Annotated in this window: 84 protein-coding genes and 4 pseudogenes (1 of these 88 running past the window's edge); 28 read left to right on the forward strand and 60 right to left on the reverse strand. The window is 38.4% G+C overall.

What is annotated here, in order from left to right:
* The 3 genes from J690_RS07480 to J690_RS07490 form a co-directional block, all read right to left on the reverse strand.
* Positions 1 to 1,256, reverse strand: the 5' portion of a protein-coding gene (locus tag J690_RS07480) for a nicotinate phosphoribosyltransferase (RefSeq protein WP_032035124.1). Its footprint begins 238 nt before the window's first position; the window shows 1,256 of its 1,494 coding nt (coding positions 1–1,256); the start codon lies at positions 1,254 to 1,256; its stop codon lies off the left edge, out of view.
* Positions 1,257 to 1,267: 11 nt separating this feature from the next.
* The gene (locus tag J690_RS07485; RefSeq protein ID WP_032035125.1) at positions 1,268 to 2,152 is read right to left on the reverse strand and encodes a phosphoribosyltransferase family protein; all 885 of its coding nucleotides are present in this window, start codon (positions 2,150 to 2,152) and stop codon (positions 1,268 to 1,270) included.
* A gap of 182 nt (positions 2,153 to 2,334) precedes the next feature.
* On the reverse strand, positions 2,335 to 3,138 hold the full coding sequence (locus tag J690_RS07490) for a sulfite exporter TauE/SafE family protein (protein ID WP_032035126.1): 804 nt from the start codon (positions 3,136 to 3,138) through the stop codon (positions 2,335 to 2,337).
* Between the two features lie 98 nt (positions 3,139 to 3,236).
* Here J690_RS07490 and J690_RS07495 point away from each other — a divergent pair, with 98 nt between their 5' ends.
* The gene (locus tag J690_RS07495; protein WP_032035128.1) at positions 3,237 to 4,025 is read left to right on the forward strand and encodes an AraC family transcriptional regulator; all 789 of its coding nucleotides are present in this window, start codon (positions 3,237 to 3,239) and stop codon (positions 4,023 to 4,025) included.
* Here the strand turns inward: J690_RS07495 and J690_RS07500 are convergent.
* From J690_RS07500 to J690_RS07515, 4 genes are read right to left on the reverse strand one after another with little or no spacing between them, the layout of a single operon-like run.
* Positions 4,020 to 4,511 carry a GNAT family N-acetyltransferase gene (locus J690_RS07500; RefSeq protein ID WP_032035130.1) on the reverse strand — a complete coding sequence of 164 codons (492 nt, stop codon included), beginning with the start codon at positions 4,509 to 4,511 and terminating at the stop codon, positions 4,020 to 4,022. The genes J690_RS07495 and J690_RS07500 overlap by 6 nt on opposite strands.
* Positions 4,508 to 5,272 carry an ABC transporter ATP-binding protein gene (locus tag J690_RS07505; RefSeq protein WP_032035132.1) on the reverse strand — a complete coding sequence of 255 codons (765 nt, stop codon included), beginning with the start codon at positions 5,270 to 5,272 and terminating at the stop codon, positions 4,508 to 4,510. Before J690_RS07505 ends, J690_RS07500 begins: the two co-directional genes overlap by 4 nt.
* Entirely contained in the window at positions 5,269 to 6,279 is a 1,011-nt protein-coding gene (locus J690_RS07510) for a FecCD family ABC transporter permease (RefSeq protein ID WP_075383023.1), read from the reverse strand. The genes J690_RS07505 and J690_RS07510 overlap by 4 nt, the downstream gene beginning before the upstream one ends.
* Positions 6,280 to 6,281: 2 nt before the next feature.
* Complete coding sequence (locus J690_RS07515) at positions 6,282 to 7,301, reverse strand: ABC transporter substrate-binding protein (RefSeq protein ID WP_032035136.1); 1,020 nt, start codon at positions 7,299 to 7,301, stop codon at positions 6,282 to 6,284.
* A gap of 323 nt (positions 7,302 to 7,624) precedes the next feature.
* Here J690_RS07515 and J690_RS07520 point away from each other — a divergent pair, with 323 nt between their 5' ends.
* On the forward strand, positions 7,625 to 8,968 hold the full coding sequence (locus tag J690_RS07520; RefSeq protein WP_032035138.1) for a PepSY-associated TM helix domain-containing protein: 1,344 nt from the start codon (positions 7,625 to 7,627) through the stop codon (positions 8,966 to 8,968).
* Positions 8,969 to 9,084: 116 nt separating this feature from the next.
* Here J690_RS07520 and J690_RS07525 read toward each other — a convergent pair whose 3' ends face one another.
* The 4 genes from J690_RS07525 to J690_RS07540 all read right to left on the reverse strand — a co-directional run bounded on the left by J690_RS07525 (position 9,085) and on the right by J690_RS07540 (position 13,487).
* Positions 9,085 to 9,957 carry an NAD(P)-dependent oxidoreductase gene (locus J690_RS07525; protein ID WP_032035140.1) on the reverse strand — a complete coding sequence of 291 codons (873 nt, stop codon included), beginning with the start codon at positions 9,955 to 9,957 and terminating at the stop codon, positions 9,085 to 9,087.
* On the reverse strand, positions 9,957 to 11,333 hold the full coding sequence (locus J690_RS07530) for an MFS transporter (RefSeq protein WP_032003681.1): 1,377 nt from the start codon (positions 11,331 to 11,333) through the stop codon (positions 9,957 to 9,959). The genes J690_RS07525 and J690_RS07530 overlap by 1 nt, the downstream gene beginning before the upstream one ends.
* A gap of 33 nt (positions 11,334 to 11,366) precedes the next feature.
* On the reverse strand, positions 11,367 to 12,338 hold the full coding sequence (denD, locus tag J690_RS07535) for a D-erythronate dehydrogenase (RefSeq protein WP_032035142.1): 972 nt from the start codon (positions 12,336 to 12,338) through the stop codon (positions 11,367 to 11,369).
* Between the two features lie 213 nt (positions 12,339 to 12,551).
* Positions 12,552 to 13,487 (reverse strand): LysR family transcriptional regulator, encoded by a 936-nt coding sequence (locus tag J690_RS07540; protein ID WP_032035143.1) that lies wholly within the window; start codon positions 13,485 to 13,487, stop codon positions 12,552 to 12,554.
* Positions 13,488 to 13,598: 111 nt separating this feature from the next.
* On the opposite strand from J690_RS07540, the gene J690_RS07545 reads away from it, so the two are divergent.
* The 3 genes from J690_RS07545 to J690_RS07555 all read left to right on the forward strand — a co-directional run bounded on the left by J690_RS07545 (position 13,599) and on the right by J690_RS07555 (position 18,243).
* Positions 13,599 to 14,774 (forward strand): fumarylacetoacetate hydrolase family protein, encoded by a 1,176-nt coding sequence (locus J690_RS07545; RefSeq protein ID WP_032035144.1) that lies wholly within the window; start codon positions 13,599 to 13,601, stop codon positions 14,772 to 14,774.
* A gap of 87 nt (positions 14,775 to 14,861) precedes the next feature.
* The gene (locus tag J690_RS07550) at positions 14,862 to 16,649 is read left to right on the forward strand and encodes an IlvD/Edd family dehydratase (protein ID WP_032035146.1); all 1,788 of its coding nucleotides are present in this window, start codon (positions 14,862 to 14,864) and stop codon (positions 16,647 to 16,649) included.
* Positions 16,650 to 16,665: 16 nt separating this feature from the next.
* Positions 16,666 to 18,243 (forward strand): aldehyde dehydrogenase (NADP(+)), encoded by a 1,578-nt coding sequence (locus tag J690_RS07555; protein ID WP_032035148.1) that lies wholly within the window; start codon positions 16,666 to 16,668, stop codon positions 18,241 to 18,243.
* An 81-nt stretch (positions 18,244 to 18,324) separates the two neighbouring features.
* Here the strand turns inward: J690_RS07555 and J690_RS07560 are convergent, their stop codons facing one another.
* Positions 18,325 to 18,945 (reverse strand): TetR/AcrR family transcriptional regulator, encoded by a 621-nt coding sequence (locus J690_RS07560; protein WP_032035150.1) that lies wholly within the window; start codon positions 18,943 to 18,945, stop codon positions 18,325 to 18,327.
* Positions 18,946 to 19,111: 166 nt separating this feature from the next.
* On the opposite strand from J690_RS07560, the gene J690_RS07565 reads away from it, so the two are divergent.
* Entirely contained in the window at positions 19,112 to 20,689 is a 1,578-nt protein-coding gene (locus tag J690_RS07565; protein WP_032035152.1) for an MFS transporter, read from the forward strand.
* Positions 20,686 to 21,771 carry an HlyD family secretion protein gene (locus J690_RS07570; RefSeq protein WP_032035154.1) on the forward strand — a complete coding sequence of 362 codons (1,086 nt, stop codon included), beginning with the start codon at positions 20,686 to 20,688 and terminating at the stop codon, positions 21,769 to 21,771. The genes J690_RS07565 and J690_RS07570 overlap by 4 nt, the downstream gene beginning before the upstream one ends.
* A gap of 60 nt (positions 21,772 to 21,831) precedes the next feature.
* On the opposite strand, the gene J690_RS07575 is transcribed toward J690_RS07570, so the two are convergent.
* The 3 genes from J690_RS07575 to aptA form a co-directional block, all read right to left on the reverse strand.
* Positions 21,832 to 23,223, reverse strand: coding sequence for an amino acid permease (locus tag J690_RS07575; RefSeq protein WP_032035156.1), 1,392 nt, complete (start codon positions 23,221 to 23,223; stop codon positions 21,832 to 21,834).
* A gap of 103 nt (positions 23,224 to 23,326) precedes the next feature.
* A complete protein-coding gene (locus tag J690_RS07580) occupies positions 23,327 to 24,895 on the reverse strand; it encodes a CoA-acylating methylmalonate-semialdehyde dehydrogenase (protein ID WP_032035158.1) in 1,569 nt (522 codons plus the stop codon).
* 110 nt (positions 24,896 to 25,005) lie between these two features.
* Positions 25,006 to 26,388 carry an omega-aminotransferase AptA gene (gene aptA / locus J690_RS07585; protein WP_081405089.1) on the reverse strand — a complete coding sequence of 461 codons (1,383 nt, stop codon included), beginning with the start codon at positions 26,386 to 26,388 and terminating at the stop codon, positions 25,006 to 25,008.
* A gap of 97 nt (positions 26,389 to 26,485) precedes the next feature.
* Between aptA and J690_RS07590 the strand changes: the two genes are divergently transcribed.
* Complete coding sequence (locus tag J690_RS07590) at positions 26,486 to 27,403, forward strand: LysR family transcriptional regulator (protein WP_032035160.1); 918 nt, start codon at positions 26,486 to 26,488, stop codon at positions 27,401 to 27,403.
* A 141-nt stretch (positions 27,404 to 27,544) separates the two neighbouring features.
* On the opposite strand, the gene J690_RS07595 is transcribed toward J690_RS07590, so the two are convergent.
* The 6 genes and pseudogenes from J690_RS07595 to J690_RS07615 form a co-directional block, all read right to left on the reverse strand.
* Entirely contained in the window at positions 27,545 to 28,123 is a 579-nt protein-coding gene (locus J690_RS07595; RefSeq protein WP_032035162.1) for a hypothetical protein, read from the reverse strand.
* A 1,360-nt stretch (positions 28,124 to 29,483) separates the two neighbouring features.
* Positions 29,484 to 34,748: pseudogene (locus J690_RS07600) on the reverse strand (two-partner secretion domain-containing protein); the annotation flags it as partial.
* A gap of 24 nt (positions 34,749 to 34,772) precedes the next feature.
* On the reverse strand, positions 34,773 to 36,512 hold the full coding sequence (locus tag J690_RS07605; protein ID WP_032035166.1) for a ShlB/FhaC/HecB family hemolysin secretion/activation protein: 1,740 nt from the start codon (positions 36,510 to 36,512) through the stop codon (positions 34,773 to 34,775).
* Positions 36,513 to 36,867: 355 nt separating this feature from the next.
* Positions 36,868 to 36,975 carry a prevent-host-death protein gene (locus J690_RS23680; protein WP_079854269.1) on the reverse strand — a complete coding sequence of 36 codons (108 nt, stop codon included), beginning with the start codon at positions 36,973 to 36,975 and terminating at the stop codon, positions 36,868 to 36,870.
* Between the two features lie 113 nt (positions 36,976 to 37,088).
* Positions 37,089 to 37,538 (reverse strand): DMT family transporter, encoded by a 450-nt coding sequence (locus tag J690_RS07610; protein ID WP_032035168.1) that lies wholly within the window; start codon positions 37,536 to 37,538, stop codon positions 37,089 to 37,091.
* A gap of 9 nt (positions 37,539 to 37,547) precedes the next feature.
* Positions 37,548 to 37,982 carry a DMT family transporter gene (locus tag J690_RS07615; RefSeq protein ID WP_032035169.1) on the reverse strand — a complete coding sequence of 145 codons (435 nt, stop codon included), beginning with the start codon at positions 37,980 to 37,982 and terminating at the stop codon, positions 37,548 to 37,550.
* 99 nt (positions 37,983 to 38,081) lie between these two features.
* Between J690_RS07615 and J690_RS07620 the strand changes: the two genes are divergently transcribed.
* Positions 38,082 to 39,014 (forward strand): LysR family transcriptional regulator, encoded by a 933-nt coding sequence (locus J690_RS07620; protein ID WP_032035170.1) that lies wholly within the window; start codon positions 38,082 to 38,084, stop codon positions 39,012 to 39,014.
* 37 nt (positions 39,015 to 39,051) lie between these two features.
* On the opposite strand, the gene J690_RS07625 is transcribed toward J690_RS07620, so the two are convergent.
* The 15 genes from J690_RS07625 to J690_RS07690 all read right to left on the reverse strand — a co-directional run bounded on the left by J690_RS07625 (position 39,052) and on the right by J690_RS07690 (position 53,412).
* A complete protein-coding gene (locus J690_RS07625) occupies positions 39,052 to 39,435 on the reverse strand; it encodes a hypothetical protein (protein ID WP_032035172.1) in 384 nt (127 codons plus the stop codon).
* Positions 39,436 to 39,536: 101 nt separating this feature from the next.
* Positions 39,537 to 39,842 carry a TonB family protein gene (locus J690_RS0104070; protein WP_050688032.1) on the reverse strand — a complete coding sequence of 102 codons (306 nt, stop codon included), beginning with the start codon at positions 39,840 to 39,842 and terminating at the stop codon, positions 39,537 to 39,539.
* Between the two features lie 172 nt (positions 39,843 to 40,014).
* Positions 40,015 to 41,148 (reverse strand): OmpW/AlkL family protein, encoded by a 1,134-nt coding sequence (locus J690_RS07630; RefSeq protein ID WP_032035176.1) that lies wholly within the window; start codon positions 41,146 to 41,148, stop codon positions 40,015 to 40,017.
* A gap of 243 nt (positions 41,149 to 41,391) precedes the next feature.
* The gene (locus J690_RS23685) at positions 41,392 to 41,532 is read right to left on the reverse strand and encodes a hypothetical protein (RefSeq protein WP_032035178.1); all 141 of its coding nucleotides are present in this window, start codon (positions 41,530 to 41,532) and stop codon (positions 41,392 to 41,394) included.
* Between the two features lie 158 nt (positions 41,533 to 41,690).
* Complete coding sequence (locus J690_RS07640) at positions 41,691 to 42,335, reverse strand: hypothetical protein (RefSeq protein WP_032035179.1); 645 nt, start codon at positions 42,333 to 42,335, stop codon at positions 41,691 to 41,693.
* A gap of 99 nt (positions 42,336 to 42,434) precedes the next feature.
* Complete coding sequence (locus J690_RS07645) at positions 42,435 to 42,959, reverse strand: hypothetical protein (protein WP_032035181.1); 525 nt, start codon at positions 42,957 to 42,959, stop codon at positions 42,435 to 42,437.
* A 72-nt stretch (positions 42,960 to 43,031) separates the two neighbouring features.
* On the reverse strand, positions 43,032 to 43,577 hold the full coding sequence (locus J690_RS07650; RefSeq protein WP_032035182.1) for a TetR/AcrR family transcriptional regulator: 546 nt from the start codon (positions 43,575 to 43,577) through the stop codon (positions 43,032 to 43,034).
* 763 nt (positions 43,578 to 44,340) lie between these two features.
* Complete coding sequence (locus J690_RS07655; protein ID WP_032035183.1) at positions 44,341 to 45,243, reverse strand: bile acid:sodium symporter family protein; 903 nt, start codon at positions 45,241 to 45,243, stop codon at positions 44,341 to 44,343.
* A 74-nt stretch (positions 45,244 to 45,317) separates the two neighbouring features.
* Positions 45,318 to 46,958 carry an AMP-binding protein gene (locus J690_RS07660; RefSeq protein ID WP_032035185.1) on the reverse strand — a complete coding sequence of 547 codons (1,641 nt, stop codon included), beginning with the start codon at positions 46,956 to 46,958 and terminating at the stop codon, positions 45,318 to 45,320.
* 137 nt (positions 46,959 to 47,095) lie between these two features.
* Positions 47,096 to 48,469 carry a long-chain fatty acid transporter gene (locus tag J690_RS07665; RefSeq protein ID WP_032035186.1) on the reverse strand — a complete coding sequence of 458 codons (1,374 nt, stop codon included), beginning with the start codon at positions 48,467 to 48,469 and terminating at the stop codon, positions 47,096 to 47,098.
* A 157-nt stretch (positions 48,470 to 48,626) separates the two neighbouring features.
* Positions 48,627 to 50,450 carry an acyl-CoA dehydrogenase gene (locus J690_RS07670; protein WP_032035188.1) on the reverse strand — a complete coding sequence of 608 codons (1,824 nt, stop codon included), beginning with the start codon at positions 50,448 to 50,450 and terminating at the stop codon, positions 48,627 to 48,629.
* A 9-nt stretch (positions 50,451 to 50,459) separates the two neighbouring features.
* A complete protein-coding gene (locus J690_RS07675) occupies positions 50,460 to 50,921 on the reverse strand; it encodes a MaoC family dehydratase (RefSeq protein ID WP_032035189.1) in 462 nt (153 codons plus the stop codon).
* 2 nt (positions 50,922 to 50,923) lie between these two features.
* Positions 50,924 to 51,835, reverse strand: coding sequence for an SDR family NAD(P)-dependent oxidoreductase (locus tag J690_RS07680; protein WP_000154577.1), 912 nt, complete (start codon positions 51,833 to 51,835; stop codon positions 50,924 to 50,926).
* 44 nt (positions 51,836 to 51,879) lie between these two features.
* Positions 51,880 to 52,635, reverse strand: coding sequence for an SDR family NAD(P)-dependent oxidoreductase (locus tag J690_RS07685; RefSeq protein WP_032035190.1), 756 nt, complete (start codon positions 52,633 to 52,635; stop codon positions 51,880 to 51,882).
* Between the two features lie 12 nt (positions 52,636 to 52,647).
* A complete protein-coding gene (locus tag J690_RS07690; protein ID WP_032035192.1) occupies positions 52,648 to 53,412 on the reverse strand; it encodes an SDR family oxidoreductase in 765 nt (254 codons plus the stop codon).
* Between the two features lie 179 nt (positions 53,413 to 53,591).
* Here J690_RS07690 and J690_RS07695 point away from each other — a divergent pair, with 179 nt between their 5' ends.
* The 3 genes from J690_RS07695 (at position 53,592) to J690_RS07705 (ending at position 56,350) form a co-directional block, all read left to right on the forward strand.
* Positions 53,592 to 54,527: a LysR family transcriptional regulator gene (locus J690_RS07695; RefSeq protein ID WP_029423797.1), complete on the forward strand. Its 936-nt coding sequence runs from the start codon at positions 53,592 to 53,594 to the stop codon at positions 54,525 to 54,527.
* A gap of 93 nt (positions 54,528 to 54,620) precedes the next feature.
* Positions 54,621 to 55,190, forward strand: coding sequence for a TetR/AcrR family transcriptional regulator (locus tag J690_RS07700; RefSeq protein ID WP_032035194.1), 570 nt, complete (start codon positions 54,621 to 54,623; stop codon positions 55,188 to 55,190).
* A gap of 140 nt (positions 55,191 to 55,330) precedes the next feature.
* Complete coding sequence (locus J690_RS07705; RefSeq protein WP_032035195.1) at positions 55,331 to 56,350, forward strand: MBL fold metallo-hydrolase; 1,020 nt, start codon at positions 55,331 to 55,333, stop codon at positions 56,348 to 56,350.
* A gap of 57 nt (positions 56,351 to 56,407) precedes the next feature.
* Here J690_RS07705 and J690_RS07710 read toward each other — a convergent pair whose 3' ends face one another.
* A complete protein-coding gene (locus tag J690_RS07710; protein WP_081405098.1) occupies positions 56,408 to 56,776 on the reverse strand; it encodes a hypothetical protein in 369 nt (122 codons plus the stop codon).
* A 405-nt stretch (positions 56,777 to 57,181) separates the two neighbouring features.
* Here J690_RS07710 and J690_RS0104075 point away from each other — a divergent pair, with 405 nt between their 5' ends.
* Together J690_RS0104075 and J690_RS07715 are read left to right on the forward strand one after the other, a co-directional pair.
* Positions 57,182 to 57,730, forward strand: coding sequence for an RrF2 family transcriptional regulator (locus tag J690_RS0104075; protein ID WP_032035197.1), 549 nt, complete (start codon positions 57,182 to 57,184; stop codon positions 57,728 to 57,730).
* Positions 57,731 to 57,887: 157 nt separating this feature from the next.
* A complete protein-coding gene (locus J690_RS07715) occupies positions 57,888 to 59,093 on the forward strand; it encodes an NAD(P)/FAD-dependent oxidoreductase (protein WP_032035199.1) in 1,206 nt (401 codons plus the stop codon).
* A 94-nt stretch (positions 59,094 to 59,187) separates the two neighbouring features.
* Here the strand turns inward: J690_RS07715 and J690_RS07720 are convergent, their stop codons facing one another.
* Complete coding sequence (locus tag J690_RS07720; protein ID WP_005074209.1) at positions 59,188 to 59,880, reverse strand: type 1 glutamine amidotransferase domain-containing protein; 693 nt, start codon at positions 59,878 to 59,880, stop codon at positions 59,188 to 59,190.
* A 156-nt stretch (positions 59,881 to 60,036) separates the two neighbouring features.
* On the opposite strand from J690_RS07720, the gene J690_RS07725 reads away from it, so the two are divergent.
* The gene (locus tag J690_RS07725) at positions 60,037 to 60,453 is read left to right on the forward strand and encodes a MerR family transcriptional regulator (RefSeq protein WP_002113932.1); all 417 of its coding nucleotides are present in this window, start codon (positions 60,037 to 60,039) and stop codon (positions 60,451 to 60,453) included.
* 226 nt (positions 60,454 to 60,679) lie between these two features.
* Here J690_RS07725 and J690_RS07730 read toward each other — a convergent pair whose 3' ends face one another.
* The 3 genes from J690_RS07730 to J690_RS07740 all read right to left on the reverse strand — a co-directional run bounded on the left by J690_RS07730 (position 60,680) and on the right by J690_RS07740 (position 63,989).
* Positions 60,680 to 61,747: a saccharopine dehydrogenase family protein gene (locus tag J690_RS07730; RefSeq protein WP_032035201.1), complete on the reverse strand. Its 1,068-nt coding sequence runs from the start codon at positions 61,745 to 61,747 to the stop codon at positions 60,680 to 60,682.
* A 15-nt stretch (positions 61,748 to 61,762) separates the two neighbouring features.
* Entirely contained in the window at positions 61,763 to 63,001 is a 1,239-nt protein-coding gene (locus J690_RS07735) for an NADH:flavin oxidoreductase/NADH oxidase family protein (RefSeq protein ID WP_032035203.1), read from the reverse strand.
* 157 nt (positions 63,002 to 63,158) lie between these two features.
* Positions 63,159 to 63,989: an alpha/beta fold hydrolase gene (locus tag J690_RS07740; protein ID WP_032035205.1), complete on the reverse strand. Its 831-nt coding sequence runs from the start codon at positions 63,987 to 63,989 to the stop codon at positions 63,159 to 63,161.
* Between the two features lie 473 nt (positions 63,990 to 64,462).
* Between J690_RS07740 and J690_RS07745 the strand changes: the two genes are divergently transcribed.
* Positions 64,463 to 66,073, forward strand: coding sequence for a bifunctional 3-(3-hydroxy-phenyl)propionate/3-hydroxycinnamic acid hydroxylase (locus tag J690_RS07745; protein WP_032035207.1), 1,611 nt, complete (start codon positions 64,463 to 64,465; stop codon positions 66,071 to 66,073).
* A 34-nt stretch (positions 66,074 to 66,107) separates the two neighbouring features.
* Here the strand turns inward: J690_RS07745 and hcaR are convergent, their stop codons facing one another.
* The 7 genes and pseudogenes from hcaR to J690_RS07770 form a co-directional block, all read right to left on the reverse strand.
* Entirely contained in the window at positions 66,108 to 67,004 is an 897-nt protein-coding gene (gene hcaR, locus J690_RS07750; protein WP_032035210.1) for a DNA-binding transcriptional regulator HcaR, read from the reverse strand.
* 1 nt (position 67,005) lies between these two features.
* Entirely contained in the window at positions 67,006 to 68,196 is a 1,191-nt protein-coding gene (locus tag J690_RS07755) for an MFS transporter (RefSeq protein ID WP_032035212.1), read from the reverse strand.
* 168 nt (positions 68,197 to 68,364) lie between these two features.
* Positions 68,365 to 69,570 carry a 3-(3-hydroxy-phenyl)propionate transporter MhpT gene (gene mhpT / locus J690_RS07760; protein ID WP_032035213.1) on the reverse strand — a complete coding sequence of 402 codons (1,206 nt, stop codon included), beginning with the start codon at positions 69,568 to 69,570 and terminating at the stop codon, positions 68,365 to 68,367.
* Positions 69,571 to 69,989: 419 nt separating this feature from the next.
* Positions 69,990 to 70,876, reverse strand: a pseudogene (locus J690_RS24795) (FAD-dependent oxidoreductase).
* Between the two features lie 10 nt (positions 70,877 to 70,886).
* Positions 70,887 to 71,843 carry a 3-carboxyethylcatechol 2,3-dioxygenase gene (locus tag J690_RS07765; RefSeq protein ID WP_032035214.1) on the reverse strand — a complete coding sequence of 319 codons (957 nt, stop codon included), beginning with the start codon at positions 71,841 to 71,843 and terminating at the stop codon, positions 70,887 to 70,889.
* Between the two features lie 61 nt (positions 71,844 to 71,904).
* Positions 71,905 to 72,147 (reverse strand): annotated as a pseudogene (locus tag J690_RS23695) (3-(cis-5,6-dihydroxycyclohexa-1,3-dien-1-yl)propanoate dehydrogenase); the annotation flags it as partial.
* A gap of 11 nt (positions 72,148 to 72,158) precedes the next feature.
* Positions 72,159 to 73,019, reverse strand: a complete 861-nt coding sequence (locus tag J690_RS07770; protein ID WP_032035216.1) for an alpha/beta fold hydrolase — start codon at positions 73,017 to 73,019, stop codon at positions 72,159 to 72,161.
* 887 nt (positions 73,020 to 73,906) lie between these two features.
* Here J690_RS07770 and J690_RS07775 point away from each other — a divergent pair.
* Genes J690_RS07775 through J690_RS07785 form a run of 3 tightly spaced genes read left to right on the forward strand, consistent with a single transcriptional unit; the run spans position 73,907 to position 77,717 of the window.
* Positions 73,907 to 75,517 carry an arylsulfatase gene (locus J690_RS07775; RefSeq protein ID WP_050688033.1) on the forward strand — a complete coding sequence of 537 codons (1,611 nt, stop codon included), beginning with the start codon at positions 73,907 to 73,909 and terminating at the stop codon, positions 75,515 to 75,517.
* 17 nt (positions 75,518 to 75,534) lie between these two features.
* The gene (locus tag J690_RS07780; RefSeq protein WP_032035218.1) at positions 75,535 to 76,494 is read left to right on the forward strand and encodes a formylglycine-generating enzyme family protein; all 960 of its coding nucleotides are present in this window, start codon (positions 75,535 to 75,537) and stop codon (positions 76,492 to 76,494) included.
* A 29-nt stretch (positions 76,495 to 76,523) separates the two neighbouring features.
* Positions 76,524 to 77,717 carry an OprD family outer membrane porin gene (locus J690_RS07785; RefSeq protein ID WP_032035219.1) on the forward strand — a complete coding sequence of 398 codons (1,194 nt, stop codon included), beginning with the start codon at positions 76,524 to 76,526 and terminating at the stop codon, positions 77,715 to 77,717.
* Positions 77,718 to 78,035: 318 nt separating this feature from the next.
* Here the strand turns inward: J690_RS07785 and dmpG are convergent, their stop codons facing one another.
* From dmpG to J690_RS07800, 3 genes are read right to left on the reverse strand one after another with little or no spacing between them, the layout of a single operon-like run.
* A complete protein-coding gene (gene dmpG / locus J690_RS07790) occupies positions 78,036 to 79,055 on the reverse strand; it encodes a 4-hydroxy-2-oxovalerate aldolase (protein ID WP_032035221.1) in 1,020 nt (339 codons plus the stop codon).
* Between the two features lie 11 nt (positions 79,056 to 79,066).
* Positions 79,067 to 79,972, reverse strand: coding sequence for an acetaldehyde dehydrogenase (acetylating) (locus J690_RS07795; protein ID WP_032035222.1), 906 nt, complete (start codon positions 79,970 to 79,972; stop codon positions 79,067 to 79,069).
* Between the two features lie 11 nt (positions 79,973 to 79,983).
* Entirely contained in the window at positions 79,984 to 80,781 is a 798-nt protein-coding gene (locus tag J690_RS07800; protein WP_032035224.1) for a 2-keto-4-pentenoate hydratase, read from the reverse strand.
* Between the two features lie 533 nt (positions 80,782 to 81,314).
* Between J690_RS07800 and J690_RS07805 the strand changes: the two genes are divergently transcribed.
* The gene (locus J690_RS07805; protein ID WP_228132992.1) at positions 81,315 to 82,136 is read left to right on the forward strand and encodes an alpha/beta hydrolase; all 822 of its coding nucleotides are present in this window, start codon (positions 81,315 to 81,317) and stop codon (positions 82,134 to 82,136) included.
* 43 nt (positions 82,137 to 82,179) lie between these two features.
* Here J690_RS07805 and J690_RS07810 read toward each other — a convergent pair whose 3' ends face one another.
* The 3 genes from J690_RS07810 to J690_RS07820 form a co-directional block, all read right to left on the reverse strand.
* Positions 82,180 to 83,601, reverse strand: a complete 1,422-nt coding sequence (locus J690_RS07810) for an MFS transporter (protein ID WP_032035227.1) — start codon at positions 83,599 to 83,601, stop codon at positions 82,180 to 82,182.
* A complete protein-coding gene (locus J690_RS07815) occupies positions 83,598 to 84,668 on the reverse strand; it encodes an MBL fold metallo-hydrolase (protein ID WP_032035228.1) in 1,071 nt (356 codons plus the stop codon). The genes J690_RS07810 and J690_RS07815 overlap by 4 nt, the downstream gene beginning before the upstream one ends.
* 159 nt (positions 84,669 to 84,827) lie before the next feature.
* Positions 84,828 to 85,319, reverse strand: a complete 492-nt coding sequence (locus J690_RS07820) for a cupin domain-containing protein (protein ID WP_001072508.1) — start codon at positions 85,317 to 85,319, stop codon at positions 84,828 to 84,830.
* A gap of 210 nt (positions 85,320 to 85,529) precedes the next feature.
* On the opposite strand from J690_RS07820, the gene J690_RS07825 reads away from it, so the two are divergent.
* On the forward strand, positions 85,530 to 85,880 hold the full coding sequence (locus tag J690_RS07825) for a YidH family protein (protein ID WP_032035229.1): 351 nt from the start codon (positions 85,530 to 85,532) through the stop codon (positions 85,878 to 85,880).
* Positions 85,881 to 86,370: 490 nt separating this feature from the next.
* Positions 86,371 to 87,363: an AraC family transcriptional regulator gene (locus J690_RS07830; RefSeq protein WP_032035232.1), complete on the forward strand. Its 993-nt coding sequence runs from the start codon at positions 86,371 to 86,373 to the stop codon at positions 87,361 to 87,363.
* Here J690_RS07830 and J690_RS0104090 read toward each other — a convergent pair.
* The 4 genes and pseudogenes from J690_RS0104090 to abaQ form a co-directional block, all read right to left on the reverse strand.
* Positions 87,340 to 87,871, reverse strand: a pseudogene (locus J690_RS0104090) (thiolase family protein); the annotation flags it as partial. The gene J690_RS07830 and the pseudogene J690_RS0104090 overlap by 24 nt on opposite strands.
* A gap of 78 nt (positions 87,872 to 87,949) precedes the next feature.
* Positions 87,950 to 89,524 (reverse strand): aldehyde dehydrogenase (NADP(+)), encoded by a 1,575-nt coding sequence (locus tag J690_RS07835; protein ID WP_032035233.1) that lies wholly within the window; start codon positions 89,522 to 89,524, stop codon positions 87,950 to 87,952.
* A gap of 10 nt (positions 89,525 to 89,534) precedes the next feature.
* On the reverse strand, positions 89,535 to 90,533 hold the full coding sequence (araD1, locus tag J690_RS07840; RefSeq protein ID WP_032035234.1) for an AraD1 family protein: 999 nt from the start codon (positions 90,531 to 90,533) through the stop codon (positions 89,535 to 89,537).
* Between the two features lie 10 nt (positions 90,534 to 90,543).
* Positions 90,544 to 91,848: a multidrug efflux MFS transporter AbaQ gene (abaQ, locus tag J690_RS07845; protein ID WP_032035236.1), complete on the reverse strand. Its 1,305-nt coding sequence runs from the start codon at positions 91,846 to 91,848 to the stop codon at positions 90,544 to 90,546.
* A gap of 169 nt (positions 91,849 to 92,017) precedes the next feature.
* Between abaQ and J690_RS07850 the strand changes: the two genes are divergently transcribed.
* On the forward strand, positions 92,018 to 93,751 hold the full coding sequence (locus J690_RS07850; RefSeq protein WP_032035237.1) for an IlvD/Edd family dehydratase: 1,734 nt from the start codon (positions 92,018 to 92,020) through the stop codon (positions 93,749 to 93,751).
* 83 nt (positions 93,752 to 93,834) lie between these two features.
* Positions 93,835 to 94,551, forward strand: a complete 717-nt coding sequence (locus J690_RS07855; protein WP_005069141.1) for a FadR/GntR family transcriptional regulator — start codon at positions 93,835 to 93,837, stop codon at positions 94,549 to 94,551.
* Positions 94,552 to 94,619: 68 nt separating this feature from the next.
* On the opposite strand, the gene J690_RS07860 is transcribed toward J690_RS07855, so the two are convergent.
* A complete protein-coding gene (locus tag J690_RS07860; RefSeq protein ID WP_032035239.1) occupies positions 94,620 to 95,426 on the reverse strand; it encodes a TorF family putative porin in 807 nt (268 codons plus the stop codon).
* Between the two features lie 80 nt (positions 95,427 to 95,506).
* The gene (locus tag J690_RS07865) at positions 95,507 to 96,421 is read right to left on the reverse strand and encodes a LysR family transcriptional regulator (protein ID WP_017386078.1); all 915 of its coding nucleotides are present in this window, start codon (positions 96,419 to 96,421) and stop codon (positions 95,507 to 95,509) included.
* Between the two features lie 100 nt (positions 96,422 to 96,521).
* Here J690_RS07865 and J690_RS07870 point away from each other — a divergent pair, with 100 nt between their 5' ends.
* The 4 genes from J690_RS07870 to J690_RS07885 form a co-directional block, all read left to right on the forward strand.
* Positions 96,522 to 97,628: a muconate/chloromuconate family cycloisomerase gene (locus J690_RS07870; protein ID WP_032035240.1), complete on the forward strand. Its 1,107-nt coding sequence runs from the start codon at positions 96,522 to 96,524 to the stop codon at positions 97,626 to 97,628.
* A gap of 23 nt (positions 97,629 to 97,651) precedes the next feature.
* A complete protein-coding gene (catC, locus tag J690_RS07875) occupies positions 97,652 to 97,942 on the forward strand; it encodes a muconolactone Delta-isomerase (RefSeq protein WP_032035242.1) in 291 nt (96 codons plus the stop codon).
* Positions 97,943 to 98,102: 160 nt separating this feature from the next.
* Positions 98,103 to 99,023: a catechol 1,2-dioxygenase gene (gene catA / locus J690_RS07880; protein ID WP_032035244.1), complete on the forward strand. Its 921-nt coding sequence runs from the start codon at positions 98,103 to 98,105 to the stop codon at positions 99,021 to 99,023.
* A gap of 130 nt (positions 99,024 to 99,153) precedes the next feature.
* Positions 99,154 to 99,588, forward strand: a 435-nt coding sequence (locus J690_RS07885) for a 3-oxoacid CoA-transferase subunit A (RefSeq protein ID WP_032035245.1), incomplete at its 3' end; no start/stop codon positions are given.

Consider the following 99,588-nt stretch of genomic DNA (forward strand, 5'->3'; position numbering starts at 1 on the left):
CAAGTCGCTTTCACAGCAAATCCAAAAGTATCGCGAGTTAAGTAGTTATAGGTAAAACTGCCAATCCCAAACACCAAGTTGTTTGAAGCAAAACCTTTGGCTTCAAGGCCTTCTAAAATACGCTGCGCACGCTCTAGAGTAATCGAGTCGCCGTAAATTAAACCAACACGTTCATTGAGTACTTTATAGCCTTGGTCAGTTATTGTACCGCCAAATACTTCCCATAAACATTCAACTGCACCTTTATATGCTGGGCTGCCGACTTCGGCGTCTGGGTCGCCGCACATAATTTTAACTGGGTCACCAGAGTCTGGTCGGAAAACCAATTTGGCCAAGCCTAAAGCATTAGGTTGTCTTGCCAGAATTTCAGGTTTTAAAGCCACCGTAAATTCTGTAATGACTCGCCAAAAGTCCCAAGTATCAGACACAATACTGACAACACCAGACGGATAAAGCTCGCAAATTAAACGCTTAAATGTTTCTAGCTCACTGTCTTCTGTGCCCATACACATCACACTGTGTTCGGTCGCTGGTACAGATACCCCAATCACCCCTGTGGCATTGTAATATTCTTCGGCATAGTCGATTGAAGCAACCGAGTCTGTTCCAATAAAACTAGTTAAGTGACCCACACCAGACTGAGCAGCATCATAAACTCCACTCATGCCACGGCTACTAAAATCGTGTCCTTGCACAGGCACAAAATCGAGTGGTGCGCCAGTTTTTACGGCATATTGTGTTAATAAGCGTTTGTATTCATAGGCAATTGTGGCCGTAGTACAGCTTTTCCAAAGCTCAGCACTTAATACGGTTTCAATATAGTTAGTTAACCAAAAGAAACGCGGGTCAGTGTTAATCACGGTAAGTACAGGTACACGCATATTGACGCGGCTACCTTCTGGCAATGCTTTAATGCGCAATGGTAAATAACCCAAGTCGTGTAACGCTTCAATGTGATCAACAGGTACAGCACCTTCACCTAATGAGCTATCCATACGGCGTTTATATGCTGCCACTACCTTGTCTTTAGGTTGTTTGAAAAAGCCTTCATTCCATGTATCGATTAAAAAGTGTTTGATAAAACCCTGAAGTCCAAAGAACACAACTTTATCGTCGAAGTCAGGTAACATCTTGGCGAGTCGAGATGAACGCGGTGTAAAGTTTGCATACACGTACTCTGTGCCTTCTGGATACTGACGTCTGTGATCAGCTTTATAAAAATCGATAGCATTTAATGGATTAAGTTTAATCGTCATCTTTGTTCTCTTTATTCTGCTGCAAAAGCAATTACTGAAATTTTGTCTGATGGTTGTTGTGGAAAGCTGTCTGAGGTAAACAGTTGGTCAAGCAATCCATCAAAAACCTCTATTCCTTTACTAAAAATACCGTGGGTCACATATAGAACGACCTTAGTGCAATTGAGGCGACGAAGTTCTTTGGCAATACCAATAAAGGTTGCACCACCGTCACAAATGTCATCGGTAATGACCGCTGTTAGACCTGATAAATCAGTTGCATGTACATGTGTACCTAAAATTTTGCCAGTCACTGGGTCACGTTTTTTATCACACTGAACAACAGTGATTGGTTGTTTGCGCTCAACATTAAAAGCGTCTGCAACCATTTGTGTGCGTGCTTTCGCCCCTTTGTCTGGGCAAATCAGCACGGTTTTTTCATCTTTTAACAATGTGCTCAGTGCCTCACTCTTTGCGATGATGTCGACTGAACTGACATTCACAACTTCGCTAAAAGAAGTATTTGCAGCGAGTAATGCTGTGGTTACTTCACTATGGCAGTCCCACACAGTGATTTTGCCTTGTTTGCCTTCTTTCTTATCCGCATTGATATTAAGTAGCTTCGTCATCACATCGAGTGAGAATGCTTGGCCTACTGCACAAATACGGTCCTGACGTGCGTATGGAAAATATGGAATTTCTAGGTCAACGGTTAAGCCTTGAGTCAGCAATATATTTTCAAGTAACAAATAGTCCATCACATCGTGACTTGAGGTCATTTTGGCGCGAACCAATACGTTGCCAGATAGTGAGTTCAATGTTTTCTCTTCAATTTGAACATGACGCTCGCCACCAGAAAACTGCGTGAATTTCACTGGAATTTCATTTCTTGCCGCATCTAAAAGTTGGATAGCCATATCATCCTCTTTTTGTCTGATGACCTTCGATGAATATATATTGGCATAAAGCCAATATATATTTCAAGTCTAATTTTCAAACTTTTTTCAAAGCCATTTAAGACATAAAATTTTCAGTTTTAGAGCATTTAGAGATTTGTTATTTAAGAAATAATTATTCTTTAACCAATTGAAATAAAAAATTAATTTACTAAAAGCATGACGAGCAGAACTATTATTAAAAGTAGCGGATACAACTTTGCCCGCCATAAATCAGGTAGTTTTGAAATAAATTTTTCTGAAAAATATAGCCCAATCCATGTTCCAGCAACCAAGAATAAAGCAGCTTCAAACCAGATTAGACCGATAAATCCGTTGGGTGTAGATTGCCAAAGTGACAATACGCAATAGGTCAGCGTTGCAGTTAAAGACAAAGGCAGCGTGAGAATGTTTGCAATAGCCGCGGCCTCTACCATAGAACTACCCCGCCGCCGTAACAAAGGAACTGTAATTACGCTTCCTCCAACACCTAAAAGTGCTGCAACCCAACCGATAACTCCGCCTTTAATGAGTTCACTATTTTGACTATAGTGTTGCTTTTGTCTTGATGTCACCATAAAGCCTGGTCGGTAATAACAATCAATAATGGTTACGAACACATAGCCCATAAATATCCAGCGAAGCCAATTTCCATTAAACAATGAGGCCATTACCGCACCAACAATTCCACCAAGTGCAATACCACCCCATAAAAGGCGGATTTGTTGCCAATCTATATGTCCAGACCGATAGTGTCGAAAGCTTGCAAAACTTGCCGAACACAGCATGACAAAAGCTGATGTAGCTACGGCGATTTGCATGGCATGTATGCCGACATTACTTTCATTGCTCCACTTTTGAATAATGACTGTATAAAGCAAAGGCACAGCAACAAAACCACCGCCAAAACCAAATAACCAAGTGGTTATGCCTGAAAGTAGTCCAAATAAAAATAGCTCATATAGCATCGTTATCTTCCTCACGTTTATAGAGGCATGATATAAAATAGCTCTGTGGCAAACTAACGTAGAAAAGCCATCTTTTTATTTTTTTCAGCCAAAAATATATGCGTAATATTTCAATTAACGAGGTAGACCATCTACCACAAGCAGTTTTAGCGTTAGGATCGGACTATCCTGCTGATACCTTGTTAGATACGCATAGCCATCGCCGTGCTCAGTTCTTATATGCACCCGAAGGGCTTATGAAAGTTGAAACTGAAGATGGACAATGGCTCGTGTTACCGTACAGTGGTGTATGGATACCCGCAGGCAAACCACATCAGGTATGGCTATCTAAAGTTAGTACTTATAGTTTGTATATAGAAATAAGTAATGCCCCAAGACAGGCAAAGTATTGCGAGGTTATACAAGTCTCGCCTTTGTTACATCAACTGCTCATTCAGGCAAATCAGCTACCTGTTGACTACCAGCATTCAAGCCGTGACGGCGCTCTTATCGATTTATTGTTATATGAACTAGAAGCTGCCCCAGCCCTGCCTCTATTTATTCCGCTACCTCACAACACATTACTATCTAAACAGTGTGCTGAGTTTATGAAGCATCCCGATATTCATAGCAGCCCTAAGGATTGGGCACATGAACACAATAAAAGTGAACGGACTTTTCACCGCTGGTTTAAGTCTGAAACTGGCATGTCCTTTCAGGCTTGGCGTAATCGAGTCTGCATCATCTATGCTTTAAATGCCTTAAAAGCGAATATCTCAATTACTGAAATTGCTTTTAGTTTGGGCTATGAACACTCGGCAGCTTTTACTGCAATGTTCAGTAAAATTATGGGTTATCCGCCTACCCATTTTCAAAAAAGATTTCATGCGCATGATAAAGCACTATAAAGATTTACTCATGTGAATGGTGTCATAGGTCTCGATCCACTCACGTTTAATAACGTCAAAGCCTTGTAGACGCCAAAACTCTTCAGCCGCTGGCAAAAATGGATGGGTATGCAAATACAAAGTGATAATTTCATTCTTCTGTGCATGGCTAAACAACATGTTACATAGCTGAGTTGCGATACCATTACGTCGGTATTCAGGCAATACAAATAATTTAACCACCTCAACCGTATTAAGCGGCAAATCTAAATCAAAGCGATGGTCATAAGCCCGATATGCAATCGTGCCAATAATGCGGTTTTGGTCTTTTACTGTAATGAAACAACCCAATCGGTCATGGACATAAAATTGTTCAAAATTTTTTAAATCTCTGGGAATGTGCCCATGATAAATTTCTGGAAATAAGAGCTGCCTTGTATAAAGCGCAAACTCTACCGCAGGCTCATAGTCTGTTTTTCCAACCACCTGATAATTCAACATATTCATAGCCACGAATGATCAGGAATAACAATAGTTTTGTCTTGAATCATGGCTTCATGAAACTCAACATCGTAGACACTTTTTAAAAACTTCGGATCGGTTATTCGTGTTTTAGACTCAGGCTTAACCACTTCATGTTGGCGCATAAAAAACAAATGGTCTGCAAATAAAAAAGCCAAATTGGGATCATGCATAATCGCAATCACCGTAAAATTTTGCCGCGACAACTGACGCAATTTTTTCATTAAGTAAGACTGGTAATAAACATCGAGATGGTTGGTTGGCTCATCAAGCAAAATGACTTTCGGTGCTTGTACTAAAATGCGGGCAATCATAACCAATTGCCGTTCACCTCCCGATAGTTCGGTATAAGGACGGTCACGCAAATGCTCGATGTCTAAATCAAGTAAAGCTTGATCTACACGCTCCCAGTCTGATTTTGAAGGCCTATATCTGCTAAAAGCGGCACGTCCCGTAATCACCACATCTTTAACCAAAAATGGGAATACGGTTTTATGAAACTGCGGTAAAAAGCCGAGTAAGGCTGCCCGATCTTTCCCGTTAAAGTCCGATAGTGGTTTTCCAGAGTAACGAATCAACCCATCTTTTACAGGTTCTAGGCCCGCCATCAATTTAAAAAGTGTCGATTTTCCGCAACCATTACGCCCTAAAATCACTGAAAACTGATTTTCAGGAAACTCCAGATGAATATTTTTAAGGACCTGTTTGTGCCCATAGGCATAATTTAACTGATCAATTTGAATCATGCCCAATGAGTCCTCTGTGTTTTCATTAATAATAAGAAAAATGGCGCACCAAGTAACATGGTAAAAATACCAATTGGTATTTCAAACGTTAGTAAAACCCGAGAAAAATTATCAATCAACAGGAGAAAACTGCCGCCCAACACCATATTGGCAGGAATACTGTAGCGGTGATCTGGCCCAACCAACATTCTCACAATATGCGGCATAAATAACCCATATAAACTAATAATGCCGGCCGCAGCCACAGAAGTTGATGTACATACAGTCACTAGCGCAATTAAAAGAAGTTGTTCCCACCTTGGGTTAACACCCACGGCCTGCGCTTCTTCAGCACCGAGTGCCATTAGGTTTAGGCGCCAACGCATCGCAAATAATCCAGCAAGACCAATACAAATAGGCAGCACGGCATATTGAACCTTTTGCCAAGACGCCTGATGTAAGTTGCCCATCGTCCATTGCACGATCGCTTGTAATTTAAATGGATCACTTAAATATTGAATAATCGTGAGACCTGCTAAAAACAGCCCCGAAACAATCATGCCCGATAAAATTACCATGACTAAAGACGTCTGGCTTTCGTGTTTTTGATGCGCAAATAAATATGTTAAGCCAACAGCACACACACCAAAAATAAAGGCTGATAGATTTGGCGAAAGCCAACTTAAAGAAAGTGCTAAAGCTGCACCAAACGCCGCACCAGATGAAATACCGAGTACATATGAGTCAACTAAAGGATTACGAAACAATGCCTGTAAACCATTTCCCGCAGTTGCTAACGCAGCTCCCACCATAAAGGTCAGTAAAATTCTGGGTAATCTCACATTTACGAGAATGTTTTGCATCAGTCTAAATTGCTCAGCATCAAAATATGGCGTACCAAACACCGCTTGCACACCCCACCGCAAATAATCCCATGCACTCAATGTTTGAGTTGGCCCAATAAGCAGTGAGATAAAAATCATGAGGAAAGGTAAAGGGTAAAACCAATAATATTTCAGTTTTTCCATTTTTATTGCACCATCGCTTTGGCAAGGTGTTCACCATACAACTTGGTTAAAATACGCTGTTGTAAAGCACTTACAGGTAAATCGGACTGTTCGGGATAAATACTGTGATTCAAATAAATCGCCGTAATAATAATTTTGATGGTGTGTGGGTTATATATAAATGCAGGACTCAAATTAAATACCTTTCGGTTTTGCACAGCACTTAAACCCTGTAATTCTTTTCGTTCATAAATCAGTTGGGGGTTGGTATTCCAAAGCACAATATTGTCGGGGTTCCATTCAATTAAAGTCTCGGGATTTACATTGGGTTGATTCGTATTGGTCTGAACAATGTTGTACGCACCCGCCAGTTCAATAAAATCATTGGTAATCGACTGACGTCCCGAGGTAGAAAAAATACGTCCTCCTGACCATACATAGTAAATCGATTGCTTATTTGGCTGACGTGCAGTTTTGGCTGCGACCTCCGCCACAATTTCATCAGAGAAATTTAAAATTTCCTGAGCTCGCTTTTGGGCGCCGCTCAGAATAGCAATTTCAGAAAGTTCTTCTTTTACTTGCTGGTAGGTACTGGACTCCATGACATATACAGCAATGCCGAACTGCCGTAACAGTTCAATTGTTTGAGTCTGCCCGCTCCCTACAATCACCAGATCAGGTTTTAACAACACAAGACTTTCAATATTGGTTGCATTTGCCCCTTGTGAAGGCGCCGCAAGCTGTTTATTGGCAATACGCTTATCTATTTTTGAATAAGCATTGAATAATAAAGGTTGGATGTATACTTCGGCTGGTATGCCAATCACTTTATGACCTTGCCCTAACATATAGAGGCCATCTAAACCCGACTCAAACAAAGAAACAATTCTTTGGGCGGGTTTGGCTACACAGACTTTTGTATTTGTACTATCAAAGACACAGATCGAATGGGCTGCTAACTTTTCTTGTGCTTTACCACTTTGTTCAGATGAAGAACATCCATATAAGATGAATAAAGTGAGTAATGAAGCTAATAACTTCATTACGGCATGCCTTGCACAAATACAGTGCAAAATAAAAAGACGTGCCCATTTGGTGCATTTTTCATGTAAAAAAAACACCATAAGGGAGCAAGACGGTTTGAATCATGGTTAATACAGCGGTCAAATTAAATGTAATAGCTAAGATATTAAAGAGTAAGCAAAAAAAACGCCAAATTTACCAAGTAATAAAAACTATTTAATTATTAGGCCAAAAGTTTACAAGGTGGCTAATCAAATAATTTAATAGTGGTTACCACTCAATCAACATTAAAATAAATAACTCGTTATAATCCAGCCCAAAATCTGATAGACATTATCTTCCGATGCTGACCCAATCATCTTTCTGGCGTAGTCTTTACCGTTTAATTCATATTTATGCCGGTATTTTTATTGCACCATTTATCTTGTTCGCAGCAATCACTGGTTTACTTTATGCTATTACACCACAACTTGAACAAGCCATTTATAAAGATGTTCTATATATTGAGCCACTGAATCAAACACCACACAAGCTGAGCCAGCAAATTGAAGCTGCAAAGCAAGTAATGCCAAAGTCTGCACAGGTAATTGAAGTTAGGCCAGCCCCAAGCTCTGATCAGACAACACGTGTAATTTTTTCAGACTCTATCCACGATTTTACAAGTGAAGCCGTTTTTATTGATCCTTTTACACTTAAAGCCAAAGGTCATCTAGCGGTTTATGGTACCAGTGGGGTTCTGCCATTTCGCACTACGCTCGACCAGTTACATAGCAATTTATTACTAGGAAAATGGGGCCGCTTTTATAGTGAACTGGCGGCAAGCTGGTTAGCCATTTTGACTTTAACTGGACTGTATAATTGGTGGAAACGGCGTCAAAATCTTAAAATCAGGCAAACACAAAAAAATAGATTACTAAGATGGCATAGCACGTTGGGTTTAACTTTATTTCCTCTCTTATTAATAATCGCCGTTACAGGTCTTACATGGTCTGAATGGGCTGGAGATAATATTCGAGTTGCTCGTCAGTGGTTTAACTGGCAAACCCCAACTTTAGCAACTTCTCTTCAAACAGATAATTTACCTACAGTGATGCACCATGAACATCACGAGATGCCTCATAGTGAAAATCTTAATTTAAATATTATCTCTACTGAGTACGATATTGCTCTTTCAATCGCCAGAGCACATGGCATTGATGCAGCACAGATACAAATCAAACCACCGACTAGTGGAAATCAAGCTTGGACTGTAGCCGAAATTCAGCGTAAATGGCCAACTCAAGCAGACAGTATCGCCATAGATATGGAACAACACAAAGTCATCGATCAACTTGCGTTTAAAGACTATTCGCTAGTGGCAAAACTCACTCGTTGGGGAGTTGATGCGCATATTGGGGTTTTATTTGGCTGGATAAATCAATTGGTACTGGCACTTTATGCTTTCGCACTGTGTATTATGATTATTTACGGATATAGAGCTGCGTTTAAAAACTCGAATTTAAAACTTATGACAACCCATTTTGTTGGTCAAAGCTTATTGATTTGGAATCGTGCAACTAGCTCACAAAAAATATGGTTAATATTGGTGGGGATCGTGTTAGGTCTCAGCTTACCTGTTTTTGGTTTTAGTATTTTATTTACACTGTTTATCTTTGCTATGCGTAAATATATTCCGTCTAAATCGTAAATAAAATTTCAATAACCACTAATTATTTTTCTTATTACAAAATCTAAGCATCAACCATAAAAAAAGCGGTACTTGATTATGTCTATTCATCAAGTACCGCTAAATTTAAAGCAATTTCACACTGGGTTCATTCGCTCAAGTTCAAGGATTAAACCAGAATGATCAAGTTCACCGTCTCCGGCAGCCAGCATATTTTCAAATAATTGGCTGACTTGTTGGGCAACAGGTAAATTTAACTCTAAGGATTTAGCATAACTAACGGCTGTATGAATATCTTTATGCTGGTTTCGAGCAGTACCTCCCGGTTTAAAATTTCGACTTAACATACGCTCGCCATGTTGCTGTAAAATTGGAGAATCTGCAAAACCTCCTGTGAGTGCTTGTTTGAGCTTAATAGGATCAGCTCCAGCTTTACTGGCAAGCAATAAGCCCTCGCTTACAGTTGCAATGGTAGTTGCTACTATCATTTGATTGACAAGTTTTGCGAGCATTCCACAGCCAGCCCCGCCCACTAAAATTGGGCGTCCCATTGCACTTAAAATAGTTTCAGCTTGTGAAAATGTTTTAGCTTCACCACCTACCATAATAGCAAGACTTGCATTTTGGGCGCCTTTTTCTCCACCAGAGACTGGAGCATCTAAATATTTAAATCCTCTTTCTCTGCATTTTTCACTTTGTGCTTTTGCAACATCAACGGGTATCGAACTCATGACAATGACCGTACTTTCAGGTTTTAGCTGTGAAGTCGCGCCGTGTTCTTTAAACAGGATTTCATCACAGGTTTTTCCATCGCTAAGCATACAGACTAGAAACTCTACATCTTTCCCGACTTGTTTAAGGTCAGAGCAAACTTGGGCACCAGCTTCTTTTAAACTATCTGCTTTAGATAAAGTTCTATTCCAAACCTTAATTTGATGGCCTGCTTTTAGTAAATGCATAGCCATCGGTAGTCCCATAATGCCTGTACCCACAAATCCGATGGTCGCCATTATTTCATCTCCGTAGCAGTTCGAACTTTAAGTTGCTGCTGTTCTACTTTTAAGCTATTCGATTTTAACTTTGCTAATAACAACAAGCCCAAACCACCCATTGCTACAAAGCCAGCAATAGCAAGGAATGCCACTGTATAGGTGCCTGTGGTGGTATATAAATAGCCTGTTAAATATGGACCAGTAAAACCACTTAAATTACCTACCGAGTTAATTAACCCAATTCCAGCTGCGGCACCCACACCCGTTAGAGTTTGCCCAGGAATGGTCCAGAAAATGTTAATTGCGCTAAATACACCAATCGCAAGAAGAATAAAGCCCACAATAATTGCCCAAGGCTGATTCACAATCAGTGCAATCGCAATAGCTAACGCTGCCATAAGTGCAGCACAAGCACCGTGTTTATAACGCTCTTGTTTACGGTCAGAACGGCGGCTCCATAGCACCATTCCAACAGCTGCAAATGCATATGGAATTGCGGTAAGTAAACCATTTTGAATAAGGCTAATCTGCATACCAAATGTGTTACGGAATGACTCTAAAACACTTGGTAAGAAGAAGAACATTGCATTTGAACCGGAAGTAATTCCAAAATAAACAACCGCCATAATCCAAACTAAAGGATTTTTAAATACTTGTTTAATGAGTTCACCTTTAGTTAAAGCAGCATCGGCAGATTGCTCTTTTTCTCTTTCTTCACGTTCAAGCGTATTCATAAGCCATTGACGCTGCTCAGCTGTTAACCACTCTGCTTCTTTTGGGTTATTGGTTAAATATTTAAGGCAAATTAGTCCTAAAATAATGGAAGGAATCCCTTCTAGCACATACATCAAACGCCAACCTTCATAGCCAATGGTATTGCCCCATTGCATAAGGCCGACTGAAATTGGTGCTCCAATAATTTGAGCAATTGGCAATCCAAGATAAAATGTGGCAAAAACTCGGGCACGATATTTTGCAGGAAACCATAAGGTTAAATAAAAGATCACACCGGGAAAGAAACCTGCTTCAGCAATACCGAGTAAAAACCGTAAAACAATAAACTGCGTACCGCTATGAATAAACCCCATGAGTGCGGCAATAATTCCCCAAGTAATCATGATTCGGGCAATCCAGATCCGTGCGCCAAACCGATGAAGTAAAATATTACTTGGAACTTCTGCAATGAAATAACCTAGAAAAAATACCCCCGCACCTAGACCAAAAATGGTTTGAGTAATTCCAAGTGCATCATTCATATGTAGCGCAGCAAAACCAATATTGGTCCTGTCTAGAAATGCCATAATGAATAGAATAATGAGAAACGGGATAATTCGGTTCGAAATACGTTTAATTGTCTGCTCTTCGAGAGCAGTTACATTTTTGATATCTTCCATAATAACTCTCACATCAACTGGCGATCACTGCCATTAATTTTGGGTATCTTCTATATGTGCCTGAATCACGCTTTCAAAATTTTTATCTGCTTGGAAACCTAGAGATTCGGCATATTCAGCTTTCACCTGAACAGGCCAACTTTGAACAATACGTTGAATGGTTTTGTCTTCTTGCCATTGCACCAAATCAGTTGCTTGTTTGCCCGCAACTTTTTCAAGCGCCTCAAGCATTTCTTTAACCGTGACTGTTAATCCGGGTAACGGAATAATTCGGTTATCTTGAAGTACATCTGAAGAAATTGATGCCGCTTTAATCATTGATTCAACACAACGTCGCGGTGAAGTAACAAAGACTGGAGTATCTGCCGGTACTGGGCAAATGGCCGTTTCGCCTTTTAATGGTTCTCGGATGATTGAGCTAAAAAATGTCGATGCCGCTTTATTAGGTTTACCGGGACGAACCACAATAGTCGGTAGTCTTAAAATACGTCCATCAATAAAACCTTTTCTTGAGTAATCCGAGACCAGCAATTCTCCTACTGCTTTTTGCATGCCATACGACGACTTTGGTGTAACCACTGTCTCATCTGTCACAACTTCTGGTAATTGACCGCCAAATACAGCACAGCCACTAGCAAAAATAACTCGAGGCGTGGTTTGTTTCTTTCTTAATTCTTCTAATAAATTTAAGAGTCCATACAGATTAACATCCATACCTAAATCAAAATCAGCCTCCGCTGCCGAGCTCACCACAGCAGCCAAATGCCAAACGACATCAATATTTTCTGTAATATGAGCAACTGTAGTTTTATCGGTAATATCACCGACAATCACTTCAATTCTCGGGTCTTGAGGCAAATCATCGCCTGCAAATGCATCAAACAGAATAATTTTATCGATGGGCTCAGGTTTATTGTTATCTAAATTCAAACTGCCAGATTTTAAGATCTCTTTGGCAATTTGTTTTCCAATAAAACCTGTTCCACCAGTGATTAGCACATTCATACAGAGGTCCTTTCCTAGTTTTTATTCACTTAAAAACTTTTGTAATTGTCGTGAATTAAACGATAAGGAGTCCCTGCAATAATTTCCAATGAATAATTTCTAAATATTGATAACTTTTTAATATCAGTTTTGTGTTTATAAATTTACTCAATAAAGCAAGTTGTCTTTCAACTTGAAAACCTCAAACCGCTCCATGGCTTAAGGCTGAATACTTTATTTACGTTTCGCATTTTTAAGTAAGATATTTATAAATGCTGCTGCAATATCAGAAACTGGTTCATCTTTACGCGTCAAAATTCCATAATCCTGCGCATCTAAAATTAGATCTGTTTCTAAAATCTGCAATTGCCCTTCTTTTACCTGATCGATCACCATGGCTTCGGGTAACATTCCTACCATAGGCGCGCCTTTTAAGATCTGCAAAAAGGTCTGCATCGACATGGTATTGACTGTATTTAAAGGAATTTTGACTTTAGCTCGGGCAAATGCGCCTTCCATACGTTGTCGAATTGGCGTGCCTTTAGGGTAGAGTACCCACGGCCAATTTAATAATTCTTCTAGTTTACAAAACTTTTTCTTGGCACATGGATGAGCATTATTAACAACAATGCAAAACGGCTCCGGGCCTAAAGGTTGAAAATCAAAAAACTGACTTTGCGTCACATCGGTAAAACGGCCAATAGCTAAATCTAAAGTATGCTCACTTAGCATTTCCATTAAATGGTCACTGGTCTGCTCAACAACATCGATAGAAAGTAGTGGCCATTGTTTCTTAATCTCAATAATTGAGTTTGGAATCACCACAGCGGTTGCTGCAAAGATACCACCTACTTTTAAAAACCCGTGACCGCCTAACCGTAAAATTTCAATATCTTCGACAAAATGCTTTGCATCGTTTAATACACGCTGGGCATATCGAATTACATGTTCGCCTAAAGCCGTTACTGGCATATTTCGAGGTAATCGTTCAAAAACAGGAAAGCCCAGTAAACCTTCTATTTCCTTTAGCATTTTACTCACCGCAGGCTGACTTAGGTTCATCTGCTCGGCTGCCAAATGCATGTTATTGGTTCTCGCCAAAGTTTCTAACAACACCAGATGTTTGAATTTCAACCAATTATTTAAACTTGCGTAAGTTAAATCCGCCATTTTCAAAAATCCTTTTCGATAACTTTTCGTTATTAATAATTAAATTATTACGATTGGTGTTTATTAAATAAGAAACATATCATGATTTCAAATAAAAGAAGGATGCTTTAAATGAACTTTACGTTAAATTCCCAGAACTCATTACCAGACGATGCTACTCAAGGATGTTTAATTGGTCGCGCATGGATTCCCAACCAAATTTCTGGTCCATCTCCGATTCTTTTAAAAGGTGATCAGGTTTTTGATATTTCTGAAAAGTTCCACACTATTTCCCAGTTACTTGAGAGTTCAGATCCTTTAAAAGCTTTAGCTGAAATTGAAGGAAAATTAGTTGGCTCAATTGATGAGTTATTTGCCAATACAGTCGCTGAGCCAGATACAAATAAGGCATATTTTTTAGCCCCTATTGATCTGCAAGTGATTAAAGCAGCTGGTGTCACCTTTGCAGCAAGCATGCTAGAGCGTGTGATTGAAGAACAAGCGGGCGGCGATGCACAAAAAGCTCAATCGATCCGTGCAGTTGTGCAAGGCGTAATTGGCGATAATTTAAAAACAATTGAACCTGGTTCTGAAAAAGCACTTCAACTTAAAGAATATTTAATTGAACAAAAAATGTGGTCTCAATATCTTGAGGTGGGTATTGGTACCGACGCTGAAATTTTTACTAAAGCACCTGTCTTAGCAGCTGTGGGAACAGGCCAAAATATTGGTATTCACCCAAAGTCTGAGTGGAATAATCCAGAACCAGAAGTTGTATTGGTTGCAAATAGCCAAGGTAAGATTTTAGGTGCGACTTTAGGTAACGATGTGAATTTACGGGACTTTGAAGGCCGTAGTGCCTTACTGTTGAGTAAAGCCAAAGATAACAATGCATCTTGTGCAATTGGACCGTTTATTCGCCTTTTTGACCATACTTTTACTTTAAATGATATCCGTGCTTGCGATGTTGAACTGCAAATTCAAGGTACAGATAACTTTGTGCTTAATGGTGTGAGTTCTATGTCTCAAATTAGCCGTGACCCGGAAGATTTAATTCAACAAACACTGAATGAAAATCACCAATATCCAGACGGTTTTGTTTTGTTCTTAGGTACTTTATTTGCACCGACTCAAGATCGAGAACAAGCTGGGGCTGGCTTTACCCATAAAGTTGGAGATGTGGTCCATATTCATTCACCTAAACTCGGCACTCTATACAACACGGTCATGACCAGTGACAAAGCAACGCCGTGGAATTTTGGAATAAATGCTTTGATGCGTAACTTGAAGCAGCGTGAATTACTATAATTTTCACGTATTATCGATCGTTTGAATTGCAAAATTCATCTCGTGAATAAACTAAATTTCAAAAAGTATGAGTGAAAGGATCAAAAAATGAATGATCAAAATAAACGGATTTTTTTACGTAGCCAAGAATGGTTTGATGATCCTGAACATGCTGACATGACAGCACTTTATGTTGAGCGTTATATGAATTATGGCCTGACCCGTGCCGAGCTACAATCCGGCCGCCCGATTATTGGGATTGCACAAACTGGCAGTGATTTAACTCCATGTAACCGTCACCACAAAGAACTTGCTGAACGCGTTAAAGCGGGTATTCGAGATGCGGGTGGTATTCCCATGGAATTCCCTGTCCACCCGATTGCAGAACAAACCCGTCGTCCAACTGCTGCACTTGACCGCAACTTAGCCTATTTAGGTTTAGTTGAAATCTTACATGGTTATCCACTTGATGGCGTGGTGCTAACCACAGGTTGTGACAAAACTACCCCTGCCTGTTTAATGGCAGCCGCAACAGCAGATATACCAGCAATCGTGTTATCTGGTGGGCCAATGTTAGATGGTCACTTTAAAGGTGAGTTAATTGGCTCAGGCACTGTGCTTTGGCATGCAAGAAATTTACTTGCCACGGGTGAAATTGACTATGAAGGGTTTATGGAAATGACCACTTCCGCATCCCCTTCGGTCGGGCATTGCAACACCATGGGTACTGCACTTTCAATGAATGCATTAGCAGAAGCTTTAGGTATGTCTTTACCGACATGTGCAAGCATTCCAGCGCCTTATCGCGAACGTGGGCAAATGGCCTATATGACTGGCAAAAGAATATGTGAAATGGTCCTAGAAGATTTACGACCATCTAAAATCATGAATAAACAATCATTTGAAAACGCCATTGCTGTAGCCTCAGCATTAGGTGCATCAAGTAATTGCCCTCCTCACCTCATTGCAATTGCTCGTCATATGGGGATTGAGCTGAGTTTAGAAGACTGGCAACGTGTTGGGGAAAGCATCCCGCTCATTGTGAACTGTATGCCGGCGGGTAAATATTTGGGTGAAGGTTTCCACCGTGCCGGTGGTGTTCCTGCTGTATTACATGAATTACAAAAAGCAGGTGTTTTATATGAAGACTGTGCATCAGTCAGCGGTAAAACGATTGGGGAAATTGCTAAAAATGCAAAAACCTCAAATGCAGATGTCATCTTCCCTTATGAACAACCATTGAAACATGGCGCTGGTTTTATCGTGCTGAGTGGTAATTTCTTTGACAGTGCCATTATGAAAATGTCTGTCGTTGGTGAGGCATTTAAGAAAACCTATTTATCTGACCCAAATAGTGAAAATAGCTTTGAAGCACGTGCAATCGTTTTTGAAGGTCCCGAAGACTATCACGCACGTATCAATGACCCTGCCTTAAACATTGATGAACATTGTATTTTGGTCATTCGTGGCGCAGGTACGGTAGGTTATCCGGGCAGTGCTGAAGTCGTCAATATGGCCCCACCCGCAGAGTTAATTAAAAAAGGAATTGACTCTTTGCCTTGTTTAGGTGATGGCCGTCAAAGCGGTACGTCTGCCAGCCCTTCTATTTTAAATATGTCACCCGAAGCGGCGGTAGGCGGTGGAATTGCCTTACTTAAAACCAATGACCGTTTACGTATTGATTTAAATAAACGTTCAGTCAACGTACTCATTTCTGACGAAGAGTTAGAACAACGCCGCCGTGAATGGAAACCGACGGTCTCTGCATCTCAAACACCTTGGCAAGAAATGTATCGCAACATGGTAGGTCAATTATCTACTGGTGGTTGTTTGGAACCCGCAACTTTATACATGCGAGTCGTAAACCAAGACAACCTTCCAAGACATTCTCATTAATTTCAGGATATTTGTTATGACCATTATCGGACACAACTTTATTGGCGGTTCACGTAGCGCACAAAGTTCTACTTTACTAAAAAGTGTAGATGCAACGACTGGCGAAACTTTGCCTTATGAATTTCACCATGCAACCGAGCAAGAGGTCAATCAGGCCTGTGAAGCAGCCAGTCAAGCTTTTAAGACTTACCGCCATACTTCACCTGAACAGCGCGCTACCTTTTTAGAAAATATTGCCGATGAGCTCGATGCATTAGGTACAGATTTTCTTGAAATTGTCTCACAAGAAACCGCTTTACCGCTGGCACGTTTGCAAGGCGAACGTGGCCGTACCAGTGGGCAAATGCGCCTATTTGCCAAAGTGTTACGTCGTGGTGACTTTTTAGGTGCGCGTATTGATACAGCCTTGCCTGAGCGTCAGCCTTTACCTCGCCCAGACTTGCGTCAGATTAAAATCGGTGTTGGCCCTGTGGCAGTCTTTGGGGCAAGTAACTTTCCGCTCGCTTTTTCAACTGCAGGAGGTGACACGGCTTCTGCACTCGCCGCAGGTTGTTCTGTAGTGGTAAAAGCCCATAGTGGACATATGGCCACAGCAGACTTTGTCGCTCAAGCAATTGAACGTGCCGTAGAAAAATCAAATATGCCTAAAGGCGTATTTAACATGATCTATGGTAATGGCGTGGGTGAACCACTAGTGAAACATCCTTTAATACAGGCTGTAGGTTTTACAGGTTCACTTCGTGGTGGCCGCGCTTTATGTGACATGGCCGCAGCCCGTCCACAGCCAATTCCAGTCTTCGCGGAAATGAGCAGTATTAACCCGATGCTGATGTTGCCGGAAGCCTTGAAAAACCGTGGCGAAAAAATTGCACAGGACTTAGCCGACTCAGTTGTTTTAGGCTGTGGTCAGTTTTGTACCAATCCGGGTTTAATTTTAGGTATTAAATCAGCCGAATTTACTCAGCTCATTAGCAACCTGACTGAAATTATGGGCGCTAAGCCTGCGCAAACTATGCTGAATGCCGGCACCTTAAAAAGTTATACCGCAGGTCTTGAGCACTTAACTGCACATCAAGGCATTGAACATTTGGCAGGTAAAACCCAGCAAGGCAATCAGGCGCAACCGCAACTGTTTAAAGCTGATGTTGAATTATTGCTAGCAGGCGACCAGCTTTTACAAGAAGAAATCTTTGGGCCAACCACAGTCATCATTGAAGTTGAAGATAAAGCCCAACTCATTCAGGCCTTACAAAGCATGAATGGGCAACTGACCGCGACTTTAATTGCTGATGAAGCAGACTTAACCGAGTTTGCAGATGTAGTTCCAGTTTTAGAGGAAAAAGCCGGTCGATTACTTATAAATGGCTACCCAACGGGTGTAGAAGTATGTGATGCCATGGTACCCGGCGGGCCATACCCAGCCACTTCAGATGCACGAGGTACTTCTGTTGGAACCTTGGCCATTGACCGTTACTTACGCCCTGTGTGTTATCAAAACTATCCGCAAAGTTTATTGCCAGAGGCTTTAAAAGACAGTAACCCGTTGCAGATTTTAAGATTGGTGAATGGTGAGATGACCAGAGAAGCGATCTAATCAATTAAAAAAAGAGACCACAAAATGGTCTCTTTTTAATTTCTACATCCAGAGCTTATAGATAGAATAAAATTTTCTAAATTAACTTGGTTTGTAATTGATATTTTTTAAAAATAAATCAACTGCATATTCAACCCAAGTGCTAATTTCATTCTCTGATATTAAATAATCAGGATGCGTCAAACATTTTAGATGAGCATCACTTCTTAATAACGATAAAAATATATTCGCAGCAACTTCTGAAGAAGAGCTTAATTCAATTTCGCCCTGTTTAACGGATTTTTCTAGATATCCTGCAATGATATTTGCTAGACGCTGTGGACCCAATTCAAAGAATTTTTCAGATAACTCAGGGAATCTTACAGCTTCTGCAATACAGACCCTAAAAAAAGCCAATCCTGAATGCGATAATATAAAACACAGATAGGTCTTCCCAATTTCAGTTAGAGCTGAGCGTAAATTGTCAGCTTTTGTCTCAACTAAAATAATTTGTTTTTGCATGTTGGTACATTGACGTTCAATCACCGCTGCAAACATCGCTTCTTTATTCTTATAGCAACCATACATCGTTGCTTTTGAAACCCCCGCTTCCTTTTGAATCATGTCTGTCGTTGTGCCACTAAAGCCGTGAATCAAAAAAAACTTTGTTGCTGCATCTAGAATTTTTTGATCTTTTTCATGAGCTTTCGTTAAACCAGACATATTGACCTTATAAAAATTTTAGCGATTTCGTTCTAAGTGTAACTCATCGAAAAGTTCAAAATCGAGAATTGACGGAAATTTAATTAAAGAGTAGAGTACCGATCGGTACAGTACAGTAAATATATACTCCGTGCAATGAATTGATGTTTAAGATTTAAGGTAAAAGATGAATACAAAGCCACTCATCGGTTTAGCAGGTGCAATATTTGCTGCAATGACTGTTGAATTTAATAACCGAATTACCAGCATTACTTTAGTCGACATTCGAGGTGCGATGGGCATTAGTGTCGACTCGGGTTATTGGGTTAACAGTATTTACGCAAGTGCAATGATTATTGGAATGATCCTGTCTACGAGTTGGGCAGTCATTTTCTCTATGCGCAGAGTTCTTCTTTTTGCCATAGGACTTTGCCTTTTTTCTAGCGTTTTAATCCCTTTTAGCCCAAATATCGAAATCTTTTATCTATTACGTGGCTTACAAGGGCTCGCCAATGGTTTAACCATTCCTTTGCTCATGGCCTGTGCGCTTAGATTTTTAGGACCTGATATTCGACTATGGGGCTTAGCCTGCTATGCATTAACTGCGACGTTCTTTCCCAACTTAAGTGCTGCACTCTCAGCTTTTTACTTAGATGTAATTGGATGGAAAATGATATTTTTTCAAACCATTCCTTTTTGTGCGCTAAGTGCTGCTCTGGTGTATTTTGGTATTCCCCAAGATCCATTGAATTATTCAAAAATAAAAACTTACGATTGGATGGGTGCCATTTTAGCGATTATTAGCTTAGCGAGCCTGAGTACCATGTTGTTGCATGGCAATCATTTAGATTGGTTCCATTCTAAATTCATTTGTGTATTAGCCTTAATCAGTGCGATTACTTTACCTTGGTTTTTCATACATGAATGGCGTTATCCGTCACCACTCATTAAACCGCAAATGCTCGAAATCCGAAATTTTGCTTATGCTGTTTTCGCACTCTTTTGCTTTGTCATTATTGGTATGTCCACCAGCACATTACCACTCAATTACTTAAGTGCTGTACATGGCTATAAACCCACTCAGACCATGTGGATTGGCTTACAAATTGCGGCCCTGCAATTTATCTATATTCCTATTGTTGTGAAGCTTTTAAATCAAGCTTGGGTGGATAGCCGATATGTACACGGATTTGGTTTACTTCTGGTCATTGCGGGTTGCCTAGGTGCAAGTCAACTTGATACCACATGGAATCAAGACCAATTTTATTTTTGGCATGCAATCTCATGTCTGGGGCAAACCTGTGTCGTGCTCTCGCTCTTAATGATGGGGACAAACAGTGTTCACCCAACTATGGCAATTTATGCATCCCCTATGATTAATACCCCGCGTGCGATTAGCGGTGTACTGGGTGTTTGTATTTTAGACTGGGTCAATCGAGTTCGCGGTGAATATCATTCAACCCGGCTGATTGAAAATACAGCCCAACCTGTTTTCCAAAATATTCAAGGCCCTGTTATTAACCCACTTACTCCACCTGTGCTCACCGCAAATGGTGCAGATCGTGTTTCAGGTGGTTTATCTGCCCTAAATTCTGCGATTCAAGCACAACAATCTGTTTTAGTTATTAGCGATCAATATCTCATCTTAGCTGGCCTTACCGCTATTTTGTTTATTGTGATGTTGATTTTGCCAGTTCGAACTTATCCGCCACGTATTGCTCTCATTAAGTTAATGAATAGTCATAACTCAGGAAAATCTTTATGAGTACTCTCGAAGCCCAAGACACCACCCGTACCGAACCACCCAAGTTAACCAAGGTGCAATTTCTCAAAAAGCATTGGGTTATGGCTATTGCGTTTATTATTGTCTTAGCATCTATTTTATGGGTTTTAAAACTTATATTTTTACCCTCTTCAATTGTTGAAACAGACGATGCGCGTGTGGATGTAGAGTACTCAACCATTGCCCCTAAAGTATCTGGCAATATTGAAGAAATTTATATTAAAGATCACCAGACCGTAAAAAAAGGCCAACTTTTAGCAAGAATTGATGCACGTGATTATCAAGCTGCTTTGGCTGAGGCTGAATCTAATTATGCAAAAGCACAAGCTGACGTGAGTGAAGCGATGCTGGCTGTTGAGAGACAACCGACTGTTATTCGAGAAACAGAAGCACAGCTAAGAAAAGTAGAAGCTGGAATTAAGCTCACAAAAGACAATACGGCGCGTTATGAGCAACTACAAGCACTTGGAGCGGAATCTAGATTAATTACCCAGCAGTCTAAGACTACATTGACTGAACAATATGCTGACTTAGACAGTAGTAAAGAAAAAGTGATTGATGCACAGTATCAGCTCAACCAATACAAGATTCAGGTACAAGCCAAACAAGCTGCTCTTAAACAAGCACAAGCCGCACTTGATAAAGCAAAACTGAATTTGAGCTATACAGAGGTTCGTGCGCCTATTGATGGCATGATTGGTCAAAAGTCAGCTAACGTAGGTAACTTTGTGAGCGCTGGTAATCCACTCATGGTGGTTGTTCCTTTAGATCAGGTTTATGTAGAAGCCAACTTCCGTGAAATTGAGTTAAAAAAGATCAAGATCGGACAACCAGTTAAAGTCTATGTAGATGCTTATAACGTTGAATTAAAAGGTGTGGTAGACAGCTTTTCTCCTTCTACTGGCGCATTTTTCTCTCCGATCTCTGCGACCAATGCAACTGGTAATTTTACCAAGATTGTTCAGCGTCTTCCTTTACGAATCAAGCTTATTGAAAATCAAAAAGACGTTAAATTATTACGCCCAGGTTTATCTGTTTTAGTCTCTATTGATACGACTAAATAGTTCGTCTAGATCTTGGAATATGAGAGAAAAAAAGAGACCTTTTACGGTCTCTTTTTTAATTTAATCTAAATTCATGGCAACCGCTCTGGTTGCTTTACGCTTTCGCGTGACGAACAACCCACAAACAACCACAAGCGAAGTTACACCTAAAGATAAAGTGGTTTCATAACTATATGCTGGCGAGAAGAACATGTAAGCCAATACACTTAAAATAATAATAATGACAAACCAAGTCAGCCATGGGAATAACCACATTTTAAATGGAATTTCCGCTCCAGCTGCTTCTAACTTATGTCTTAAACGTAGTTGTGAGAACGCAATAACCAAGTACACCAGTAATGCAATTGACCCTGTGCTTGAGAGCAATAAGCCAAATACTTTTCCAGGGAATACATAGTTAATGACACAACACACTAAACCAATGAAAGTTGAAGAAAATACTGCAATTGCAGGTACACCCGCATAATTGATTTTAGTTACGGCTTTAGGCGCTTCCCTACGAGGGCCCAAAAGAAATAGCATACGAGAAGACGTATAAATTGCGGCATTCATACAACTCGCAACGGCGATAAATACGACCGTATCAATGATGAGTTTAGTGCCCGGTACATTTAAGCTCATTAAAACGTATTGGAATGTCCCGTACTTCTGTAAATCTGGTGAACGCCAATCGACAAGTGAAACGGCAATGAACATCGAAACTACAAAGAAAAGAATAATACGGTACAGCACCAAGTTGGTGGCACGTCTGATTTTCTGTTTAGGGTTTGATGACTCTGCTGCGGCAATCGAGACAATTTCTACACCAAAGAATGAAAATGCCGTAATTAAAATTGCCGATAAAATGCCTCCCATACCGTGCGGCATAAAACCGGCGTTATTGTATAAATTGGCAACGCCGCTAACATTTTTAGCTAAAGGCCAAATACCTGAAATTGCCAAAATACCAATAATAATGAAACCGATAATGGCAACCACTTTAACTAAGGAAAACCAGAACTCAAACTCACCAAAACTTTTGGTACTAAAAAAGTTGGCCAAGCTTAGGAACACAATAAAACAGAACGCATAGATAGAAACTGAAACGTTCGGAAACCATGAATGTAAAATTTCAGCACCTGCAATGGCTTCAACTGGAATTGCAAGCACCCAAAACCACCAATATAACCAACCAATGGTAAAGCCTGCCCAAGGGCCAATCGCTTTACGGGCATATGTAGAAAATGAACCAGTGTCCGGCTCTAAAACGGCCATCTCACCCAACATTCGCATCACCAGAAATACCATAATGCTGGTAATCAGGTATGCAAGAATCACCGCTGGGCCTGCCTTGGCAATTGCAGAAGATGAGCCTACAAATAAACCTGCACCAATAACACCACCAATACTAATCATTGTGATATGGCGATTTGAAAGTCCTTCGCCTAATTTTTTTGTTGTATCATTATTCATATTTCAATCCTTAAAAATATATTTATAAAAACAATCTATTACATGTTTAAAATCCTACGGTAATGAAAAGGGAAAACCTGATGTTTTCCCCTTGTTGTAATAATTAATTTAAAGTTGGCATTGAAAATTGTTTTGCTTCACGGACCTGAGCAGATGGCCAACGTTGCGTAATAGTTTTACGGCGTGTGTAAAAACGGACGCCATCTGGACCATACGCATGTAAATCACCGAATAATGAACGCTTCCAACCACCAAAGCTATGGTAAGCAACAGGTACCGGTAAAGGTACATTAATACCGACCATACCAACTTGAATATGGCTACTAAAATAGCGTGCTGCTTCCCCATCACGGGTATAGATACAAGTACCATTACCATATTCATGGTCATTAATGAGTTGCATGGCTTCTTGCATAGTATTCACACGCATAACTTGTAACACAGGACCAAAAATCTCTTGCTGGTAGCTGGTCATGTTTGGTGTGACTTGATCAATTAAAGTTGGCCCAACAAAGAAGCCTTTTTCATAGCCTGCTGGTTTTGCATCACGGCCATCTACCACAATTTTTGCGCCTTGCTGTTCTGCACTTTGAATATAGGCTTGTACCTTGTCTTTATGTGCTTGAGTAATCAATGGGCCAAAATCATTGCTTGCATCTGCATAGTTGCCGAACTTCAATTTTTTCATTTCTTGAGTCAGCTTATCAATGACCACATCGGCAACTTCATCACCAATGGCAACTGCTACTGACAATGCCATACAACGTTCACCAGAAGAACCAAAAGCTGCGCCTAACAATGAAGTGACTACGTTATCAATATCGGCATCAGGCATAATAATCGCATGATTTTTTGCACCGCCTAATGCTTGGCAGCGTTTACCAGTTGAAGTGGCTGTACGGTAAATATATTCAGCAATTGGTGTTGAACCCACAAAGCTAACCGCCTGAATACGAGGATGATGTAATAAAGCATCTACCGCTTCTTTGTCACCATTCACCACGTTAAACACGCCGTCAGGTAAACCCGCTTGTTTTAATAATTCTGCAAGGTATAAAACCACAGAAGGCGCTTTTTCAGAAGGTTTTAAAATAAAGCAGTTACCGCAGACCAGTGCCATTGGGAACATCCATAAAGCCACCATGGCCGGGAAGTTAAACGGTGTAATGCCAGCCACAACACCTAACGGTTGGAACTCGCTCCATGAGTCGATATCTGGACCGACATTTTTTGAATATTCCCCTTTTAAAAGCTCTGGTGCGCCACAAGCATATTCAACATTTTCAATACCACGTTGTAATTCGCCTTGAGCATCATGAGAAATTTTACCGTGCTCTTGTCCAATCAAAGCGCAAATCTTTTCGGCATTTTGCTCTAATAATTGTTTGAACTTAAACATGACACGCGCACGTTTAATGACTGGTGTATCGCGCCATGCAGGAAATGCTTGCTCGGCTACCTGAACTGCCTCATTTACCGTTTGAGGATCTGCAATTTCAACCTCTTTACTAATTTCACCCGTCGCAGGATTGTAAACTGGCTGTTTTCTTGCCGTTTTAGATACAATTCTTCCTTGAATGAAATGCCCTAGCACTTTTTTGGCTTGTTCACTATGCGTACTATTTTCAGTTGAAACTTCTTCATAGCTAAAATCTTCTAGGCCATTTGTCATTGTTGTTACTCCTTACTACAATTAGTTTTTAGATCAAACTGTATTTTTCATTTAGATTTAGAAAATGGGTCTGTTGGCATTACAGACCTTGGTAAAATACCTAATAAACCTTAATTCACTTGATAAAGTGCATCGCCCACGGCATTCATTAAGCGGTCAATATCTGCTTCTGTACCGTTAAACATTGGACCGAACTGAAGCGTGTCGCCTCCAAAGCGAACATAGAACCCTTCTTTCCAAAGTTTCATACCAAGCTCAAAACCTCGGATTGTGGCATCGCCATCACGCGGAGCTAACTGCAACGCACCAATCAAGCCACAGTTGCGAATATCTAAAATGTGCGGTGCGCCTTTTAAACCATGCAGCATTTTTTCAAAACTTGGAGCTAACGCCGCAGATTGAGCCAACAGGTTTTTCTTTTCTAAAACTTCAAGCGCAGCTAAAGCAGCCGCACAAGCAACTGGATGTGCCGAATAGGTATAGCCGTGGGTAAATTCAATAGCATGTTCAGGTAACTCTTGCTGCATAAAGGCAGAATAAATTTCATGGCTTGCCACCACACCACCTAAAGGAATGGCACCATTGGTCACTTGTTTCGCAAAGTTCAAAATATCTGGTGTTACCCCAAAGTATTCTGCCCCTGTCCACGTTCCTAAACGCCCAAAACCTGTAATCACCTCATCAAAAATTAACAAGATGTCATGCTGATCACAGATCTCTCTTAAACGTTGTAAATAGCCCGTTGGCGGTACAATACAACCTGCTGAACCAGAAATAGGTTCAACAATGACGGCTGCAATATTTGAAGCATCGTGTAGCTCAATTAACTTAAGCATTTCATTGGCAAGTTCTACCCCACCTGTTTCTGCACCGCCTTTGGTAAATGTTAAATTTGGCTGCAAGGTATGCGGTAAATGGTCTACATCCATAAGCTGACCAAACATTTTACGGTTGCCACCAATACCACCTAAGCTTGTTCCCGCAACGTTTACACCATGATAGCCACGTGCACGACCAATCAATTTGGTTTTACTTGGTTTACCTTTAATACGCCAATACGCACGTGCCATTTTGATCGCCGTATCTGCCGACTCTGAGCCCGAGTTGGTAAAGAAAACATGTTGTAGTTTTTCAGGCATATGCTGAACAATTTTATCTGCCAGCTTAAAAGACAACGGGTGACCAAACTGGAACGCTGGTGAGTAGTCGAGCTGACCTAATTGAGCACTTACAGCTTGTTGAATTTCAGGAAGCGTATGACCAGCACCACACGTCCATAGGCCTGAGAGTGAGTCATAAATTTCACGGCCCGAATCATCAATTAAATACGACCCTTTGGCACCCACAATCATACGTGGGTCTTTAGCAAAGTTTCGGTTTGCTGAAAAAGGCATCCAGTGTGCCTGATAATTTATATACATATTATTATTGGTTTGAACCGCGTCCAAAGTATGTTCAGAGTCGCTGAATTTATCCGTATCAAACATAACCATTCCTGTTTATTTTCAAATTATGGTTTGAGTGTACATAGCGTGATAAGTTTGATAAATTCAAATTATCTTGAGTTTAGATTTAAAAAAACAAAACTAAATGAAACCTAAAAAATTAAATCAAGTCACTGATTTTGATATTAAATTACTTAAAATATTTAAAACGGTTTGCGACTGTCATAGTTTTACATCTGCAGAAAGCATTCTTGGCATTAGCCGTTCTGCAATTAGTTTGCATATGAGTGATTTAGAAAATCGTTTGGGCATTCGACTATGCCAACGTGGTCGCGCAGGTTTTGCCCTGACCGACGAAGGACGGGAAATTTTAGAATATATCGAAGTACTTACGGCAGCGATTGAAGACTTCCGTTCTAAAGTTAACCAAATGCATAACCGTCTTAAGGGTGAGTTTAATATCGGAATTATTAATAATCTTGTGACGATGCCAAGAGGTTATATCACCAATACGTTGACCCAACTTGCAGAGGAACATGCCGAGGTTATTATTAATATCAGTATGAGTACTTTGTCAGATATTGAATGCCGTGTGCTCGATAACCGTTTACATGCAGGTGTTATTCCACTTGTTACGCCTTTGTCTGGTCTAGACTATTTCGATTTATATAGTGAAAGTTCATTTTTGTACTGTGGCAAAAATCATCCCTTGTTTAGCCAGTGCAGCAATATGAATCTAGATGAGTTGAAAAAATGGCAAGCAGTCCTTCCTAATTATGCCATCACACCAGAAGCAGCAAAGTTGCATCAGCTTTTAGACTGTAAAGCGACAGCAAGTGACCGTGAAGGCATCGCATTTCTGATTTTAACTGGAAAATTTTTAGGTTTTTTACCCGACCACTATGCAAAAAAATGGGTTGAAGATGGTTTTATGCAAGCTGTTTCAAAGAAAAAAATGCATTACAGCACACCTATTTGTTTAATTACTCACAAGGGCAAAAATCATAATATTATTTTAAAAACCTTTATGGAGATGCTTGAGAAGCGGATTGTTGCGAGTTAAAAATCTTTACTATTTTTATGATAAAACGATTAAATTAATTTATCTTATTCCATTTTTTCTTACTTAATTCAAAATAAAATATTAAAAATAAGTATATTAGGAATTATTAATTCCTAATATACTTATTTAATTTTAAATTAATTAATTTTTATATAATAATCGCCCTGTTGTTAACTCTGCAAATAAATTTGACTCTTCATCACCCCTAACAGTTCCTTGACTAGAGTAAAAACCTAATTTCTTTCTATATCTTATTAAATAATCAAATAATGTTCCAAATTTTTTTACTGTATTATTGTTTTCATCCCACTCATAAACAATATCATTAATATCCTTTGTATACATGAAGAAAATATTAGCATGTTCATTCTCACCACAAATCTCAAAATATTGTTCTTCAGCTAAATTTAATTTCTCACCATTCTCTCTATAATTGATAGCAAGTTCCTCATCAGCCATTAAATTTTTTTGCCTTTGTATATTAAATCCAGCATTTCTATAATATCTATATATGTAAAAATTATCACCAAAAATCAATCCCCCTGAACATTTACCCATAGTTGTTAGCAACTCTTTCAATTGACCATGCACAGAAATATTATTTAACTTTTCAATTTCAATAATTTCTTTTTCAGAATAACCTTCAATCCGATCTAAATATTCAATAAAATTATTTCTTTGAGATCTAATTGAAGACAGCATTTTTATTAATTGATTCATAAAAAATTCCTTATGGATTTCTACGTGTCGAACCATGGTTAACTAACATTGAAAAGTTAGCGTTTTTTTCAACAAACATGTTAATTGTGCTACCACATCCTTGACAAGCACCCAAAGAGCTAGCAGAAGTATTTTGAATATTAAGAACGATACTTGTAGGCTGCTTCGAATTATGCTCCATTAAATAAGCCATTAATTTTTTTTCTGCATGATTTCCATTAAATTGATCACCATTTGGCATATTAGGCAGAATATCAGGGTTGTCCTTACGAATAACTTGATAAGTAACATTATTAATTGTTACTTGATCTGGCGCATTCCCATGCCATTTATCGGAATTCACTGCGAGATAGTGCTTAACACCACCACTATTAGTAACTTTAGCCGTTGCAATAGATAGATCCTCTGCTTGTGCAGAAGATTTTAGAAAAGGAATAATGCCTTGCTGTTGAGCTTCAATTTTATTTTTAGCTAGAAAACTTCTTATTTCATTTAACTCCGTTAAAGCTGTTCCTTTTAAATCTTGTACTCCTAAACGCTGTAAAGCAGCTTTACTAGCTTGCACACCAAATACTGAGAGAAATTTTGAAGCAACACTTCCTACACCAACCCCAATAAAGTTCTGTTCGGTATAGTCTGGAACAATTTTTCCTGTACCATGGTTCTGTATATAATTAGTTGTGCTTTGAGCAAATGCTTTTAACTCATCTGGGACAGTAATTTTTATTCGATTATTTTTAATTAAATCTGGATTAATATAATAATCACTACCTGTTATTTTTGTTGGATCATTAAATTGTTCATTTGTTGATAAAAACACTTTTAGTGGTTTATTAGTAGAAAAATCAATTACTTCAGTTTTTCCATTCTTCAATATAAGATTCGAATTTTGATACTGTTTTACAATTTTCTGTGCAGTCTCGAGATCTTTAAGTTGTTTTTCAAGTGTGCCGCTCCCGAAATATTGATTATTCTCGCTAGCTAATACCCATCCCTTAATTGTTTCATTTTTAAAATTTCGTCCTCTCGCATCTACCTCTGCAAAGGCAACCATTTGTAATATTTGATACCAGTATTCTTCTGTACCTGATGTATTTTGTTGCATTAATTTTTTAGCTTCATTTCTTAAAATTACTTTCTCTGTATTATGTAACTGTCTATTATTAGCTATTGCGATTTCAGCAGATTGTGTTGCTATATTAGTATCTAAACCAGTATAAGCAGCTACACCCGCTACGACTAATTTGGATAACTCTCTGAGTTTAGCCTGCTGCTTCTGAAACTCATCTAATGTCAAATTAGGGTCTGGGGCCTCTAATTGCTCAGCTATTATCTCTCCAAATGCAGAACCAAATGCAGCACTTCCGCAATCCTTATTTTGGATTGAGGCGCTAGCACAACCAGCTAGACCATGTAAAACCTTATGAATAACATAATTTGTATCAAGGGTATTACTTTCAAATACTTTAATCTGAGTCGATAAGTTTGCTTGAAGAGTTTTACTTAGTAAGTTTAAGAAATTACCTTCAAGTACTTCTGAAAAACTACCTCCCTGTATCCCTGTCTCTACTAAAGACTTACCAACTACTTGTGCAGTATCATTAATAAAATTAGTAAATTTATTTGGCGTAATCCCTGTCGAACTTAACGTATTGCTCCATGTAGTATTTATCCCATCCATTGCAAATTGTGTAACTGCAGCAACAGCCATGTTTTTTACAGTATCTTTAGAACCTAAATCCTTTAATGTCTTACCAATATCACCTTTATTATTAACTAGAGATATTACTGCTTGTGTTTTTAAACTTGTGAGGGCTGCTGTTCCCATGGAGCCCCAACTAATACCACCACCTGCTGCAGCTGCTGGCCCTGTACCTACTCCTGAAGTAAGAATAGTTACAATAATTACAATAATCGCTGCACCAGCTCCAGTTAAACCTTCTTGTTTATAGTCCCAGTCTTTTTGAGTTAGTAAAACTTTTTGCCAATCTACATCTTTTCGATTTACTAATTCTTTTAAATATTCGTTTCCTGGTTTTTTAGATAAATCAAGAATCGCATCACGTAGCTCTACCTTATTAGCATCTTTTTCACTAATTGGAACTTGCACACTCAAACCACCTGTAGCTTTAAAGGTAGGTAAAACTGGCCCATTAAAACTTGGTAATTGAGCAGTTTCAGTAATTGAACCTTTATCTTGCATTGACTGCCAGACTACAGAGTTTTTTTCTTTTTTTAGAGTTTCACTAACTGTAGAGGAAGCTCCTTCGAGCTGAATTGTTCCGCCCGCTTCTATGGTTGCTCCTTCAAGATAATTAAACTCAGTTCCTTTAAGTCGGGTATCAAAACCAGATTTAGTTGTAATATAATCAGCCGTTAAAACCGCAGGAATTTCTGATTTAATATCACGTGTATTTGTACTTTTACTATCATTATATTTAATGCCAACCCAAGTTTTTTTCTTCGTAATATCTGTTGTTTCCTGTCTAACATCATCGGCTGTAAGGAAATTTAAATCACCACCAGCTTGAATTGTAACTTTCCCCCCATTAGCCGTTAAGTTACTTGAATACATATCAATACTAGTACGATCTTTCCCTTTCATTTCCGCAGTATTTTTTCCTTCACTACGAATATTGATATCCTTAGCTACGATGTCAACTGATATCCCTAAAGATTTATTTGATGTTTTAACAGTGGTAATTCGTGTTTTTTTACCATACCATTTCTTTTGAGTTTCAGTTTGTTCACTTTTGTCATAACTATTATCAATTGCTACATCAAAAATAATATTTTTATTAGCTTCAATATTAACACTATTTGCTGAATCAATCCTTACCCCTTGTAAAACTAAATTGTCTGTCTTCTGCTGACCAGTTGCTTTGATTTTTACTCCTTTATAACCATTAATTTCGGTAGGGTTAACAGGACTACGCCATGAATAATTAGTATCTGTAGGTTTAGCAAATTCATATGAATCTTGAAGTGCATCAATAATTATTGAACTTTGAATTGTTCCTTGCTTAACACTATTTTCTTTATCACTATTGTATATGCCTTGGATATTATATGTCTCACCATTTAAAGTACCCATAGCCTCAATATTAACTTGGCCTTTTGCTGAATCAATCATTGCCCCGCTAATACTTACTCCTTTTGCAGCAGCAATATTAATATCATTATTATTAGATCTTAGTATTGGTTGCGCATGTTCATATCCTGTCAGCGATTGACTATATAGGGTTATCGCTTTATCAATATCATTTATTTCTTGTGGGTAAAGAATTGTAATTTTCCCTAACACCCATGCACCTAATTGAGGCAGCATTGGTCCGTTTGTAGTTCCGCTAATTTCAATTTTGACTAAATATTTACGCTCTAAGCTTTCTGCTAATTTTTTAGCCTCACTTACATTGAGCCCCAGTTCATTGGCACTGTGTAATCGTTTTTTTAAAATATCTAGAAGTTGGATATATTCTGGATCAGCAGCTAATTTATCATTTTCTTTTTGCAAATCTGTTTTAACAATCTTCAAATTATTAAGGTACTTAGTTGAAGATTGTTTATTTAAAGTATTTTTAATTCCACTAATGAAAACGTCCTCTTTAGTACTAACAATCTTAATATCTTTCTGTGCTGTTAACTGTGAACCTTGAATATCAACTTTAGCACCTTCTAAATTGATACCGCCATTTGCTGTATCCAACTTAACAACTTGTTCCGATCCATTTCCTTTAGCTCCTTCATAGCCTTTTAAGCTCAAAGTACCCGTTTTAGAAACAAGTTCAATATCACCTACCGCCTTTAGGCTATAAACTTTTGGGTCAATGGTTAAGTTAGAATTGGTTTGAATTGTTAAGTCACCATTCAGGCTATTTAACTTTGTATCATTCTTAAGTAAATCACTTCCGACCGCATTCAAGTTCAACCCAGTCTGACAAAAAAAAAACCCCCCCGCCTCTAATAAAACAGCCCCACCGGTTAAATTTGTATTTTGTAATACTTGGTTTCCTGTAGCCGTTACAGAGGTTACCCCTTTAGACGTTAAGTTTGTTACTTTATCCGCAATCCATTTGGTCGCTGGCGTATACTCAGCATTGCTATAAACTGTACGACCAGAGCTTACCGCCAGATGCTGATCGGATGTAGCATTCACGCCCTGTAAAGTCAGTAAATCTTTTGCATAGAGTTCCGTATTACCTTTTGACGTTAATACGCTATCGATAATTGTACTCATACCTGCTCTACTATTGATCGCAAGTTTACCAACAGTCGAGCTGAGGTCTGTATTTTGGATTTTAATATCAGATTTGCTATTTTCTATCGAAACGGTTTTTCCCTTTAGAACATTATTTACCGTTTTAAATCGACCCGTATCTCCAGTAACGACTACATCGGTATTCGCCTTTAGATTTATTCCATTATTACTCGAAACTAATATATCACCCTGATTCGCATTAACTTGTACCGATTGCAAGTTAACAGTGCCATCACCAATCGAGCCAAGCGTTACGCCTTTTAAACCACTAATAACGGACTGATCAGTTGTTAGTTCATCTTTATCAGCTGAAGGTATCGCCTTGGTTGTCTGGGTCGAGTTTAAATTTATATTTTTATTTGCGAGTATAGAAATCTTTCCAGCCGAAGATGTGGCCTTTAAGCTATTTGCAGTAACTCCACCAGCAAGTGCAGTTAGATTAATATCACCTTGAGCCTTGAGTGCCTGACTTAAAACAAGATCAGCAATTTCAGAACTCACATCAATATTCTTTTGTGAAGTCAGTTCACTATTGAGTGTTATTTGATTGGCATGTAGTTGAATACTGTCTTTATTCGAGATTTCTTTTGCCGTAACGATTAAATTATTGGCTGCATCAAGCTGAACCATGCCCGTAATAAGTGGAAGTGCCTTGTCAGCATTGTTCCAGACCAGATCACGTCCACTATAGGCTTTAATGTTTTTAACACGTGTTGCAGCGTTTTCAAGTGAAAATCCAAGATTCTTTAGGTTTAGATCTCCTGAACTATAAAGGTTTAAATCTTTACCCGCATAAATCGTTCCACCTTGAAGATCAATGATATTTTGGGTATTAGCCGAATTTGCTTGTAAGTTGATTGAACCTAAAGATGCCTGTATATGATTCTCTGTAAGTGATAACTTACCATTACTTAAAACATTTAAATCTTTGGCAGCAATCAGTTTTGCGCCTTTGGCTGCAACCAAGTCTTTTTGTACTTGTATGGTTGCTGTACCACGGTTACTTTTGAGTTCTGACCCAGCGGCAAGATTGATATTCGCTGCATCAATATAGACATCTCCACCTTGTGAGTCATCCATAATGCGGGTATCAGCAGCCAGATTGATATTACCTTTGGCATTAACGATTAAAGGTGATGAAGCCAGACTGCCGTTATTAATAATAATTTCTTTAGCATTTACATTCAGGTTATTACCTGAATCAATATTTAACATGCTATTACTGTTGATACTGCCTGATGAATTGATATCAGCAGCTGTACCAGTACCCGTTGTTTGTATGTTCACTAAACTTTGAGTTTTACTGGTCGAACTGATTGTACCGCTGTGCTCAATTTTTCCGGCACTGGTAATCACCAGATTGTTGACTGCCTGAATAGTCCCTGCGTTAGTCACGCCCAAACCTTTTTCAGTTCCCATCAAATAGATATTATTGGCGTACATCCCACCCAAAGCTTTAACATCTACAGCCAATGTCGGTGCGGTTCCTGTGCCAGTTTTAGCTGTAACATCCTGTAGATCTGCACTGACATTATTCGCCCCAGCAATGATCTGAATATCATTTTTGGCACGTAGTTCAGCACTAAGCTCTAATGCACGCGCATAGAGGTCTACATAATTTGCATCATTATTATTTCCCCCCAAACCAAATTTAGAATTAGGGTTCGCTGAAACCGTAATTTTTCCTTGGTCAATCGTAAACTGCTTGATACTGCCATCAACATTTAACTGAGGTTTACCTGTGGTAAAAATTGCCTTGTTGGCATTAATAAAGCCAGCACCTTTAATGCTAATACCAGACGGGTTGGCAATAATCACATCTGCCATTTGCCCGGCAACTTCCAAGTTCCCTTCAAAACGTGAAGCGGCTGATGAATTTACTTCATTTAAAATAACTCGCGCTTCGCCTGTGGCTAAAAATGGGTTGGCTGCAACGTTTCCTACTGTTTTTGTGGTAGCACCTTGACGGCTGTTATTCAGGACGGCACCTTCAGCCAGTACATCAAACTGTTTATAAATATTATGGGATATCCCATTTTTTGGAGTTTGAATATTAACGACAGGAACGACTGTACCAGCTGAGTTCTTACCAGCACCAATCACTGCTCTATTCGCAGCATTTGCAGCACTATCCGCTACAATACCCGCATAGACAGGTGCTAAAGGCATCCACAAACTTATACTGGCAACCAGTGCTTTCACTTGCCAAAGTTGATGAAATGCCTGAGATTCAGTGTTATCAATATTGCTCTGGGCACTTGCTTCACTTTGACCCGATGTCTTGGTCTGGCTTCGTACATTTTCGGCCACGGCCACAAACATTTGACGTGCTTTGCTATAAATAATGCGATAACTATTCTTGTTCATGAATAAAGTCTTTTCTAAAGTAAATTAATAAGAAAGGTTGATACTAAAACCGGTAACCCAGTCTTTTTTTATGCTGTCAGGTGCGATCAGCCCCCGACCTGTAAAGGCATCCAGATAAAAACTATTTTGATAAGTACGTAGCCCTAAAACGCTTCCGAGTAAATAACGCTGACCCGGTATGCTATTGCGACCATTGACCCAGCCCTGATCGACTGCCATATAAAACTGGGTATTAGGAATTGGTGCATTCAAGCTGATTTCTTGCTGTAGATACTGCCCGTTATCTCCGGAAAGCATGAGCTCACCATCAAAACCTCGCACGCTATAGCGCCCACCAATATAGAAGCGGTCATTCGGTACTAAAATTTTAGGTGCATATTGTCCACGCCAGTTAAGACGGTATTGGGCGGGTTTTTCGAGCAAAAGGAATGGTGTGCTAAAGCGTAAATCGGCACTTAAAAGTGGAGCACGGGAGTAACCTTCAACAGGAAGATGGTTTCCATAAACATCGGTAATGTTTTCTTCTGGTGCAGTTCGGGCACCTACTCCCATCCCACGACGGTAATCGATGCTGCCGTCTAATACTGCATTTCCTAAATATTGACGGTGCTGAAACCCTAAATTCCAGCCTGAGGTTCTTCGGTGTAAGACATTAATTTCAATATCATCAATAAAACTTTGGCTTTCCTTATGATAAATCTTTCCATAGACACTGGTTTTATGTTGTCCACTACGGCTAATGACACGAGATAAATTCAGGTTGGCTTGCTGACTGTTGCCATGGTAAAGCAGTGGACCATTCCCCCCTAAGACTGTTTGCTTGTATTGATAGTCATTATAGCTAAGACCTAAATCATAATAACCAGCAGGCAACTGATAACTAATAAAGTAACTTCGGTTTAAGTCCTCATGGAAGTCATCTAAAGAATGACCCACGTTTAGCGATAAAATATCATTTAAATGAAATGGGTTATTGACACCTAACCCCATATTTCCCATATGGATACCAGTGTCCTGATTACCAGAGTCATCTACACTTAAATTGAAATTAACTTTTTGTAGTGGTTGAAGTTTGAGTATTAAATCGCTATGGCCCGTTAATTCTTTATCTTGAGCAGTTGCGGGAGTAATTTGCATATCTACCACATAGACACGTTTCAGGTTTTCTAGTCCCTGATCGAGCCTTTTTAGATTCACAATGTCGCCCGCTTTAAAGGGCAAGCCTGTCTTAATCTGTAATGATGAAATTTTCCCTTCTTGTATAACAATCTTATTTAAGCGACCGATTTGCACACTCAGGTTTAAATTACCCTGATTTAAGTCTTGCGGACTCACGACAATTTGACTGGTAATAAAACCCTTTTTTAAAAGTTCGTTTTGGGCATAGTTCACGATGTTATGTAAACTTTGGGTACCAATACATTTATCCAAAATATTCTGTGGGTGTTTTTTTATGGCTTTAACCACAAAGTTAAATTGCTGTAAGTCAGATTCCGACTGACCAATTAAAGGGATAAGAGTAATTTCTTTAACCGCTACACATGGGCTTTCTTCAACAACCAGACGCTTAAAGTCCTGTAATGGCTTGGTGTTTTGGTAAGGAGTTTGCTGAGAAATCTGGCCTTGTAATTGCTGGTTAAGCTCTTTTAAACGTTGATCTTGAAGCACCTGACTGGGCAAAGAAACATCTTCGATGGCATAGACATATTGGTGAAAACCCGCAAAAAGAATAATAGAAGAGGTTATAAAATTTCTAGTTAACATCTCATATACAGAATTGTACATATAAGAACTTTATTTTACACAAAAAAACATATTATTCAATTTTTCTTTATATTTGAATAATATGAAATTTATCAGAATTAAGTAATCTTCTTCTATTTAAGCTATATTCTTTAGAATTGGTGAAGATCTTGTTAGCATCTAGATGATCTTAGATAGAAAAATTTCTACAATATTATTAATCTTCGCTACAATATAAATTATTTTTAAAATCAATTACTTTAATTAATCTCTTACAAAAGATTCACAAACCTCTACTTTTATTTAATTCATTTGAATATAAAGCTGAATTACTAAACAACTTTATGGAGATGCTTGAGAAGCGGATTGTTGGTGGTTAAAAATCTTTGTTTTTTAATGTATTAAGCTCAAATATCGCATTTTTATATTCAAGATATGCTTTTTCACTGATTAGAACTAAAGAGTCTTTCTCTCTCGACAGCAACTTCTTTCATTTATCAAAGTACTTAAAATATGAAGCATAGCCTCATTATTAGTGGGCTTTACGACTAACAATGAGACCTATATTAATTTCAATCTTAAGCTTTTATTACCCTTCTACCTTTTATCCTTACTGCTTGAATAAATAAAATATAAAGCAATCCCTAAGCAAATTAACGCTCCTAATCGATACAGTGAAAAAGGAAGCATTTCATTACCAAACCAGCCAAAGTTATCAATCAAGATACTCATCAAAAGTTGCCCAAAAATTACTGCCACCGTAGCAACCGCAGCTCCAATTCTTTGTACGGCCAATACCATAATGACAATATAAGGCACTCCACACATAGCACCCAACAACTGCCATTTAGGAACATCTAACAAGGTTAAGGTGTGTTTCGGTTCAAAGTAAAAAATAAGAAGAGCCGTAATTAAAGCACCGACCGAGAAAGTCAAAAAAGCACTACGGAAAACACCAACTTTTGCTCCAAGTTGACCATTAATTGCGGCCTGTACACTCAATAAAGCACCACCGATGACGGCGAGAAGAATCATTAAAATTGTCATGCGGGTCTCCTATGCTTTTGCGACAAGTACAAGTGCAGCAACAATAAAGATGAGTGCCAATATTCGTTTACGGTCAACCTTTCGACGCGGAGTCCCCAACAAACCATAGTGGTCGATGATCAGACTTTTAGACACCTGACCCGCTAAAATGCCAATCATGGTCATGGCAATACCAATAATTGGAGTGGTAATGGTCAAAATAATGACGTAAGCAGGACCCAAAACGCCACCCAGTAATTTCCAAGATGGAAGTGTAAAAAATGAAGGACTATTACGTGGACTAAAAAACAGCATGAGTAAAAAGGTAAGTGCTGCACCCACACCAAAAATACTAAAGGTGGCCCATAACTCACCTACTTCCTTTCCTAACGGTCCTAAAAGCCCTGCTTCGACCGATAGCCCCATTCCCCCTAAAATGGTTAGGAGTAGTAATAGAATTTGCATCTACATTGCCTCATCTGTATCTAGGCAACGAATACTAAGGTAGCCAATTCATCAGAAAAACAGCATAATCCATGAATCACTTTTGCAGAAATTGCACAAATGAATTTAACAAATTCGATTGATATACGCACGCTTCGCTTCTTTATTAGTGTTTACAATGCTCAAAACTTCTCAAATGTAGCACGTAAAGAAGATGTGTCTGTCTCCATGATTTCTCGAACCATCCAGCAGCTTGAAGATGCGTTGGGACAGCAACTTTTCTACCGAAATACACGAGCAATCACACCCACCGAATCGGGCAAATTATTTTTTGAATATGCAAAAAGAATTACCGAACAATTTGATGAAGCTCAAAAGGCTTTACAAGATAAAACTATAGAACCATCGGGACTCGTCCGAATTAATGCCCCTGTGTTTTTTGGTCAACGGCATATTGCACCATGGTTGGCGGGTTTATCAGAGCGTTATCCAAGGCTTCTAATAGAACTAATACAAACCGATGAATTTATAGACCCATTACGCGAAAGCACAGATTTAATATTTCGTATTGGTGCACTGATTGATTCATCATTTCATGCACGTATTTTTGGTACACAAAAATACCATTTGGCAGCATCTCCTCAGTATGTTGCCAAATACGGTACGCTTGATCACCCAACAGAACTTAATCAGCACAAATGCCTTGTATATAAAGGTTTTGAAGGTCCTAACCGCTGGTTAGTGAGAAAGTCCAATGAAGAATGGGTACATTATCCAATTACTCCCTTGCTGTCTTCAAACAATGCCGAGAGTTTAATGACGGCTGCGCTTCATGGCATGGGGATTGTTTTATTTCCTGATTGGCTGATTGGCGAAGCTTTAAAACAAGGACACTTAATCAAGCTTTTACCTGAATATGAAGTCGCGATTAAATCACAACCCCAGCATATCGCAGCCATTTATCCCAATGTCCGCCATCCACCACTCAACATTAGAGCTGTGATAGATTATTTTGCAGAAATCTATGGAGACACACCGTATTGGCAGAATTAGTTTTTGATTTATAACAAATCTTAAAGACTAAGGTGTATCAATGTTTTGCTATTCTTATACGAAAACTATGAGGACTTACATCCGTAATTTTAATCGTATATAGATATTTAAGCTGTTCTTGCTCTTTTCTCATATCAATTTCAACTATCCCATCAGCTTTCTCACCAGTTATATCAACCTTATAAGAGTAAGCTGGTCGCTTAGGACTAGAATAATGGTCCGACCCAAAACTACGGATACTATAACTTTTAATTTGTCCAAATTTCTCACTTATAGCTTTATCAGTATATATCACTGATTCAACTCTTTGAATATTTCCCTTATTGTTAACAACTAAATACCCACCACTAAAAATAAGAAAAACTATAGTTAGTAAAGCAATGTACCGTTTTTTCTTTAAATCTTTAAATTCTATAAACATGTATTTTTATCAATCTTCAGGAGTAAATATTTTTCAAAGTTCAAACACTTAAAAATTTATAAAGCGATTATTATTAACAAATTCTTACCTAAAACAATACTTTAATCTTTTTTTATTTCAGTATCGCTAAGTTCAATGTTAAAAGGCTGTGTTAGATAGAGATGATCTATATTTTTATTTGTTAATGGCTTGAACTTAGCTTCCTTTACAGCCTTAAGTATTTTTTCATCTAAATGTTGAAATCCACTACTTTTTTTTAAATACTCTTCATGTCGTCCATCTTGATAAAGTTTAATCAAAACTTCAGCATAGGCATATTTAGGCTCTGACTTTAAATCATTTTTATTATCTGCAAGCACAACAGTATTTGAAATAGCAAAAACTAAAAATAGTAAAATAGCTTTCATAATATAATATTTTCTTTATTTTTCAGAAGATATATCTTATAGGTTTAATATCATTTTTAAAAGTAAAAACCCCACCAATAATAAATATTTAGCAGGGCTTTTCTATTTCAGCAAATAGGTTAGAGTAAATCGTAAAGTTTCCTAAACGATAAATTATATTTAAATGAGGATATTAAAAGCGATAACCTACACCTAGATATGTAATTAAGGGATCAATATCAACTTTGGTTGAGGCATGAATTAACTGTTTACCTGTTTTGCTATCAATCACATCAATATTTGCACGGTTATTTAACTTTGCATAGGACACTGAACCAACAGCATACCAATTTGGCGTGATGTCATAAGTAGCTCCTAGACTCACAATTGGTGCAATCGCATCAGTCGTTTTAACTCGAACATAAGGGTTTGCACTTGAAGTTTTGCCATCTAACGCTGCACCTGCATTGTTATCTAGTACATTCTGAATCATATGCCCCGCAGCAATTAAGTCAGAATTAATTTGGTCGTTTAACTTAATGTTAGAGAAGCGTGAATACATAATTCCAGCACCAACATATGGACGAAATTTATTTACTCCTGCCTTTCCGAACTGATACTGAGCCTCTAATGCTGGAGTCCATGCACGTACCGTAGCAGCTTTCGATTTATTACCAAGATTAGTGATTGGAATGTCTTGTAATAAATCAAGCTTATCCCCTATAACCAAAGCAGCTAATCCTTCAGGATTTGCAAAACCAGATAACGGCGCGTTGATTTCTCCTTTCCCCTTAATATCAACTTTTGGAGGAATCCCACCGATTAACTGTAAGGACACGTTCTCATTCACATAGTAATTAAACATTAAACCTAGAGTGTCTACGTCTTCTGCTTCAAGCCCTGTGCCTTTACCTTCCCATTGTTCTAGTCCTTTAATGGTTGCTGTACCCGTGATATCTGGCGAAACCATGTCATTTTCATCTACAAGCCCTAATAACTGACCAACAGATTGTTGTTGATTGCCGTTTTCATCGACTGGATGACTAAATACCATATCGAGAACTTCTTTGGCATTTTCCCCAGTTGATAATGTTGCATTAGGGTCTATTGATTTCATAAATGCTGAAGTAGAAATAGTTCCGACTTTGGCAGTGGTTCCATTTGCTACAGCAGTATTTATGTTGAATGGATTTGCTTTCCCTTGTGGCATGACATGCAACCACCCAGCAGATACAGAAAACCGTTTAAATTCTGCATGTGCTGTTTGAGTTCCCGTTACAAAAGCCACGGCGAGCAGGTTTCCGCCTATTAATTTTAAAATATCCATTTTATTTCCTTTATTTTATTTAAGAGGTTTCCATTAACCTCTTCATTTAAAATAAAGATTTTTTTAACTTTTGGTAAAATTTTCCGACAAAAAGCATTATAAAACAATATATTAATTTTACTTAATTTATTATAATTGATTGAAAAATATACAATATAAGTGAATTTTCTATGGAAATTTATAAATTAAAAAAAAGCCCACCTTCCGATGAGCTTTTTATTTAATTAAAATTAACGGTATGTATTAGGCGTTAAATTCTGCTAATACAAAGTTTTTTACTATTTCATCAAAAGTTGGTTTTAGAAGAGTTGGCTTGCTATCTTTTATAGTTTTATACCAATAACTCGCTGCAACTCCCATACTAATCAAAGCTAACAATTTCATTGCTCACCTCACTTATTGGGAAGAGTGAAACTTAAAGTATCATTCGCGTTTGTAGCGTTCCAACTCGTTTCAGAGAGTTTTCTGTATATTTTTTAAGCAATGTGTAAGGCAAATTAAGCTTTCAAATTTGACATGCTAGGCTTGCAAATATTTATTGGTTATTCAATTCCCATTCTTTTTTTAATCTTAGCCTTTATTCTTTCTGAAAAAGCTTTTTGCTTTTTCAGAATTCGCTCATTGATCTCTTCATTTTCATTAACCCCCATTTCCAAACGTAAATCTTTTTGTAAATCCATAGCCTTCAGGCCATATTGATTCATGAAATCCATTAACTCAAACTGAATTTTCATTCTTTCTTCAGGGTTTGCATACCACCTATCAATCTCATCATTTAAATAAAAAAAATCTTCTGAAAATTGCATTGTGAAATCTAGAATTTTTTCTTTTGTTTCTGGTTCGGAAATAAAACTTGATTCATGAAAGGATGTTGTTAATTGTCTGTATGAAGCAACAAATCTATCTTTAAACTCATTCTTTTGACTATCTATATCTTCGTTATTTTTAATTATTATATAAGAGCTATAAACCAATATAAAACTATACCAATTTCTGATTAGCTCTAAATATATATCTCTTCTAGCTTCTGCTAACTTATCTGCTTTATGTGCTTTTAAAGTAGCTCTTGCGGTTAACCATATCGAAAAAAGTAAAGCTCCTCCACTTACAATAGCAGCCCATAAAGCATAATTAGCTTGAATTTGTGCACCTTGAATTGTTGCAGCTGCTGAAATCAGTTCATCCATAAGATTTAAAATTTAGTTTTTAATAATCAGAAATATAACATAAAAATACAATAGTAATTTCTTCTAGCTCTATGGAAATTTATCTTCATATATTTACTACTAAATAGATCTGTACATAGCAATTTTTTTACATGCTTCAAGTAAAACCTCTTGAGAAGTAAGCATTGGATGTAAGTCATTATCAAATATTGTTTTGGGTTGTAATGCTTTATCTAATTCGAATTTAGTTACAGCATAATTATCCTCATTTTCAAAATATGCTTCATAAATGAAGGAAACTTTCCATATCTCTCCTTTAAAAATATCTACATTATTTTTAAAATCAATATTTCCAAGGCAATTTTGTAGAAATATTAATTTAGCAAGAACTTTAACCTTATGTGAGTTAAACTCTCTTATCCTTAATTGCATATCTTTAACATTATCAAAGTTTAACTTCTCCAAATCATGGAAAATTTTATTTAATTCAAAAAACTCTATTATTAAATTTTTTGCTTCTAAAGAAAGTAATTCCTTACTTTTTTGTTTATGCCAAATATAATAAACAAAACCTGTTATACATATAGGCACTAATAATTGAAGAAATTTAATAGAAATATCTAAATTAGATGAACAATAATCCATATTAAAATCAACTGCTAAAAACTTAATTCTCAGATTAATTACATCACCCAAATTAAAAAAATGGAATAACTTTTATCTGAAAAACCTCCCCACCACCACATCCCTTTCCTCCAAACTCTTTGAGATTAAAATTTGAAACATCAATCCATCAATCAAATTTAAAACCATGTCAGCACTTGGTTTTAATGCGTGAGTTTCCAAACTAAAAACCAGATCAAAAAGCTCTTTAAGCAGCCATTTTCTATATTCAAGCGCTATACGGTAGGCTTGCGGGTAAATCTGTTTAGTTTCAAAAATGGCTTTAAGTAATAGATAGTACAGGCTATTAAAATTGACATGTAAAATAATAATCTCTTTGAGTTTATCGCTTGAGGTTCGGTAACGGCTTGAGTAAATAATTGCCAGTACTTCTTCTTTGAGTTTGCTTTTTTGAAAGGATACGCACATTTCAATAAGTCGCTGTTTTGAGTGAAAGTAGTTATAAAAAGTGGCTTTAGGAATTTTGGATTTTTTGACAATTAAGTCCACACCCGCATTGTGAAATCCATAGATATTAAACAGCTCTATTGCAGTATGAATAACCTGTAATTTTTTGGAAGATCTTTCTAAAGTTGGCATCGTTTTACCGTTATAAATTCTTGTTGTTTCTAAAAGAGATTAAAAAGCCTGTACCTTTTCTGGGAGAAAAAAAGGCACAGCAAAGCCGTAAAGACTGTGCTTGGCACATCTCAAGTTTTATTGTTGCTAAGTTTTAGACGTAATGATTTAAAGCCTGAAAAGCCTATGGCCCATCAAACTGCTTTAAAATTTTAAGTTGTGTCGAGATAGATTTTGACAGTGACTGCCAATAATTTATGAATGTGCATAGCCAACTCCTTCTTTTGGGAGTTCTGCCAAAGCATTATAAATTATGGTGGCAGAACGGAAGCGGGTTGACGGACTGGTTTCGACATCCAGCACACTCGAAAGTGTCCCACTCCCGTCCTACCGCTACGGGAGGGAACGAGGTGCGCACACAAGACTACTCCTCAGAAGAAATAATCCTGATGTGGTCGAATAAACGGTCCGTCAAAACCGACTGGCAATGTAGGCCAGCCCGCAAATGGTAATCTTCAATATTTGAGCTGTCAATGTGAAATTGGCTAGAAATTATTTAATTAAATTATTGTTTTTCATTTAATTACATAATTAAGGAAAACCTTAAATATTGGCTTAACAATTTGCTTTTATAACAGCACTCTAACGCTTTCTTTTTATTGTGACTGCGCTTACTCGGCCATAAATATTTTAAATTTTGAGACTAAAAAAGGAGGTATTAGCCTCCTCTTTTATTTCAGACTAAAACATCTGGTGGTAATTAAATACCTTTATCTGCCAGATATTACTGAAGATTCTTTGAGTATGTTTTAGGTGATATTTGTGTGATCTCTTTCTTTTCTAAACGATTTAACAATGTGCCAAAGATAGCTGCAACAATGTACATAAATAATGAATAAACGGCTGCTGGCATAGCGGCCATACTGCTTGCCATTACTGTAAAAGCAATAGTCATGGCTAAAGTACTGTTATGAATTCCAATTTCAAACGCGCAAGCTTTTGCCTGAAAGCTATTTACTCCCAATAATCTTGGAACAAAATAGCCAACCATTAAACTACATACGCAGAACAGCAAAGTTGCCAATCCAATTTGTCCAATATACGTCATCAGATTTTGGTAATCTCGTGCAATTGCTAATATGATGATCGATACGAGAAAAACGATAGCAAAGATACGCACAGGTTTATTGAGTTTTTCGGCCGTATGCGGTGCAAAATGACGGACTAACATCCCGATCCCAACGGGAACTAAAATAATAAGAAAAACTTGTATGATTTTAGAGAATTGCAATCCTACATTTTGTCCATTTTCCATAAAGTGTTGTATTGCGAAATTCACGATTAATGGAAGTGTAAAGGCAGCAATGACCGAATTTATAGCCGTTAAAGTAATATTTAAAGCGATATCTCCTTTATAGAGATAACTAAATAAGTTAGCAGTTGGCCCGCCCGGTGACGCAGAAAGGAGCATTAATCCAACAGCAAGCATGGGTGGTAAAGCAAGAACCTTACAAATAATAAATGCAATACCGACTAAAATAACCAGTTGGCAAAATAATGCGATAAAGACAGCTTTTGGGTGTTGTCGTACGCGTTTAAAGTCATTTATGGTCACCTCTAGCCCCAACCCAGCCATAATAATTGCGAGTGCAATTGGTAAAAAAACGGTAATTAATCCTGAACCCATAATTTCATTCCTTTTTTCATTTATTTATGGAGCTTCTATTCCCATACGCTTATGTTTTTAATTAAAAGTTTTTATTAAACCTTTAGTTCTTTTCTTAAAATTTTACCCACATTTGACTTGGGTAATTCATTGATAAATTGAATATAGCGTGGTTGTTTATATCCTGTCAGGTTTTCTTTTGCATAGTTTTGGATTTCTTCAACCGATAAAGAGTCATCTTTTTTGACAATAAAGGCTTTAGGCACTTCACCCGATTTTTCATCTGCAATCCCAACCACGGCGACTTCTAAAATTTTTGGATGTTGGGCTAAAACTTCTTCAATTTCGTTTGGAAAAACATTAAAACCTGACACTAAAATCATGTCTTTTTTACGGTCAATAATTTTGGTATAGCCTTTTTCATTCATAAAGCCAATATCACCCGTTCTAAAGAAACCATCAGCAGTCATAACCGCTTTCGTTTCTTCAGGTAAATTCCAGTAACCTTTCATGACCTGCGGGCCACGAATTGCAATTTCTCCAGTTTCACCGGGTGCTAATTGGTGACCTTCATCATCCAAAATTGCAATATCCGTGCTCGGTACAGGAATACCGATCGTGCCACTAAAAGTACTAGAGATTGGCGGGGTAAAGGGCGCAACAGGAGAAGTTTCTGATAAGCCATATCCTTCACGGATAATACGTCCTGTCAGTTTTTCCCATCCATCGGCAGTGGATTTCAAAATTGCCATACCGCCGCCTGTGGTAATTTCTAAACGGCTGTGGTCCAATTTATTAAAGCCTTCATGATTAAGTAGTGCATTAAATAAAGTATTTACAGCAGGAAAAACCGTAGGACGATATTTTTCAAAACAATGCACGAGAGCGTCTAAATCACGCGGATTTGGAACCAAAACAGTGGCATAACCTTTATTCATTGCACTGTGCAATAAACAGACAGTAAAACCAAAAATATGATAAAGCGGTAAGGCACAGATCGCTATTTCATCTTCAAAAGCATCTCGGTCACCAAAGTAGCTTTTAAAAACCACATTATTTTGTAATAAGTTGGCGACAATATTTTTATGGGTTAATTCTGCGCCCTTGGAGACACCTGTTGTTCCACCCGTATATTGCAAAAGCACAGTATCCCCAAGAACAAGCTTAGGACGTATATAGTCTTGGGCATTTGTCTTCAATAAGATTTGCTTAAAAGCGTATTTTTTAGAATCTAAGGTGTCTAATTCAGTAGGTTGCTCGACCAACATTTCAGTCATGGTGGTGGTAATAATCTGCTCAACTGACACCTGATCTTTAACCGCCTCATAAACAGGTAAAAACTGCTCTAATATAAATAAGACTTTTGCGCCAGCATCATTTAATTGATGCTTTAACTCACGTGCTGTATAGAGGGGGTTAATATTGACCAGAATGTAACCTGCACGAATGACGGCAAGTGAAATAATCGGGTACTGAATAATATTGGGCATCATTACGGCAACACGTGTACCTTTTTCTAGCCCTAAACTTTGCAAGAATGCTGCTACTTGTCGACTATATAAATCGATTTCAGCATAAGAAAAAGATTGATCTGCAAATATAAAAGCCTTTCTTTGCTGGAACTTATTAAAACTGTTGTCCCAAAAATCGAGAAGTGAAGTTTGTTCATCCGGCAATGTAATCGTACTTTCTATATTCCATTGCTTATATTCATCTAACCAGATCTGATTTGTCATCTTATTGTCCTTTTATGAGAGGGAGAAATGGAACTGTTCCTACTCCACTTTTTATATTTTCTTTAATCTTTTAATCTGCTTACTCTCGTGCAGAAATAAACTATTTATATAACTAAGCGATCCATCAAATAGCTGAATTAAAATTTATAACCAATTTTCAAACCGTAACCGATTGAATAGTTATTTTTATATTCACCCACATAATATTCACTGCCTGCCTGAGCACCAAGCTGACCTTTGGCGTCACCAAGCCATAGATACTTCATTCCACCTGAAATAAAGTATTTTGAAGTTGGACTATATTGCGCACCAAGACCAACACTGTAATAACCTTTAGCTGGCCCACCTGTGGACACGCGCTCACCTGCTCCCGAGTCCCAACCTACAGAAACTGAACCCGACCATTTATCACTTAGGCGTTGTCCAATTCCAAGATTGGCAGACCATTGATCATCATAATAACGAACCAGATTAAAACCATTTGGTCGACTTGGCGTTGATAGAACCCCAACAACTTCTGAGATTTCACCAAAACGATACGGTTTAAACTCAAAATCATTCCAGTGAACCCAACGCACGTTACCGAACAATAAAGTCCCTTTGCGTAATCCAGTCTGAAATTCCAAATTCACTGACTCTGGCGCTCTAAACTTAGTTGAGCCTGATGTGCCTGCTTCGGGTAAGCCCGCAACAATATGATTGAGTGCATCCTTCCGCGATTCAGTGAGTTGTCCTATAGAAACCATATACGCCAAATGCTGATCAAGAAAATCACGGCCTTGTTGTGTACTTAACATATTAACTAGTGGCGCATTTTCATTGGCTGTCACTTCATGCATAATTTCTGAACGATAGGTCAATGAGGCTTTAATGGCTTTTTCGGGAATTTGATAACCAAATCCTGCCAGCCATCCCCAATCTCCAACTTCTTTGGCATTAAAGTCATAGCCATTATATAAACTGAAAACTTGACCTCTTAAATTGACGTTACTTTTAAATGTCTGATAAACAGGACCTGCATAAAAATTCCAGTTTTTATCCGGTTGATAACCAAAAATCAGACTAAAATTTTGCATAACAAAATTCGATTTGGTGTTCCCTGTTACGACTTCTCTACCGGTCTTTTGGGCAAGTGTTGCTGAATCAATGCCCGGTACTAAAATCGTATCACTCGGCTTAGCAACAAAGCTGTTATTTCCATAATATTCTGAGTCGGAAGTAAAGGGCTGATCGTAAAGAAAACCAAATGAAAACTGAGGTGCTAACTGTAATTTCAAAGCCGCACTGGGACGATAATCAGAGTTTGCAATATCAGAAATACTATTACGCGTTGGGTTTATACCCGCTTCTTGTCCTTCTAACGAAGTGTCTGAAACAGATAAACTTGCCTCAAAATAATTACCGGGTTGTAGAAATGCAGAAATTGATTGTCCTGTTCGATCAAATGCTGCTGCATAGAGTGGGCTCGTACAAAATGAAGCCATGACCATGACTAATGTTTTCTTTTTCATCTTTTAATCCGTCCTAGATTTTTATTTTTACTTATTAGGGCACTCTTTACTGAACGCCTGATGTTTGTTTTTACATAGTGATTCTTATTAGGGATTTTCTATAAAATCAGGTTGTTCTCCTTTTCTGTCAAACGGCGCGGTTAAGGAATGGTTCTTATTAGAACCATTCTTCTGACATATTGAGTGGAGTCGTCTCTACCGGATCAAGTACCGCTAACCAACTTATAATTTTCGGCATTTCCCAGCCAAAGAAATAATCACACGCGGCAAGCTTCCCACGCAGAAAATCAGGGTCTGTTGAGTTCGGCATGAGTTTATGAATGATTACCGCTTGATCAAGCCATAACCAGCCCACCACAAGATGTCCAAAAGCTTCTAGATAATTGGCGGCATTTGCCAGTTGAAGTTCTACATCGGTTAAGGCATGCAATTTCTCTGTTACATTTCGGATGAGTTGCCACTTTTGGTCTAATTGATCTGCATGATCTTTTAAAGAAGGCTCAGCTTTGGCTTGTGCGATCGTATTCATGATTTTTTCATGTAATAGCTTCATCGACAGTCCCTGATTAAGACGAGTTTTTCGTCCTAATAAATCGAGCGCTTGAATGCCAAATGTTCCTTCATGAATTGGGTTGAGTCGATTATCCCGATAAAACTGTTCAATATTATATTCACGGGTATACCCGTAGCCGCCATGAACTTGAATGGCTAAATCATTTGCCACAAGCCCCCATTCAGAAGACCAGCTTTTCACCACTGGTGTTAATAGATCAAGTAATTGATGGGCTTGATTGCGCTTCTCGGCATCTTCAAGCGAGTGAATATCATCGGTTAATCGGGCTGCATATAGACACAGTGCCAACGCACCTGAGACATATGATTTTTGCGCCAATAGCATACGGCGAACATCCGCATGTTGAATAAGCGGAATTTGTGGAGAACTTGGATTCCGTTCACTACGAGAGCGACCTTGTACTCGAGTTTTTGCATAATCTAAAGCATGAAGATAACCTGTATATCCCAATGCTGCTGCCCCAAGTCCAACCGAAATTCGGGCTTCATTCATCATATGGAACATATAGGCCAGCCCTTTACCAGCTTCGCCGACTAGCTCACCAATAGCACCTGCTTCTCCTTCGGGTGTGAAACGACCTTCCCCAAAATTCAGCACACAATTCACAGTTCCCCGATAGCCCATTTTGTGGTTAATTCCAGCTAATACCACATCATTACGTTCACTTGGCTGTCCATTTTGATCGAGTAATTTGCGCGGTACAGTAAACAAAGAAATGCCTTGCACACCTGCTGGTAATTGTCCATTTTCATCTGGAATTTTTGCCAGAACCAAATGAACAATATTGTCAGAGATATCGTGCTCGCCACCTGAAATCCACATTTTGTTTCCAAACAAACGATAACGACCATCTTTTGTTTTAATCGCACGTGTACGAATATCAGCCAGACTTGAACCTGCTTGAGGTTCAGATAAACACATCGTTCCGAAGCATTTGCCTTCTATCATGGCGTTGACATAGGGTTTAACTTTTTCAGGTTCTCCATGAGCCATTAATAAATTTGCATTACCAATGGTTAAAAAGGCGTAGCCCGCAGTTCCTGAATTGGCACCGAGTAGATATGCCATACCTGCACGCTCGATGGTATTAGGTAAGTTCATCCCATTCCAATCTGACGGAAACGCTGCACTCATCAAACCTGCTTCAGCAAAGGCCTTTAGCGCTACCCCTACTTCAGGATTGACAGTTACACGTTCACCATCAAAAACAGGTTCGTTACTGTCATTTTTTTTATTATGAGGAGCAAATAAATCGGTTGCCAAAGCCTCGTAAACGTTTAAAACAGACGTATATTCAAAACGGTCCTGTCCTGCAAAAGAATTGCGTTGGCTGAGTTCTTCAACTTTTAGCCAATCGAATAGCAAAAAATCGACATCACGGCGAGAGAGAATTAATTCATTGCTCATGGTTTATTCCTATACATTTACAAGTGTAAGCCACTCAGCCACAAGTGCTGGTTTTGCCTGATCTTCGATTTCAATCGTGACTTCCATGATCAACTGATAACTTCCCTTATTTTTTTGGGAAACATTTTTTAAGTGAAAATTTCCACGCACCCGCCTACCGCTATGTACAGGATTAATAAAACGCAAATTATTGATGCCATAATTCACGCCAGATTTCTGCCCCTGTACAGTCGGCAACACCTGAGCGGCCATCGCTGAAAGTAAAGAGAGTGTTAAAAAACCATGGGCAATCGTGCCACCAAAAGGTGTCTGACGAGCAGCTTCTTCATCCACATGAATAAATTGATGATCTTGTGTGACATCTGCAAAGGTATTAATCATGCTTTGATCAATGGTCATCCATTGCGAGCTACCTAATGCTTGGCCTTGCAACTCAACCAGTTGGTCGATGCTTAATGTATTTTTTGTCAAAATTATTCTCCTGCCATTAATGAAGCTTTTTTCAGCTCAAGCTCACCTTGAGCGCCTCCTCTGACAGGCACAAACTCATCTGTTCGGTCTGAAACATCAGCTAACCGTTGTGCTAAGACATGCGGAACTTGTTCATCCGTACCTAAATAAATTCCTTGCGTAAGGGTAATGTGGGCAGCTTCAAAACTACCTGCGCCCGCACAAAGAATCATACGGGTAGGTGCATCTTCGCTAACCAAAGTCGCGATTGCAGGACTGACCGCACTTGGAGCAAGAGCTTTAAGAGCTTCTTCGGGTAATAATCCTTCAAGCATACGAGTTGCAGCTGTTGGTGCTAAACAATTCACCCGAACATTAGATTTTTCACCCTCTAAAGCCAGTGTCTGCATGAGCCCAACCAATGCCATTTTTGCAGCACTGTAGTTGGACTGCCCAAAATTGCCATATAGACCAGAGGATGAAGTCGTCATAACGATACGACCATATTTTTGCTCGCGCATGATATCCCATACCGCTTTAGTGCAATTTACTGCCCCCATCAAGTGGACATCAATCACGGTACGGAAGTCATCTAGTGACATTTTGCTAAAAGTTTTATCTCGAAGAATTCCAGCATTATTAATTAAAATATCTACACGTCCCCAACGGGCAATGGTTTCATCTACCATCTGTTGAACTTGTTCAATATCAGTGACTGAAGCACCATTTGCCATCGCCTCGCCACCAGCCGCAATAATTTCATCCACGACTTTTTGGGCCGCCATGGTTGAGCCACCTTTTCCGTTTACATCGCTACCAAGATCATTCACGACCACTTTTGCACCCAAACGAGCCAGTAACAATGCATGTTCCCGCCCTAGACCTGCGCCTGCACCTGTAACAATAGCCACTCGATTGCTTAAATTAATTGTCATGATTTTTTCCTAAACATATGAATAAGATGTATTTAATAAATGTTTTAATAAGCTGTCACGCCGCCATCAATTGCAATGGCTTGACCTGTGAGATATGAGTTTTCTTTGGCACACATCATCAGCATTATTGCCACCACTTCACTTGGATGGCCAAGACGCTTCATTGGCGAGGCCTGCGCTAAAAAGTCTTGTTTCTCTTTGAGTTCACTGTCGACCACCATCGGGGTGGTTGTATAAAATGGACAAATTGCATTAACTCGAATGCCTTTATTTGCATATTCAACCGCTGCTGTTTTGGTTAATCCCACCACAGCATGCTTTGCCGCAGCATAGGCAGCCAATTTGGGAGCAGCGCCTAAACCTGCAACAGAAGCAACATTCAGAATAATGCCCCCACCTTGTTGCAACATCTGACGAATTTGATGCTTCATTCCAAAGAACACACCTTTGGCATTGACGGCAAAACTCAAATCCAGATCTGCTTCATCGGTATCAATAAAGCTTTTCATAGGTGGACTCATACCTGCATTATTGATCCCGACATCGATTCTACCAAACTGAGTAACTGCACTTTGCACCAAAGCCTGTACATCTGCTTCACAGCTGACGTCACACACTTGCGCAACCACCTCCACTCCTGTTTGGCGTAGCGGTTCAACTACAGTATTTAACCCTTCAATATTCAAGTCACCCAACACTAATTTTGCACCATACTTTGCCAGTTGCTCTGCCAGCAATGCACCAAATCCACTCGCCGCACCTGTGATTAAGACCACTTGGCCTGAATAATGTTCATACATTGCTATTCCTCCCTAAATAGTTAAACCGCCATCAACCACAATACATTCACCATTGGTGTAACTCGCAGCATCGGACACTAAATAAAGTACAGTTCCAGCCATTTCACGTGGTTCTGCGTGGCGGCGTAATGGAATTGAATTCATCCAGCTTGTATAAATATCTTCATTTTCAAATAGTGCCGAAGCAAATTTGGTCTTGGTAAGACCCGGCAATAAAGCATTCACTCGAATGCCCAATGGTCCACATTCTTTTGCAAAGGCTTTAGTCATATTCACCACCGCAGCTTTGGTAATAGAATAAATACCTTGCCGATCTCCTGGTTGCAGGGCATTTACAGATGCGGTATTAACAATTGCACCGCTGCCCTGTTCTTTCATTAATTTGCCCGCTTCAATAGACATGAAGAAATATCCACGAATATTGACTTCAACCGTTTTGTTATAGGCCCCAATATCCGTATCAAGAATATGCCCAAAATAGGGATTGGCGGCCGCATTGTTGACTAAAATATCTAAACGACCATGTTCTTTACGAATATATTCAAAAATTTCTGCAATATCTTCGAGTTTACCCACATGGCAAGCAAAAGCCTCCGCCTTTCCATTTGCTGCAATAATTTCATTAGCAACACGTTGGCAATCTTCAACTTTCCGACTAGAGACAATTACATGTGCGCCTTGTTCTGCTAAAAGTTTGGCAATTTCCTCGCCAATACCACGGCTTGCACCTGTAACTAAGGCTATTTTTCCAGTCAAATCAAATAAATGTGTTGCCATATCATTTCCTTATGTTCATAGGTTTTATAAAAATTAGTTGTAACCAACGCTTTCTAAATGCTGTTACCGCAAGCGCTACATTCAAAATTCACGGTTTTAATCACTCTATTTCTTACGCTATTTCCTGACCATATCTAACTTGTTACAATGAATAAAATGAATTGTTTGAATAACAAACTATGAATGAAATGAATAATAATATTGCCTCTCTTGCTCGTATTGACCTAAATTTATTTCGTGTATTTGTGGCAATTTATAAAGAAAAAAATCTAACACGGGCCAGTGAACAACTTTTTCTAAGCCAACCGGCTGTTAGCCATGCATTAGCTCGTTTACGCGATCATTTTAATGACCCATTATTTATTCGAGATGGACACGGTGTTGTTCCATCACCTTTAGCCAAACGTTTATGGCCTAAAATTGAACAGTCATTACAACTTATGCATCAAGCAATTCAGAGCACACATGACTTTGTGCCAGCACGAGATTTAAAGCATCTCACAATTGCTATGAATGATGAGTATGAAGGAATTTTTTTACCCTCTATTATTCAGCACTTAACTCAATTTAATCCTAATTTACAGTTAAATAGCGTACGCATTGATCGTAAAAACTTAAGACATGAGCTTTCTACTGGGAAAATCGATTTTGCGATTGATGTTCAACATTCGGTTGAAGATAGCATTGGTTATGAATGCCTTACTAAAGATCAATTTGTAGTAATAAGTCGTAAGCAGCATCCCTTATTATCCAAAACGAACCTAACCAAAGAAATTTATTTAGAAGCTAAGCACATTACAGTGTCCTCTCGTCCTACAGGTCGTGTTTTTGAAGATTTTTTCTTATCCAAACAAGGTATCAAAAGAACAATTAGTTTCCGCTGCCAACAATATGAAACGGCAATCCGTTTAATTACACAAATGGACCATTTACTCACGATTCCTCAATGTCAAATTGCTCATTTTAAAGATAATTACCCTCAAATTAAGGTGCATCCGCTACCGATAGATATTGTTGGATATCAGATGAATTTATATTGGGATCAGCAAAAGTCCCATGAACACCAAATCGTATGGTGTAAGAGTCAAATATTGCAGCTTATGAATAGTTTATAAAATAGTAAATTTATGACAGTAAAATTCTATTTCACTTGCACTGCTCATATTTTTATGTATGATTGAGTAATCACTCAATTAATATTTTTGTATATGGCTCGTCCACGTAGTGAAGATAAACGTAATGCAATTTTAAGTGCTGCTATCGAAACATTGGCAGAGCTTGGCGAGCGTGCGTCTACCTCAAAAATTGCCAAAGTTGCTGGCGTGGCAGAAGGTACTTTATTTACCTATTTTAGTAATAAAGAAGAGCTGCTGAATCAGTTATATCTTTCACTAAAAGCTGAGTTACGTCAGATGATGATGCTTAGTTACCCTGCTGATTCTGACCTACAAACACAAATGTCGCACATTTGGCAAAGCTATTTGGACTGGAGTTTAGAAGCTCCCCTTAAACGTAAAGTAATGGCGCAGCTTTCAACATCGGAACAAATTACTGAGCAAAGCAAACAAATTGGCATGCAAACCTTTTGTGACCTGACTCAAAACATTCAAGAATGTATTAATGATGGCAAATTAAAAGATTACCCGCCGTTATTTATTGCTTCAATTTTAGGTGCGCTTGCCGAAGTTACACTCAATTTTATTGCCCAAGACCCTTCTCAAGCCGAGCGTTATCGCAAATCAGGTTTTGAAGCCTTTTGGCATGCAGTTTCAATATAGACAAGAGTTAAGGATGCACGGCGTCCTTATTTTTGAATGAATTAATGAGTGAGTAAATACTCATTTAAATAAATCTAAATAAGCACTTAGCCCAAGTTCTTATTTGTACATATAGGTTTGTTCCAATAAGGAAAAACAAAATGACTATTTCAAGCACAACAGACTTGCCTACTCCCTTAATGCCATCTCAGCAACACAATGGCAAATTTAGAAATACGCGTCCAAACCAACACCAGCCTTCTTTTGGCAAAACGCTTCAGCTCATGTGGAAGTTTTTATTTAACAAACCAAAAGACACCGTTCCAAACAGAGAAATTCATGTTTTAAGTTTGTCGAAAGAACAGTTGTTAAGTGCACCCGATCGCTCTCTATTTCGTTTAGGCCACTCAACCATTTTGTTAAAACTGCAAAATGAATTTTGGTTAACCGACCCTGTTTTTTCGGAGCGTGCCTCACCTTTTCAATGGATTGGTCCAAAACGTTTCCATCAGCCACCGATTAGCATTGCAAACTTACCACCCATTAAAGGCGTGATTTTGTCCCATAACCATTACGACCACCTCGACTACCATGCAGTCATGCAACTTAACGATAAAGTTGAGCATTTCTTAACACCGCTTGGTGTGGGTGATACGCTCATTAAATGGGGAATTCCAGCAGAAAAGGTTCAGCAGCTCGACTGGTGGGATACCACACAGGTAAATGGACTAAAATTAGTTGCTACCCCTGCCCATCATTTTTCAGGCCGTGGTATGGGCGATAGCAATGCGACGCTTTGGGCTTCATGGGTGGTTATTGATAATGACTTACGTGTATTTTTTAGTGGAGATACGGGATATTTCGATGGGTTTAAAGAGATTGGACATCGTTATGGCCCTTTCGATCTCACCATGTTAGAAACGGGCGCTTATGACCCTGAATGGCCTGATGTTCATATGCAGCCAGAGCAAACTTTACAAGCACATATCGACTTAAAAGGACGTCATTTGTTGCCTGTGCACAATGGTACTTTTGATTTGGCACTTCACGCTTGGGATGACCCGTTTGAACGTATCGTCGCCTTGGCTCAACAAAATAATTTAGCGATTAGTACACCTCAAATGGGTGAACTCTTAAACTTAAATGAGCCGAATGTTGAGAATTATTGGTGGCGTTCGTAAGTTTGAAGAAATTATTTGGAGAGTAAAAGAATGCTTTTTCTCTCCAATATTTAAATTTTAACTTTTCTTATGTGCCTTCCAAGGAAACTTAATTGTGCACACAACAAAAACCAGAAATAAAAATTGGGAAATATACATATAGTTGAGCAAGTCTCGCCCTACCTTTAATGTAATCCAAGTGTTGTGAATGACATCACTAAATATAATAAGAAAAGTTAGAATTAAGCCGATACGAGGTCTATAAAATAGAAGAATTGCAGCAAGTGGATCAATAAACGTTAAAGATGTCCAATAAATACAAGTAAATAAAGGCGCATTGTTATAGTCCCAAAACAAACCATGCATCAAAACTGTTTGTAAATGGTTGAGCCCTGCACCGATAAGGCAAAGTGCATAAATACATCTAATAATAAATTCAGTTTTCAAAACAAATCTCTTATTCATTCATCATGCTATGTAAAAATATTTTTATTCAGATAAAGCTATTTAATATTTTAAGTAAAACAATCTATGTAAATATAATTTAAATAACTCTATAAATAAATGATAAATGCCTATCCCGTTTCATCTATCTTACTTATAAGTGGTGAACTATTTGATTAAACACCTGTTAGACATTCTTACGATTAAGAGAACTTAATAAAATATTTTTTATAAATTATTAAAATCTGTTTATTTAATAAAATTTAAATTATTCAATTAGATACATTCATAGTTAACACTTTTAAATAGCCTTCTTTAAACTAGGACTAACTTTGTCTTAGTTTTATTGTTGACTTAAAACACAGACTACATTAGTCTGTGTTTGTAATTGATCAATTATGAAATTAAATGGCTTATATCACTAGTAGCGTCGAGTATGCGATTCATTGTCTTCTTTTTCTTGTGAACAATGAAGATAAACCTTTGAGTAGTAAGGATCTTGCTGAATTACAAGGAGTCTCTCCGAGTTTTATGGCCAAGATTTTTCCTAAACTTGAAAAGGCAGGTCTCGTTATTGCTCAAGAAGGTGTTCGTGGTGGATATTTACTGGCTCGATCTGCTCACGAAATCAGTTTTTTAGATATCGTGAATGCAATTGAGGGTGAAAAACCGCTTTTTGAGTGCCAAGAAGTTCGTGGAAAATGTGCAGTTTTTAACAATGCCCCGCCAGATTGGGCAACCAGTGGTGTGTGTGCAGTGCATGCAGTCATGCTACAGGCCGAAAAAGCCATGCGAGACGCTTTAGGTTCCCATACACTTGGCGATATTGCAGACCGTTTTGGCCGTTATGCACCTGACGTGTTTTTTAGTGATGTAAATGGCTGGATCAATGAACGCATCGAAGGAAGAACAGCAAAAATGCGTAAAAGTAAAATATCGCGGGATACTCCCGACTAATGAACTGATAGGGTTCGTACCCTAACATAAAATTCCCTTAATTCTTTTTAAACGCCTTCTCAGATTTTTCGGACAATCAGGGAAAGGACTCGCTCACCCTAAATTTTGTGATGAGCTGGAATGTGTTGTCCGAAAAATCGATCAAAAGGATAATCAAATGAGTAAGCGTATTATTATTGCTGGTTCTGGCTTTGCTGGTTTATGGGCTGCACTTGCTGCACAAAGAGCAATTCACTTAGCGTCGCAAGAACAAAACATTGAGGTGCTGATGGTTTCCCCTAGCCCAAATATTGGGATCCGTCCTCGTCTTTATGAAGCTGTGCTTGAAAACATGAACCCTGATATTTCAGAGTTATTAAGTGTGGTGGGAGTTAAATTTCTGGCAGGTTGGGTAAATAAAATTAATGCCGATCAACAAACAATTGAGGTTTCAACCACCAATGGCAACAAACAATCCTTTAGCTATGACCGTTTTATTCTGGCAACAGGAAGTACGACGTTTATGCCACCTATACCCGGCCTTACCGAATATGGCTTTAGCGTAAGCACCCTAGAAGATGCAGAAAAACTGGACCAACATCTTAAAAACTTAGCCCATAAACCCGCAAATGCGGCACGTAACACTGTAGTTGTTGCTGGTGGTGGTCTTACGGGGTTAGAAACCGTGACCGAAATGCCTGAGCGTCTGCGTAGCATTTTAGGTGAAACTGATGTCCGTGTGGTTTTAGTTGATTCCTCAACAGAAATTGGTGCAGCAATGGGTGACCAAGCTGCGACTGTTATTCGAGAAGCCCTTAACGAGCTAGGTGTTGAAGGTAAAGCTGGGCTAAGAGTTACGGCGTTAGATGCCACTGGCGTAACGCTTTCTAACGGCGAAAAAATTGAAACAGAAACCGTGATCTGGACTGCGGGCATGCGAGCCAACCCACTCACCTCCCAAATTGCTGGTGAAAAAGATAATTTGGGTCGTTTGATTGGGGATGCTTATTTACATGCACCTGAAGCAAAAAACATTTTTGTGACTGGTGACACTGTAAAAGTTCTAACCGATGATTTAGGCAATTTTAATGTGATGTCGTGTCAGCATGCTATGAGCTTAGGCCGTGTGGCGGGGTATAACGCTGCGGCAGAATTGGTTGATTTACCACTTCATCCATACAGCCAACCGAAGTATGTCACTTGTGTTGACTTAGGTCCTTGGGGTGCACTTTATACCGAAGGTTGGGATCGACAAGTTCAATTTGTGCGTGAAGAAGCGAAAAAAATTAAACAGGAAATTAATACTGTCTGGATTTATCCACCAGTTGCAGACCGTGAAGCAGTTTTTGCAATAGCAAACCCTGATTTTGTGATTGTTCCTTAAATTTAACCTCGTAGGATCAATCCATTTATTTAAAAACCCTAAAAGTAAGCCCATCGCTGGTCCTACTTTTAGGGTTTATATTTGAATTACTAAATTATGACTTTTCTAGCTCTTCTATTATCGCTAAAGCCGTCTTTTTAGCTGAAAAAGGGTTTTGACCGGTAATTAATTTGCCGTCTTGAACGACGTATGGTGCAAAAGGAATAAAAGCTTTTTCATAACGAGCGCCATATTCTTTCGCTAACTCTTCGGCATTGTACGGCACTTTTTTTGCCACCCCTGCCAAAACCTCTTCACTCCATGCAAAGCCTGTTAACTTTTTGCCTGTTATAAGTCGGTCACCATTTGAAAGTCTGACATTGAGCAAGCCACAATAGCCATGACAAACACTCGAAACAATGCCGCCCTTTTCATAAATGTTTTTGGTGATTTCTTGAAGTTCAGGATTATCTAAAAAATCCCACATCACCCCATGGCCACCTGTGTAATAGATCACGTCATAGTCTTGCCAATTAATATCGGAAGGCTTAAAGGTATTTGCCAGCAGCGTAATAAAAGCCTGATCTTTTTCTCGGTCTTTAACAGATTTATCTGCCACTAAAGGCACAAGCGATTTTGGTTCAATTGGAGTTTTTCCGCCATTTGGACTCACAATATCTTGCACATAACCTTGTTTTTCAAACTCATCATAGGCATGGGTGAGCTCACCTAACCACAGTCCTGTTTGTTGATCTACATCCTTATAGCGTGAAACATTAGTCACGACATGTAATATGCGTTTAGACATTTTCTCACCTCATTTTTCATATTTATAATTCTATTCTTTCGTCTATCAAAGCATAGAAAGTTGTTACTGAAAGTGTGTGCTTGGTAAAGTTATGAACCTTGCTTTTGTGTTACTATAAGTCTAAAGTTAGCTTGAATGTCAAGAGAGTATGTAGCTATGAATATTAGCGAGTTATCGAAATTAAGTGGTTTAAGTACTCCTACTATTCGTTATTACGAGCAAATTAAACTCTTGCCTAAAGCCAAAAGAAAATCGAATGGCTATCGTGAATATACCGATAACGATTTGAAACAACTTTCTTTAATCCAGCAAGCCCAGCAAGTTGGGTTTTCCTTAGCAGAAATTAAAGCATTTTTGCCATCGAAAGTTGTCGCTTGGGACCATGATGCTCTCATTCAAACGATTGAAACCAAAATTCAGGAAATAGAAATTTTAGAACAAAAGCTAAAAGTCAGTAAGCAAAACTTACATACCATGATTGAAGCTATTAATAACAAACCAGATGAAATTACATGTGAGCAAAATGCAGAACGTCTGATGAATCTCTATTTTGACAACGCAAAAACACCATAATTTCAATTAGAGTTAATCGCTCTCGCGTTGTATAGATGGGTACTGGTATCAACTAAGTAACCACAGCATTTAAGTATCATTTTATAAATCTAAAAAAACGAATTACGGACCCACGCTGTAATTCGTTTTTTCATGCAAATACTATAGAAAAAAATCAGCCAATCTTTTGATAGTGAAAACCTTACTCGGGACCATCAATAAATGTGCTGTTTTAATAAAGGCTTTATTAATTAATGACCAGTGGACCAGAACCCGGTAGTTCGGTCACTAGCTTATAACCCATCAATTTTGCAGGTGTGTATGTACCACCCTTAACGGTATTTTTGAGCAAATAATTCACTACAGTCAGTGAACCATTTACCGTAAGGCTATAAGCGTTTTCCGTTTGGATACGGGCGGTTTTGATTTCCCCACGTGAATTTCTTGCTTCACCCCAAACATAGGTGGGTACTTTTGCGCGAAGTTCATCATTTGGCCCAACAACCGTTTTTTCAATACGCGATTTAATAAACTTCTGTACAGCATTTAGTTTTAATACTGGGCGTAAATAGTTCATCATTTTCGCGCCCATAATCATTTTGGGAAATGCAGGTACAAATACTTCAATGTTTGGAATACCTGTTGTATAGAAAGCTGTAGATACGTCTCCCCACGGAACACTCATGGCACTTTTTTTACCGTCACCAAAATCAATGGTACGCACATAATGGGCTAATGGAACGGTGGTAATTTTTCCGTTTTTACGAATTTTTCCACCTTCGGCCATGCCTTCTGTACTTGTTTTAGCTGTACCTGGTGAAAACCCTGTTCTAGAGTCAAAACCAAGCGCTAAATGAGTCGCATCTGGCAATGCTTCTTTCAGTGCAGCAGCAACACAATCTGTCGGGATCACATCGAAACCGACACCCGGACAAAGCACAACATCGGCTTTTTCAGCTTGGCTGTTAAGTGACTGTGCCAATTCAAATACGGCGATTTCACCAGTAATATCTAGATAGTGAGCACCAGCCTTTATACAAGCTTCCATCATGGGTTTTGATGTTGCTGAAAATGGCCCTGCACAGTGCATCACCAATTTAAAGCCTTGGAGTTGTTCACTTACCGCATTTATGTTATCCAGTCCAAAAGCTTTATAGTCGAGTCCCAACTCTTGAGCTAATGTTTCAACCTTAGCTTTGTTACGACCAGCCAGAGTCGGTTTTAGACCTTGGCGTACAGCTTCACGAGCGATTAACTCGCCCGTGTAGCCATTTGCTCCATAAATTATCCAGTTTGAATCGTTAGGATTTGTCATAACACAACTCACTTATTAAGAAGCAAATGAATAGTCACGCATGCCTTTTTTGTATTGGCGGGTACGGCATGACATCGCTGATTGTTGCAAAATTAAAGCCCAAGCTGGTGAAACATTTGGTTTTGTTTTTTTACCAGAGCTTAAATTACGTAACTGGAATTTGACCACCGCGATATTGGCAAGTGAAGCAAGTGTTTTGTTCTTCCAAGTAATCGGTTTTAATTCAGGGCTAAGATTCTGGCCTTGTTTCCAAGCATTTGGCAAATTAGGTTCAATCGCTAGAGCTGTGGCAATACCGACCATATCTACACCGCTTTCAACTACTTTTTCTGCCACTTGTTTACGGCGTATACCACCTGTCACCATAACAGGCATTTTGGCAACTTTACGAATCTCTTGCGCAAATTCTAAAAAGTAAGCTTCACGAGCAAGTGTACGGCCATCACGTGCTTGACCTTGCATTGCAGGCGCTTCATAGCTACCGCCTGAAAGTTCAACCAAATCTACAGCGTGTTCATTTAGCATTTTAACTACTTGTTGAGCATCTTCAGCGCTAAATCCACCGCGTTGGAAATCGGCTGAGTTCAGTTTTACTGCAACAGTAAACTTAGGTGAAACGACTTTACGAACTGCTTCCACAATCTCAATTAAAATACGAGCGCGATTTTCTAAAGAACCACCCCACTGATCTTGGCGTTTATTGCTGAGTGGTGAAAGAAACTGGCTTAATAAGTAACCATGTGCTGCATGAATTTCTACACCAGTAAACCCAGCTTTTTCACCTAGACGCGCTGTGTTTGCAAAACGCTGAATCACCTCTGCAATTATAGATTCAGTCATTTCAATTGGTGTATTAAAGCGATTTGACATTTTGCCAAGATCAAGTGAAATAGCCGAAGGCGCCCAAGTCTGCTGACCAAGGTTTGCTTGCATTTGACGCCCCGGATGGTTAATTTGAAGCCACACCTGAGCGCCTTTTGAGCGACCAATTTGTGCCCATTTTTTAAAAGTATCTAGATGCTTTTCATCTTCTAATACTACACCGCCCGGTCCAGTCATCGCTCGGCGGTCTACCATCACATTTCCAGTAATAATTAGACCTACGCCACCATTTGCCCAAGCTTGATATAAACGCATTAATTCTTCTGATGGTGCGTGGTTTAAATCAGCCATGTTTTCTTCCATTGCCGCTTTAGCAATACGGTTTGGAACATATGAGCCATTTGGGAATACTAATTTTTCGAACACTTTCATTGGAATGACCTCATTCAGTATGGCTTTACTTTAAGATTAAAGCTAACTTTAATGTCAATACCTTTTATTATTTCTATATTTATTACTTTCAATTTCAGTAATTTATAAATAAAAAAGAGGCACTTAATAGGCCTCTTTTTAAGTTTATAGCTTTAAATTATTCACGAATAAATGCCAACAAGTCAGTATTAATCACTTCATGGTTTACGGTTAACATACCGTGAGAAAAACCTGGATAGATTTTGAGTCGGCTATTGTGAAGCAATTCTGCCGATTTCACCCCAGAAGTTTTATAAGGCACGATTTGGTCGTCGTCACCATGTAATACCAAAACAGGAATAGTGATTTTCTTTAAATCTTCTGTAAAGTCGGTTTGTGAAAAAGCGACGATACCGTCGTAATGCGCTTTTGCACTACCCGTCATGCCCTGACGCCACCAGTTCGAAATGATACCTTCCAATGGCTTCGCATCTGGTCGGTTAAATCCATAGAACGGGCCAGATGGCAAGTCACGGAAAAATTGCGCACGGTTTGTGAGAACTTGATTTTGCAGGTCATCAAAAACTTCTTTTGGTAAACCTTCAGGATTATTTTCGGTTTTAACCATAAGTGGTGGAACCGCACTAACAAGGACAGCTTTTGTAACGTTTTCTTGACCATGACGTGCGATATAGCGAACTACCTCACCACCACCTGTTGAATGGCCAATATGAATTGCATTTTTAATGTTCAGATGTTTAACTACTTCTGCCACATCATCTGCATAATGGTCCATATCGTGACCATCCCACACCTGACTCGAACGTCCATGTCCCCGTCTATCATGAGCAACTACACGAAAACCTTCTTTAAGGAAAAAAAGCAATTGTGTGTCCCAATCATCTGAACTTAAAGGCCATCCATGATGAAAAAATAAAACTTGGGCATCACGTGGTCCCCAATCTTTATAGAAAATTTCTACGCCGTCTTTTGTGGTTACATATCCCATCTTTGTTCTCCTAATGAAAAACTGCTTGCTGATTCGTTATAAAGGCTTGAATATTTATACTCAGTTAAAATGAGCTTTGATGTTCTAATAACAATGTTGCACATAAATTAACATGCTCTGATATGAGCAACAGTAATTACTCAGTCAATTAATGTAAAAGTAATTTTTTTCGGTTAATATCTATTCTAGTACTGAGTTTTTTACTTTCGTGAAAATAGCTAAGAAAATAATGGCGAATGAAAAGGTTGATTAAACGTCGTTCCAACTTCCATACAATTATATATAATTTAAAACAATGATTGGATTAAAAAAACCTATTACAAAATATTTAAAAATTCTTTAAATACAATACATTAAAATCAATAAGGCATACATTACCCTTCAAAAAATCGTCTTATTAAACTATTGATTAAATTTAGCTTTGTTTCAATTTTGATATTAATAAGAAAACTTGATAGTAAGGGATATTTACTGTGAATCAGACTCAACATCACACCACGGAAGTTGCAATTTTAGGTGCAGGCCCAGTTGGGTTAACAATTGCAAATTATTTAAGTAAACAAGGTATACAAGTTACTGTTATTGAACAACTAGACCAACTCATTGATTATCCAAGAGCGATTGGTATTGATGATGAATCATTACGCACGATTCAGTCAGTAGGTTTAATCAAACAAGTTTTACCGCACACTACCCCTAATCATGCTATGCGGTTTTTGACCCCTAAAGGTCGCTGTTTTGCGGATATTCAGCCTATGACTCGCGAATTTGGCTGGCCACGTCGTAATGCATTTATCCAGCCCCAAGTTGACCGTGTATTATTGGAAGGTTTAGCAGCCTATCCAACCACAGAGGTGCGTTTTTCACGTCAATTAAATAGCTTCTCTCAAGACAAAGACCATGTAACGTTAAATTTAACGACTAAAGATCAAAAGCAGGAAACTGTTCAAGCGCAGTATTTAATTGCTTGCGATGGTGGAAATTCATTTGTACGCCGTACACTTAACATTAATTTTGAGGGTGAAACTGCTCCAAACCAATGGATTGTTATTGACCTTGCCAACGATCCACTGGCGACCCCTCATGTATATTTATGTTGTGATCCAGTACGTCCTTATGTATCGGCAGCTTTACCACATGGTATTCGTCGTTTTGAGTTTATGGTAATGCCTGGAGAGACTCAGGAAGAATTGAGTAAACCCGAAAATATTAATCGTTTATTGAGTAAAGTTTTACCTCATACGGACAATATCGAAGTGATACGTCAACGTGTTTATACACACAATGCACGCATTGCAGACCGTTTTCGTGTAGACCGTATTTTATTAGCTGGAGATGCAGCACATATTATGCCTGTATGGCAAGGTCAAGGTTACAATAGTGGCATGCGTGATGCTTTTAATCTTGCTTGGAAAATGGCATTAGTCATTAAAAAAATTGCAAAGCCAGAGATTCTAGACAGTTACCAACTAGAAAGAAAAGACCACGCTCAGGCCATGATTAATTTATCTGTTTTGGCGGGACATGTTCTTGCTCCCCCAAAGAAATGGCAAGGTGTTGTTCGTGATAGTATTTCTTATGTATTAAATTACATACAACCTATAAAACGTTATTTGTTAGAAATGCGTTTTAAACCCATGCCGAAATATCATCAAGGCATATTGGCACCTTTTCCAGAAAAGAATACACCTGTCGGCAAGATGTTCATCCAGCCTCATGTTCAGCTTGAAAATAAAGACAAAGTTTTACTCGACGAAGTGATTGGTAATAACTTTGCCATTCTTGCTTGGGGAGTTAATCCTACTTGGGGGATCTCACCAAATAGTATGAAAAAATGGGCTAAATTAGGTATTAAATTTATTCAAGTCATACCTGCGGTTCAGTTAGACGCCCCGACTCGATGTTCTGACGAACATGTAATTACTATTGGTGATGTAGACACTGAAATTCGCTCTTGGTTTAGCCAAACAAATCAATCTATGGTGATTTTAAGACCTGACCGTTTTATTGCAGGGCTCGCTATTCCTCAAACTGTAAATAGTATAAGTGAAGAGTTGTTCCAAAAAATGCATTTGGTTAACTAAAATAATTAAGCCATTCTTTAGAATGGCTTTTTTTTTAAAAGCTAAAATTTAGATGAAACTGTTTTTTAAGTACATCTAAAATCAAATCTATAGCTTTGTTCACATGGTCCTTTCGATAGGAAACATATAATCCTATCATTGGTAAAGGTTCTACCGTCTTTTTCACTACAATTTTATCTCCTAACAATGGGGTGACATATTGAGGAACAAGACTCCAACCAATTTCCATTCCAACTAAATTAACATTCAGTAAAATGTTAGTTGAGTACTGTACAATATTAATATTAAGTTTGGTTTTTTTAAAAAAATCATCAATAATTCGATAAAGCTCAGGTGAAGCTTCCTCATTACACATCACAAAGTTATGATGCTCAAAGCTTTTTATGCTAATACGCTCTTGATGTGCATCTGGTGAGTTTTTGGGAATAATTAAAGTCAGCGGTTCTTGAAAAATTTGAAGAGAAACGATTTCATCTGTATTTGCCCCATAACGCGTAAAAGCAATATCTATTTCCCCCTTATTAAGTGCCTGTAGTTGAGCGTCATCTGTTAAGCTTTTAAAATCAATTTTAAGCTCTGGGAAATGCGCTCTAATATTCGGCATAATATAAGGGAAAACTTTCATTTCAGCTGCTGGAACAAAGCCAATATTTAATTGTTCTTGCTCAAATTTGGCAGTTTGTCTAGCCAAGCTAACAGCTTTCTCGGTGTGTTCTAAAATAATAAGCGCTTCTTTAAAAAAAACTTCCCCTGCTTTGGTAAGCTCGACTTTTCGTTTGCTGCGTATAAAAAGCTGAACACCAACTTCATCTTCTAAGTCTTTAATCTGTTGACTGAGCGAAGGCTGTACCGTATGCATTCGTAATGCCGCTTTCGTAAAATTTAGCTCTTCAGCGACCGCAACAAAATAGCGTAAGTGACGTAATTCCATGTCATATCCCAATTTTTGTCTTTGTATCTCGATTACATAGCCAACGATATAAAAATAAAGTCATTATCGTTACCCATGCACATAACTGATAAGTTTTTTCATAGCCTATATGGGCAATAATAAATCCTACCATAAGCGAACCAATCGCCATCCCTAAATCAAATAAAGTAAAAAAGGTTGAAACCGCATACCCAATTCTGTTTTTCTCAACCGTTTGTATAGCCATCGTTTGAAAAACAGGAAAAAGTGAGCCATACCCAGCACCGATTAAAGCAGCAGCAAACCAATATTCCCACTGGGTTTGCATTTGGCTCACCAAGAACAATCCTACCGCAAAAAGAATAAACGAAGGATATAGGACTGAGTTAGCCCCTCTTTTATCGTATGAATGGCCAACCCAAGGACGCGCTATAATCATTGATATTGCGAAGATAATAAAAAATATACTTGTTGCAGCGAGTAAGTTTTTAGTTTCACTATAGATACTTATAAAACTCATGATACTTGAATAAGCCATTGCAACAAATAATGCAATCAAACCGATAGGAATTACTTTCCTTTCAATAATATCGTTTAAACTAATTTTTTGCTTTACTTGAACAAACTCCCTATCTTTTAACGACGAGACTGGTATAAGAAAGCAAAAAACTAAACCCATACATACAATTAAAGTGAGAAGAATAAATAGGTTATAAAAACTAGTGTAACGTAGAGTAACTAGTGCAATCATTGGCCCAAATACAACCGCTAAATTTGTAGACATGACGAAATATCCCATGCCTTCGCCTTTCCTCTGCTCTGGGATGAATTCATTCACAATAGGTACGGTTACCGTAGTTAAAATACTAAACCAGATTCCATGCACGAATCGGATCATCAGTAATAACCATAGTTGATTTACACATAAATAACCAAGGGCCAAAAATGCAAACAGTAATGCTGAACCTCGCAACACTGTTTTTTCGCCGAAACGTTCAATGATCAAACCAGCAAAAGGACGAATGGCAATCGATGAAATCAAAAATAAAGTTAATGCCAAACCTGCCTGACTAATTGAACCAGATAATTCTTTTAAAATATAAAGGGGTAATATGGTGAGCAAAGCATAGTAATAAATGAATAAAAAAAGGTTGTTTAATACACAGAGGATAAATGAACGATTCCAAAGCTTTTGCTGGGCAGCTGGGTACATTTCTCTTACTCAATTAAGGTTCTTTTTAAAACAAGAAATAACTTCATCTGACATTTACAATAAGTGATTTGTTCTAAGCTTGCAGTCAATAGATTTGAGGTTTCTTGAATACTTTCATAAATGAAAAAAGCTCCGAAAATATGAGCTTTTTTCATTGTTCTATTTGAGTTATTTAGTCTGATGTAATCGACGAATCACCAAAAGCATCAGTAATGCTGAAAGAACAATTCCTGGAATAGAAGCGGAAATAACGCCAGCAGCACCACTTCCCATTGCAAGTAACTGACCAGCAATTGCGGGACCCAACATCGCACCAATACGGCCAACTGCTGCTGCACTACCTACTCCAGTTGCCCGGATTTCTGTTGGATATACGATACTACCAAAAGCATATAAAACGCCTTGACCACCAATGGTAAATGTCCCTACTAAGGCTGCGGCTGCATACATTGCAGTTAAATTTCCAGCCCCATTTAAACTAAATAAACCAGCTAAAATACCTATATACATAAGTATAATCACATAGGCTTTATTCCAGCGATCAATCAAAATACCCAGTACAACTGTACCAATGGCAGCTCCCATTTGGAAAAATACTTGAGCTAAGCTACCCTGTTGACGAGAGAATCCCAACTCCATAAATAGAGACGGTAACCAACTCAACATGATGTAAACAACCATCAAGGTAAAAAAATAGCTTGCCCACAGTAATAAAGTCTGCAAAGCATAATTATTTTGAAAAAGATTTTTAAAAGAGCTTTGTATATGTGTAATCGATTTATCTTCAAATCTCGTTTGTAAAAACTCTCGAGATTCAGGTAAAAATTTGATCATAAGAGGAAGTACCAAAAGTGGAACAACTCCTCCTACATAGAAAATCGTTTGCCAGTGGCCGCTTACATCGTAGGCTGCTAGTAAAGATACTAAGATAGCTCCTATTGGCATACCACAATACATTAGGCCAACGGCACGACCACGATTTTCGTTAGAAACAGCTTCTGAAACAAGAGCAATCAAATTCGGCATCGCAGCTCCTAAACCTGCTCCAGCAAGAAAGCGTACTAATAGCAAAGTACAGAAAGTATTTACCCAGACCGTAAAAAGCGTAAAGACAGCAAAAATAGCCACAGCCCCGATCAAGACTATTTTACGACCAATACGATCGGCATAACGTCCACCCATTAACGCGCCTGGCAGTAAACCCAATATTCCTGCACTAAAAAAAATACCTAGTTGAGAGCTATTTAAACCAAAGGATTCTCGAATACCGACAGCCGCAATGCCAGCTGCCTGTATATCAATTCCCTCAATCACAGCGATTAGAAAACAAATGGCGATCGTAATAATAGAGTGCTTATTTCCTGCACGGTTCATAGAAAAATCCTTTTCTATCAGTTTGAGAATCACAGCACATCATTTATTAATCACTCTGATTTCGACATTAGTCTTAAGTTTTATATAGTCGTAAAAACAAAAATGAGAACTTTTTTATTTTCTTTAATATATTTTATTCTTAGATAAAACACTCATAATTAAAATTATAAATTACCTTAAATATCAAATATTTAAAAACAAATTAGTAAGCTTATAAAATTTATATATCTAAAAAAGATATTAATCATGCTGAAAAAAAACTGCTTTCTCAATAGTTAAAAGTTATCATACAGTTCAAATTAAATATTAATGGTTCCGATTTCTAAGAGATATCTATAATCACGAGTAAAAAAACCGTCATATAATCATGACGGTTTTTCTTTTCAATATTAAATAGGCCTTTAGTATAACGACCTTATTTAAATTAATTTTCGCAATTCAATTGAGACATCTAGCAATTTTTCTTTATCAAAAGCGATAGAACTAGAAACTATTTTTTCAAATACCGAACATCTCGCACCTGATTAAATGCAATACCAGCAACAACAATGTCTTGATCTAATCCAAATAAAGTAAATCCCACTTTTTGATTTTCTTGCTGATTCATATTGCCTCGTATATGCCATTCTTTTTGCAGACATGCCGCCAACGAATTGACATTTAATATCATATTGATCTGTCCAAAACCATAATGGATTAGCTTCAATAATTTTCACATTGAGTTGGACATCAACACCTTGGCTAAGGTGTTGATCCAGTAAAAATTCACTAATAATTGGGCTTTGTTCTAGCACAGTTACATGACAGTCTTTAAAAACGAGCACTAGACGCTAACTCTAGTCCAATCACTCCACCGCCCACCAAGACAATCCACTTCTTTGGCTGAAAACCAGAATTAAAGCCTGTGTGTCTTCTAAATTCCGTAGGATATAACCTTTTTGCCCAACCCATCCAAAATTGGAAGACGGCGAGGTGCACCACCTGTTGCCAGCAATAACTTGTCATAATAGACATGTTCACCATTTTCCAAAATCACTTGATATTGTTCAGGTACAATCTTTACAAAGGCATTATCTTTAATGAACTCAACACCTAGGTCTTCTAGTTTCTGTTGAGACAGAATCTCAATTTTAGTCTGTTCAGGTCTTAGAATCATATCTTGAGACAAAGGCGGACACTCATAAGGTAAATGAGGTTCATCACCTATCAAAATAATTCGACCTTCATATTTGTTAGCCCGTAATTCTAAAATAGTAGTTGCACCAGCTTGTCCGGCACCAATGATGACAATAGTTTGAATATTCATTGCTTATCCTTTATTTCAACTCGGCAGACACTATGCCAAAGCCTGCAATCCATTCACTAATTGGTTCATAGCAATGTAAGGTCATTTCATAATCACCCACTGTCTGCAGTGCAGCAAAAGCAGCCATCCAAGTTCGGACTTCTTGTCCCCCACGTCCACCTTCATGTCGAATTTCGTCTTCGGTCATCGCTTCAAGCGCAGCAAAGTTTGCATTTTTGAATTTTTCCAATAACTGCTCATCCCATTCTGGATTGAGTGGTATAGACACACTCTTGTCACCTGCTGCCAAACGCTGTCCAACTGAAATGATTTTGGCCTGACGTGCATTTCGAGCTTCACTCGTAGGGTTACGTCCAGCAATGAGAAATTCTTCAACCTCTGGTGGGACTGAGCCCATTTGAGGGGTTGGAGGATCATGTGAAAGACCGCCTGTACCTAAAATTAATATACGTTCGTTATCCAGATTGATTGACTTAATAAAGGCACCAATTGCACGACCTAAAGCAATAGTCCGTTTTGTGGTCGGCATTGGTGCGGCAGCACCATTAATAAAAATTGGGATAGTTGGATAACGATTAAGTTGCCCGTTACATAAAAAATGTAGCGGCTGTGTTACCCCATGATCGGCTTGCATACGATATGAATATGCAACATCTATACCTTCATCAAGTACTTTTCGAATTAAGTTTAATGCTGTGCTTTCAGGCACATTAAGCTCACCAGGACCATAATTCCAATCACCTGCTGCTGTTGCGCGGACACCCACACAGAAACTCGGCATCAGATCATAAAAGAAGCCGTTAAAATGATCTGGTCCAAAGGCAATTATTAAAGTTGGGTCGTATACTTTGACCTCTGCTGCGAGCTTTTCAAATGTCTTGCGTACCGTTTGTTCTTGCTGTTGTTCTGCCGGAGACGCAAATTCCATTAGCGGGCTATGAGAAGCACAAATAAGTTTAACAGTCATGATTAGCTCCGAAATAAGACAGTTTTAGCTGTCTTATTAGTCCATTAATATCGGATTAAAATTAAGTATCAAAAAAGCCAGCATTCGCTTGGCGTAAGCCACGAATACCCAAACCACAGTTAGCATTAATAAAAACACCAGATAATGGTCGGTTGTTTTGACGTGATGCGAGCACTACATAAGAACCAGTCATGTCTTCTGGTTCTGGTAAAAACTTCAGTGGCATGCCTTGCCCAATTTTTTCTGGGTCACATGCATCAAGGAGCCCTAGATTTTCTTGCCCAAGGGATGCAGCAACTTCTATCTTTTATTTAATTATTTAACATCATGCACTGCTAAATATTGCTTAATGATCCGGTTAAACTCATCAGCTTTTTCAACTTGCGACCAATGTCCACATTGACTAAAAATATGAGCGTCAGCATTCGGTACAATATTCAAAATATCCCAAGTACGTGATACAGGAATAACTACATCTTGCACACCATGAATAAGTAACACAGGAATCTGAATATTTCTCATTTTATTGAAATCGAGAGGAAACTCGAATCGATCACGGTCTCGAGCACCGACCACTTCCATTAATCGATCTGATGCATAGTCATTTTTAGCAGCCTCGAAGCGAACTTTAACCAATTCATCAGTAACTAAAGACTTATCCACTACAAACATTTCTAAAGTTTTACGGATACCAGTTTCAGTTAATTCAGGATTGGCATGTGCTTTCAGTGCCGCTGTTTGCTTAGCACCACCTGTTCCCATTGATACAATGCCAAGTACACGCTCTGGATAATCTAAAACAAACTGAAATGCTAACCAACCACCTAAAGAATTCCCCACTAACCAGGTTTTTTTAATACCTAGAGCATCTAATACTCGAACCGCATGATCTACCCATGCACGAATACCATAAGCCGCTCCTTCTGCAACAACAGTTTGCCCATAACCAATCGAATCAATTGCGATACAACGTCCTTGCTCAGCAATTTGTGGTAAATTTAACCACCAGTTTGCTGCTGCTGACACTCCCGTACCAGAACCATGTAAAAATAAAATTGGAGTACCTTCTCCAAGTTCATGATAATGAGTGAGTTCACCCGTTGCTGTTTCAATCCATTTATCTTCCAAACCAAAAAATGGATCTGTTTTATATTCGGGGATTTGTACTGTTCCCATGTCATTCCTCTTACCGTCAGTACAGCCTAGCTTAAGATTAAGCCGATTTAATAGGCCAAATTTTAAATGTTTCACTCATCCATATTACCTGTTCAGCAAGCCCTAAATTATACTTGTTTATGATGAGGTGATATAAAATAAATATTAATAAGCAAGTGTTATTTAAAATAATTTTTAAAACTTATAGTTATAGGTTGTTCCAATACGATTCTCTCGTAAACCACTCTTTTGGTCAGCAATATTGTCAAAGTTGACATCGATATACATCTAAAGAGATCCCAAGCGTTTTAAATTCTCTTTTAGCACCACGTAATTCAAAATAAAGTTAAACTCATACTCTTTCCCCTTTTTTATTAATACGCTTGATTCATAGACCGAATCGATTTCCCAGCTATGCTAATACTTGCAGTAGTTTTGAGCCCCCTTAACTCCACTCTATTTTGATGAAAAATTAGAACAGAGTAGTAAGATTTTTCTTATTTTTATCAATTATCTCAAAACTCTTTATAAATTTATGACTGGCGTTAAAAAAATAATAAGGCATTAAAAACATCTCTTTCAGAAATTAAAAATATTCATCTTTTTGTTCCATATTAATCCTACAAAATTTAAGTTTTTTAAACATAATTTGTGAATGAAATATCTCAATATTTATTATCAAAATTTCATTCATTTACTCTCATAAAAATAATATTTAAATAGTATCTATTCATATAAAAAAACTATTATTTAGGGGGTATTTACGCTTCTACAATTCATTATCTATTTGATTTTTATTAAAATATATTTTTGTCTAATATGTGTAATATTTAAACCTTTTAAAATGCTGTGTATGTTGTAAAACATAATCAAGGATGAATAAAGTGAAATTCAACAAAATAGCTCTAATGACCTCATTATTAATTTCTACTCAATTATTTGCACAAAAGCCAAATGTAGTCATCATCTTGGCGGATGATTTAGGATATTCGGATCTAAGTTCATTTGGTAGTGAAATCAAAACTCCCCATATTGACAGTCTTGCTCATCAAGGAACTCGCTTTACCAATTATCACACCCCTGGTACATGTTCTCCCACGCGTTCCGAGTTGATGTCGGGTACAGATCACCATCTAGCGGGGTTGGGGGCAATGGCAGAAACTATGCGTGCAGATGCAGCAAAATTTGATTTAACGCCTCGCCCCCAGTTTTTAGGTAAACCAGGTTATGAAGGTTATTTAAATACTCGCTCAATGACTTTGCCTCAAGTATTAAAAGATAATGGTTATAGAACATTGATGGCAGGTAAATGGCATCTTGGTTATACACCCGAAACCAATCCAGCGAACAAGGGCTTTGATTTATCTTATGCCTTATTAAATGGTGCAGACTCACATTTCAAAACACTTCCTAACGGTATACAGCGTAAAACCATTTACACTGAGAATGGTCAGAAGGTCGAATTACCAGATGATTTTTATTCCACAGATTTCTTTACTCAAAAAGTAATTGAATATATTGGTAATAGTAAAAAAACAACCCAGCCGTTCTTTGCTTATGTTGCTCTAACAGCTCCACATTGGCCGCTTCAAGTACCACCCAAATATTTGAATATTTATAAGGGCCACTATGACCAAGGTTACGATGCAATTAAACAAAAGCGTTTAGAGAAAATGCTAAAGTTAAAGCTGATTAATTCTATAAAAACAGCAAATGTAGTTAGTAAAGAACTTGCTCCAATGAATTTAGGTACTTGGAACAATTTAACAGTTGAACAGAAAAAAATTGAAGCGCGTAAGATGGAAATTTATGCGGCACAAATTAAGAATATGGATGACAATGTTGGAAAACTGATTAAACATCTAAAAAAGATTAAGCAATACGATAATACTCTGTTTATTTTTATGTCAGATAATGGCGCGGAAGGATTTTATCGTCCACTTTCAGGGGACGACAATAGTTATAATAATTTAGGTAAAACCAAATCTTATGAACTTATTGGTCCACGTTGGACTGAAGTTAGCAGTGCACCATTTTCACTCTGGAAAGGAACTGCAGCTGAAGGCGGCGTCAGCGCACCTGCGATTGTTAAACTTCCTAATAGCACTACATCTAAAATTAGTAATACCTTTGTTAATGTTAAAGATGTTTTCCCAACTATTCTTGAAATTACTCAGTCTTCATTAAAACCAGATTATTTGAATCCTAACAAGTTCAATCAGCTTTCAGGTAAATCATGGGTTAGTTATCTAAAGGGTAAAACTAATTCCGTATATGGTGAAAACTTTATCTATGCAGATGAATTGCATGGCGATGCCTATATACGTAACAAGAAATGGAAACTCACACGCACCATTACCAAAAACCTGAATGGTCCGGACTGGAAGTTATATGATCTAGAAAATGATCGTACAGAAACCATTGACCTAAGTAAAAAATATCCTGAAATTGTAAAACAGCTCCAGCAGGAATATGTGAAATATACTCAACGTGTAGGTGTACAAGATTTCACGGAGTAATCCCTATGTCAAATTTGATGAAAGGAAGTTATCTGGTATTTCTCGTGTTCTGTCTTCAAGGATGCAACTCTTCAAAATCTGAGCAATCTACAGAAATTGTCAGTCTTGGAAATGTCAGTAAATGTAAACAATATTCAGGGTTGCCTCCACTTTGGGGAAAATCTAAAACGTCCGGCATGGTTAAAATTCCAGCAGGGGAAATTATTTTTGGCTCAAACGCAGGGTATGAAGATGAACGACCTTTCTATCAAAACAAACTCAAAGTAAACGCTTTCTGGGCTGATCAAACAGAAGTTACTGTTGCTCAATTTAAAAGTTTTGTAGATGCAACTGGCTATATTACTGATGCTGAAAAACAAGGTGGCGCAGCTGTTTTCATCCAGCCTGAAACAGATAATGTTGCTATGATGTCTTGGTGGAAATTTTTGAAAAATGTTTCATGGAAAAACATTGATGAGAAATTTCCTGCTCTGAATGAGCCAGTTCGTTATGTGACTTATAATGATGCATTGGCATATGCGATGTGGCTTGGTCGTGATCTGCCTACCGAATTAGAAAATGAATACCTATCCAAAGGGGTCAGTGATAAAGAAGATATCGGTCCAAAATCGCATGGAAAAATTACCGCAAATTATTGGCAAGGTGAATTTCCTTATTCTAATTCTAATCAAGATGGATTTAAAGATATAGCACCTGTCGGCTGTTTTGATGCCAATCCTTTTGGTCTACATGACATGATTGGAAATGTATGGGAATGGACAAGTTCTGTTTACAAAGGTCCTCATTCCGATATGCATATGGGCAATCCACAAATGACCCGTCATCATTCAGAACAGATCATGACAATGACCATAAAAGGTGGTTCCTATTTATGCGCAGATAATTACTGCGCGCGTTACAGGGCGGCTGCCCGACATCCACAAGAATTTGATCTTGCCACTTCTCATGTTGGATTCAGAACCATACTACGAAAATAAAAATTTAAATTTACAAGGATTGATTTTTAATGAAAAAAATTATTTTTTCAGGCTTACTCTTGTGTCTTGGAAATGCACATGCGGTAGAAGAACTGAAGATAAGTAATACAGTTACTCTAAAAAATTTGTATGCGGAGCGTGATTACAGTCAGAGTAATACAGACCTAGGTAGTTGGACACAAGGGCTGATTTATCGAGGGAAATTTAGCTATAAACTGAGTGAAAATTGGAATGTCGCGTTAAATCCTACTCTTCAATATGCTTACCGACTTAGTAAGGATAAAGGCCTTGCAGATACTATTTTGCCTTTTGATCCAATCGCTCAAGAACAAAAACAACATCAGCACAAAAAAGGTCTTAATTTTGAGGCTTCGTTTCAAAATCATACTTTAAGTTATGGTGAACAATGGATTAACAACCCAATGCTGGTGATAGACCCATCTCGACAATTACTCCCATCATTTCATGGTGTGGTTTATACAGGGAAATTTAAAAATACAACTATTTCAGCAGGTTTAATTGATAAATATTCACGTCGTAGTACTGAACATTTCAAAAAAATTAGTGTAAAAAGTATTGAATCGGATGGATTAACTTATTTAGATATTCAACATGCAATATCTCCTAATTTGAAATTACGCGCATTCAATGGTTATCTAGAAGACCTTTATAACCAAAGTATGCTGGGGTTGGATTATAAATGGCAATTTTTTGACACAAAAATTCAAACCAACCTACGTTATTTTAATAACAGAGACATTGGGCACGCAAAACTAGGTTCAGTAGACAGTAACAACTTTGGCATTATCAACTATGCAGAAGTGCTGCCAAAATTAAAAGTAGGTATCGGCTATCAAAAAATATTTGGCGACAATGATTATCCTATAATTGATGGTCCTATTCCTGTACTTGATTTTATTAACTGGACTCAAGGTTCGTTCATTAAAAAAGATGAACAATCATATCATCTAACTTTGAGTTATGAGCTTGATGCTTTTATACCTGGTTTAAAATTAGATACCAAATATATTCATGGTGATAATTTTAAGACTCTAGGCAAAGAAAACAATGAAACAGAATTTAACTATCGTTTTGCTTATACTATTAACGATGGCCCGCTCCAAGGTTTAAGCTTTTCATGGCTCAATATTGATTATAAATCTAAATATGGTCAGGATTATAACGAGAATCGTATCTATACCATGTATACTTTTAATTTTTAGACTTCAAGATAAAAAACAGCTGAAAATTCAGCTGTTTTACACGCTAGATTAGGAAAAATATTAAAGATAAATCTGAGCTAATACCAATAAAGCAATTATAAAAATAATTCATTTAAACACCTTATCTACCACAATAAATGAGCTTTATTCTTGCCTCTGCAGCAACATAAAATTTGAATTGTTTCGTTTCAAACTTTTTTAGAAAATTAATAATGTAATCATATTCATATAAAACATATCTAATGATTAAGTTATTTTAATAACCAAATAAAAGTATAAAAAAGCACTCCTTAGGAGTGCTTTAGGATCAAAATAAAATTACGCACTAAGTTCTTTAGATTTGGACATAGTCAAGGCAAGATCTTCAATCATATCCTCCTGTCCCCCAACCGTACCACGACGACCTAGCTCTAATAAAATTTCACGTGCAGAGACGCCATATTTAGCTTCGGCACGTTTTGCAAACAACAAGAAAGATGAATATACACCTGCATAACCTAACGTTGCTGCATCACGATCGGCACGAATTGGGTTTAGCATCATTGGAATTACAAGATCTTCTGCAATATCCTGTACTTTAAACAAGTCTACACCTGTTTCTATTTGCATACGATTTGCAACTGCAATAAATAACTCAAGTGGCGTATTGCCCGCTCCAGCTCCTAGACCAGCTGCCGCCAAGTCGACCCGAATTGCACCAGCTTCAACCGCAGCAACGGTATTGGCAACACCCATACCCAAATTATGGTGACCATGGAAACCTAATTCAATACTGCTATCAAGCTCCTGACGAAGTAACCCAATCCGATCGGTTACATCCTGTGGCAACATGTACCCAGCAGAGTCAGTGACATAAATACAGTTAGCACCGTAAGACACCATTTTTTTTGCTTCTTCTAGCAAATGTTGTGGCGATGCCATATGTGCCAACATTAGAAAGCCTACTGTGTCCATTCCCAATTTACGGGCAGCAGTAATATGCTGCTCAGACACATCAGCTTCTGTACAGTGTGTTGCAACACGAATGGTTGAAACACCAATCTCATGTGCCATTTTCAAATGATCAACTGTTCCAATACCGGGTAATAAAAGTGCAGATACCTTGGCATTTTTCATGCGTGGCACAACAGCAGATAAATACTCTTCATCTGTTGCAGCGGCGAAACCATAGTTAACGGAACTCCCTCCCAAACCATCACCATGAGTGACTTCAATCAAGGGGACACCTGCTTCGTCTAACGCTGTTGAAATGGCAATCATTTGGTCAACTGTAGTTTGATGGCGTTGAGGATGCATACCATCACGTAAAGTCATATCATGCACAATAATCTTAGACATACGATTTCTCCTTAAACAGCTTCTACTTTTTGATTAGATAAAACGCGTTCTGCAAACATTTCTGCAGTACGTGCGGCTGCGGCTGTCATAATGTCAAGGTTACCGGCATATTTTGGCAAATAATCTCCTAGGCCTTCTACCTCAAGAAATATCGAAACACGATTACCATCAAATACAGGGCCATTTACTAACTTGTAGCCCGGAACATATTTTTGGACTTCTTTGATCATGGCATTTACTGATTCAGTAATTGCCACCTGATCAGGTTCACCCTCGACTAAACAATGTACGGTGTCGCGCATCATTAGTGGTGGTTCAGCCGGGTTAATAATAATGATGGCTTTACCTTGTTTAGCTCCGCCAACCTTTTCAATTGCACCAGCAGTGGTGCGAGTAAATTCATCAATGTTCTTACGAGTACCCGGGCCAACCGATTTTGTTGATACAGTGGCAATGATTTCAGCATAGTTAACAGTCTGTACCCGTGAAATCGCTGCGACCATAGGAATAGTTGCTTGTCCACCACAAGTCACCATATTCACATTAGGGACTTCACCCGCATCCAACAAAGCTTCTAAATTTACTGGCGGTACACAAAATGGACCAATTCCTGCAGGAGTTAAATCAATCATCAATACCCCAAGCTCATTTAGCTTGCGACTGTTCTCTGCATGTACATATGCTGAGGTTGCATCAAAAGCAATTTTGATCTCATCTTTAAGTACATGAGGTAATAAACCATCAACCCCTCCAGCCGTGGTTTTTAAACCCATTTTTTCAGCGCGAGTCAAGCCTTCAGAAGTAGGATCAATCCCTATCATCCATACAGGTTCTAGTACTTCACTACGCTGTAATTTATATAATAAATCTGTTCCAATATTGCCTGGGCCGATTAAGGCACATTTAATCTTTTTCATTTCCTTATCCTTTATTTAGCAGCAAAGCATGCAACAACTGAATTGAAGCCTTCAATTTCAACTTTAAACTCATCCCCTGGATGAGCCACCACCATTGGACCCAATGCACCCGTCAGGACAATATCTCCTGCTTGTAATGGACGTCCGCGTCTTACCATTTCATCTGCTAACCAAACTGCTGCATTCAATGGATTAGCTAGACAAGCTTTACCAACACCTTGCGAAACGACCTCATCACCACGAGTCATAATCATTTTGCAGTTAACTAAATCAAGTTGATTAAGCTGTACTGGACGTGAGCCCAATACAAAAGCTGCACTTGATGCATTATCAGCAACTGTGTCAATCAATGAGATTTTCCAATCCTCAATACGACTATCGACTATTTCAATAGCCGGTAATGCATAGTCGGTTGCACTGATAATGTCTGCATATGTATGTCGGGCTTGCGTTAAATCTTTTTTGATAACAAGTGCAATTTCAGCTTCAACTTTTGGTTGGATCAACTTACCCGTTGGAATGACTTCGCCATCGCCATATGCCATGTCAGCAAATAGCATCCCAAAGTCAGGCTGATCTACACCGAGTTGGGCTTGCACCACTTTCGAAGTTAGACCAATTTTTCGACCTACTAAACGGCGCCCTTCCGAGAGTGCACGTACAGTATTGATTTCCTGTACTGCATAAGCGATATCCACATTTGCCTGTTCACCACCGAGCTCAACACGAATAGGAATAATCGCAGTTTGCGATAGTTCAGCTTGTCTTAAGGCTAAAGCAACTGAATCAACAACAGCAGAATTCGACATCAATATTTCCTTAAACTGCAAAATTGAACGTATACTGCGTTACTGAAGGTATAAAACGGAATACGAAGTTCAGGCAAAGTTAGACACAACAAATCCCTTGTATTTTCCGAGACAACTACCTACTGGAACGTGTACATAAAACAGTTTAAGAATGGAAAAATCCCCATCTAAATACCAATACTTATTTTGTTTCATATAATAGTTTTTATTTATAATCGGAACAGAATGCCTTTAAATTTTTGTATTAGGCCTACGAGAGTTATGTTGATCTACAACCTTTACCTCTAAAAGCTCTTTTATTTTTTATAATTTTCAATCAGAGAATCCCCCAAAACTTATCCATCTAATATAATTCTATCTAACTTCGATAAACTATATAAAATTACACAATTATCCATTTCGCTAACTTCTAACGAAGTACATTTTAAAATTCCTTAAAAGGTGTATATGAAATATTAAAGAAGTGCATTTCTAATATTTAATGATGTTTTATGATGGAATTCCTGTAATTATATTAAGTAATAGTTATGAACATGAATGAATATGAATATGTCGATGGGCAAAGACATAATAGTTTTGCTGATCTGTTTGTTTATTATGAAAAATTAAATCAAGAAATACTTCAAGAAAAGGAATGGGCACTAGATCAATCATATGGTTTTCACGAACGTGAATTATTTGATATTTGCTATGCAGAAAGTCAAGCTAAGGCAATTATTATTTATTTACATGCGGGTTACTGGCAGTCAAGAGATAAAAGCCAATTTCGCTTTATTGCCCAAGATCTCAGTTCTCAAGGGTACCATTTTGTTTTCGTCAATTATCCTTTTTGTCCTATTGCAAAAATTGGAGAGATTATCCAATCTACAAAATATGCTCTTCATTCTATAAAAAATTATTTTAAATATAAAGAAATCGATCTCCCTATCATTTTGTGTGGTCATTCAGCAGGTGCCCACCTAGTAACTGAACTAGCTATTCAAAATATTAAATCAGTACACTCAAAACTTTTTCATGGCGTCATAGCAATTAGTGGTATTTATGACCTAGCTCCTCTAAAAGATACTAGCCTAAACCAAGCATTGCAATTAACGGAAAGTGAAATTCAATATTATTCACCAGTTTATAAAAATAGCTTATTGATAGATTTGCCATTTACTTTTCTAGTCGGCCAAAAAGAAACTAACGCTTTCATTCAACAAAATCAGAATATGGCAAAACTTTTAGCTGCTCCAGGAATAGTTAAGAAAGAAGAACTATTAGAGCATGATCACTTCAGTTTATTACAAGAGTTCTTTAAAAAAGGGCGTATCTTTCAACATATTGAAATGATGTATGATTTTATTTCAAAATGAATAAATAAATTAAAAGTGCCCCTGGGCACTTTTAATTTATGGTTTAGCTTTTAATATTTATTAAATTTTGTAGAGACTTAGCTGTTTTATCTGGGTTTAGGAAAATTACCGCAGCTATACCTATGATCAATAAATATAATCCAATATATTGGAAACCAATATTCATACCTGTTAATAAATGGTTCATCATTTCAGGTAATAGAGGTTCGCTTTTCTTAGGTTGAATATATCCGGCTGTATCCATCAGGATTCCGACCATTATAGGTGATACCATCCCACCACAAGAAGCAAGTGCTGTTAGTGTAGCCATGACCGCGGCTCTTTGTTTAGAACAAACACTATATGCAACGGCCGTAGGAACTAGAGGAAAAGTCATAGCAAAGCCAGCAGCAAAGATTAAAACGGCTACGGCTGTTTCACCGTTTAAAAATGGAAGAATCTGAAATAGAACACCTGAAGTTATTAAGATTATTCCTAATAAGACGCCTAAAGATACATGTACAGACCTTCCTTGTGCCATTAACTTTCTAGACAAAACTCCTGCTAAAAAGAGTACAAGTGCTCCACAAATCCAAGGGAGGGTCACTAAAACCCCTAATGATTCAGGAGTGACATTTACTACGGCAGATAAATAACGTGGAGCCCAAGTTGTAAGAAATCCCATTGCCCAAAAACAACCAGCGCCAGCAAGAAATGCAACAATAAACATTGGAGAGAAAAATATCTTTGCCATTGGTATGGGAGTTAGATCATCACATAGGTCGACAATACTTTGCTTATTATTTGTATTTGCATCTAACCGCTTAGTTAGAGGACGACTCAGCTCCTTTTCAGAGCGAATATGGCTATATGGCCCTTCTTTCGCAACAAAAAACCATAAAGACGTCCAAATTAATCCAATAATTCCAAGAAAACCAAAAGCCCAACGCCAACCGTAATTTGGATGAGCAATAATCCAAGCCAGTATCGGAGCAGCAATAATTGGCCCTAGAGTAGAACCTATGGCTACTAGACTACTAGGTAAGCCTCTTTCTTTTGGTTCATACCAACCATGTACATGTTGTAATGTAATAGGGGTCGCCGGGCCTTCAGCCGCACCTAATAATATTCTTGAGATCAGTAATAAGGCAGCTCCACCCCATAACATTGGAAACATTAAAACAGCCCAAGCAACTCCCATAAAAAAGATTAACCATCTTGTTTGTACTCTCATAGCAATAAAACCGACTAAAATTGCCGAAATTGCAAATAAGAAAAAGAAAGCACTACCAATAAATCCAAATTGACTACCTGAAAGTGACAACTCTTGCATAGCAGGTTCTGCGACTAATCCCAAAACAGCCTTATCGGCAAAATTAATCATCTGAAAAATAATTAATAGGCCCGTAATAACCCAAGCTTTTTTTTGTATGCTTTTATCTATTATCTCAGAGGGAGCTAATAGCTCAATACTAGAGCTTTTCATAATAACTCCTCCTGATTTCTTAATACAGCTTCAGCTTTTTGAATTACTTTTAAGTTATTAATTTCAAAAATATCATTATCTTCTGCTGCACTCACAAGCCCACCAAAGTCTGACTGTGCGTATGAGACCATTTTTTCTATATCTGCTGCATTTGGTAAATTAGGAACAATATGATGTAAAATTAGATGCTTAACATTTGCATTGGCCGCAACTTTGCCGACTTGTTTATAAGAAGTATGAGATTCTTCAAGATGTACAGCAATCCCATCCCTAGTAGGACCTTCAGGAAAAGTTTGTAATATAGCCTCTAGATCAATGACTTCATGTAATAACACATCTGCATTTCTTGCTAATCGAATACAGTTTTCTGAATATGTAGTATCTCCTGATATTACTACTGAACCGTATTTAGAGTCGAAACGAAATCCAAAAGCTGGATAACACAAACGATGATCGACTAAAATTGTACTTACTTTAACATTTTCATCTTCATAAATAACGAAAGGTTCCATTTCAGGATGTCGTGCATATATCGGATCTGCTTTGGCTTCCTTAGGAATTGCAATATCATGTGCTTCTATCCATTCATCAGGGCTCGTTCTTTCCTCATCTGCCATTCTAATTGCAATATCTGAAGCAAATACGCCTCGCATTAATGCTCCCACCATCTCCTTTGTGCCAACCATAGGATGATCGCCTCCACAACATCCTTGGATATGCACGTGCTTTTTCTCAGCTAAAGCTGGATTTTTAGGTGGTTTCCCTGGTCCAAATACTTTTATAGGTTGGCTAAAAGACTCACCAGGAACTTGCCATCCTGTAAAGAGATAAGCCCCTAGATCATAAATATGGTCAGAATGATGATGGGTTATAAAAATACTACGTAACTGCCCCCAAGATGCATGATTTCTATAATTACGAATGCTTCCCATTCCACAATCTACAACATAAACTGCTCCGTCAACACAAATAGCTGTTGAAATACCAGCTCGGCTACTTGAAACAATTGGCCCACCTCCTGTTCCAAGTGCATAAATCTTCATTCCTTTTGCTACATTATTCGACATTTAATTTTCCTCGTCATAAATTTGATCCCGCATTTCTAAATTATTCGACGAGCCCATATGTAAATATCCGCGTATTCATGAATAACTATGCTTTTATTCTGTAAGTTTAATATGCATATATAAAAAGAGCGCCTTAAGGCGCTCTTTTAACTCATCAGGTTATTCATAATTTTCTAGCTTGTCAGGTGCAATAAAGCGAATATTTCTTAAAGCAGAAATACGCACAACTTCTTCTGGCTCAGTTAAATTGTGTAATTCAGAGAACAAACTAGCTAAATCATTTCCTGGACTCACCCAGAAAATTCCTTTCCCAGGTGTTTCCGAAACAATTTTATAACCATGTATTGTCCCTCTTGGCCAGTATAAGTAGTCGCCAGCCTTGGCAATACTCCACTCTCCATCGAGATATAAAGCATATTCACCTTCAATAATAAATGCGTGCTCATCTTGAATAGGATGCATATGAGGAGGCACAAAAGTGCCAGGAGGATCATTAGAGATCCATGCAAAACTAGATTTTTGATCTCCTCCTACCATCGGCTCATAAACATGTCCCAAAACATTCCATTTTATTTTTTCACTTTCATCATCATGCCTTGTTTCTCCGAATTCAAAATTACTTTGTATTTCCGAAAAAATTAATTGATTCATAAAAATAAACTCCTGTTTTTGCCCTCTCTTAGTCAAGCAAAAAGACACTTATCGTTTCTATTCATTTATGAGATAGATAATGTCTATTTTTTAGAATTATTTTAAATTTTATAAAGATCGGATAAGGAATCCTTAAAATTTGAATAGTATTCTCTTCTGCTTATTTATAAGTTAGTTAAGTTATCGAAGGAATACTTTCGAGTTTAAATTATGATTAATCTTTTTATAAAACAACTACTTTTAAAAGTGGGTGAAGAACCAGATCCACGTTTTACGCTTGCCAACGAGCGGACTTTTTTAGCCTGGACACGTACAGCTCTTGCTTTACTGGCTTCAGCAGTAGCATTGATTACGATTTCAGAACATTATCATCAGCTTCAAAAAGCTCAACAAATTTTTAATGTATTAGTCATAGCGTCTTTAATCATTAGTTCCTCTGCCCTCCTTCGCTGGTATCGAGTAGAAATTGCTCTAAGATTAAAGAAGCCGCTACCCTTTCCTCTCATGACACCTTTACTAACACTCCTAACCTTTTTAATTTTATTCATTTTTTTCTTTTAAGTAAGTTGAATAAAAATGTTAAAAGATGATTCTGGATTACAACCTCAACGTACCTATTTAGCTAATGAACGAACTCTTTTTTCAATTTTAGCCACCAGTTTTTTCATTAGTAAAATTCTTGCAAATTCACTGTTAATTAGTGTATTTATTTTAATCACCACTTGCCTTTATTTTAGCTGCCATTTATTTTTTTCTTTCCATATTCAAATACAGAATTTGGAAACAACTAAACGAAGTTATATTTTTTTAACACATGCATTCATGGTTTTTTTGCTAAGTGTTATTTGCTTATGGGCAAAAAACTCATGAATGCAAAATCGCTTAGTTTTAGTTATAAGAATTTGATTTTAATAGCGTCTTGTAATCTACTAAAATAATAATAAAGGAAAACAGGATAAGACAAAACATTGAGTTAACTTAGTTTTATCGTAAAGCATAGATTTATTTATATATCTTTTATCTGAACTAAACGGAATTTAAGGAGATGAAGATGACGGAGACAATTAGAAAAGTCGGGCCTTTTAGAAATAAATTTTTTGTCCATCACACTGAAATTTTTAAAACTATTCAATGGATGGGAAAAATTAATGGCCCTCATCAATTAGATGTACCATCACCAAAACATATGGATTTTTCACATGAAGGTTTAAGTCTTGGAGATATTACTTTTGGACAAGTGTCTTATTCAACAGAAGTACAAGTCAAGCTAGATGACTTGCAAAAAAGTTATATATTTAATATTCCAATACAAGGGCAGCAAACTCTAAAAATTGGTAATTTAAATATTGAGTCTAATACTGAAATTGCTACGCTCCTTTCTCCACATCTTCCTCTTGTAATGACTGTAAACGAAGGATGTAAGAAACAGGTTATCAGGATTTCAAAAAAACTCGTAGAAGAGCATCTTATTCGATTATTAGGTTACAAATTACAACGACCATTAGTTTTTGATGTTCAAGCCCCTTTGCAAGGACAAATAAAACAGTGGTTTCAACTTGCAATGAATTTACAAGAAATGGTTAATGATGATCATTCCTTATGCGATAGTTCTGGAGTTTGGAATAATTTTGAGTCAAATCTTGTGATTATGCTTTTAAATGCTCAACCCCATAATTATTCTCAAGAACTGAAATTACGTCAGCAAGGTCGTCCCACTTATTTATCAAAAGTAGAACAAGTTTTAACAGATTGTTTAGATCAACCTTTAAATCTTAGAGAATTAGAAAAAATTTTAGGTGTATCTAGAGAACGCTTATATAGAGATTTTCATTTATACTTTGGTCAGTCGCCTATTGCGTATTTTCGTGATTTACGTTTCGAAGCTGTTCATAAACGCCTTCAACAAATTCGCCCTTGGGAAAATGTATCTAGTATTGCTCTAGACTGTGGTTTTCAACAATTAGGTAGATTTTCAAATGAGTATAAGAGAAAGTTTGGTGAACTTCCCTCAGAAACTCTACTACGTTTTAAACACATCAATTAATCTTGCAATCCCTTGACCCACACCAATACACATTGAACACAAGGTATAACGACCACCTATTTGTTCAAGCTGGTTTAAAGCTGTGGTGACTAAACGTGCACCTGATGCACCGAGTGGATGACCTAAACCAATTGCACCATCGTTTCGGTTTACCTTGTTAGAGTTGTCTGGTAAGCCTAAATCATGGGTCACTGCCAAAGCTTGTGCAGCAAAGGCTTCATTCAGCTCAATTACATCCATCTGATCTAAAGTCAGGTTGACTTGTTTAAGTAATTTTTTAATGGCTGGGACTGGAGCAAAACCCATAAGGCGTGGTTCCAATCCCACTGCTGTTGAAGCAATGATCTTGGCACGCGGTTTTAAGTTGTAAGCCTGAAATACCTGAAGCATTCCCCGTAATAACTGTGCCATCTGCTTTAACCACAGGTTTAATTTTGCTTAAAGCTTCAAGCGTGGTTGATGCGCGTGGATGTTCATCAATATCGATCACAACAGCGTCATCCTTACGCTTAGATTTTTTAACAATACCATTATGTACAGAAGACAATAATAAAAAAGAGACCAATTTATGGTCTCTTTTTTATTTTTAGATGGCTTCTCTGGTCATTTCACCATTCACCAGCCTTAAAATTTGCAATGGATTGCTGTCTTTTAAAGCTTCTGGCAATAAGCTTTGCGGATAGTTTTGATAACACACAGGTCTTAAGTAACGGTCAATAGCTAAGGTTCCAACTGAAGTACCTCGTGCATCTGAAGTGGCTGGGTATGGCCCGCCGGGTACCATGGCATCACAGACCTCAACACCTGTTGGGTAGCCATTTATAAGTAATCGCCCAGCTTTCTCTTCTAGTACAGGAACTACATCTGCAAACTCAGTTAAGTCAGCTTCATCGGCAATTAAAGTCGCAGTCAGTTGCCCATTCATGCTTTGTAGTGCCTGAATGAGTTGAGCTTTATCTTCAACTTCAATGATGACTGTAGTTGGCCCAAAGATTTCTTCCTGTAAAAGCTGGTCACCCGCCAGTAAAAGCTCAACATCAGCTTTAAACAGTTGCGGCTGCGCCTGATTACCTTGTTGAGCCTGGCCTGCCAAGTGTTCAATACCTTGATGCTCTGTTAAGTGCTCAAGACCAGCGGTATAGCTTTTTAAGGTTCCGGCATTGAGCATAGTTTGCGCAGGCTTAGCCCCCATAATTTCAGTCAGGTTGCTAATGAGCTGACTAAACTCGGCTGATTTAATTCCCAAAATTAAACCTGGATTGGTACAGAACTGACCACAACCCAAAACAACTGAATCTGCCAAGTCCTGTGCAATTTTTTCACCACGGGTTTTCAGGGCTTCTGGCAATAATAACATCGGGTTAATGCTGCTCATTTCAGCAAAGACCGGAATTGGCTGTGGACGGGCTGCTGCCATATCACATAAAGCGCGACCACCACGAAGTGACCCCGTAAAACCAACTGCTTGAATTAAAGGGTGTTTCACTAAAGGTTCACCCACGCCATTACCATAGATCATGTTAAATACGCCTTTTGGCATATTTGATTTTTCTACGGCACGTTCAATTGCTTGAGCAACAAAGTCCGCTGTGGCCATATGCCCACTGTGGGCTTTCACCACTACAGAACAACCTGCGGCCAGTGCCGAAGCAGTGTCACCACCTGCGGTTGAAAAGGCGAGCGGAAAGTTACTTGCCCCAAAGACTGCCACAGGGCCAACACCGATTTTAATCTGACGCAAGTCTGGGCGAGGTAAAGGCTGACGCTCAGGCAAGGCTGTATCAATACGCGCACCTAAAAAGTCACCACGACGTAACACTTTGGCAAATAAACGCATTTGTCCACTGGTACGGCCACGCTCGCCTTGTAAACGTGCAAGTGGTAAAGCGGTTTCCTGTGAGACAATTTCAAGAAAATCTGTACCTAATGCATCAAGTTCATCAGCAATATTTTCTAAAAAGGTAGCACGCTGTTCAGGTGATGTATGACGATAAGTCTTAAACGCTTGACTGGCGGCTTCACAGGCCTGATTAATCTCTTGCTCAGTTGCATGGTGAAACTCATAAGGTAGAGCCTCATCAGTCGTAGCATGAATACTTTTTAATAAAGTTGTACCTTGTGCACTACGTGAACCGCCAATAAAGTTGTGTCCGATAACCATTTTATATTCCTTAGAGTGTAATAACTGAACCGATCGGTAGCTCTGGTTGTGTATGGGCGAGCTTATTTTTGAGTGGAAGTCCGAACTCTTTCATCTCTATTTCAAACTCATCGTTGACTTGCGCTTGAATACCGTCGGCAAAAGACAAAGTGGCTGTACCGAAATAGTGAATATGAACATCCCCTGCTTTTAAAAATTGTTGATACTTAAAGTGGTGATATTCCAGATTTGCCAAGCTATGGCACATATTGTCTTCACCAGACAAAAACTCTTTCTCCCAAATGATTTGTCCATCACGGCGCAAACGGCTGGTTCCGACTAAATGTTTTGGTAATTCGCCTGTCCGTAAAGCCGGACCAAAACTACAAAAACGCAATTTAGAATGGGCCAGATATAAATAATTACGGCGCTCCATTACGTGATCAGAATATTCATTGCCCAGCGCAAACCCGATTCGGTAAGGCTTTAAGTCTTCGCCAATAACATAAAGGCCTGCAATTTCAGGTTCTTCGCCGCCGTCTTCGGCAAATGGAGGTAAAGGCAACTCTGCTCCCGGCCTTACCACAATTGAACCGTCGCCTTTATAAAACCACTCTGGTTGTGCTCCGATCTGACCTTGTGCTGGACGCCCCTTTTGTAGCCCCCATTCAAATATCCGCATGGTGTCGGTCACCGAGCTGTCATCGCTTAAATTTTGTTGATGCATTTTGTCGCGTGCAGATGCAGAACCTAAATGGGTTAAGCCTGTACCAGAAACTAAACAGTGCGTTGGGTCTGGATGATCCAAAGGCGGCAATACCTTTAACTCTGCTAATAAAGATGAATAATCATAGGTTTCCGTTTCAAAGCCTAACGCCTCAACTTGTTGTTCCATTGAAACTTTATTACGGATTGCTAAAAGTGCTAAATCACGAACCGATTGAATATTTTTAACCGGATATGCCATGTTGCCTTCTACTTTAGCGACAGCACGTTGATTTGCACGATTTTCAAATTGAATAATTTGCATGTTTTATTCCTTACAAAGGCTTTTGAATATTCACTGTTTGTGTTTTTTGACGTTCGAGCTTGGCATAGACGATGTAGGTCAGAATCAAGCCAAAAAACATGACGATAGATAAGAAATACAAACCAGCAGCCATATTTCCCGTGTATTCTTTTAAAAGTCCGATACCAAATGGCCCGACATAGCCACCTAAATTTCCAACAGAGTTAATTAAGGCAATACCAGCAGCTGCACTTGCGCCTGTTAAGAAACGGCCCGGTAATGTCCAAAACACGGCAGTTGAAGAAAATAGGCAGAACGCAACCACAGCCAAAGCAGCCAACTGCATGACTGGAGAATTTAGCCAACCACTTAAAAACATTGCACAAGCGCCTAGTGCGTAGAGAAAACTTAAATGTCCGTAGCGGTCATTTAGACGATCGGTACTACGTGGAATAATTAACAAACCAATAATTCCAAAAACGTAGGGAATGCTAGATAAGAAGCCAATTTGAAGATCAGTACCACCTCCAAATTGCTTAATAATGGTAGGAAGCCAAAGATTTAAACCATAAATACTTAAAGTCACTGGTAGGTAATACAATGCCAATAAAAGTACGCGTTTGTCTTTTAAGGCATGCAGTGGATTGGCATGTCGGGTTTGGTCATATTCGGCTTCATCTTTAACAAGTTCATTTGTAAGCCATTGTTTTTGTTCAATACTCAACCATTTCACTTTATCAATATTATCTGGCAACCACAGGAATGTCGGTAAAGCCAATAAAACCGCGGGCAAGCCAACTGCAACAAACAACCATTGCCAGCCGTGCAAATTTGCAATGCCATCCATTCCAAGTAATAGACCCGCTAAAGGCCCTGCAATCATCATGGCAATCGGTTGTGAAAGCACAAACATTCCCATGATTTTTCCGCGATGCCGCACCGGATACCACTGTGTAATTAGGTATAAAACACCAGGGAAAAAACCTGCCTCAGCTACACCAAGTAAAAACCGTAACAGATAAAAACTTTTAGGGCCTTGAATGAGCGCCATGGCCATGGTGATGAGGCCCCATGTTAATAAAATGCGGGTAAACCATTTACGAGCACCAAATTTGTCTAAAAGCAAATTACTTGGAACTTCAAAAAGAAAATATCCAATAAAAAATAAGCCAGCTCCTAGACCATAGGCAGCATCACCAATTCCAACATCTGCACCCATATGCAAATGGGCAAATCCGACAGCGGCCCGATCAATGTATGCCACCAGATATAGTATGACTAATGCAGGTATCAGCTTAAACGTGACCGTCCGTATTACATCCTTTTCGAAATCCATGTTCGACTCCATTTCCTATTATTTACTTATAGAGCATCTTGCTCGTAAATTATCCTTTTAATTTAAAATATAGTAATACTATTTAAATTTCAAACCTTTTAAAAATAAAATTTATGGTGTATTTTTAAATTAATTAATTCTAATAGTAATACTATATAGGGAAATTTGTATGAATAATAAACAAGTTCTTCGCTCGGCTGCCTGGTTTGGTACAACGGATAAAAATGGCTTTATGTATCGCAGCTGGATGAAGAACCAAGGAATTCCAGATCATGAGTTTCAAGGCAAGCCTATCATTGGGATTTGTAATACGTGGTCTGAACTCACCCCATGTAATGCGCATTTTCGAAAAATTGCCGAACACGTAAAAAAAGGGATTTTAGAAGCGGGCGGCTACCCTGTTGAGTTTCCTGTATTTTCAAATGGTGAGTCGAATTTACGTCCTACCGCCATGTTTACCCGCAACTTAGCCAGTATGGATGTCGAAGAAGCGATTCGTGGTAACCCTATTGACGGTGTGGTGTTACTGACAGGCTGTGACAAAACCACCCCTGCATTATTAATGGGCGCTGCAAGCTGTGATATTCCTGCCATTGTAGTGACTGGTGGTCCTATGCTGAATGGTAAGCACAAAGGCAAAGACATTGGTGCAGGTACCATCGTTTGGCAAATGCATGAAGAGTTAAAAGCAGGAAAAATTGATTTAAATGAATTTTTATCTGCTGAGTCTGGTATGTCGCGCTCGGCTGGTACATGTAACACCATGGGCACAGCTTCTACAATGGCGTGTATGGCTGAAGCCCTAGGCACTTCTTTACCACACAATGCAGCTATTCCAGCGGTAGATTCGCGCCGTTATGTGCTGGCTCATCTGTCTGGTATGCGTATTGTTGACATGGTTCATGAAGATTTACGCCTTTCTAAAATCTTAACCAAAGAAGCTTTCGAAAATGCCATTAAAGTCAATGCAGCTATTGGTGGTTCAACCAATGCAGTCATTCATTTAAAGGCAATTGCCGGACGTATTGGGGTTGATTTACAACTCGATGACTGGAACCGTGTCGGCCGTGGCATGCCAACCATTGTTGACTTACAGCCTTCGGGTCGTTTTTTAATGGAAGAGTTCTATTATAGTGGTGGCTTCCCTGCCGTAATTCGCCGTATGGGCGAAGCCAATCTTTTGCCACATCCACAGGCTTTAACCGTAAATGGTCAAGCCATTTGGGAAAATTGCCAGCAATCACCTATTTATAACGATGAAGTGATTCGGAAAATAGATAATCCAATTCGACAAGATGGCGGTATGTGTATTTTGCGCGGAAATTTAGCGCCTAAAGGTGCGGTGCTTAAACCATCTGCTGCCACACCGGAATTGATGAAACACCGTGGTCGTGCAGTCGTATTTGAAAACTTCGATGATTATAAAGCCCGCATTAATGACCCAGATCTAGATGTCGATGAAACTTGTATTCTAGTCATGAAAAATGCCGGCCCTAAAGGCTATCCTGGCATGGCCGAGGTTGGAAATATGGGACTACCGCCAAAGGTTTTAGCCAAAGGCATTACCGACATGGTTCGTATTTCCGACGCACGAATGAGTGGAACAGCGTATGGCACGGTCGTTTTACATGTTGCCCCTGAAGCTATGGCGGGTGGGCCTTTGGCCGTAGTTCAAAATGGTGACTTTATCGAACTTGATGCCTATGCTGGAAAACTTCACCTAGAAGTGAGTGATGAAGAACTTAAGCAACGTCTTGAAAATTTAGCACCATCAGCTCCTCCAAGTTTTATTGGCGGTTACCGTAAGCTCTATGTAGAACATTTTTTACAAGCCGATGAGGGCTGTGATTTTGATTTCTTGGTCGGTTGCCGTGGCTCAGAAGTTCCACGTCATTCTCATTAATATTTATTCTTGAAAAAGATGATCTTGTTAAAACACAAGGTCATCTATACCATAGGATATTCAACATGTCGTAATAGTGAAATATGAGTAAAGCTGACTATAAAAATCCTATTCCAAGCAAAAGCCAACATGCATTAATTGTTCAACAATTGGGATTAAAAATTGTTTCTGGAGAAATTTCAGAAAATGAAAAACTCCCAAGTGAAGTTGATTTATGTGAGGAATATAAAGTCAGCCGTCCTGTCTTTCGCGAAGCTATACGTGTTTTAAATGCGAAAGGCTTAACTTATTCAAGGCCCAAAATCGGAACGGTGGTGAGGCCTAAAGAAGAATGGCATTTACTCGATCCGGATGTATTGTTTTGGTTGATTCAAACCACGCCTGAACACGAATTTTTTAAAACACTTTCTACCGTACGACGCGTTTTGGAACCAGAGCTTGCTTATATTGCGGCAAGTACGGCCAACGAAGAAGATATTGAACGTATTAAACATGCCTATGAAGGGATGGAAAAAGCGACAACCGTTGAAGAGTTTATAGAGCCAGATATTCAATTTCACTTAGCGATTGCCAAAGCAACCCATAATGACTTATTAGCCTATATGTCAAAAATGCTGGTTTTACCTTTACAGCAATCTATTCAAGTCACCAGTCTTCGCCCAAATTTACAAGGCCATTCATTACCAAGACATAAAGCAATTTTAACCGCAATTGAAAATAAAGATCCGCTCTCGGCTCGCCATGCCTCACTTGTTCAGCTTGACGACACAAAAATGGCTTACGATTTAATTAAAAAATAATCTTTATATATTCACTATTTAAAGCCTGATCACTCAAAATAAAGTCATCAGGCTTTTTTATTTATAAATTAGAATACCTTTTTAACTGAGACAGTAAATGTCGAATCAATCGGATTTGAAATTGGCGCATCAGGTTCACCATTACTATACTTTTTATAGAAACCATCTTTGTCCCAAGCTTTGGCATACGCTAAACCAGTAGTCCAGCCATCCCCTAAATCCTTAATCAGCTCGATTTTCATATCTTGAAAGTTAGCTTCCGAGAAATTTTTAATTCTTTCATAGCCATAGTGAGCACCAAAAGTCCAAGACTCATTGATAGGCTGAGTAAAAGTTAGATCTAGATAAGTTGTTCCTCGTGAACGTTTACCTGCTGGGCCACCCATCGTATCTGAGTTATAGCCTGCATAATCTGGAGTGTAGGTAATGAAATATTTAAGAGTCAAAGGCCCATAACCAATTTGAGGCACAATTTCGCCATAGTTATAACTGGTACTTCCCGTTTCAGGCGTACTTTTAGCTCCCGGATAGTAGTAATAAAAAACCGTCATTCCAGCCGAAAACTTATCAAAAGTTTTTATATAACCTGTATAAAAATCCCACTCAACTGAAGCATCACGAAGATAGTTAGAACTTACATTTGAAGCCCAAGTCCCTACAAATAATCCATTCGGATTTGCATAATCTAGACCAATTTGTAATGCAGGCTTGCCCCAAGTTTGTTGAAAACCACGTGATATATATTGACTTGCGAAGGTTACATTAGCACTGTATGGAGAAATTTTTTCTTGTTCGTTGACTTGTTCATTTACTTGCTCAGCATGTACAACACCAGTAGACATAATAAGAGAAGCTATCCCTAAAATTTTTCTCATCTAATAATCCTTTTAAATATTACCTATAGGTTTAAAGTTTTAAAATAACATGATAATTCAATTTAAAACGTATTAAAAAGTTATAAATTTAAATTTCTGGATACTTCTTCTTCGCTATAGATCTCTTCAATACAATCTAAGATTTTAGGAATATATGAACTTTGGTCCATATTGCGCATCGATAGAGAAATGGGACTATAGGCTTCTAAGTCCAAGATATTTAAATAGGTTAGATTCTTCATTCCAATATCACAGGCGCTTTCCGGAATAATACAAATACCCTCTCCAGATGCCACCAAGCCAAGTGCCATATGAATTTCGCGGACTTCAGTCAGTTTGGCAGGAACAAGACCTAATTTGGTAAACAAAGCTTGAATAGTGGTCGAAAAATTCGGCTTAGGTGTTGTGGGATAAGAAAAAATTGTCTCATTGATAATTTGAGATAAATAAATTCCTGATTCTTGGAACTCACTTAAAGGATGTTTTTTATGAATCGCGAGTTTTAATTTTTCTTTTCGAAGTAGAAGTCGCTTAATGGCAGGATCGCTAATAGGGAGCCGTCCGAAACCTAAATCAATTTTTCCTAACTTTAAGGCTTCGACCTGATCTCGTGTACCACATTCAATAAGCTCGACATGAATGTCAGGATTTTTTTGTCTAAATAGATAAATGACCTGTGGTAATCGCCCATAAAGAAGCGAACTCACATAGCCAACTTTAACAACATTCTCGACCAGCTTCATTTTTTTTGCCATAGAAGCTGCTTGAGCCGTATGCGTTAAAATCTGAACAGCATGTTGGTAAAAAAACAGCCCTGCTTCTGTCACTTTTAATGGACGTGAGCCTTTCACAAACAGATCAATTCCTAACTCTTCCTCTAATTTCTTGATTTGACGCGTGAGTGGTGGCTGAGCAATAAAAAGCTTCTCAGCGGCTTTAGTCAGACTTTGTTCTTCAACAACGGTAACAAAATAACGTAGATGTCTTAATTCCATTAATATACCTTTTTAGTATCTTAAAATACCGTTCTATATCTATTTTAGGCTATTACATTCTTCTATGGTATGTAAACAAGTTTGAAATAGTTGAAACTTCATGTATAGAACCATAGAAACCATACTTGTGGATATTCCAACTATCCGTCCTCACCAGTTGTCTGTGACTACCATGCGTACTCAGACTTTGGTGCTCGTTAAAATTACGACCACGGATGGTATTGTAGGTTGGGGTGAAGCGACCACCATTGGTGGACTGAACTATGGTGAAGAAAGTCCTGAAAGTGTCAAAGCCAATATTGATACTTACTTTGCACCATTACTCGTATCAGTTAAAGATTTAAATGTTGCTCAAACACTAAAACTGATTCGTAAGAATATTAATGGTAACCGTTTCGCGAAATGTGCCATTCAGACTGCTCTACTTGATATTCAGGCAAAACGTTTAGGCGTGCCATTAAGTGAAGTTTTAGGCGGCCGTCTGCGTAATAGTTTACCTGTACTTTGGACGCTCGCGTCTGGTGACACAGAAAAAGATATTGCTGAAGCTCGAAAAATGATTGAGTTAAAACGTCATAACACGTTCAAACTCAAAATTGGTTCACGCCCTTTGCAACACGATGTTGATCATGTGATTGCAATTAAAAAAGCACTCGGTGCAGATATTAGTGTACGCGTTGACGTAAATCGTGCATGGTCAGAGCTGGAATGTATTCAAGGTATTCAACAGCTTCAAGATGGCGGGATTGATTTAATTGAACAGCCTTGTGCTATTCAAAATACTGAAGCACTTGCGCGTTTAACACAGCGTTTTGATGTCGCAATCATGGCGGATGAAGCTTTAACTGGTCCTGACAGCGCATACCGTATTGCAAAAAGTCATGGTGCCGATGTATTTGCCGTGAAAATTGAACAATCTGGTGGTCTCATTGAAGCGTGTGAAGTTGCCAAGGTTGCAGGTTTGGCTGGAATTGATCTTTATGGCGGCACTATGCTTGAAGGCCCTGTAGGTAGCATGGCTTCTGCTCATGCGTTTGCAACCTTTGAAACATTAGCGTTTGGTACTGAATTATTTGGTCCGTTATTGCTTACCGAAGAAATTCTGAAAGAACCGCTACGTTACGAAAACTTTGAATTGCACTTGCCAACGGCTCCCGGCTTAGGCATTGAAATTGATGAAGATAAAGTCGAGAAGTTACGTCGTTAAGGCAACAGGATAAGGAGTTTCCCATGTTATTTCATGTACGTATGGATGTGCATATTCCACTTGATATGCCAGCCGACAAAGCAAATGAAATTAAGGCTGTTGAAAAAGCCTATTCGCAAGACTTACAGCGTCAAGGTAAATGGCGTCACATCTGGCGTATTACAGGTCAGTACTCGAACATCAGCATTTTTGATGTCGAGAGCAATGAAGAATTGCACAATATTTTACAGCGTTTACCTCTCTATCCTTATATGAACATCGAAGTTATGGCGATGAATCGCCACCCTTCTTCTGTTCGTGATGATGATTCGTAAACCAAAAGAATTTTTTAAATGTGATCTCTGAAGTCCATTTAAAAATCAAGCAGATTATTCAGAAGGTAACAAGGAATGTGGCGGCACTTATTCGCTAGCAAAACGAAATGCCCGCAGCGCTGCCACCCAAAACCGTATTGCATACTTAAGGAGTTTTAGTATGAACCGTCAACAAATTGATGCGCTTGTAAAACAAATGAATGTCGACACTGCAAAAGGCGAAGTTGATGCACGTGTTCAACAAATTGTAGTGCGCCTTCTTGGGGATTTATTTCAAGCCATTGAAGATTTAGATATTCAACCTTCAGAAGTATGGAAAGGTTTGGAATATTTCACAGATGCTGGTCAAGCAAACGAACTTGGTCTTTTGGCAGCCGGCTTAGGTTTAGAGCATTATCTTGATTTGCGTGCAGATGAAGCTGATGCCAAAGCTGGCGTTACGGGTGGCACACCTCGTACCATCGAAGGCCCACTTTATGTAGCTGGCGCGCCTGAATCTGTTGGTTTTGCGCGTATGGATGATGGTACAGAATCTGGCAAAATTGATACCTTAATTATTGAAGGTACTGTGACCGATACTGATGGCAATATCATTGAAAATGCCAAAGTTGAAGTATGGCATGCCAACAGTTTGGGTAACTACTCATTCTTTGATAAGTCTCAATCTGACTTCAACTTACGTCGTACTATCTTGACTGATGCTGATGGTAAATATGTCGCATTAACGACGATGCCTGTAGGTTATGGTTGCCCGCCAGAAGGTACAACTCAGGCCCTTCTTAACAAATTAGGCCGTCATGGTAACCGTCCATCTCACGTTCATTACTTCGTTTCTGCACCGGGTTACCGCAAGCTAACTACTCAATTCAACATTGAGGGTGATGAGTACTTATGGGACGACTTTGCTTTCGCAACGCGTGACGGCTTAGTTGCAACAGCAGTTGATGTAACTGACCCAGCTGAAATTGAACGCCGTGGTTTAGATCACGCTTTCAAACACATCACATTTAACATCGAACTTGTTAAAGATGCCGCTGCTGCTCCTTCAACTGAAGTTGAACGTCGTCGCGCTAGTGCTTAAAAGTATATGTGAGTTAAAAGTTCGCTTTTGACTCACAAAATTTATTCCATTTATTACTACCATTAAGAATTTAAATAAATTTTTAGCGGTAGTAATACATCACGTTACCTCATGCTCTAGGGTTTCTCACATGATTGACAAAAGTAAGTCCTCACTAAGCGAGGTTCTATCGCAGATTAAAGATGGTGCAACCATTCTGATTGGTGGTTTCGGTACCGCAGGACAACCCGCTGAACTCATTGATGGTCTTATTGAACTCGGTGTTAAAGATTTAACTATTGTTAGTAATAACGCCGGTAATGGCGATTATGGTCTGGCGAAACTGCTTAAAGCCGGTTCGGTTAAAAAAGTCATCTGTTCTTTCCCGCGTCAGTCAGACTCTTATGTGTTTGATGAACTGTACCGTGCTGGAAAGGTCGAGCTTGAAGTCGTACCACAAGGTAATCTGGCGTGTCGTATTCAGGCAGCAGGTATGGGCCTAGGCGCTGTATTTACCCCAACAGGCTTTGGAACACTTTTAGCCGAAGGCAAAGAAACCCGCGAAATTGATGGTAAAGACTATGTG

Origin of the sequence: Acinetobacter sp. 742879 (assembly GCF_000588535.1) — a bacterium.
Taxonomy (GTDB): Bacteria; Pseudomonadota; Gammaproteobacteria; order Pseudomonadales; family Moraxellaceae; genus Acinetobacter; species Acinetobacter pittii.

What these genes read in the sequence shown, in the direction of transcription:
- J690_RS07485 (WP_032035125.1), bottom strand. Translation starts at nt 2,152, where the DNA reads ATGGCTATCCAACTTTTAGATGCGGCAAGAAATGAAATTCCAGTGAAA.
- J690_RS07490 (WP_032035126.1), bottom strand. Translation starts at nt 3,138, where the DNA reads ATGCTATATGAGCTATTTTTATTTGGACTACTTTCAGGCATAACCACT.
- J690_RS07495 (WP_032035128.1), top strand. Translation starts at nt 3,237, where the DNA reads ATGCGTAATATTTCAATTAACGAGGTAGACCATCTACCACAAGCAGTT.
- J690_RS07500 (WP_032035130.1), bottom strand. Translation starts at nt 4,511, where the DNA reads ATGAATATGTTGAATTATCAGGTGGTTGGAAAAACAGACTATGAGCCT.
- J690_RS07505 (WP_032035132.1), bottom strand. Translation starts at nt 5,272, where the DNA reads ATGATTCAAATTGATCAGTTAAATTATGCCTATGGGCACAAACAGGTC.
- J690_RS07510 (WP_075383023.1), bottom strand. Translation starts at nt 6,279, where the DNA reads ATGGAAAAACTGAAATATTATTGGTTTTACCCTTTACCTTTCCTCATG.
- J690_RS07515 (WP_032035136.1), bottom strand. Translation starts at nt 7,301, where the DNA reads ATGAAGTTATTAGCTTCATTACTCACTTTATTCATCTTATATGGATGT.
- J690_RS07520 (WP_032035138.1), top strand. Translation starts at nt 7,625, where the DNA reads ATGCTGACCCAATCATCTTTCTGGCGTAGTCTTTACCGTTTAATTCAT.
- J690_RS07525 (WP_032035140.1), bottom strand. Translation starts at nt 9,957, where the DNA reads ATGGCGACCATCGGATTTGTGGGTACAGGCATTATGGGACTACCGATG.
- J690_RS07530 (WP_032003681.1), bottom strand. Translation starts at nt 11,333, where the DNA reads ATGGAAGATATCAAAAATGTAACTGCTCTCGAAGAGCAGACAATTAAA.
- denD (WP_032035142.1), bottom strand. Translation starts at nt 12,338, where the DNA reads ATGAATGTGCTAATCACTGGTGGAACAGGTTTTATTGGAAAACAAATT.
- J690_RS07540 (WP_032035143.1), bottom strand. Translation starts at nt 13,487, where the DNA reads ATGGCGGATTTAACTTACGCAAGTTTAAATAATTGGTTGAAATTCAAA.
- J690_RS07545 (WP_032035144.1), top strand. Translation starts at nt 13,599, where the DNA reads ATGAACTTTACGTTAAATTCCCAGAACTCATTACCAGACGATGCTACT.
- J690_RS07550 (WP_032035146.1), top strand. Translation starts at nt 14,862, where the DNA reads ATGAATGATCAAAATAAACGGATTTTTTTACGTAGCCAAGAATGGTTT.
- J690_RS07555 (WP_032035148.1), top strand. Translation starts at nt 16,666, where the DNA reads ATGACCATTATCGGACACAACTTTATTGGCGGTTCACGTAGCGCACAA.
- J690_RS07560 (WP_032035150.1), bottom strand. Translation starts at nt 18,945, where the DNA reads ATGTCTGGTTTAACGAAAGCTCATGAAAAAGATCAAAAAATTCTAGAT.
- J690_RS07565 (WP_032035152.1), top strand. Translation starts at nt 19,112, where the DNA reads ATGAATACAAAGCCACTCATCGGTTTAGCAGGTGCAATATTTGCTGCA.
- J690_RS07570 (WP_032035154.1), top strand. Translation starts at nt 20,686, where the DNA reads ATGAGTACTCTCGAAGCCCAAGACACCACCCGTACCGAACCACCCAAG.
- J690_RS07575 (WP_032035156.1), bottom strand. Translation starts at nt 23,223, where the DNA reads ATGAATAATGATACAACAAAAAAATTAGGCGAAGGACTTTCAAATCGC.
- J690_RS07580 (WP_032035158.1), bottom strand. Translation starts at nt 24,895, where the DNA reads ATGACAAATGGCCTAGAAGATTTTAGCTATGAAGAAGTTTCAACTGAA.
- aptA (WP_081405089.1), bottom strand. Translation starts at nt 26,388, where the DNA reads ATGGTTATGTTTGATACGGATAAATTCAGCGACTCTGAACATACTTTG.
- J690_RS07590 (WP_032035160.1), top strand. Translation starts at nt 26,486, where the DNA reads ATGAAACCTAAAAAATTAAATCAAGTCACTGATTTTGATATTAAATTA.
- J690_RS07595 (WP_032035162.1), bottom strand. Translation starts at nt 28,123, where the DNA reads ATGAATCAATTAATAAAAATGCTGTCTTCAATTAGATCTCAAAGAAAT.
- J690_RS07605 (WP_032035166.1), bottom strand. Translation starts at nt 36,512, where the DNA reads ATGTTAACTAGAAATTTTATAACCTCTTCTATTATTCTTTTTGCGGGT.
- J690_RS07610 (WP_032035168.1), bottom strand. Translation starts at nt 37,538, where the DNA reads ATGACAATTTTAATGATTCTTCTCGCCGTCATCGGTGGTGCTTTATTG.
- J690_RS07615 (WP_032035169.1), bottom strand. Translation starts at nt 37,982, where the DNA reads ATGCAAATTCTATTACTACTCCTAACCATTTTAGGGGGAATGGGGCTA.
- J690_RS07620 (WP_032035170.1), top strand. Translation starts at nt 38,082, where the DNA reads ATGAATTTAACAAATTCGATTGATATACGCACGCTTCGCTTCTTTATT.
- J690_RS07625 (WP_032035172.1), bottom strand. Translation starts at nt 39,435, where the DNA reads ATGTTTATAGAATTTAAAGATTTAAAGAAAAAACGGTACATTGCTTTA.
- J690_RS0104070 (WP_050688032.1), bottom strand. Translation starts at nt 39,842, where the DNA reads ATGAAAGCTATTTTACTATTTTTAGTTTTTGCTATTTCAAATACTGTT.
- J690_RS07630 (WP_032035176.1), bottom strand. Translation starts at nt 41,148, where the DNA reads ATGGATATTTTAAAATTAATAGGCGGAAACCTGCTCGCCGTGGCTTTT.
- J690_RS23685 (WP_032035178.1), bottom strand. Translation starts at nt 41,532, where the DNA reads ATGAAATTGTTAGCTTTGATTAGTATGGGAGTTGCAGCGAGTTATTGG.
- J690_RS07640 (WP_032035179.1), bottom strand. Translation starts at nt 42,335, where the DNA reads ATGGATGAACTGATTTCAGCAGCTGCAACAATTCAAGGTGCACAAATT.
- J690_RS07645 (WP_032035181.1), bottom strand. Translation starts at nt 42,959, where the DNA reads ATGGATTATTGTTCATCTAATTTAGATATTTCTATTAAATTTCTTCAA.
- J690_RS07650 (WP_032035182.1), bottom strand. Translation starts at nt 43,577, where the DNA reads ATGCCAACTTTAGAAAGATCTTCCAAAAAATTACAGGTTATTCATACT.
- J690_RS07655 (WP_032035183.1), bottom strand. Translation starts at nt 45,243, where the DNA reads ATGGGTTCAGGATTAATTACCGTTTTTTTACCAATTGCACTCGCAATT.
- J690_RS07660 (WP_032035185.1), bottom strand. Translation starts at nt 46,958, where the DNA reads ATGACAAATCAGATCTGGTTAGATGAATATAAGCAATGGAATATAGAA.
- J690_RS07665 (WP_032035186.1), bottom strand. Translation starts at nt 48,469, where the DNA reads ATGAAAAAGAAAACATTAGTCATGGTCATGGCTTCATTTTGTACGAGC.
- J690_RS07670 (WP_032035188.1), bottom strand. Translation starts at nt 50,450, where the DNA reads ATGAGCAATGAATTAATTCTCTCTCGCCGTGATGTCGATTTTTTGCTA.
- J690_RS07680 (WP_000154577.1), bottom strand. Translation starts at nt 51,835, where the DNA reads ATGACAATTAATTTAAGCAATCGAGTGGCTATTGTTACAGGTGCAGGC.
- J690_RS07685 (WP_032035190.1), bottom strand. Translation starts at nt 52,635, where the DNA reads ATGTATGAACATTATTCAGGCCAAGTGGTCTTAATCACAGGTGCGGCG.
- J690_RS07690 (WP_032035192.1), bottom strand. Translation starts at nt 53,412, where the DNA reads ATGGCAACACATTTATTTGATTTGACTGGAAAAATAGCCTTAGTTACA.
- J690_RS07695 (WP_029423797.1), top strand. Translation starts at nt 53,592, where the DNA reads ATGAATGAAATGAATAATAATATTGCCTCTCTTGCTCGTATTGACCTA.
- J690_RS07700 (WP_032035194.1), top strand. Translation starts at nt 54,621, where the DNA reads ATGGCTCGTCCACGTAGTGAAGATAAACGTAATGCAATTTTAAGTGCT.
- J690_RS07705 (WP_032035195.1), top strand. Translation starts at nt 55,331, where the DNA reads ATGACTATTTCAAGCACAACAGACTTGCCTACTCCCTTAATGCCATCT.
- J690_RS0104075 (WP_032035197.1), top strand. Translation starts at nt 57,182, where the DNA reads ATGGCTTATATCACTAGTAGCGTCGAGTATGCGATTCATTGTCTTCTT.
- J690_RS07715 (WP_032035199.1), top strand. Translation starts at nt 57,888, where the DNA reads ATGAGTAAGCGTATTATTATTGCTGGTTCTGGCTTTGCTGGTTTATGG.
- J690_RS07720 (WP_005074209.1), bottom strand. Translation starts at nt 59,880, where the DNA reads ATGTCTAAACGCATATTACATGTCGTGACTAATGTTTCACGCTATAAG.
- J690_RS07725 (WP_002113932.1), top strand. Translation starts at nt 60,037, where the DNA reads ATGAATATTAGCGAGTTATCGAAATTAAGTGGTTTAAGTACTCCTACT.
- J690_RS07730 (WP_032035201.1), bottom strand. Translation starts at nt 61,747, where the DNA reads ATGACAAATCCTAACGATTCAAACTGGATAATTTATGGAGCAAATGGC.
- J690_RS07735 (WP_032035203.1), bottom strand. Translation starts at nt 63,001, where the DNA reads ATGAAAGTGTTCGAAAAATTAGTATTCCCAAATGGCTCATATGTTCCA.
- J690_RS07740 (WP_032035205.1), bottom strand. Translation starts at nt 63,989, where the DNA reads ATGGGATATGTAACCACAAAAGACGGCGTAGAAATTTTCTATAAAGAT.
- hcaR (WP_032035210.1), bottom strand. Translation starts at nt 67,004, where the DNA reads ATGGAATTACGTCACTTACGCTATTTTGTTGCGGTCGCTGAAGAGCTA.
- J690_RS07755 (WP_032035212.1), bottom strand. Translation starts at nt 68,196, where the DNA reads ATGTACCCAGCTGCCCAGCAAAAGCTTTGGAATCGTTCATTTATCCTC.
- mhpT (WP_032035213.1), bottom strand. Translation starts at nt 69,570, where the DNA reads ATGAACCGTGCAGGAAATAAGCACTCTATTATTACGATCGCCATTTGT.
- J690_RS07765 (WP_032035214.1), bottom strand. Translation starts at nt 71,843, where the DNA reads ATGACTGTTAAACTTATTTGTGCTTCTCATAGCCCGCTAATGGAATTT.
- J690_RS07770 (WP_032035216.1), bottom strand. Translation starts at nt 73,019, where the DNA reads ATGGGAACAGTACAAATCCCCGAATATAAAACAGATCCATTTTTTGGT.
- J690_RS07775 (WP_050688033.1), top strand. Translation starts at nt 73,907, where the DNA reads ATGACCTCATTATTAATTTCTACTCAATTATTTGCACAAAAGCCAAAT.
- J690_RS07780 (WP_032035218.1), top strand. Translation starts at nt 75,535, where the DNA reads ATGAAAGGAAGTTATCTGGTATTTCTCGTGTTCTGTCTTCAAGGATGC.
- J690_RS07785 (WP_032035219.1), top strand. Translation starts at nt 76,524, where the DNA reads ATGAAAAAAATTATTTTTTCAGGCTTACTCTTGTGTCTTGGAAATGCA.
- dmpG (WP_032035221.1), bottom strand. Translation starts at nt 79,055, where the DNA reads ATGTCTAAGATTATTGTGCATGATATGACTTTACGTGATGGTATGCAT.
- J690_RS07795 (WP_032035222.1), bottom strand. Translation starts at nt 79,972, where the DNA reads ATGAAAAAGATTAAATGTGCCTTAATCGGCCCAGGCAATATTGGAACA.
- J690_RS07800 (WP_032035224.1), bottom strand. Translation starts at nt 80,781, where the DNA reads ATGTCGAATTCTGCTGTTGTTGATTCAGTTGCTTTAGCCTTAAGACAA.
- J690_RS07805 (WP_228132992.1), top strand. Translation starts at nt 81,315, where the DNA reads ATGAATGAATATGAATATGTCGATGGGCAAAGACATAATAGTTTTGCT.
- J690_RS07810 (WP_032035227.1), bottom strand. Translation starts at nt 83,601, where the DNA reads ATGAAAAGCTCTAGTATTGAGCTATTAGCTCCCTCTGAGATAATAGAT.
- J690_RS07815 (WP_032035228.1), bottom strand. Translation starts at nt 84,668, where the DNA reads ATGTCGAATAATGTAGCAAAAGGAATGAAGATTTATGCACTTGGAACA.
- J690_RS07820 (WP_001072508.1), bottom strand. Translation starts at nt 85,319, where the DNA reads ATGAATCAATTAATTTTTTCGGAAATACAAAGTAATTTTGAATTCGGA.
- J690_RS07825 (WP_032035229.1), top strand. Translation starts at nt 85,530, where the DNA reads ATGATTAATCTTTTTATAAAACAACTACTTTTAAAAGTGGGTGAAGAA.
- J690_RS07830 (WP_032035232.1), top strand. Translation starts at nt 86,371, where the DNA reads ATGACGGAGACAATTAGAAAAGTCGGGCCTTTTAGAAATAAATTTTTT.
- J690_RS07835 (WP_032035233.1), bottom strand. Translation starts at nt 89,524, where the DNA reads ATGGTTATCGGACACAACTTTATTGGCGGTTCACGTAGTGCACAAGGT.
- araD1 (WP_032035234.1), bottom strand. Translation starts at nt 90,533, where the DNA reads ATGCAAATTATTCAATTTGAAAATCGTGCAAATCAACGTGCTGTCGCT.
- abaQ (WP_032035236.1), bottom strand. Translation starts at nt 91,848, where the DNA reads ATGGATTTCGAAAAGGATGTAATACGGACGGTCACGTTTAAGCTGATA.
- J690_RS07850 (WP_032035237.1), top strand. Translation starts at nt 92,018, where the DNA reads ATGAATAATAAACAAGTTCTTCGCTCGGCTGCCTGGTTTGGTACAACG.
- J690_RS07855 (WP_005069141.1), top strand. Translation starts at nt 93,835, where the DNA reads ATGAGTAAAGCTGACTATAAAAATCCTATTCCAAGCAAAAGCCAACAT.
- J690_RS07860 (WP_032035239.1), bottom strand. Translation starts at nt 95,426, where the DNA reads ATGAGAAAAATTTTAGGGATAGCTTCTCTTATTATGTCTACTGGTGTT.
- J690_RS07865 (WP_017386078.1), bottom strand. Translation starts at nt 96,421, where the DNA reads ATGGAATTAAGACATCTACGTTATTTTGTTACCGTTGTTGAAGAACAA.
- J690_RS07870 (WP_032035240.1), top strand. Translation starts at nt 96,522, where the DNA reads ATGTATAGAACCATAGAAACCATACTTGTGGATATTCCAACTATCCGT.
- catC (WP_032035242.1), top strand. Translation starts at nt 97,652, where the DNA reads ATGTTATTTCATGTACGTATGGATGTGCATATTCCACTTGATATGCCA.
- catA (WP_032035244.1), top strand. Translation starts at nt 98,103, where the DNA reads ATGAACCGTCAACAAATTGATGCGCTTGTAAAACAAATGAATGTCGAC.